We start from the raw sequence: 108,702 nt of genomic DNA on the forward strand, positions 1-108,702 counted from the left end.
CCTCTCCCCCGGCCACCCCTGCTGCCGCGTCATCGTCTCCGGCAACAAGCTGAAGGACGCCGCCACCCTGGAACGCTTCCTGCGCGCCGTGCTGCAGGCCGAGAAGTACGCCGCCGAGCACCGCAAGGAGACCATCGACGCCATCGCCAAGTACATCAAGCTGGATCGGGCCATCCTGGAGAAGGGCTACTACTCCCCCAACCTGGAACAGCGCAGCGACCCCAACGTGAAGGGCGTGGAGAAGTTCTGGCTGTCCATGATCGGTTCCGAGTTCATCGAGGGCAAGCGCCCCCTGGCCCCCATCTTCGAACTCTCCATCTACCAGAAGGCCCTGGAATCCCTGGCCAGGGAAAATCCCAAGGACGCCTTCTACCAGGCCCGCCTCAAGGAATTCAAGGAAAGGGACACCCTGTGAGCAACGCCGCCCAGACCAGCGCCACCGGTCTGGCGGTGGATAACGTCTCCTTCGCCTACGGCGAGGGAGACACCATCCTCCGCCGGGTCGCCCTGGAAGTGCCCGAGGGGCAGTTCCTCACCCTGCTGGGGCCTTCCGGCTCCGGCAAATCCACCCTGCTGCGCCTCATCGCCGGCCTGGAAGCCCCCACCGACGGGCGTCTGGCCTGGCAGGGCGCCACCATCACCGGCCCCGGCATCGACCGGGCCGTGGTCTTCCAGAACTACTCCCTATTCCCCTGGCTGAAGGTGGAAGACAACGTGGCCCTGGCCGTGGCCAAGGCCCACCCCAAGCTCTCCCGCGCCGAACGCCGGGAGAAGGCCCGGGACTATCTGGGCCGGGTGGGACTGGCGGACGCCGCCGGCAAGTACCCCTTCCAGCTTTCCGGCGGCATGCAGCAGCGCGCCGCCATCGCCCGGGCCCTGGCCCTGGAAGCGCCGGTGCTGCTGATGGACGAACCCTTCGGCGCCCTCGACCCCATCAACCGGGGCAAGCTGCAGGACCTGCTGCTGGAAGTGTGGCAGAGCACCAGTCCGCGCCGCACCATCGTCTTCGTCACCCACGACGTGGACGAGGCCCTCTACCTGGGAGACCGGGTGGCGGTGCTGGGGGCTTCCCCCGGCCGGGTCCTGGCCCAGATCGAGGTGCCCTTCGAGCGGCCCCGCAACCGGGCCCGCCTCTTCGCCTCCCCGGCCTTCCACGCCCTGCGCGAGGACATCGCCGAACGCCTGGACGCGGACGTGCTGTCCGGCCTGGCGGCGGCGTAAGGCCAACGTACTGAACTGATGTGAAGGAGAAATCCATGTCCGAATCCCTAGCCCTGGAAGGCGAGGCCCTGGCCTCGCCCCTGGTGGACAAGACGCCCCGGCAGGGCCGCTCTGTTCCCCACTCCGGCCTTTTCCCGGCCCTCCTCTCCCGCCTCCCCGCCTGGGAAGCCGTGGCCCTGTGGGCCGTGCTGTTCCTGGCCTGGCAGGGTTCCACCTATTTCATCGACCAGAACGCCAACCCCCTGTTGCCCGGCCCCCGCATCGTCGCCGAGGCCCTGTGGGAATCCCTGCCGGAACTGTGGAAGGGCACCGTTTCCTCCTTCTTCATCCTGGCGCCGGGTTACCTGCTGGCCGTCGCCGCCGGGGTCGCCCTCGGCCTGGTGGCCGGCATCGTGCCGGGGGTCGGCCGCGGCCTGTTCCCCTTCGCCAAGGTGGCGGCGCCCATCCCGCCCACGGTGTACATCCCCTACGCCATCGCCGTGCTGCCCACCTTCCACCTCTCCGCCACCTTCGTCGTCTTCATCGGCGCCTTCTGGCCCGTGTTCCAGAACTCCGCCGCCGGCGCCCTGGCGGTGGAAGGCCGGCACCGGGACAACGCCCGGGTGCTGGGCTTCTCCCGCCTGGAAACCCTGGTGAAGGTGGTCTTTCCCGCCAGCCTGCCCCACATCTTCTCCGGCGCCGCCGTGGGCCTGGGGTTCTCCTTCATCCTGCTCACCGTGGCCGAGCTGTTCGGCGCCAACGCCGGCCTGGGCCGCTTCGTGCAGTACTACGCCGACTTCGCCGACTACCCGCGCATGGTGGCCGGCATCCTCTACACCGGCCTCGTCACCTGGCTGGCCATGACCGGCCTGGACAAGCTGCGCCACCGGGCCCTCTTCTGGGTGCGCTAAGAAAGTCCGCCATGCCGTCACCGTCACGCACCCTGGGCCTGCTGGCCCTCCTCGCTGCCCTGGCCTCCGCTACGGCGGGCGCCGGGGAAGCCCGCTTCTCCCCACTCTTCACCCGGGAAGCCACGGACCTGCAGGCCGAGGCCCGGGCCGCCCGGGCCGAGGGCAGGAAGCTGGCCGTCGCCTTCACCCTGCCCGACTGCCCCGGCTGTCGGGAGATGGAACGCACGGTCTTCCAGGACCCAGGCGTGACGGCCCGCTTCAGCCGGCATTACCGCAGCGTCAAGGTGGACCTGGCCCGTAGCGAACCCATCCTCGATCTCGCCGGCCGGCGCGGCTCGGCGGCCGACTTCGCACGGCAGCTCGGCGCTTTCGCCACCCCTTCCTTCGCCTTCTTCGACGGCCGGGGCGAATTCCTCTACCGCCATACCGGCACCCTGGCCGCCGCCGATTTCAGTCGCCTCGGCCAGTACGTGGCCAAGGCCGAATACGAGCAATACCCCTTCGCCGGCGCCAGGGCCAGGGCCGCCCAGGCGGCCAACGCGCCCCGGCTGCAGGCCGATACGCCTGCTGCCGGCCTGCCCCGCCGCCCCGAATTCCGCCTCGCCGACACCGCCGGCAAGGTGCGCCGCCTGGCCGATTTCCGCGGCCGGGCCGTGGCCCTGGCGGTGGGCTACAGCCAGTGCCCCGACGTCTGCCCCACCACCCTGGCCGAACTGAAGGCCGCGGTGGAAGCCCTGCCCGCCGCCCAGCGCCGCCAGGTGCAGGTGCTCTTCGTCACCCTGGACCCGGAGCGGGACCACGCCGCCCTGCTCCGGGAATACGTGGCCGCCTTCGCTCCCCAGGGCGGCCGCCCCTTCCTCGGCCTGTGGGGCGGCGACGGCGCCACCGCCGACCTGATCCGGGAACTGCAGCTGGTGGCCGAACGCCAGCCCTCCGAGAGCATGGGCTACACCCTGGACCACACCGCCGGCGTCTTCCTCTTCGACAAGGCCGGCGTCCTGCGCGGCCTCTCGCCCTACGGCCAGCCGGTCGGCGCCCTCGCCGCCGACCTGGGCCTGCTTGCCGCCGAGCCCAAGCACAGCGACAAAACCATTCAGGTCGCCACCGATCAGCACCTCACGCAAGGGAATCCCCGCCATGTCCATTAACAAACTCCTGCCCCTGGCCGAAGCCGCCCAGCGCTACGCCGGCGATGGCATCCAGTACGCCAGCGGCGCCGGCCTGCCGGTAGGTGCCGACGCCATCGCCTTCGGCCGCGAACTGGTGCGCCAGGGCCGCCGCAACCTGCACGCCCTGTTCCACTGCAACACCCAACAGCTCAACCTGCTGGCCGCCGCCGGCACGGTGGACAAGGCCGAGGTGGGCTTCTCCGGCCTGGAGGGCTTCGGCTTCGCCAACGGCCTGCGCCGGGTGGTGGAAGAAGGCAAGCTGGCCCTGGAGGACTACTCCAACCTGGCCATGGCCCTGCGCTTTCTCGGCGGTGCCCTCAACTGGCCCTTCGTCCCCGCCACCACCTGTATCGGCTCCGACATTCAGCAGCGCAGTGCCTTCGCCCCCGAGGAATACCCGGCCACGGGCAAGATTCCCGAGATCGCCGACCCCTTCTCCGGCCGCACCCTGGGCGCCTACTCGCCCCTGAAGCCGGACCTGGCGGTGATCCACGTCACCCTGGCCGACCCGGAGGGCAACGCCATCATGATCGGCTCCGAGTGGAGCCGCTTCGAACTCTCCCGGGCCGCCAAGCGCCTGGTGCTGGTGGCCGACCACATCGTGGACACGGACTGCATGCGCCAGTACCCCAACCTGGTGCGCATCCCCGGCCTGATCGTGGACGCCGTGGTGTGGTGGCCCTTCTCCGCCTGGCCCGCCGCCTCCCCCGGCGTGCATGACGTGGACGAAGCCCACATGAGGCTGATGAACGAATGGTTGGCCACCGAAGAAGGCACCTTCCGCTACATCGACCGCTACATCTTTTCCTACCAGACCGTGGATGCCTACCTCAACCTCATCGGCCAGGACGTCATCTCCAAACTGGAAGACAGCCCCACCCGCTTCCTCCTGGACCCCTATCGCCAGTGGATCCTCGACCGGGCCAAGGTGGAACAGCTGCAAGCTGAAAATCACATTCTGAAGAGGGCCGCATGAGCCACCGAGCCTGCGTAGCTGCGAGCCACGCGAGGGCGGCCAGCCCACGACGCCACTTCCCTTTGCATACCACTCCCCTGACTGAGAGGGCCGCCTGATGAGCACCGCAACCGCCACCCGCACCGACTCCGCCCCGGAGGCCGCCGAACGCAAGGGGCCCCTGCGCTACTCCCGCCAGGAGATGATGGCCATCGCCGCCGGCCGGGAAATCAAGGACGGCGAACTGGCCATCTTCGGCGTCGGCCTGTCGCTACTGGCCGGCTACTTCGCCCAGGAACACCACGGCCCCAACATCCGCTCCATGACCGAAGGCGGCATCTACGGCGCCACGCCCATCGGCGGCCTGCCCTGGGGCATCGAATGCAACCGCCTCTCGGCCAACGCCACCAGCTTCACCGGCGGCCTCGACGCCCTGGGCTTCCTCGTCGCCTCCGGCCGGGTGGATGTGGGCCTGATCGGCGCCGCCCAGGTGGACAAGTTCGGCAACGTCAACACCACCGGGATTTGGAGCAAAAGCGGGGACCGCAGCCAGGGCCTGGGCGACACCTACACCCCGCCCAAGACCCGCCTCACCGGCGCCGGCGGCGCCAACGACATCGCCAGTGGCGCCAAGCGCACGGTCATCATGGTCACCCACGAGGCCAAGCGCTTCGTCGACAAGGTGGATTACATCTCCTCCCCCGGCTATCTTGAAGGCGGCGACGCCCGGGCCCGCTACGGCTTCGTCGGCGGCGGCCCTTCCGCCATCGTCACCACCCTGGGCATCCTGCGGCCCCATCCGGAAACCAAGGAATTCTGGCTCGACGCCTACTACCCCTTCTCCAGCGTGGACGAAGTGCGGGCCCAGACCGGCTGGGACCTGAAAGTCTTCCGCCACGCCCGCATGATCGCCCCGCCCACCGTGGCCGAAGTGGAGGCCCTGCGGCGGGTGGATGTGACGGGGATGCTGCGGCGGGAGAAGTAGGCCCATCGCGGCAAACCAAAGTCCCCCCGGCAGGCAAGGGGCTGGAAACAAAAAAAGGCGCTGATTCCACGCGGAAATCAGCGCCTTTTCATTACTGCCGCGCCAGGACTCAGGGCCCCGGCTCAGCAATCCCTAACCAGGTCCGGCGGGCTGCCCAGGCTTACAGGGCGCTCTTGAGAATGGTGGCAACCACGTCCCGGGGATAGGTCTCGGCCACACCGAAATGGACCGCGTTGCCCAGCACGTTGTCGATGGTCTTGGGCAGGTCGGCCTCGCTGATGCCCAGCTGGGAAAGGCGGGTGGGGGTGCCGATCTTGTCGAACCACTTTTCCAGGGCGGCGATGCCCTGCTCGGCGGTTTCCACGCCGAACACGTACTTGGCGAAGCGCTGGAACTGGACCGGGTTGCGGCTGTGGTACCACTTCATCCAGGCCGGCATGACCACGGAGAGGCCGGCGCCGTGGGGCACGTTGAAGAGGGCCGAGAGGGAGTGCTCGATCATGTGGTTGGGGTAGCTGTAGCCGGAGATCCCTGCATAGAGCAGGCCGTTCAGGGCCTGGGTGGCGGCCCAGGCGAACTCGGCCCGGGCTTCGTAGTTTTCCGGGTCGGCCAGCAGGGTTTCGGTGGTTTCGATCACCGTGTTGATGATGGCTTCCACCAGGCGGGACTGGAAGCGGGGCTCGTCCTTGGCGGTGAAATAGCCCTCGATGGCGTGGGCGATGACGTCCGCCGCCGAATACACCAGGTAATCCCGGGAGACGGTCTTCATCAGCACCGGATTGACGATGGAGACCTTGGGATAGGTATGCACGGAGGTGATGGCGAACTTTTCCTGGGTGGCCTCGTTGGTGACCACGGCACCGTTGTTCATCTCGCTGCCGGTGGCGGCCAGGGTGAGGATGTCGAACACCGGCAGGGCGGATTCGATGCGCCCCTTGCCGATGAAGAGATCCCACACGTCGCCGGCGTAGGGCACGCCGGCGGCAATGGCCTTGGAGCTGTCCAGCACGGAACCGCCGCCGACGCTGAGGATGGCCTCCACCTGATGATCCCGGGCCAGGGCGATGGCCTCCCGCACTTTGGAAATCACCGGATTGCTGACGATGCCGCCGCATTCGACGAAGGCGATGCCCTGCTCCGCCAGGCTCTTGCTGACCACCTCGAAGAGGCCGTCCCGCTTGATGCGCTCGCTGCCGTAGCAGAACAGCACCTTCTTGATGCCGTGCTCGGCCAGATGGCGACCGATGGCCTGTTCCTTGTCCTTGCCGAATTCGACTTGGGTGGGGTTGAAGAAAGTGAAGTTGTCCATTTGAAAATCCTCCTGAAGGGAATGGGGACGCATTGAAAAACGCGATGGACGAACTGTAGCGGGGCAACAAACATCCAACTACCGCCAAATGGTTTGTATTATTTACAACCATTCGATGTAAATAACCCGGGAAAGCCCCATGGCCATCAACGAACTGCGCTCCATCGCCACCTTCATCCACACCGTGGAACTGGGCAGCCTGAGCAAGGCCGCGGCGGCCCAGCAGATATCCCCCCAGGCCGCCAGCAAGGCCCTGGGCCAGCTGGAACAGCACCTGGGGGTGCGGCTCTTTCACCGCACCACCCGCAGCATGTCCCTGACGGAAGAAGGGCAGCGCTTCTTCGAGGCGGCCCGGCCCTCCCTGCTGGGCCTGCAACAGGCCCTGAGCGGCGCCCGGCAGACCCGGGAAGACCTGGCCGGGCCCCTGCGCATCGTCGGCCCCCGCTCGGTTTCCGTGTCGGTCATCGGCCCGGTGATCGAGGAATACTGCCGCCTCTACCCGGAGGTGCAGCCGGACATCCAGCTCGACGACCGGCGCAGCAACTGGGTGGAGGAACGGGTGGATGTGGGCTTTCGCCTGGGCGCGGCACCGGAGGAAGGCCTCATCGCCCGGCCCCTCTTCCCCATGCAGATGGTGATCTGCGCCGCCCCCAGCTACCTGCAGCGGCACGGTGTGCCGCGCAGCCTCAACGATCTGGAGGCCCACCGTTGCAGCGTCTTCCGCCACTCCGAAGACGGCCGCATCATCCCCTGGCGGGTCAAGGTGGGCGACGGAGAGCAGGACCACCCGGTGCGCCCGGCCTTCTGCACCAACGACGAACAACTGGAACTGCACGCCGTGCTGGCCGGCGAGATCATCGCCCAGATCGCCGTGCCCACCGGCGGCGCCCTGATCCGCAGCGGACGCCTGGTGCCCCTGCTGCCGGAACACATGACCGACAGCTACCAGATGTTCATCTACTACGGCAGCCGCCGGGCCCAGCCGGCCCGGGTGCGGCGCTTCATCGACCTGGCGGTGGAACGGCTGGCCAACAGCCGGGAGTTCGTACTGAGCCGGGAGGAACTGGCCCGGGCGGCGGCGGCAGCACAGTAGGCGAAATCAGCCCAGCCACCTCACTGGGCTAGAGCGGCCCTTTCTGCAGCCCTTTCTGCGCCCTTGCGCGGCGCCCGCCGAGCTTTACCTGTCATCAGCGACACATCCCCGGAGCCGCCACCCGCCCCGCCGGTCAGCACAATTGCATATATTCAAATTAGCAATATAGGCATTTCAAAATAGTATTTTTCATAATAAACACTCCCCCACTAGGCTTGCCTCCATCGCCCGCAACGACGCCCCGCCGTCTGCCGGACATCCACCCAGGAGGAAAAGCGCCATGCCAGTTCAAGCCCTCAGCACCGCCTTCGCCAACGGTGCCGCCCCATCCCGTCACGCCGGCGCCCAGGCGTCATCCGCCCCCGCTCCCAGCGCCACCACCAGCCACCCCATTCTCGAACGGGCCCGGGCCACCGCCCAGGCCCAGGGCACGCCCTACGCCGGCGGAGTCACGCCCAAGGAAGCCTGGGAGCTGTTCTCCAGCGGCGCCGCGGCCCTGGTGGATGTGCGCACCGCCGAAGAGCGCAAGTTCGTCGGCCATGTGCCCGAAACCCTGCACGTGGCCTGGGCCACCGGCACGGCGCTGAACCGCAACCCCCGCTTCGTCAAGGAGCTGGAAGCCAAGGTGAAAAAGGACCAGCCGGTGCTGCTGCTCTGTCGCAGCGGCAAGCGCTCGGCCCTGGCCGCCGAGGCCGCCGCCAAGGCGGGCTTCACCCAGGTCTTCAACATCCTCGAAGGCTTCGAGGGCGATCTGGACGAGCAGCAGCAGCGCGGCGCCCTGGGCGGCTGGCGCCACGCCGCCCTGCCCTGGGTGCAGGACTGAACATGGCCGCCCCCACCTACGGCTGCGGCCAGTCCCAGGGGCCCCAGGGCCAGCGCCCGGGCGCCAAGTGGGACCTGGGCCGCATCGTCGCCGAACTGCGGGCCGAGCGGGAACGCTGGCGCGAACGCCAGCAGCGCCAGAAGGACGTGGGCGGCCGCGAGCTGCCCTCCCGGGAGGTGCTGCAGGAGATCGTCGCCGCCCTGCAGGGCGCCCTCTTCCCCATGCGCCTGGGCCCGGCCCAACTGCACCAGGAGAGCGAGGACTACTACATCGGCTACACCCTGGATGCGGCCCTGGAATCCCTCCTCGGCCAGGTGCGCCTGGAGTTGTGCTACGCCGCCCGCCACCACGCCACCAGCGACGGTGTTGTCGAGGAGCGGGCCCTGCACATCGTGCGCAGCTTTGCCGAAGCCCTGCCCCAGGTCCGCGCCCTGCTCGATACCGACGTGGAAGCGGCCTACAGCGGCGACCCGGCAGCCCGCAGCGTCGACGAAGTGCTGCTCTGCTACCCGGGCGTGGTGGCCATGATCCACCACCGCCTGGCCCACCAGCTCTACCACCTGGGCGTGCCCCTGCTGGCCCGCATCGTCGCCGAGCTGGCCCATGCCGAGACCGGCATCGACATCCACCCGGGGGCTTCCATCGGCGCCGGCTTTTTCATCGACCACGGCACCGGCGTCGTCATCGGCGAAACCGCCGTCATCGGCCAGCGGGTGCGCCTATATCAGGCCGTCACCCTGGGCGCCAAGCGCTTCACCACCGACGAGGCCGGCAACCTGGAAAAGGGCCAGCCGCGCCACCCCATCGTCGAGGACGACGTGGTGATCTACGCCGGTGCCACCATCCTGGGCCGCATCACCATCGGCAAGGGCAGCAGCATCGGCGGCAACGTCTGGCTCACCCACAGCGTGCCCCCGGGCAGCCACGTGACCCAGGCCGATTCCCAGCATTCGCAGCACTCGCTGCCGCCGCCGACGCCGCTCAAGGCCGCCGCAGCCTGATTCATCCCGATTTCACTTTTCAACAACCGCTCCATCACAACTCAAGCAAGGAGAGTCATCCATGACCGAAGTCGTCCATCCGGAAGGCGCCCAGGCCCTCGGCGACAACGCCGCGCGGCAACTGGCGAATGCCACCAAGACCGTCCCCCAGCTATCCACCATCACCCCGCGCTGGCTGGTGCACCTGCTGCAGTGGCTGCCTGTGGAAGCCGGCATCTACCGCCTCAACAAGGTCATCAACCCCCGGGACGTGCGCGTCGCCTGCTCCCAGCGCGATGAATCCGAACTGCCCCAGACCTTCGTCGATTACGATGCCCAGCCCCGGGAATACTTCCTCAACGCCGTCACCACCATCCTCGACGTGCACACCCGGGTTTCCGACCTCTACAGCAGCCCCCACGACCAGATCAAGGAACAGCTGCGCCTGACCATCGAGACCATCAAGGAACGTCAGGAATCCGAACTCATCAACAACCCGGACTACGGCCTGCTGGCCAATGTGGATGACGCCCAGCGCATCTCCACCCTCACCGGCGCCCCCACTCCGGACGACCTGGACGACCTGCTGACCAAGGTGTGGAAGGAACCGGCCTTCTTCCTCACCCACCCCCTGGCCATCGCCGCCTTCGGCCGCGAGTGCACCCGCCGTGGCGTTCCGCCCCCCACCGTTTCCCTCTTCGGCTCCCAGTTCCTCACCTGGCGCGGCATTCCCCTGATCCCTTCCGACAAGGTGCCCATCGAGGACGGCAAGACCAAGATCATCCTGCTGCGCACCGGCGAAAAGCGCCAGGGCGTGGTCGGCCTGTTCCAGCCCGGCCTGGCCGGCGAACAGAGTCCGGGGCTGTCGGTGCGCTTCATGGGCATCAACCGCAACGCCATCGCCTCCTACCTGATTTCGCTCTATTGCTCCCTGGCCGTGCTGACCGAAGATGCCCTGGCCGTGCTCGATGACGTGGAGATCGGCAAGTACCATGACTACCCCGACACCTACAAGTAACCCGCCGGAAGGCCTGGCCGGACTGCTGCCGGCGGGGCTGCCCAACGAGGCCACCCTGGCCCGGCTGGCGAGCGATTTCTTCGCCGCCCTGCCGGGCAATCCGGGCCCCGTGGAAAACCCCGCGCCGGTGGGCAACGTGGCGCCCCAGTCCCACGAGCCGGTGATCGCCCTGGGCCAGCGGGCGCCTTCCCTGGCGCCGGCGGCAAGCAGCCAGACCGGTGCGCCAGACTCGGCTGTGGAAGTCATTCCCGGGGCAGGCAGGCCTGGGAGCGCCATCCTGGGCGTGCCCCAGGCCTATGCCCCCGCCCTGCCCCAGTCCGCTTCGTCCGCAGCGCCGGTGTTCGCGCCCGCCACGCCCTATTACTTCCTGGGCGAAGGCAGCGCTTACCCTGCCCACCTGCCCAAGGAGAACGAGATCGTGGTGCCGCGGGACGACCGCGTCACGGCCCAGTCCTTCGGCCTGCCCGGTGCGGAAGATCTGAAGGCCCTGCTGGCTGACAACAAGGCGCCCCGGGAAAGCAAAGGCAGCATTCCCGCCGCCGTGCCCAGCCGCAGTTCCTCCTTCTACTTCCTCGACCCGGTGGGGGCCGATGCGGCCCAGGCCGAGCCCCCGGTGCAGCCCCTGGCCCACCCGCCCCTGGATGTCAACGCTATCCGCCGCGACTTCCCGATCCTGGCAGAACGGGTGAACGGCAAGCCCCTGGTGTGGTTCGACAACGCCGCCACCACCCACAAGCCCCAGGCGGTAATCGACCGGCTGGCCTGGTTCTACGCCCACGAAAACTCCAACATCCACCGCGCCGCCCACGAACTGGCGGCAAGGGCCACGGATGCCTACGAGTCGGCGCGGAACAAGGTGGCGCGCTTCATCGGCGCCGGCTCTGCCAACGAAATCATTTTCGTGCGCGGCGCCACCGAAGCCATCAACCTGGTGGCCCAGAGCTGGGGGCGCCAGAACATCGGCGCCGGCGATGAAATCGTGGTCTCCATCCTGGAACACCACGCCAACATCGTCCCCTGGCAGCAGCTGGCGGCCGAGAAAGGCGCCAAGATCCGCGTCATCCCGGTGGACGACGACGGCCAGATCCGCCTCGACGAGTACCAGAAGCTGCTCAACGAGAAGACCAAGCTGGTGGCCATCACCCAGGTTTCCAACGCCCTGGGCACCATCACCCCGGTCAAGGAAATCGTGGACCTGGCCCACCGGGCCGGCGCCAAGGTGCTGGTGGACGGGGCCCAATCCGTCTCCCACCTGCGGGTCAACGTGCAGGCCCTGGATGCGGACTGGTTCGTCTTCTCCGGCCACAAGGTCTTCGCCCCCACGGGCATCGGCGTGGTCTATGGCAAGGCCGCCATCCTGGAAGCCACCCAGCCCTGGCAGGGCGGCGGCAACATGATTGCCGACGTCACCTTCGAGCGGACGCTGTACCAACCGGCGCCCAACAAGTTCGAAGCCGGCACCGGCAACATCGCCGACGCCGTGGGCCTGGGCACCGCCCTGGACTACGTGGAACGCATCGGCCTGGAAAGCATCGCCCGCTACGAGCACGCCCTGCTGGAATACGCGACCCACGGCCTCAAAACCGTGCCCGGCCTGCGCATCATCGGCACGGCAAGGGACAAGGCCAGCGTCGCCTCCTTCGTGCTGGAAGGCTTCAAGACCGAAGAAGTGGGCAAGGCCCTCAACCAGGAAGGCATCGCCGTGCGCTCCGGCCACCACTGCGCCCAACCCATCCTGCGCCGCTTCGGCCTGGAAGCCACGGTGCGGCCATCCCTGGCCTTCTACAACACCTGCCAGGAAGTGGATCACCTGGTGGCCACGTTGAAGCGGTTGAAGGGGGGGAGGAGTACGACGGTGTTTGGGTGAGGGTTAGCGAAAGCCGCAAATGAAAAAGCCGCCCGGGGACGGGCGGCTTATCGGCCAGAGCCAACGTACGAGGGCCGCCCCAGATCAGTCGGCAGTCCGCCAGCTACCTGCCGTTAGCAACTGTGTTGAAGGTCAAGCCCTGAAGCGCACCAGGGGGAGTTGTTTTTGACTACGGCATTGATCACAGTCAGCAGTTTGCGCATGCAGGCGGTCAGCGCCACCTTCTTCGGTTTGCCTTGTGCACAGAGGCGCTGATAAAACTCCCGGATTGGCGGGTTGCTGCGCGTAGCTGACAAAGCCGCCATGTAGAGCACCTGACGTACCTGCGCCCTGCCACCCCAGATCACACGCTCGCCACGATGTTTGCCGCTGTCGCGATTGAACGGTGCGAGCCCCGCTAGTGCTGCAATTTCCTTACGGTCCAGCTTTCCGAGTTCGGGCAATTCCGCCAGCAAAGTCATGCGCGTCACTTTGCCTACCCCTGGAATGGCTTGCAGCAGATCGTCTTTCTCGCGCCAGACCTCGCTCGTCCGCAGGCGATGCGTCAGATCAATATCCAGTGCAGCAATGCGTTCATCGAGCCAGGCAATGTGTTCCTTCAAACTCGTCTGCTGCACTACCTCCGCCCGATCCAGCCGCAGCTTTTCCTGCACACGCATGTCGATGAGCTGGCGCCGCCGTGCCAGCAGCGCAGCCAGGGCTTGTGTCTCTTCATCCTTCAGAATTCGCACCTGCGGCCGGATCGCTTGCGTAAAAGCAGCCAGAATCAGGGCATCAATCCGGTCGGTCTTGGCCAGTCGCCCACACGCCTTGGCGTAGTCCCGTACTTGCCGAGGATTGACCACGGCTACCGGCACACCGGCCGCCGCCAGTGCGCTGGCCAGGGCTGTCTCAAGCCCACCCGTCGCTTCCATCACCACTAAGGTGGGAGGCTGTTCGCACAGGCGTTGGCACAAGCCCGCTATCCCCACCTCGTCATGCGCCAGCCGTTCAGCACTGCCGGTAGCAAGGAAGCCCACATCGAGCCAGGCTTTCGATACATCGATTCCTACAAATGATTCATTTATCATGTCAGCCACCCTACCTTGCAAATCCGGGCTCATGGCCCCAGCAACTGTTCGGGTTAAAAGACAAGCAGGCGTGGCGCTCAACGCTAACGTACGGGTTCATGACCCCAGGCCTCAACGAGCTGCCACGCCCCAAAACCCGCCGGGGCATAAACCCCGGCGATTACTCCGATTCTTTTATGGAATCGGTGGAATGAACATACAAGGCCTCAAATTCCGCTGATTACTGAAGCGAGAACGGATTCGTCGAGAAATCTAAGCCGTCTGTGAGAAGGCGCGATACGACGTTTCCAATTGCATCGAGAGGTTCTACAAGCCGTAGCGATGCCAAGTTCATGCAAATGGCGTTTCTCCAATAGAGTTCGAAGATCAACACTTCAACCGATAACTAGGTGTCTACTGAAGCCGGGGCGGTTCACTAGCTAGCAATTTCCGTCGGTAATGAAGCCGTTTGCTGACATCAGACCCCCACTTTGCAACAGCCGATCGGCCATCAGCAGGAGTCGAGCCGAAGCTAAATTGGTGCTAGCGGAGATCATGCGATACATTTATGCCGTAAGCAATTTAATGGCCAGAAGATGAAAACATCCGACATAAAGGGGCCGGGGGTCGATGCGTGGTTGCTTCAACGACTTCATAGCTGGGGCATTGAGTCACTGACGGATGTTCAGCAGCGGGCGCTCGCTGCCGGTGCGGCAGATGGTTGCAGCCTTGTCGTAAGTGCCCCAACGTCGTCCGGCAAGACTTTAGTGGGCGAGATTGCGGTCTTGTGCGCCCTTCGACTCGGTATCCGCGCGATCTATCTCGTTTCCCATAAAGCCCTCGCAGACCAAAAGTACCTCGATTTCGTCGCCCGCTTCGGCGAAAGCGCCGCTGAACCCATAGGGTCGGTTGGGCTGAACACAGGCGACCGCACTGAAGGCGATATCGATGCACAGCTAATGGTCGCGACCTACGAGAAGGCATTGGGTCTGTTTCTGAGCGGTCAGTTCAGACCGAACAATGCTCTGGTCGTTGCGGATGAGTTGCAGATTCTGGGCGAGCCCGGGCGCGGGCCAGATATCGAAGCACTGTGCTCAGCGCTACGCCAGCGCGGAATCAAGCAATTCGTCGCGTTAACCGCTACCGTCGAGAATCCTGATGATATTGCCGGATGGATGGGGTGCGGCCTTGTTCGCAGCACGCACCGCGACGTGCCACTTTACCAGGAAATATGGTACCAAGGCCGTGCCTATAGTACGAGATTCGGCGACGATAATGGACACGAAGCGAACGGCGGCGCTGCTGCAACGAATGACATTGGCGTCGTTGTTGATCATTTGCTGCAACTCGGGCGTGGCCCTGTTCTGGTATTCACAGAGAGCCGCCGTGAAGCGTTAAATTTCGCGACTACGTTCGGGCAGAATCGACCCCGCGTCGGTATTGGCATTGCTTTGGCGCAGCAACTCGATTTGTTCTCAGAGCCAACAGAGGCCTCCGATCAGCTTCGCGAAAACGCCGAGCGTCGCGTTGCCTTTCATACGGCCGATCTGTCGCCGCAGGAACGCCAAGTTATCGAGGGAGGCTTCACCGACGGCAAGTTCGAGGTTTGCTTTGCCACTTCGACTCTCGCTGCCGGAGTTAACTTCCCGTTCCGGACGATAGTTTTCTCCAAGCTCACCTATCAGTACGGCGACCGGGCGGGAAGTCACGTTATCAGGTCCGACTACCGCAACATGTCAGGACGGGCAGGTAGGCTGGGTATGCACCCTGACGGGTTCGCCGTTTTGCTGCCGCAGAACAATGTTGAACTTGCACATGCCAACATGCTGGTGCTGCCAGACAACGATCGGCTTCATTCGCAGTTGGTTAACCTGAGCTTGCGCAAGTCGATCTTGGCGCTGGTCGCTTCTGGGCTAGCCAGTACCTTCGCTGAGGTGATGACGTTCTTCGAGAATACGCTGTACTGGTATCAAACGCTGAACCGAAATCCAGCAAAGCTGGCAACACTGACCACCGAAAGCCGTGCGGCCGTTGACTGGCTGAATGCCAATGCACTGATCCGCGAACAAGGCGGCGCCTTGTTTATCACACCGTTGGGCAACGCAGCAGCGATGTCCGGCCTGCTTCCCGCTACGGCGGTCCAGCTTGCCGCCATGCTACGTGCTATCGGTCCAAAACTCATGACGAACTTCGATGAGTGGATCCCGGGATTGATCTACGCCGCATGTGCTAGCGATGAATTCAGGGCTGAGCGGCCATCTCGATTCTTTCCTTACCCGTCACGAATTACATACGAGTCGGTGACGTTCTGGGCGACGAAGCCGTTGCCCATAGAGCTTGATCGCAACGACCTTAAGATGGCGCACTGTGCCCATGCGATCGCGCTTTATGTCGAAGGACTCGCAGATCGCAAGATCACGCACATCACCCACGTACCAGGCGGCATGATTCATCGTCTGGCGCTGGACGTGGCTTGGGTGCTTGATGGTCTGCACAAGCTCTCCACAACGCCTGAACTCAGTTGCCCGCAATCGGTCAGCAATCAGATCGCTATGCTGGGACGCCGCGTCCGCTGGGGCGCCCCAATTGAAGCGCTGGACGTGCTGCGGGTAGCCGAGCGTCACGGCGTGCCGGGATTCGGTCGGCAACGCGCCATGGGGCTAATCGCACAGGGCATCGCGACGCTCCACGACGTGCTGGGAACTGCGAAAGACAAACTCGTGCAACTGCTTCGGAGCGAGCCGCGAGCGGAGGCGCTAATTGATGCTGTCTCAAGCACCGTGGGGCTCGGACCCAGTCGGCTCGCTGCCGCGCATCATAAGACCGGACAGGAGTTGGGGATCGAGCTCCAAGTAAGGGCATGCGACGATGCTTTAGGCACAGACTACGAAGAAGCAATCGCGACGCTTATGCGGGTCGAAGCCGCTTGGGCCGTGACCGTACTCGACGACGGTACACGACCAAATGTACCAGACTTGCTTATCGAATTGGGCTCTCAGCAAGTCCTTCTTGAATGCAAAACATGCACAAAATCTCCTCCCCTCATCAAGAAAGAGGAAGCCTGGGCGGTTGTTCAGAAGGCGGCAGATTTTGATCCAGCGATGCGGCGGGTGACATTAGGTAAGCCGGCGTTCGACGAAACTTCGAAAAAGAAGGCGGCGGCATCGAAGGACATTACGCTGGTCGAACACAGCGTGTTCATGGAAGGGTTGCTGCGCGTGCATGGCGGTACGCTATCTGCAGCTGACTTCATGGCATGGCTCGGTAGCCCTGGCGTTGCCGAGTTTGAACGACTTGGTGGAAGTCCAACATATCTCGGAAAATAGAGGCAGCGATCGTAGAAAGATAGCAATGCAATTTCCGAAGGCAGGGGCAAACTATGCCCAAGAACGCCAAGGCATCGCGGCAATTCAAAGTTACGCCGCTCTTCGCCGACAAATCTGGCGTGAAACTGGAACCGGCGACGTGGGTGTCGACGGTCACCTTGAGTTCGTGACGCCGGACGGGTTCACTACAAGCCGGATCGTAGCTGTCCAGGTTAAATCAGGGGTGTCGTACTTCGACAAGCCATCTGCTCGCGGGTGGAAGTTCTATCCCGCGGACAAGCATCGACACTACTGGGAGTCCTTTCCGCTGCCCGTTCTACTGGTGCTACACAATCCAAATTCCGGCAGCGCATACTGGGTCGACGTTCGGCAAGCATTGCGCAATCCCGACGCCGAAAAGGCCTTCGTCGAGGTGCCAGAAGGTAACTTATTGAATGGGACGGACGCGATTGCGCTCTTTGAGACCGCGGGCGTGCAGGACCAGCCGTTTATTGAACACCTTGACGGCGTACTTGCAAGGCTTCTCGCCACGCAATCGAACAATGCAAGTTTCCCGCTCAGTCACTTTGATCTGTTCGCGCATGGCCTTACCAACATCTGTCGCAGCATCTACTACGGCATGGATGTGGTTTGCAACGCCGTCGAATACAATCTGGCTGCTACGAATTCCACGTCCAGAATGGGGATGGGCGACACCGAGCATCAGTTCGCCTTTGATTTCGTCAAGTTTCTGCTCGCGCAGAGTCTCGTCCAGATCGACTACGCTGACTGCCTTATCGATTGGGTGGACAGGAAGATGCAGCCCCACTTCGTCGCGCCACTCACCTCTCGGGGCAGAGCGCTTGTAGCGCTAGTCCACCAGAAAGAGCAGATATTGGTTGCGGAGGGCAAGATGCCGGATACGGGCCTGATGCACGTCGCGCAAGAGGGATTTTTTGGCATGATTTTGGAGTCGCACTTCCAGCGATTTCCGCTTATCCGAAAGTTCCAGGTGGCTTGTGCCGCGTGAGGTCCTGAAGGCTGGCCGAACGTTCCATACCCGAACTACCTACAGTGCCTATTGTGAGTTACCTGATGCTGAAAAGCTGCGACGGACATAAAAGAGGCCGGTCTAGCGCGACGCCAGCTACACGCTTTCACAGCAGACGTGTCTGGCGAGACCTTCTACGCCAGCAACTGGCTAGTGTGGCAGACGGCGATACTGGCTTACATGGACAACAAGTGCGATGAATCAGCCCAAAGCCGTCAGCCACCGGTTGTGATATTCCAATACATCGAGTGGTAGTTAAGTAATCAGTTCCAGACTCGATCTACGACCGAGTTGGAACACAGTGCGACATGGAACTACCTCATTCATCTGAAAATACTCGGGCTTCTCAAGCGAGAGATTTCCGTATCACGGACATTCAGAATTTTGATGTAGCCAAGTGAAATGCAACAGAGAGGGCCCTTTCACGGCGTGCCCCTCGCAGCACCAGACTGAGGCACTGCCCGAGCAGGAAACCCACCCTCGTTACCTATTTTCTGAATGGCCTAGCTCAATTTCGAAACCAATTGAACGGCGCGAACTAGCTAAAAACCTATGTCTGACAATTCCGAGACACTCACCGCATCTCCGATTGAAACGCTTGCGTTAGCGGCGAGCAGCAAATTCCGAGATGACTATATCGAACTCAGCCGCTCGCTGTTTCATTCAGAGGAGGCCGCCAATAAGCTGCACAACGCCGGCGAGTTCGGCCGCTACCGTGAGCAAGTCATTCGAAGCCTCTTGGCCGGCTTCTTACCCGGGCGCCTCTCGATCGGAGATGGCTTCGTGCTTACTCCCGATGGGAATCGGAGCACGCAGTGCGATGTCGTTGTCTACGACCGCGATGAAACACCGCATATTGAAGCCGCAGGCGGACGGTGTTTCTTTCCGCTCGAGACGTGTGCCGCCGTCGGCGAAGCAAAGTCGAAACTGACTTTCGCTGAACTCAAGGAGTCGCTCGAAAAGCTCCTCGCCATCAAGCGCATGCGTGCAACGATGAAAATGCAGATGTACCCGGTTACTGAGGCCATATCTTTCGCAGAGGCTGCCAAGGAAGATCCGAGCTTATTCGAAGAGCCCTCCGGATACTTCCGCCCACAAGAACAGGAATCCCACAATCTGGTGACATTCCTTGTCTGCGAAAGTATCCAGTGGCCTGCAGGTCAAGCGCCTGGGAGCCCGGACTTTGGCAAGGTATTGAATGATCTATACGACGACAAAGAGGATCCGTATCTTCGCCACAACTTTATTCTCAGCGTAAAGCAGGGCTTCCTTTCCTATTTCTTCACCATGCCCGACGACCGGGATCCCGGTGAGTACCGACGAATTCCTTATCCACATCCAGTCCAAAGCCTCCGACCGCCTCGTGGTGTAGGGGACAACGTACCAACGAAGTGCGGCTGGCGCTGGCTTCCGGCGACAGACGCAAACCACCACATTTTCACGTTCGCTTCGGAGCTTGCCATCGCGGGGGGCGCCGCGTGCATTTTTCACTTCACCCCAAAAGCGTACTCATGGTCGCAGGATGGGTTTGACTTCGCCTACTTCCATACCAACTAGGTCGGACGCGAAACCCAGTCGCCATCCACTCTCTGTAAATGGTGGCATTGGCGAGTACGTCCCAGTGGAGGTGAGTCGGTTTCCGTCGCCAGCGGCGGCAATTCGCCATGTTGCCGACGTAGAACTCGAGGTGCCTCAAAGTTCGGATTGGCCGAATAGCGGCCCTTCAGTCTGCTGACCTCTTTCCAAGATTCTCTTGAAGCAACTTGAGTTGCTCCAGCTCAGGACTAGTCTGTCCCGATTCAGATTGCGTCCTCCCCGTCAGCAGCCAAAGCGAGTATTCGGGCCACAGTCGCCCGATCGCTTCCAGGTGCTCCGCTGTCGCCCGTTTCCTCTCCAGGCATACGTCGCGCCATGACGTGGCGTTGATGCCCGTCATCTCTTCGAGTTCTTTGTACTTGCGCAGGGGGTTGGTCTTGGCGGCCACCACCATCAATAGACGCTCTATACCCATAGAAATTATCAATTAGACGAGAAATGCTGCGTACATAAATATATGTGTAATATTTCTATCGCTACGCATATAATACGCGACAGAAGTGTCTCATAGTGGAGCAAAGTGATTATGACAGCCGCAGAACGAATCAACCAGCAGACGCTGGTTCCAATCATGCACTGGAAGAAATTCGCGGAAGTGGTGGGTATCGAAGAGGGCGTGCTGCGGGGCCTGTGCGACCGGGACCATATTCCTTCCATCTGTTTCGGTAAGCACCGCTTCATCAATCTGGCCAAGCTCAACGATATTTGCCAACGCCAGGGCTGTGCTGCGGATATCCCGCTCCAGCAATGCCCTCTGACCAACCAGGAGGGTTGAGCCATGAAGCGGAAAGGCCATAAACCCTGCGCCCTGGAGGCAAGGCTGAATCGGTTGGTAGCCGTTTCCCTCGCCCACCTCCACCAAATGGAAACCCCGGCTCTCATGCCAAGCAACCGCCCTCTGCCCCGGGACCGGGCCCGCTATATCCGCCGCTATGTGCCGGAAGTCATTGCCCAACTGCATCAGTTACGGGAACTGGCACTCGCCCTTCTGGAACCACCACAGGACTTGCTCAAGCCGGGAGAGGCTTCCCGTAACACCCCCATCACCTGTGCCTCCTGCCATTACCAATTGCCCCTGGGCTGCCACGGCCTGTCGATACGTTGTACGGCCCAGTTACTGGTCCAGGAGAAGCATCTGCCCCGCTATTGCGCTGACTATCGGCCCCAGGCCCTGGCGCACCAGCAGCCTGCACTCACCAGGGATGCCCAGTTGCTGCTGCCGACGACCAAGCATTGCGGAGAGAGTACGGGGCACGCCGCTGAGAAGTAGGACAATGGAAAAACCCACCATCACACCCCACGAAGCGGAGTTGAACCGGCTGATACTGCTGGCCCAATCCCGCCTCCACGCCATGGGCGACGGCGGCTTCGTCCAGGGTTGCAGCCTTTCCCTGCGGGAAAGGGCGCGGCTGATCCAGGTGGCTTCGCTGGATGCCATGGCGACGCTGCAACGGATGCGGGAGGTGGCCCTGGCCGTACTCAACGGCGTACCCCTGGCCGGTGACAAGGAAGTGAAATGTGCCGACTGTCGCCACCATGTGCCCAGCCTGACCTTTGCCGACGAGGCCAGTTGCGCCGTGCATCTGAGCCTGCAAAGCATGCACCGACTGCGCCATTGCAGCCATTTCCAACCCCTGGCGCCCAAGCCGCCGGCGGTGCCCGCCGATCCTACCGCCTGAAGGCATGGGCGCGGGCCGGGATTGCATCCCCTGGCCCTGCCCTCCTGACCTCCTTCGTCGCCACTCAACAAAGCCGCCCGGCAAACCGGGCGGCTTTGTTCTTTGCCATGTCCGGAACTGGCGTAGCCTTGAGGCTTGCGGCTGGGCCACCGACAAACCTCCGACACTCTGGCCGATAATGGGGCAATGCCTCCGGCAGTTCCCCCGGGCCAAGCCCGGCAGCCGCTGCCCGTTACCGCCAACTATTTTTTCACCCACCCACAATATCCATGCCCTTCATCCGTCTACCCAGGCATGGACACATCGTTCTCCCTTTCCCTGCCCCGCGACGAGACCCGCCTGATGGCCGAGCAGAACCGACGCCTGACTGAAGCCATTGCCCGGGAGAGCGGGCGGCTGGGGAGTTTCATTCGCCGGCGCGTGCCCGACCCGGGCGAGGCGGAGGACATTCTTCAGGACGTGTTCTTCGAGCTGGTGGAGGCCTGGCGCCTGCCGGAGCCCATCGAGCAGGTGGGGGCCTGGCTGTTCCGGGTGGCCCGCCACCGCATCGTGGACCGCTTTCGCAAGCGCCGGGAGGAACCCCTGCCCGTGGCCGTGCAAGAAGACGGCGACGAGGAGCATTGGCTGGAAGCCGCCCTGCCGGCGGACGACGGCGGGCCGGAGGCGGCCTATCTGCGCCGCCTGTGGCTCGATGCCATCGCCACGGCCCTGGAGGAACTGGCGCCGGGGCCGCGGGAGACCTTCATCGCCCACGAGATCGACGGCCGCAGCTTCAAGGAGATGGCGGCAGAGAGCGGCGTGCCCATGAACACCTTGCTCGGCTGGAAGCGGCAGGCGGTGCTGCACCTGCGCCAACGGCTGCGGCCCCTTTACGAACCCCAATCCTGAACAGGAAACCAATATGAAATGCAGAACTGGAAAATCCGGCTGCGCCTCGCGCTGCCTCAAGATCGGCCTGATGGTCGTGGTCGGCATCGGCGCCCTTACCTGGGTGGTGATGCAGTTGTGGAATTGCCTGCTGCCGGACCTCTTTGCCGGGGTCTCCCCCATCGGCTACTGGCAGGCCCTGGGCGTGCTGGTGCTGAGCCGCATCCTCTTCGGCGGCATGCGCGGCGGCGGCTTCCACCACTGGCGCGAACGTCGTGCCCACTGGGAAAGCCTGACGGAAGAAGAGCGGCAACAGCTCAAGGGCCGCTTCCACAGCCGCTGGAGCCGCTGCTGCACGCCCCAGGCGGAAGGCGCCGAACCCCAGGCCAAGGCCGCGGACAAACCGGCCGACCAGGCCTGATGGCCTGAAACCTCCCCGCCCCCCGGGCGCACCTCGTGCCGCCCGGGGCCGCCGGCCACACGCCGGCCTCCCTGGAAAACCCCATGCGCCCTGCCTCCCTGACCTCCCCCCGCCCAGCCACACCGCCCGCTGCTGCGGCCCAGCCCGCCCTGCCCGGCCGCCTGCGTCGGGCCCTGTGGCGCGTGCTGCCGCTCATGGGCGGCCTCCATGCCTACATCGGCTGGCGCCTGCTGCCGTCGCTGGATCTGCATCCCGCCGCCCTGGCCCTGGCCATTGCCGGGCTGGCCCTTTCCGCCTGCCTGGTGCCCCTGGGCCTGCTGGGCCGCTTCGTCACCGACAACCCGACCCTGGCGGACCGGCTCAGCTGGCTGGGCAGCCTGGCCATGGGCCTCTTCTCTTCGGTGCTGGTGCTGACCCTGCTGCGGGATGCGGGCCTGCTGCTGGCCGGCACGCCTTCCCTGGCGCAGCCCACGGCCCTGGCGGTGGTGGCTGTTGCCGGCCTGTTCACTCTCTTCGGCTACGTCAATGCGCGGCGGGTGGCCCGCATCGTCCGGGTGGAGGTGCCCCTGGCCGACCTGCCGCCGGAATTGGAGGGCTTCACCGTCGTCCAGCTCAGCGACATCCACGTGGGGCCCACCATCAAGCGGGACTACGTACAGGCCATCGTGGACCGGGTCAATGGGCTGGAGGCGGATCTGGTGGCCATCACCGGCGATGTGGTGGATGGCAGCGTGGAGCATCTACGGGAACACACCGCGCCCCTGGGCCAGCTGCGCAGCCGCCACGGCAGCTATTTCGTCACCGGCAACCATGAATACTATTCGGGCGCCGTGGCCTGGCTGGCGGAGTTCGAGCGCATCGGTCTCCAGGGGCTGCACAACGGCCACACCGTCATCGCCCACCATGGCGCCCGCCTGGTGCTGGCCGGGGTGACGGACTATTCGGCCGGCGCCTTCGATACGGCCCAGGCCAGCGACCCGTCGGCAGCCCTGGCCGGCAGCCCGCCGGGGCTAACCGGCATCCTGCTGGCCCACCAGCCCCGCTCGGCGCCGGCTGCCGCTGCCGCCGGCTTCGACCTGCAGCTTTCCGGCCACACCCACGGCGGCCAGTTCTGGCCCTGGAATTTCTTCGTGCCCCTGCAACAGCCCTTCACCGCCGGCCTGCACCGCCTGGGCCGGCTAACGGTCTACACCAGCCGCGGCACCGGCTACTGGGGCCCGCCCAAGCGCCTCGGCGCGCCTTCGGAAATCACTGTGCTGCGGCTGGTGAAGGCTTAGGAACCGAGCTGGACGTGAGCCGGAAAACCCGGCCCGCTGTGACAAAAAAGGCGCCCATGGGCGCCTTTTTCCTTGCTGCTTCGGGTGCTGGTTACGCCGAGGTGAGGCTCGGGCCCCACCCCTTGGCGCTCACACCCGGTACTGGGCCACCACCTGCTGCATCTCCTGGGCCAGGTGGGCCAGTTCGCCGGCGGTGTCGGAGGTGGATTGGGCGGCGGCGCTGTTCTCCTCGGACATCTGGGCGATCTTCTCCACCTGCTGGGCGATGGCGGTGCTAGCCACGCTCTGCTCCCGAATGGCGTCGGAAATGTCGCCCACCATATCCACGGTGCGGCGGGAGCCGTCGCCGATCTCCTGGATCGCCTGATTGGCCTGCTCGGCCCGGGAGACGCCGGTATCCACCCGCTCCACCACGGCATGGATGCCCTGCACCGCAGCCTGGGCACCTGCCTGCATTTCCAGGATGGTGCTGGCGATTTCCTGGGTGGACTGGGTGGTGCGCTCGGCCAGCTTGCGCACTTCGTCGGCCACCACGGCGAAGCCCCGGCCCTGTTCGCCGGCACGGGCGGCCTCGATGGCGGCGTTGAGGGCCAGCAGGTTGGTCTGGTCCGCCACTTCCTTGATCACCGAGACGACGTTGTTGATGCGCTCGCTTTGCTGCTCTAGCCGGCTGATCTGCTCGGAGGCGTGGCGCACCGTTTCGGCGATACTGTTGATGCCGGCCACGGTGTCGCCGATGATGCCCTCGCCCTTGTGGGCCAGCTCGCCGGAGGCGGTGGAAAGCTGGTTGGCCTCGCCGGCCCGGTCGGCCACGTGGTTGATGCTGACGGTCATCTCCTCCACCGTGGCGGCCATGCTGGAAGCGGCTTCGCTCTGATGGCCGGAGGCGATGGACATTTCATGGGAGGCATTGGCGACCCGGTTGGCGGCAGTATTGACGGCCTCGGTGTGGCTGCTGATTTCCCGGAAGCTGGCCTGCAGGCGGTCCAGCAGGCGGTTGAAGGCGGTGGAGGCCTGGGCCACTTCATCGCTGCCCCGCACCTCGAGGCGGCCGGTGAAATCCAGGTCGTGCTCGATGCGCTTGAACATGGTCACCATATTGCCCAGGGACTGCTCCACATGGCGGTAGACCAGAAAGCCCAGGCCGGCCACGCCCAGGGTGGCCAGCACCATGACGATCATGGAGACCACCTTGCCGCTGCTGTAGGCCTCGGCTGCCTTGCGCACTTCCTGGGTCGCCAGTTCCTCGTTGTACTTGATGTGGGCTTCCACGTTGTCGGCGATGCGGCGGCCCAGGGCCCCGGCCAGGACCGCATCCTCCTTCGCCTTGTCCACCTGGCCGGCGCGGATGGAGGCCATCTGCCTGTCGATCAGGGAAAAGTACTCGGCCAGCATGCGCTTGGAGTTTTCCAGGTACTCCTTGTCCTTGTCGTCGCTGACCAGGGGCTCATAGCCCTTGACGTAGCCCTGCAGCCGCTCCCGGTTGTTCATCACCTGCTGGGCCAGGGCCGGCCGCTCGGCGTCGGGGCTCATGATGTAGGTGAGCATGAAGGTGCGCAGGCGGAAGAAGGAAGACTCCATGTTGGCCACCATGCGGATGCTGGGGATGGAGTTTTCGTTGGCGAACTCGAGGTTGGCGTTGATGGCGCCCATCTGGCGCAGGCCGAAGGCGCCGACCACGACCAGTCCGGCCACGGCGATGAGAATAAGGATGGCGAGGCGCTTGGCGATCGTCATGACGGTTCCTTTCGGGAGAGCGGGTTGGCATTGGAGTTTGGTTTATGACCTAAGTCATAAGCCCTATGACTCGCGTGCATTATGTCCGTTCAATTCCCGACATACCTGATGCCAAGCTGACGAAGCCGCTTATTTGCACCAACCTAGTAATCACCCTGGGTCGACAAAAAAAGGCCGGCCGGCACCCTGGGGGCACCGGCCGGCCTGGTCCTGACGTTGCCTAGAAGGCCCAGCGCAGATTGAAGGCGGCGCTGCGGTTGTTGAAGCCCTGGCGGTGTTCGCCTTCAGGCATAGGCCACCCAGCCGCGGAAGGCAAAGCCGGCGTAAAACAGCTGCACATCGTGGAAACCGGCCTCGCGCAGGATGCCTTCGTCCTCCTCGGGACTGAGAATGGTCAGCTCCCGCTCCACCTTTTCCCGGGTGGCCTGCGCCTGTTCCGGGCTGCTGCCAGATGCGGTCAGAAAGGCAGCATAGCGGGACATCCAGATATCCCGCCGTTTCTGCTCGGCCTCGGCACTGAGATGGGCAACGACAAATGGGGCCCCAGGCTTCAAGCGGCAGCGAATCTCCCGCAGCATCGGCAGGCGCTGCTCTCGGGGTACGAAGTGGCAGGTCAGCAGGCAGGTGGCGGCATCGAAGGGGCCTTGCGGCGCATCCTGAACATAACCCTGGTGTAGCGCGATCCGGGAAGAAAACGGGCTGAGCCGTTGGGCCGCCAGTTCCAGCATGGGCCCACTGGGATCGACCCCGTCAAACTGCCAGCCGGGATGGGCTCGGGCATAGTCTTCCAGCTCCAGCCCGCCGCCGGCACCCACCACAAGAATCCGCCCCTGCCCGGCCACCCGCTCCTCAATGAGGAGGCGGGTCATCGGCAGCAGGCTGAGATAGCCGGGAACGTTGCGCCGGGGCCCTTCGGCGTACTTGTCTACCGCGTCGGGAGTCTGAAAGGCTGCATGGGGTGTGGGTTGCATGGGCGAATTATCCCATACCGCCCCTCAGCCTTTTGATGGTGAAAGCAAAAGCGCCAGTCCCCTGCGCCTGCCTCAGAAGGCCCAGCGCAGATTGACGGAGGCGCTGCGGTTGCTGAAGCCCTGGCGGTGTTCGCCGTCTATCCGATTTTCTATCAAAGGTACCGCCCATCTAACCGCATCCACTCTCAATGCCCTGCATTAATGACATTTTCATGCCATCATCGGGCTTTCGCCTGACCACTCCGCGCCGATACCCATGTCCGTGAAATACCGATTCGTGCTCGCCCTCCTCAGCCTGGCCCTGGGCGCCTGCACCGCCCTGCCCTCGCCCCGCGAACGGCAGGACCATGCCGACAACCTGGCGGCCGCCAGGCAATGGCAGAAAGGCACGCTCACGGCAGCGCCCTTCACCCTGCGCACCTACGAACCCGTGACGCCCCGCCAGGGGGACACCCTGGCGGTGTATATCGAGGGCGACGGCCTGGCCTGGCTCAATCCCAGCCAGCCCTCGGCCGACCCCACCCCGGTCTCGCCCCTGCTGCTGCAACTGGCCCTGGCCCAGCGGGAAGGGAAGGCGGCCTACCTGGCCCGGCCCTGCCAGTACGCCGAGCCCGGCGCGGCCCCCTGTGCGCAGCGCTACTGGACCGACGGCCGCTTCGCGCCGGAGGTGATCGACGCCATGGACCGGGCCCTGGACCAGCTGAAGGCACGCCAGGAGGCCCGCACCCTGGTGCTGGTGGGCTACTCGGGCGGCGGCTCCGTGGCCGCCCTGCTGGCGGCCCGCCGCAGCGACGTGGCCCGCCTGGTGACTATCGCCGGCAATCTGGACCACCGGGCATGGACCACTTTCCACCGGTTGACGCCCCTCGATACCTCCCTCAACCCGGCCGACCAGGCGCAGCGGCTTGCCGCCATCTCCCAGATCCACTGGATCGGCGGGCGGGACACGGTGATGCCGGCGGAACTGGCCCGCCGCTGGCCGGCGGCCCTGCTGGGGCCGCGACAGGAAAACCTGAAACTGGTGCCCGAAGCCAGCCACGGCCAGGGCTGGCCCGATCCGCGCCAGACGCCGGAATTTCCCCTCGGCCCCAGGAGCAACGGCAAGCCCCGGCCCTGAGAGCGGCGACCAGCGCCGCCCTCAGCCCCCCCTGCCGCCCCGACCGCACTTGCCAACGCCCCCGGTCGGGGGACAATGCCGATTCTCCTTTACCCCCACCGACCGCCGCCACGCCCGCCATGTTCCCCGCCACGTTCCACATCTCGCGCCTGTCTCCCCGCGCCCTCTGCCGGAGCCTGCTGTTTGCCGTCGCCCTGCTCCTCTCCTTCCAGGGCCTTGCCCAGACGCCGGACTGCCCCGCCACCCAGCACGCGCCCCCCTCGGCGGAGGAGACCCGGGAATACCTGAAGAACGCCCGGGACCACGGCTTTCTCTGGCGCATCGAGAAGGACGGGCGGGCCTCCTACCTCTACGGCACGGTCCACGTGGGCAAGCAGGAATGGCTCTACCCGGGCCCCCTGATGCGCCGGGCCATGGCGGAGACGGACACGGCGGCCCTGGAGATGGACGTGCTCGACCCGGCCATCGCCGCCCGCATCCAGCAGCTGATGCTGTTCCGCAAGGGGCCCAAGCTGCCGGCCGGACTGCAGGAGCGAATCCGTCGCCAGGCGGATGCCTCCTGCCTGCCCTACGCCGCCATCGCCGCCCTGTCGCCGGAACTGCAGGTGGTGACCCTGACGGTGATGCTGGCGAAGAAGGAAGGGCTGGACCCGGCCTACGCCCTTGACGTGATGCTGGCCGGCTTCGGCCACGGCACCAAGCGCCCGGTGGTTTCACTGGAGGAGCCGGAACTTCAGATGAAAGCCCTGCACATGAAGACGCCCCGGGAGACCCAGGCCTTCGTCGAGGCCAGCCTCAATTCCCTGGAGTCGGAGAAGGCCCTGGGCGCCCTCAAGCGTCTGGCCAAGGCCTGGGAGGAAGGGGATTACGCCACCATGGCGGACTATCCCGCCTGGTGCGAGTGCATGGAAACGCCGGTGGAACGCAAGGCCATGCAGCGCCTGCTCAACGAGCGCAACCCGGACATGGCCAAACGCATCGACCAGCTGCACCGCCAGGGCAGCCGGGTCTTCGCCGGCGTCGGCAGCCTGCACCTGTTCGGCCCCACCGGCCTGCCCGCCCTGATGCAGAAGAAGGGCTACACGGTGGAACGGATCGACTTCGCCCGGCCCTGAAGGCGGCGCAGCCAGGCCCACGACACTACCCTGGGCCGCCCATCGGGCGGCCCTTTTTCTGCCACCGGAACGCCATCACCCCGACCACGGCATGGCGGAGCCAGGCCCGATGCTGAGCCCACCAGCTTCGCTCATCCGGCAGTCCCTGATGCATGCAGGATGCCGCAGTCGGGACACATTTCTGTCACTTTACTTTCATACAGTTACGTTCCAGAATCCGCCGGTTTTCTTTTTTCGCGGAGCGCACCTGTGGGCCCATGTTCGAGTGACAGTACGGCGCCGGTCTTCGTGACCGGGGCAGCCTCGGCCGGATAACGCGCAGCCTCCCCTGCCTTTATCCCGCCCCGGCGGGATGCGGCAACCCAAGCCTGATTGAAGGTTCCCAGGCTTGCCCCCTCCCTTTTCGTACCTTATCGCCAGCCGCACCCGTGCAGACGGGTTCCGGCCCGTGCGCCCCCTTGCCCTTGCCGGCCCATGGCAGGACAAGGCTGCGGCCATGGGTGCGGCTGGCGGTCCCGTCCTCGTTCGCGGGTTGCCGTGGGGCACCATTTTTGGAGCACGCCATGACCCTGCAAGCCATCGACAACATCAACCTGGTCTCCCTAGCCGACTCGACTCTGAGCCTGACCACGGCCTTCATCCTGGGCAGCCTGATCGGCCTGGAACGGCAGTACCGGCAACGTACCGCCGGCCTGCGCACCAATGTGCTGGTGGCCGTGGGCGCGGCCATTTTCGTGGACCTAGCCAACCGCCTCAACGGCCATGCCGGCGCCATCGGCGTCATTTCCTACGTGGTGTCGGGGATCGGCTTTCTCGGTGCCGGCGTCATCATGCGGGAGGAAGGCAATGTGCGCGGACTCAACACCGCTGCCACCCTGTGGGGCTCGGCCGCCGTCGGCGCCTGCGCCGGCGCCGACATGCTGCTGGAAGCCCTGCTCGGCGCCACCTTTGTCCTGGCCTCCAACACCCTGCTGCGGCCGGTGGTGGACCGCATCAACCGTCAGCCCATGGACACCCTGGCCGTGGAAGTGACCAATACCGTCTATGTGATCGCCCGGCAAAGCCACCAGAAACAGGCCCTGCATCTGCTGGAAAACGCCCTGGAGGCTGCCGACTTGCCCACCCGGGACCTGAAGGTGCACGCCTTCGGCGAAGATGCAGTAGAAATCGAGGCGGTCCTCGCCGCCAATGCGGTGGACGGCGAGCACCTGGAACGGCTCACCCGGCAACTGGCAGAACAGCCGTTCATCTCCCAGGCCTTCTGGAGTCCCAGCACCACGGAATGAAGCCGGCGCAGCCTAGGCCGGCATTTCGGCCCGGCCGTAATCGGCCACCACCTCCACCAGCCAGTCCATGAAGACCCGTACCCGGCGCGGCAGGTGGCGGCGGTTGGCATAGAGGAGATGCACCGGCATGGGCGGGGCGTTGAACCCGGGCAGCACCGGCAGCAGCAGGCCGGCCTGCAGCAGGGCCTGCATGCCCGCCAGCGGCACCTGGATCAGGCCCAGGCCGGCCAGGCAGGCGGCGGTGTAGGCGTCCGAATTGTTCACCGTCACCGCCCCGGCCATGGGGATGCGGCGCAGCTCTCCGGCCCCGTCCACGTATTCGAAGCCGGGGGACTTGCCCCCCAGGATGGGGACGTAATGGATCAGCCGGTGGGCGGCCAGGTCTTCCAGGGAATGGGGCGTGCCGTGCCGTTCCAGGTAGGCCGGGCTGGCCAGGTTGAGCTGGCGCAGCTGGCCCAGGGGCCGGGCCACCAGGGAGGAATCCCCCAGGGCGCCGACCCGCAGCACGCAGTCGAAGCCTTCCCGCACCAGGTCCACGCGGCGGTCAGTGCTGCTCACTTCCACCTCCAGCCCCGGGTGCCGTTCGAGAAACTCCGGCAGCCGGGGCATGACCGCGTGGCGCGCCGTCCCGGCCGGCATGTCCACCCGCAGGCGGCCGCTGAGCTGGGCTTCGTCGCGGCGGAACATGGTCTGCAGTTCCTCCATGTCCGCCAGCAGGTCCCGGCTGCGCTCGTAGTAGGCCTGGCCGTCCTGGGTCAGCTGCACCCGGCGGGTGGTGCGGTGCAGGAGGCGGGCGCCGAGCTGGCTCTCCAGCCGTTGCACGGCGGCGGAAATGCTGGCCTTGGGCAGGCCCAGGCTGTCGGCGGCCTGGGTGAAGCTGGCCAGTTCAGCCACCCGCAGGAAGATTTGCATGGCGTCGAGCTGGTCCATGGCGCCCTCATTGTCTATGAATGACGAACAGTCTAAACAAATCAAGCGTATTTATCCGGAACTTTTCGATCAATAGACTGGCTTCCACGGTCGGCCCCAGGGCCGGCCCTCCCCCATCTTCAAGGAGCCAGACATGACCAAGATCGCACTCATCACCGGCGGCAGCCGGGGCCTGGGCCGCAACGCCGCCCTCAAGCTCGCCGCCCGCGGCGTGGACATCATCCTCACCTACCGCAGCCGGGCCGACGAGGCAGCTGCCGTCGTCGCCCAGATCGAGGCCCTGGGCCGCCGCGCCATGGCCCTGCCCCTGGCGGTAGATGAAGCCGCCGGCTTCCCCGCCTTCGCCGAGGCGGTGCGCCAGGCCCTGGCCGGGACCTGGCGGCGGGAGCGTTTCGACTTCCTGGTGAACAACGCCGGCATGGGCATCAACGCCGCTTTCGCCGAGACCACGGAGGCCCAGTTCGACCTGCTCATGAACACCCACCTGAAAGGGCCCTTCTTCCTCACCCAGGCCCTGCTGCCCCTGCTCAACGACGGCGGGCGCATCCTCAACGTCTCCACCGGCCTGGCCCGCTTCGCCCTGCCCGGCTACGCCGCCTACGCCAGCATGAAGGGCGGCATCGAGGTGTTGACCCGCTACCTGGCCAAGGAACTCGGGCCCCGGGGCATCGCCGTCAATGTGCTGGCCCCCGGCGCCATCGAGACCGACTTCGGCGGCGGCGCCGTGCGCGACAACGCCCAGCTCAACGCCTTCATCGCCGCCCAGACCGCCCTGGGCCGGGTCGGCCAGCCGGACGACATCGGCCATGCCGTGGCCGCCCTGCTGTCGGAAGAGACGGGCTGGATCACCGCCCAGCGCATCGAGGCTTCCGGCGGCATGTTCCTCTGAGCAAAAAAAAGCAGCCGTCCCTGGAGCGGTACGGCTGCGAAAAGGAAAGGGGGCTGTCATGGCCCCTTTCCGGGGGTTGGGGATAAGGGAAACGGCCGGGCCTACTGCACGCCCTGCCCCAGCTTCTTGCCGTTCACCACCACGCCGTAGAGATTGACGCCGTCGTCGGCGTGGTAGCGCTTGCGCGTCTCGTCGATGCTGCCGTTGATCAGGCGCGGGTCCTGGGGCCGCTCGTGGGAATTGATGTAGGCGGCCACGTCCCAGGCCTCCTGGTCCGAGAGGGTCTCGCCCCGGCCCAGGGGCATGTTGTGCTGGATGAAGCCGGCAGCGGTGTTGATGCGGTGCATGCCGGCGCCCCAGTTGTAGGAGTCCTTGCCCCACAGGGCGGGGAAGACGGAGGTGACGCCCACCTTCTTGCCCTCGCCGTTTTCGCCGTGGCACAGCTGGCACTGCTTCTCATAGACCGCCTTGCCCCGGGCGATGTCGTAGCCGCCCTTGGGCGGCGGCGGCTCGTCGAAGCCCCGTCCCGGCAGGGCCTTGCCCGTGGGAGCGCCGGTGGAGAGCCAGTAGGCGTAGGTGGTGAGGGCGGTGAGGATTTCGCTGTCGGCCGCCGGTGGCTTGCCGTTCATGCTGAACTGGAAGCAGCCCTGCATGCGCTCCACATAGGTATTCACCTTGTTGTTTTTCTTGCGGTAGGCCGGATACATGGGATAGGCCGCCCACAGGGGCGCCGAGTTGGCCTTGCGGCCCCGGTCGATGTGGCAGTTCACGCAGTTCATCTCGTTGCCCACGTATTCGGGCGCCAGGGCCTTGGTGTTCATGAACAGGTCCTGGCCCCGGCGCACCAGCTCGCCGAAGGCGTTGTTGGGAATGTCAGTGTCGGCCGGGGGCTGGAAGTACTGCTGGCTCACCGGCTTGGCCGGAGCCTTGGGCAGCTGGGTCTGGTCGTCCAGGCGGGAATTACGGGGAGTGTTGGCGGTGTCGGCTGCCTGGGCGATACCGGCGAACAGGCAGATGCTGCCCAGCAGGGCGGCAAGAATCTTGGCGTTTTTCATGGCGGGAATCCTTTCGATGTAGGGGGAACGTTCGTCTCAGCGCAGGCGATGCTGGCTTTCGTCGAAGGCTTCCTTGGATTCCCCCAGGCCGGCGAAATAGTCGGCCACGGCCTTGATCTCGGCTTCGCTCAGATCCACGGCGATGTGGGCCATGAGCCCGTTGGGGTCGTTGCGGCGGCTGGGCGGCACGGCGGCCACCGCCTTGGTTTTGCGGGTCGCGGCCACGGCCTTGGTGCCGCGCCAGGCCTTGAGCTGGTTCTCGATGTAGAGGGCGGACTGGCCCGCCAGGGGCGGGAAGGTGTCGCCCACGCCGACGCCGGCGGGGCCATGGCACAGGGTGCATTCGGGGATGTTGCGCTCCCAGGCGCCGCGCAGGGCGATCCAGGCGCCGCTGCCGGGCTGGGGCCGCTCCACCGGGCCGGGCTTGATATTGACCTTGGGCAGCTCGGCGTAGGCCTTGGCCACGGCGGCCACTTCCTCTGGCGTAAGGGACTGGGCGATGGGCTGCATCACCGCATTCTCCCGGCGGCCGGCCTTGAAGTCGGCCAGCTGCTTGGCGATGTAGGCCTCGGGCAGGCCCGCCAGGCGCGGAAAGCCGGCGGCGGCCATGCCCTTGCCATCGGTGCCATGACAGGTGATGCAGGGCATGGCCGCCGGATTGGCGCCGCCCTTCTGCATGATGTCGCTGCCGTCGACAGCCTGGGCCGACAGGGGCAGCAGCGCCGGCAGCAACAGGAGGCCGGACAGCAGCGGGGTAATCAGTTTTCTCATGGGGTATCTCCTCTCGAAGTTCGGGAATGAGTGACGGAGCGGTCGGGCGCTCTCTATTCTGAATGCATATGCAGATGGCTGGGGGTCGGATTTCTCCTCGGCTACGTCAATCTCGATCCGCCCCCCGGAAAAAAGCCGCCCCGGGAGGGGGCGGCAGCCTCAGGCTCAAGGCGGGTCGGAAAGCTGGATGAAAGGGGGCCTCAGTAGCGGGCGTCCTCCGGCTTCTTGTCCTTGGGCCAGTCCTTCACCTTTTCGGGGAAGTCCGGGCGGGGCTGGTGGCTGAAATACTCGGCCACGTCCAGGGCCTCCTGGTCGGAGAGGCCGCCCTGGCCCAGGGGGAACTTGCCGTGGAAACCGATAGGCATGTTGCGTTTGACGAAGGCGGCGGCGGTATAGGTGCGGGCCATGCCGGCGCCGATGTTGAAGGACTCGTCGCCCCACAGCGGCGGATAGACCATCTTGCCGTCGGCGGACTTGAGGCCTTCGCCGTTCTCGCCGTGGCACACGGCGCACTGCTCGGCGTAGATCTTCTTGCCGTTGTCGCTGTTGGGCTTCAGGGAACGGTCGATCTTGCCGATGCCGCGGCCCGGCACCTTGTCCTCCGGCTTGGTGGCGCCCTTCATCCAGTCGAAGTAGGCGACCATGGCCTTCATGTCCGCCGACTCCACGGGCAGGGGCTTGCCGTTCATGGAGCGCTTGAAGCAACCGTTGATGCGGTCCTCCAGGGTGATGATGCGGCCGGCCCGGGGCGCGTAGCTGGGGAAGAAGGCAGAGACGCCGACGAAGGGCGAGCCGTCGGCCACGGTGCCGGCATTGAGGTGGCAGCTGGTGCAGTTGAGCTGGTCGCCCACATGGTTGGGCAGCAGGTCCTTGGTTTCCAGGTGCAGACGCATGCCGCGCACCAGCTGTTCGGCGTTGGGCTTGGCCAGCATGTCGGCCAGGCGCGGCGTCTCGAACTTGCTGCTGTCGATGGCCTTGGGGTCCTGCTTCACCACTTCGGCCCGCATCTTCTTCACCTGGGAGGCGGTCACGGCTTCGCCGCCGTTGCCCCAGCTGCTGCGGACGAAGGTGATCAGCTCGGCCAGCTCCTGGTCGTTGAGGCGGGCAAAGCCGGGCATGGTGAATACCCGGGGATGGGCCGCCGTAGAGGCGGTCTTCCAGCCGGTGAGGGTGATGTGCAGCAGGGTGGCCGGATCCTTCGCCGTCACCGCCGGGTTGCCGGCCAGGGGCGGGAAGATCTTGCTGACGCCGTTGCCGTCCTGGCGGTGGCAGTCGCCGCAGAACTGCACATAGGCCAGGCCGCCGCGGGAGCTGAAGAGGTTGCCTGGGACCTTGCCCGCCACCTCGCTGCGGGGCACGCTGGGGGCCGGCAGCTCATGCTCGCCCGGGGGCAGGGACTTGAGATAGGTGGCGATGGCCACCAGGTCCTCGTCCTTCACGTGCTGGGTGCTGTGGTGGATGACCTCGGCCATGTTGCCGGAGGCGGTGGCGAAGCGGTTCTGCCCGGTCTTGAGGAACAGGGCGGTGTCCTCCACCGTCCACAGGCCGCGCAGGCTCAGGGCGCGCCAGGATTCCACGGTCTCCCCGGCGAGGAAGTGCTTGCCCTTGCTGCCGGCGTCACTCATGGCCTTCTCCTGGAAGGCGATGCCCCGGGGCGTGTGGCAGGCGCCGCAGTGGCCCAGGCCCTGGACCAGGTAGGCGCCCCGGTTCCAGGTGGCGTCCTTGCCGGCGTCGGGCTGGAAGGGAGTGGCGTCGAGGAAGGCCCAGTTCCACAGGGAAAGGCCCCAGCGCTGGTTGAAGGGCCAGCGCATGGCGGTGGGCTTGTTGGCCTGCTTCACCGGCGCCAGGCCCTGCATCAGGTAGGCGTAGAGGGCCTGCATGTCCTCGCCGGTCATTTTGGCGTAGGAGGGATAGGGCATGGCCGGGTAGAGGTTGTGGCCGTCCGCCGCCACGCCCTTGCGCATGGCCCGGTCGAACTGGGCGAAGGTGTAGTTGCCGATGCCCGTTTCCTTGTCCGGCGTGATGTTGGTGGAGAAGAGCACGCCGAAGGGCGTGGCCAGTTCCCGGCCGCCGGCCATGGACTTGCCGCCTTCGGCGGTGTGGCAGGCAACGCAATCGCCCAGGCGGGCCAGGTATTCGCCCCGGGCGATCTGGCCGGCATCGGCGGCTTCGGCCCGACCCAGGCCGGCGGCGGCCAGGGCGGAGAGGAGGAAGGTGGCGGCGGCGCTGCGCCACAGGCGCGTCAAGGCGCCGGCCGGCGCCCCTGCAGGCACGGATGGGACATGGGTCATGGCTGTACTCCCTGTACTTGGTTTGTTTGGGATCAAGTCTAGGGAGGGTGCCCCGCCGCGCCTATTCGGATATCCGGTTAGGGCCATAACCGAAAGTGACTATTGCCGGCGGCTGCCTAAACCGCTTGTCCTGGGCGCCCCGACCTGCCCTCCCCGCTGCACATCGCCATTTCCCCGGCCCCGGGATCATGGCAACATCATGCCAATTCCATTATTCCACTCGCCCATGCAGCCGCCCACCACACCCGCCGCCGACCGCCGCATCCTCATCCTCGACGCCACCCCCGACGACGACGGCCCCGACCGCCGGGTGGCCGACCGGCTGGCCGCCCTGGCCACCGACAGCGGCGCCCTGATCAGCCGCTTCCGCCTGGAAGAGGTGCGCCTGGCCCCCTGCCTGGGCGACTTCGAATGCTGGACCAAGACCCCCGGCCTGTGCCGCACCCAGGATGACGCCAACGCCATCGCCAAGGCCTTCCAGCAGGCCGACCTGGCGGTGATGGTGACTCCCCTCTTCCACGGCGGCTACCGGCCCTCCCTCAAGGGCGCCCTGGACCGGCTGCTGGGCGTGATCCACCCCTTCTTCCACGAATCCCTCGGCGTCACCCGCCACCAGCCCCGCTACGAGCGCTATCCGGCCATGCTCTTCGTCGGCCTGGAAGCCGCGCCCGATGCGGCGGCCCGGGAACTGTTCGCCGCCTTTGCCGGCGGCAACGCCATCAACCTCATGGCCCCCCGTTTCCACACCCTGGTGCTGGCCCCCGCCACCGCCCCCTGGGAAGAGGCCCTGGCCGCCGGCTTCGCCCAGGCCCTGGCCGGCAGCGACGGCGAACCCTTCCCCCACCACCCGCCGGCGGACGCCCTGGCCCGGGCCTGCGCGCCGGACCCGGCCCTGCCGCCGGCGCCGGTGCAGCGCGCCGCCCTGCTGGTGGGCAGTGCCCGGCCCAAGGGCGAAAGCACCTCCGAATCCCTGGCCCGCAGCCTGGCGGAAAACCTGGAACGGCAGGGCGTCGCCGTCACCCTGGTGCACGTCATCGACTTCATCAAGCCCGGCCGCCGCGCCGACGCCGCCCTGGCCGCCCTGGGCGAAGCCGAGCTGCTGGTGGTGTCCGCCCCCCTCTACGTGGACGGCCTGCCGGGCCTGGTCCTCAAGGCCATGGAACAGATCGCCACCCAGCCCGGCCGCCTGCAGCGGATCGCCGGCCTGCTCAACAGCGGCTACCCGGAAGCAGCCCACAACCGCTCCGCCATGGCCCAGCTGCGCCGCTTCGCCCACAACGCCGGACTCGGCTGGGCCGGCGGACTGGCCATGGGCGCCGGCGAAGTGCTGCACGGCAAACCCCTGGCCAGCATGGGCTTCATGTTCCGCAAGCAGATCGCCGCCCTCCGCCAAGCCGCCCCGGCCCTGGCCGCCGGCCGCGGCATCCCCTCCGAAGCCAGCGCCTCCATGGCCCGCCCCCTCCTCCCCGCCTGGCTGTTCCGCCTGGCCGCCAAACTCCGCTGGTTCACCCAGGCCCGCAGCCACGGCACCCCATGGAACGACCTGGGAGCCAGGCCCCATGAGTTGAAGCGGGAGGAGAAGCCGCTGGGGGATGGGGGCTGAGTTGGCGGGCCGCAGATGGGATTGAACGAAACCGAAGGAGACGTGGGGAAAAGCGTCCCCATGAAGTCGTTGGGAAAGCTCATAAAAATGACATTTAGCTGACCGACTGGCAAAATCATCGCGACGTTGAACAGGTGCCACTTATGGCTGCCATCTATCCTCGCGGCATTGCTGCCAATCTAACGAAATTCTGTATATGAAAGCCTCCCAGGCTGCCACTATTTTCTGCTTATACGGCATTCCGCCGGCTTATATGGCAGTTATGCCATCACTTCACGTTAGCGAATAGGATAGTCATGCGCAAAGTTTTCTTACTCACGGGTTTTCAAAACTGGGGCAAAACTTATTTGATTAAGCAGTTGTTTTCGAGAAGTCGATTCCACAAAGGCAGCACATATTCTTTTGGAGACCATGACTTTCTTGTTCTTCCACAATCAAATGATGACCTTGGAAAAGATGGCTATGAAGATGCCTATGAAAAGAGAATAGAAGAGCTGGGTAAAAATGGAATCGAGCCAAAGTATATTTTTTCTGCCTTTTGCCCCACAAAAGAACCACAGAACTTATCCGCGAAAATAATTAATAATTTGTACGCAAGAGACAATGTGATCGTGATTCCTATTGAGTACAAATGGTGTGAGCACGCTCGACTCCAGCTTCCTGAAATATCGTCTTATTTTTCACCCTTGCCAAACGTCTCTATTTCACCGTTATCAGGCAAGGATCCGTCAAAAAAACTAGCGACTCTTCAAAAAATTGTTCTTTCTAATCTACCGTGAAATTCGCTAACAATTCCGTCAAAAGGGAGGCCGCAAGCTACGCTTGTGGCCTCCCTTCCCGGCTTCGCCGATGCGGCGACCCCTCACATCAAACGTTAGCCCCAAAGCCCCTCTACGCTGTACTTACTGTCGTATTCTTGGGATCGGCTGCGGCTTATGTGTTGCTGCCACATGGGGAGCTTATCCAGCAGCTTGCCGCCGTTCCTCTCGTTGGCTCACTCGTTGCTGCATTGGTTCAGACTTTACGGGATCAAGCTGCACACGAACGTCAATTGATTCTTCAAGCTTCCGAGCATCAGTTTGCTATTGGGGCCAGCTCCCACATGGCGGATGTTGCCTTTGATAAACATGTGATCTTTTGTGAAGAGTACGTTCAAGAGGTGTTTGCTACGCTTGGCACCTTGTTTCGCGAAGGACCAACAGAAAATGTTTTGCCGCACGCCTCAACGCTATTTCAAATTCGAAATAAACACGCCGTCTGGCTAACCAATGATCTCGATTCAGACCTTCAAAAATTTGAGGGTGCTCTACGGAAGATTGGCGCAAGCGATTGGTATCTACGTAACGCTGAACGTGCCGAAGATCGGCAACAGAAAATCGAAGAAATGTACAAAACCCTTGCAGATGTTCTTGGGCAAGAAAACATGGGACCAGAATGGCAAGGACAACCATTATCAGCAGATCTCGCAATATCTACGGTCATTCGAGGTTTGCGGCAAGTTCTTGGCACTGAAGAACTAACCGAATTGCGTTCCGCCTTAGTTCAATCTGCTTTGATTAACGTTAAAGAAAATAGCTAATCCTTCGGTCAAGCGGGACTGCGGAACCGGCCTGGCTTCTCCGATCCATCGTTTTCGCGCCGCAGCCCCTTACCTCCAACGTTAAAGCGCACACCCATGCCGCCCGCCAATCGTACAGACGCTGTCCCGAAGGAGCTAGACAAACTTCAGGAGCTCGCCCGGGTTGCCTCGCACAAAGCGCTGGAGGAATACGAGTCGCCCCCCAAGGAATGGGAGGCCAATCTCACACTTGGAACGGTCTTCGATGGCGATGACAGAATCTTTGAGTTGTACGTGGCAGCGGACAATCCCAAAGATACAATCGTTATCAGTTCAGCGCGTGTAGATCGCAAGAACCATTCGGTTCAAGTGGTAATCACAAACCTAAAAAGAAAGATCGCACCTTGACTTGCGCATTCAAAGCTGGCGGCTTAATGCGCTCTAACATGACGCTCAGTCGCTCCGCGAATGGAATCGCCTTGCTCGTGGGAATACCGAGAATGCGATGCTCTCTTCTATGTTTGAGAGTAGCAGCCCTAAAACCACGCCAGTGCCTAGCGGCAATCAGCCCCAACAAAAAAGCCAACCCCAGGGTTGGCTTTTTTGTTTTCCCGCTCCGACCTACAGCAACGGCGGCGTACGCGAAGCGACCATGAGGCGGTTCCAGCCGTTGATTTCGACTACGCACAGGGTCAGGTTGGCGATTTCCACCGGGCTGAAGTGGGCTTTGACCTCCTCGTAGATGGCGTCCGGCACTTCCTGGCCGCTGAGGGCGGTGACGGCTTCGGCCCAGGCCAGGGCGGCACGCTGGCGGGGGTCGAAGACCGGGGCTTCCTTCCAGGTGGCGGTGAGGTTGATCTGGTTTTCGCTGAGGCCGTACTTGCGGGCCAGGGGCACGTGCATGGCGACGCAGAAGGCGCAGCCGTTGATCTGGGAGACGCGCAGGCGCACCAGTTCGAGCAGGCCCAGGTCCAGGCCGGCGCCCTGGACGTAGGTGTGCACGCCGAACATGGCCTTGTAGCCGTCGGGGATCAGTTTGCCGATATCGAAGCGTTGTTCCATGGTTTCCATCCTTGGGAGAGTTGGGGGAATCCCGCGCTGCAGGATGGGGCCATCCTAATGGGCCGGTGGTACGATGCATACGTCCATTTATCGACCATTTGATTGGTCCACTTGCCATGAAACGTGCCGCAGAACTGGAGCTGGCCCTGGCTCCCCGGGCCGAGGGCGTGACCCTGCAACGCTGGCTGTGCGGGGAGCTGCGGGCCGCGATCCTGGCCGGGCGCCTGGCGCCGGGGTGCCGCCTGCCTTCCACCCGGGACTTCGCCCGCCAGCAGGCCATCTCCCGGGGCACCGTGGTGGCCGTCTACGACCAGCTGATCGCCGAAGGCTATCTCAGCGGCGCCACCGGCAGCGGCACCACCGTGGCTGCGGCCCTGCCCATCGCCGCGGCCGGCACGGCGCAGCCCCGGACCAGCACCGCCCCGGGCGTTGCCCGCGCTGCCGCCGCCGACAGGGCGGAGACGGACGATGCCGCCGCCAACCGCCCCCGGCTGTCGCGCCAGGGACAACTGCTGGCGAACAGCCCTTTCCTCTCCCGGGAGGGTATGGTCCTGGGGCGGCCCTTCAGCCCCAACCAGCCGGACCTGGGGGCCTTTCCCCACGCCGTCTGGCAGCGCCTCACGCACCAGCAGGGGCGCGGCCTGCGGCCCGACGACATGGGCTACGGCGACGGGGCCGGCCATCTGCCCCTGCGCCGGGCCATCGCCGAGCACCTGCGCTATTCCCAGCGGATCGACTGCCATGCGGGCCAGGTGATGATCCTGTCCAGCGCCCAGCAGGCCCTGGACCTGTGCGCCCGCCTGCTGCTGGACCCGGGCGATACGGCCCTGGTGGAAGACCCGGGCTATCCCGGGGCGGCCCGCCTGTTCGAGTTGGGCGGCGCCCGGGTGCAGGGCGTGCCGGTGGACCGGCTGGGCCTGTGCACCGACGCCCTGCCGACGGCGGCGGATGCGCGACTGGCCTACGTCACCGCCGCCCACCAGTCGCCCCTGGGCGGCACCCTGCCCCTGGAGCGGCGCCTGGCCCTGCTGGCCTGGGCCGAAGCGGGCCGGCGGATCATCATCGAGGATGACTACGACGGCGAGTACCGCTTCGACGGGGCGCCCCTGCCGGCCCTGAAAAGCCTGGACCGCCACGACCGGGTGATCTACCTGGGCACCTTCAGCAAGCTACTCTTTCCCGCCCTGCGCCTGGCCTACGCGGTGGTGCCCGAATGGCTGGCGGAACCCTTCGCCTCGGCCATCTCCCTCACCGTGCGCCACGCCCCGATCCTGCCCCAGGCGGTGCTGGCCGCCTTCATCGGCGAAGGCCATTTCGCCCGCCACCTACGCCAGATGCGTCGCCTCTACGGCGAGCGGGCCGCCTGCTTCCAGCACGAGTGCGCCACCCAGCTCGACGGCCTGCTGACGATGCTGCCCATCACCACCGGCCTCGACGCCACCGCGCTCCTGCCCCGGGGCAGCGACGACCGGGCGGTGGCCGCGGCCCTCGGCGCCTGGGGCGTGGAAGCCCGGCCCATCTCTTTCTACGACATGGGCCAGCCGGCGCCGCCGGGGCTGGTCATGGGGTTCTCCGCCTGCAACGAGGCGGCGATCCGGCGCGGCATGGCCACCATGGCGCCGGTGCTGGAATCCTTCAACGCGGCAGCGGCCGGCAACAGGGGCCGGGCAACCGCCGGCGTCTGACGACTCTCAGTCCAGCCCGGCCGGGTCGGCCCGCAGGATCAGCCGGGCCAGTTCGGCGGCACTGCCGGTGCCGGTCTTTTCCATGACGTGCTGACGATGCACGTGCACCGTGTTTTCGCTGATGCCCAGGGCCCGCGCCACTTCCTTGTTGGCCTGGCCCAGGGCCAGCAGCCGCGCCACTTCCCGCTCCCGGGCCGAGAGGCGCTCCAGGCATTCCCGGGCCTCCTGGTGGCGGCGGCTGGCGGCGTGGCGTTCCAGGCTCAGCTGCACGGCCCGCTCCACGGTGTCGAGGAACTGCTGATCCTTGAAGGGCTTCTGCAGGAAATCCACGGCCCCCTCCTTCATGGCCTGCACCGCCAGTTCCACGTCGCCGTGGCCGGTCATGAAAATGATGGGGAAGGGATTGGCGGCCGGATCGCCGGCCTTGAGGCGCCGCTGCAGTTCCAGGCCGCTGACCCGGGGCATGCGGATGTCCAGCACCAGGCAGCCGCCGCCGGCGGAAAAGGCGGGGGCGGCGGCGAGAAAGGCTTCCGCCGATTCGTGGCCCACCGCCTGCCAGCCCACGGACTCGAGCAGGAACAGGAGGGAGCGGCGGAAGGGGGCTTCGTCATCCACCACGTGGATGACCGGGGGCGTGGCAGTGGTGTTCATAGGGGCGTGCTTTCGCCGTCAGCGGCCAGGGGCAGGGAAAAGTGCAGGACCAGGCCGGGGCCGTCGGCGGGTGCGGCGGCCGCCAGTTCGCCGCCGTGGGCCTCGATGATGGTCTTGCAGATGGAGAGCCCCAGGCCCAGGCCGTCGGGCTTGGTGGTGAAAAAGGGTTCGAACAGGCGCTGCTGCAGTTCGGGGCTGAGGCCGCCGCCGTGGTCCCGCACGGCGACGCGGCAGCGCCCTTCCCCGGCACTGAGGCTGACGGCGATGGGGGCATCGCTGCCGACGGCCTCCTGGGCGTCCCAGGCGTTCTTGAAGAGGTTGAGCAGCACCTGCTGCAGTTGCAGCGGGTCCGCCAGCACCTGGCGTCCGCCGGGCGGCAGGGCGTCTTCCAGGGCGATGGCCGGGGCATTGGCCTGGATGCCCCGCAGCAGGTCGGCGCTTTCCCGCACCAGCTGGGCCAAATCGCAAAGCTGCCGCACCCGGCTGCGCTTGCGGGCGAAGGCCCGGATGCCGCCCAGGATGCCGGCGGCCCGCTCCGATTCGCTGGCGATCTCTGCCGCCGCCTGCTGCAGGGCCTCGGGCGTCAGGTTGCCGGCCTGCTGGCGGCGCAGCAGGCTGCGGGCGTAGTTGCCGATGGCGGCCAGGGGCTGGTTCAGTTCGTGGGCCAGGGTGCCGGCCAGCTCCCCCAGGATGGAGAGGCGGGAGAGATGGTCCATCTGCTCCTGGCCGGAACGCAGGGTGGCCTCCAGCCGGTGCCGCTCGGCCAGGGCGAAGGTCAGTTCCCGGGTGCGCCGCTGCACCAGATGCTCCACCCGCAGGGTGTACAGGCCGCCGCCCAGCAGGAGCAGCGCCAGCCCCGCCGCCCAGGGCCAGTAGCGGTGCCACAGGGCATCCCAGCCGGTCTCCCGCAGGAAGGCGTAGGGGCCGATTTTCAGTTCGCGGAACAGCTCGTGCACCGGATGGTAGTCGGCGGGCACGCTCCAGGTCTGGCCGCCCTCGTCCGGCGGCAGGGAGAGCAGGGCCAGCAGCACGGCCCGGGACAGGGCCGGGTCGGTGCCCCGGGCGGCGGCGAAGGCCCAGCCCGGGTAGAGGGCGGAGGTGACGCCGCAATGGCCCACGTCGGCCCGGGGCGAGAGCACCCGCAGGCGGCCGGGCGGCACTGTCCCTTCCCGCTCCAGGCGCTCCAGCAGGCAGGCCCGCAGCACGCCGGCGTCGGCCTCGCCGCGCAGCACCGCCTCCACCACCCGGGGCATGGGGAAGCCGGTGAACAGGGGTCGGGGCTGGCCCTGCTCCGGGTCCAGACCGTGGCGGAGCAGTTCGGCCCAGATCAGCTGGTAGCCGCCGAAGGCATCCTCCGCCACCGCCGCCAGGGTGGCGCCACGCAGGTCCTCCAGGCGGCGCAGGTCGCGCCGCCGCTCCAGCACCACCACGGCGGAGCCGACCACGTGGGCCGGGTCCTGGGAAGGGGCGGAAACCTGGGTGGCGATGCGGCTGATGCCGTGCTCCGCCTCCAGGGCGACGTAGTGGCCCGGGTTGGTGACGACGAATTCCACCTCCCCGCCCTGCAGGGCTTGGGACAGTTCATCCAGGTCGTACTGGCGCAGCTGGATGCGGTGGCCCGGCAGGCGCCGCTCCAGTTCCTGCACCAGGGGCTTCCACTGCACCTCGGCCTCTTCCGAGCCGAGCCAGGCCAGCACCCCGAGGCGGATGTCCGCAGCGCCGGCGGCAGCGGCCCACAGGCCCAGCAGCAGGAGCGCGCCGCAGCGGCCCAGGGCCGGCGCGAGGGAGGCGGGAAGAAAAGCGGAGAAGGGGGTACGGCGGCAGGCAGGCATGGCCCGGATTGTAGCCGGGGCAGGCGCCGAAGGGGCGTCCAGGGCCGGGCCTGGACCAGACCTGCCGGACAGGCAGGCGGGACGGCGGACCGGGCGACGGCAGGGCGCCGAGGTCCGCCGGACAAGGCCGAGGGCTTACTTCAGGGAGAGGACCCAGGTCGCCAGCTTCTTGGCTTCGTCGGGGGTGACGTTGTTGGGGGGCATGGGCACTTCGCCCCAGACGCCCTTGCCGCCGGCCTTGATCTTGGCGGCCAGCTTGTCGACGGCGCCGGCATCGCCCTTGTACTTGGCGGCCACGTCCTTGTAGGCGGGGCCCAGCACCTTCACCGCCACCTGGTGGCAGGACATGCAGTTCTTGGCCTTGGCCAGGGCTTCGTCGGCCTGGGCGTTGCCCAGCAGGAGCAGGCCGCCGAGGGCCAGCAGGGAGAGGTGGGCGGATTTCATGGCACGCTTCCTTCGGTGTAGTGGTTGGAAAGCGGCACTGTGCCGGCCCGGGCAAGTTTTTCGCGCTGCGGCCGGCGGCCCGGAAATAATCCTTTGTTACCAGTCAGTTGGCGAAGTGCAGGCTTGATCCCGGTCAAGAGCGGCGGGCGGGCCTCATTTGCCCAGCCGCTCGTAGAGCTTCACCGTGGTATCCATCAGGCGCAGCAGGCGCTCGCCTTCGGTGAACACCACCCGGGCGTGGTGGGTGCGCCGGGCCCGGGACAGGTCGGGCAGCAGGGAGGCGATGAAGACCTGCCACTGGGCGTCCACCTCCTTCAGCTGCAGCGCCAGCTCGGCCACGCCGTGGCTGTTCTGCTGCAGCTCGGCCAGGTTGCGCGCGAATTCCCGCACCGATTCGGTCAGGGCCGGCTCCCCCAGGTCTTCGCAGCCGGGCCAGTCCCAGAAGAGGAAGAGCTTGCACACCCGCTGGGAGATCATGCGGTTGCGCCCGGCCGTATTCACGTAGTGGGCATCCGGGGTTTCGCCGCACAGTTCGGCGGCCTTGGTCATGGCGTCGGTGGCCTCCAGCATCTTTTCGCTGAGCCCCAGCACGGCGGCGGCCTCGGCCGGGGTGGCGCTGCCCAGCAGGGCTTCCCGGTAGGCGGGCCAGATGGCCTGCACCGCCTGCAGCCGCTCGCCCACTTCGGGCGCCAGCGCCAGGCCGTCGAGGCGCTTGTCCACCCGCTCGAAATCCCCCACCAGGGCCCGCAGGCGCACCTGGTATTTGGCCGGCGGCAGGCCGGTGGCGATCATGGCCCAGGAGGTGGCCAGACGCTGGGAAAGGACCCGCAGGCGGCCGCAGAGATTGACCAGGGCGCCGGCGGACAGCTTCTTGCGCGGACGGATGATCTCGGCCCGCTCGCGCCGGGAAAAGCTCATGCGCCGCTCCGGATTGCCGTTCTCGTAATCCCGCAGGGCGGCGTTCTGGATGTAGAGGACGCGCCCGTCCACCACGATCAGGCCCAGGTCGATCAGCTCCCGCAGGCAGCGGGAGAAGGACTCGGGGGTGATGCCCAGGCGGGCGGCGATCATTTTCTTGCTCGGGCGCAGGGTCACCGGCGTTTCGCCGGCGGACTTGAGGGCTTCGCCGCCCTGGGCCAGCAGGTAGTCGAGGACCCGCTGGGTGGCGGAGAGGCCGTAGTGGTAACTGGTGACGTCGCATTCCGTGCTGCGCAGACGCAGGGCCAGGAGCTGGATGAGACGGTCGCTGAGGGGCAGGTCCTGCTGCACGATGGCGCGCAGGCGCCAGGCGTCGATGACCAGGATCAGGCTGCTGCCCAGGCTCTCGCACTGGGAGGTGTAGCGCTCGGCGCCGAAAACTTCGCCGGGGGCCAGGAGCTGGGGGCTCTGGATCAGTTCCAGGGTCTTCTCCACCTCGCCGGCCAGGCGGGTGCTGCGACGCAGGGTGCCGCGCACCAGGACGAAGGCTTCCTTGACCGGGCTCTGCACGGAGAAGATCTGGGTGTGGGCGGGAATGGAGACGACCCGGCTGGCGGCCAGCAGCTGGTCCGTCACGCTGTCGGCCAGGCCGTTGAAGAGGGGGATGTCCGACAACAGCTCCCGGCTGCAGCGTCGGCTTTCCTTGGGACTGAACATGGGCGATTCCGGCTAGGGGTGACCAATGAAAAGACGAGAGAAGGATCACCTTCTCTCGTCTTGCTGGGATGCCGCTTCAGGAGAGGCTAGACCCCATTAGTACACATCGTGCTGGGTGTTGTAAACGTTGAACTTGCCCGTCGGCGTCACCAGCTTGGGGTCCTTGATCACGGCCTTCAGCTTGCGGGTCTTGTCGTCCACCACGACGATGGCCGATTCCTGGTCCTTGCCGTTCCACACGGAGAACCACACTTCGTCGCCGGCCTTGTTGTACTCGGGCTGGACGATGCGCTTGGGGCCATCCTTGATGCCGGACCAGTCGCCGATGGGCAGCAGCTCGTAACCCTTGTCCAGGTTGTTCACGTCCCACACCGCCACGGACTGGCTGATGTTGGCTTCCGGGTTGAGGGTGGTGTCCACCCACAGGTTCTTGGACTTGGGATGGGTCTTCAGGAACAGGGAACCGCCGCCCAGGCCCTTCAGGGTGCGTACCACCTTCCAGGCGTTGTCGCCGTGCTTCACCGGGTCGGTGCCGATGAGGGAGATGGAATCGTCGCCCAGGTGGCCGGTGGCCCACACGGGACCGAACTTGGGATCGACGAAGTTGGCGCCCCGGCCCGGGTGCGGCGTCTTGCCCACATCCACCAGCTTGGCCAGCTTGCCGTCCTTGGTGTCGATCACGGCGATCTTGTTGGAGGCGTTGGCCGCATCCATGAAGTAGCGGTGGGTGGATTCGAAACCGCCGTCATGGAGGAAGGGCGCCGCCTCGATCATCTTGATCTTCAGGTTGTTGAGATCACGATAATCCACCGAGTAGACCATCCCGGTTTCCTTCACGTTCACGAAGAATTCCGGGTTGAAGTGGGAGGAGACGATGGCCGCCACCCGGGGTTCCGGATGGTAGTCCTGGGTGCCCACGGTCATGCCCCGGGTGGAGACGATCTTGCGCGGCTTCAGGGTATCGCCGTCCATGATGACGAACTGGGGCGGCCAGTAGGTGCCGGCGATGGCGTACTTGTCCTCGAAACCCTTGGCCTTGGAGCTTTCCACCGAGCGGGCTTCCATGCCCACCTTGATCTCGGCCACGGTGTCCGGCTTTTCCATCCACAGGTCGATCAGGTTGATCTTGGCGTCGCGACCGATGACGAACAGGTAGCGGCCGGAGGCGGACATGCGGGAGATGTGCACCGCGTAGCCGGTGTTGAGGATGCTGACGATCTTCTTGCTGTCGCCGTCGATCAGGGCGATCTCGCCCGCATCGCGTAGGGTGACGGAGAAGAGGTTGTCCAGGTTGAGGTTGTTGAGCTTCTTCTTCGGCCGCTTTTCCACCGGCACGATCACCTTCCAGCTGGCTTCCATTTCCTTCAGGCCGTACTCGGGAGGCGCCGGGGGCGTCTGCTGGATGTAGCGGGCCATGAGGTCCACCTCGTCGTCGCTGAGAACGCCGGAAGTGCCCCAGTTGGGCATGCCGCCGGCGGAGCCGTACTTGATGAAGACCTTCAGGTATTCCAGGCCCTTGGCGATGGTCAGGTCCGGCGTCAGAGCCTTGCCGGTGGCGCCCTTGCGCAGCACGCCGTGGCAGCCGGCGCAGCGCTCGAAGAAGATGCGCTTGGCCTTTTCGAACTCGGCCTCGGTCATCTTCGGCGCCAGGGGATTGATGTCCTGGTGCATGGGCACGCTGGCCAGGGGCGAGCCGCCGCCGGCCTGGTAGTCCCGCATGGTGGCGTCACCGTGGGATTCCGGGGTGCCGGCAAAGGCGAACTGCATGGCCAAGGCCAGGGCCGGAATGGCCGCCAGCCTGAGTAGGTTGAAACGCTTCGTTTTCATGGCTCCCTGTTCCTGAAAAAATTGAGTGAGGAGGCCCCAATTTCTTCAGCGGCAGAAAACGTACTTTGATCAGGGTCAATAGAATCGGGCGCCACGGTGGAAGCTGGGTTCCACGCCCCATGCAGGCTTGACGCGCGTCAAGGTTGTCCCGCCGGCATGGTTCCGGCGGCGCAAAAAAAGGCCATCGCCGCCCCCCGAAAAACGGGGACACTGCCCCGGCCCTAGAGGGGCAGTTCGGCCTGGACCAGGGGCGCTGGCAGGGCCGCCGCTGCCGCCGCCGGCAGCAGGGAACTGGCCCGCACTCCGAGCAGGCGGAGGCGCTGCTGCAGAGGCACCCGCTTCAGGCATTCGCCGGCGGCCTTGCGGATCGCCGCCCCGTCGGCGGTGGGAACGGCCAGGGTGAGGTCCCGGGTCACCGACTGGAAGTCCGCATAGCGCAGCTTGATGCCGATGGTGCGGGCCACGTAGCCCTGGCGCGCCAGGTCGTCGGCCACCCGCAGGCACATGCCGGTGAAGATTTCCGACAGCTCGGCCCGGTCGTGACGGGCGTGCAGATCCCGGGAGAAGGTGCTTTCCCGGCTGATGGACTTGGGCTCCCGGGAGGTGCTCAAGGGCCGCTCGTCGATGCCGTGGGCGGCCCGGTGCAGCCAGGCGCCGGTGCTGCGGCCGAAGTGCTGCACCAGCATTTCCGGCGGCGCCGCCGCCAGGTCGCCGATGCTGTGGATGCCCAGCTGGCCCAGGCGTTCGTTGGCCTTGGGGCCGATGCCGTTGATCTTCTTCGCCGCCAGGGGCCAGATGCGGGTCGGCACCTCCTCCATGCCGAGCACGGTGATGCCGTCCGGCTTGTCCAGGTCGGAGCAGATCTTGGACAGCAGCTTGTTGGGGCTGATGCCGATGGAACAGGTGAGGCCGGTGGCCGCCAGCACCGCCGCCTTCAGGCGCCGGGCCAGGGGCAGCGTGGCCTCCTCGATGTGGCTGAGGTCGATGTAGATTTCGTCGATGCCCCGGTCCTCGATACAGGGCGCGATGGCCGCCACGGCGGCCTTGAAGCGGCGCGAATAGTCCCGGTAGGCGTCGAAGTTGGCCGGCAGCAGGATGGCATCGGGCGCCAGCTGGGCCGCCTTCATCAGCCCCATGCCGGAAAAGACGCCCAGAGCCCGGGCCTCGTAGGTGGAGGTGGTGATGACGCCGCGCCCCACGTAGTCCCGCAGGCGGGCGAAGTGCAGGCTGCCGTCGGCCTGGCGCCGGGGCCGGTCCACGCTGCGGCCACCCACCACCACCGGCTGGCCCCGCAGCTCCGGGTAGTGCAGCAGTTCCACCGAGGCGAAGAAGGCGTCCATGTCCAGGTGGGCGATGCGCCGTTCGGGCAGCACCGCGGCAGGCATCGCTGTTCCGGCCGCGGCAGCGGGCAGGTCGGCGGGCGGGACCGGGGCACGGGAATCATCAGGGAGTGGGCAGGGCTCATCCTTCATTGCTGTATAAATATACAGTACATCGGCCGGGGCGTTAAGAGGCTGCCCCGGCCTGCCGGCGCGCCGCCCGTCCCACGTCGCCTTTCATCTGCCACCTTGCCTCTGCCACCGTTCCCATGTCGCAGCGCACCAATAGCGCCAAGGAGATGCCTGATTTCATCGGACCTGCCGGGCAGCGCTTATTCCATGGGCATTAACAGACCCCCTCCCCGGAAAGCCACTTACAGTAGGACTCTTGGCATATGACCTCTGGAGAGTGGCGTATTCATTGCGCTTCCAGAGTGGGCGTAAGATGCATTTACCCCTTTTGTCATCGGGGGTAAAGGGTTCCGCCGCCAGGCCCGCCCGCCCTCTGCCGCAGAGGGCGACGACCGGCGCCGGGACCGTCCGCAGGCACGGGCGGCACCGGGCTAACACATCCCCGCCGGCTTCTCACCTAGGCGAGACCCCAGGGTCATTCCCGGGACTCGACCCGGGTCCCAGGCAGGGTTGCCGTGGCTATGATGGCGCCGCTCGATACATCGACACCGATACTTATAAGACAACGCTAGGGGTAATAACATGATCAATCTGCACAACCATCTGCTGGCCGTCACCAAGACCAATATGGAAAACACCCTGGACCTGGCCCACGGCAGCTTCGCCAGCATCGAACGTCTCGCCAACCTCAACCTCAACACCGCCCGCGCCCTGCTGGAACACGGCATCGAGCACACCCGCTGCGTCATGGGCGCCAAGTCGGCCCAGGAAGTGCTGGAACTGCAGACCAAGGCCACCCAGCCGGTCCTGGGCCAGACCCTGGCCTACCTGCAGAACGCCCAGCAGATCGTCACCATGAGCCAGCAGGAACACAAGGCCCGGGTGCAGCAGCAGGTCACCGACATGGGCCAGCAGGTCGCCGCCACGGTGGAACACGCCGTGGCCGCCGTCACCCGCCTGGGCAAGCCGATCAAATAATAAAAAATAGGGGGACCCGCCGGCCTCGTCCGGCGCTTGCTCGACCATGAGGACGGCCGGATCTCCTGGAGATTCGGCCTTTTGTTTTGGCGCCCCCGCTCCGGGCCGCGACACCCGCTGCGGCCTCCGCCCCTGCCCTGCCCCGCACCGGGAATGGGACCGGCGCTCCTGCCCCCTCCCCCTTCCCTACCCGTCCTTACTGGCGGCCGCCCAGTTCCCGCTGCACCGCCCGGTAGAAGCGCTCGTAGAAATCCCGGGCGGCCACGGTCTCGCCCCGGGTCTTGACCTGGTTGTCGCCCTCGGTGCTGCTGCTGAAGGAAATGGGGGCCACCAGGGGCACGCCGACGCTGGTGCTCTGGCGGGTGGTCTTGACGTCGAAATGCTCTTCCGTGGCGGTGACGAACAGGGTGGCGCCGCTGTGCGCCTCGCTGCAGGCCAGGTGCAGGCGCAGCTGGGCGTGGCCCTTGTCGTCCACCCGGAATTCCTTGGCGCCGCTGAAGGTCAGGGCGTCGCGCCCGGGCAGCACCACGTAGCCGTCCCCCAGCAGGACCCGCCGGGCCGCATCGCACAGGGGCGCCGCCGCCGTGGGGAAATCCCGGCGATGGCGCGGGTCGGACTGGAAATCCTCCCGTTCCGCATAGCTGCCGGGACCGCCGCAGGCGGCCAGCAGCAGGGGCAGCAGCAAGAGGGCGCATCGTTTCATGTCGTTCTCCCTTCCGCCGGGGCCGGGCGGCCCCGCACCCCCTAATTTTGCGCCCCTTTAATGCCTTTTGCCTGCCCCGCCGGCGATGGCGGCGCCAAAGAAAAACGCCGCCGGCGCAAGGCCGGCGGCGTTGCCAGGGGAGAAGGAGAAAAGCTACAGGGCCCGCACCGGGGCGGCGGCGAAATGGCCGGCGCTGTAGTCGCGCATGGCCTGCTGGATTTCCTCCGCCGTGTTCATGACGAAGGGGCCGTACTGGGCGATGGGCTCGCCCAGGGGCCGGCCCGCCACCAGCAGCAGGCGGGAATCCTCCGCCGCCGCCAGGTGCACGCCGGGGGCGCCGTCGTTGGCCAGGATGGCCATGTGCCGGTCGGGCACCACATTGCCGCCCACCTCCACGCTGCCCCGGTAGGTGTAGGTGAAGGCGTTGTGGCCGGCGGGAATATCGTGGAACAGGGCGCTGCCGGCAGGCAGGTGGATGTCCAGGTAGAGGGGCTCCGTGTCCGGGCGCTGCACGGCCCCGGCCACGCCCTGGCTGGCGCCGGCGATGATGCGCACCCGCACGCCCGCGGGGGTGGTGTATTCGGGAATGGCGGCGGGCGGAATGTCCCGGTAGTAGGGCGCCACCATCTTGTTCCTGGCCGGCAGGTTGAGCCATAGCTGGAAGCCTTCCATCAGGCCCTCCTCCTGCTCCGGCAGTTCGGAGTGGATGAGGCCGCTGCCGGCGGTCATCCACTGGGCGCCGCCGGGGCCCAGCAGGCCCTCGTTGCCGACGCTGTCGTGGTGGCGCATGCGGCCGGCGATCATGTAGGTGACGGTCTCGAAGCCCCGGTGGGGATGGTCGGGAAAGCCGCCGATGTAGTCCTCCGCGTTTTCGTTGCGGAAGGCGTCAAGCATGAGGAAGGGATCGAGGCGGCGCTGCAGGTTCTGGGTCAGCACCCGGGTCAGGCGCACGCCGGCCCCGTCGGAAGTGGCCATGCCCCGCACCAGGCGTTCCACGGCCCGGGAGGCGGCATTGGCAGCGTTGGCGGCAGCCGGTGCGGCCGGCGGCGCGGTACGGTGGAGAGTGGTCATGGCATGGACTCCTGATGAAGCCGCATCCCGGGCGGGACGGCGGCGGGGAGGACGGGCCTCCCAGGTTAAACGGTGGACAGCGCCGGCCCAGGCCCGTTGCCCGCAGGCAGGGGAGCGGACCGGCGGCGTCAGGCTCAGGCGGCGATGGCGTCGATCTGGGCCTGGGCTTCGGCGAAGCCCTTGGCGGCGGCATCCGGCCCCATGGCCAGGCCCTCGGCGTAGATGAATTCCACGTCGGTCATGCCGAGGAAGGCCAGCACGCTCTTCAGGTAGGGCACCTGGGAATCGGCCGGGGTGTTGCGGTAGAGACCGCCCCGGGCCAGGGCCACGTACACCTTCTTGCCGGTGATCAGGCCTTCCGCTCCCTTCTCGGTGTAGCGGAAGGTGACGCCGGCACGGGCAATGGCGTCGATCCAGGCCTTCAGCTGCACCGGCACGCCGAAGTTGTACATGGGCACGCCCAGCACGATGGCGTCGGCGGCTTGCACCTGGGCGATGAGGGCATCGTCCAGGGCCACCCGGGCGGCCTGCTCGGGGCTGCGCTGCTCGGCGGGGGTGAACAGGGCGGAGAGGGCCGGCTCGTCCAGCACCGGATGGGGATTGGCGGCCAGGTCACGCACTTCCACCAGGGCGCCGGGATGGGCGGCCTGCAGGCGGGCGGTGATGGAATCGGCGACGCGGGTGGAGTTGGAGCCGGCGGAACGGGCGCTGGCGTTGATCTGCAGGATTTTCATGATGGTTTCTCCGTGGGGTTGGGGTGCGGGGCCGGGCTGCTTGATGCTGCTCCGGCGAACCGTTGAGTGCACTTTATTACCCGCAATAACGCATCGGAAGCCCTTCAAATGGATATCATTGTTCCATCAATGCAACGACACGCCATTTACGCCCGGAGCCCGCCATGACCCCCGACCTCAAGCTGGACGCCAACGACCTGGTGCTGTTCGCCCGCATCATGGAAGCAGGCAGCTTTTCCAAGGCCGCCGAGCGGGTGGGCCTGCCCAAGTCCACCCTCTCCCGCCGCATCACCGCCCTGGAGGCCACCCTGGGGGAACGGCTGCTGACCCGCAGCACCCGGCGCCTGGCCATCACCGAATTCGGCGAAGGCATCCTGGACCACGCCCGCCGCCTGCTGGAGGAAACCGAAGCCACCGCCGCCCTGGCCCTGCACCGCCAGGCCACGCCCCAGGGCGTGCTGCGGGTTTCCATGCCGCCGGACTTCGGCGAGCTGGACCTGGCCCCGGCCCTCATCGACTTCGCCGCCCACTACCCGGCGGTGCGCCTGGAACTGGACCTGTCGCCGCGCCGGGTGGACCTGCTGGCGGAACGCTTCGACCTGGCGGTGCGGGTCGCCAGCCAGCTACCGGACGACACCAGCCTGGTGGCCCGGCCCCTGACCCGGTTCCATTCCGGCCTCTACGCCAGCCCGGCCTACGTCGAGCGCCACGGCGCCCCCCGGGCCCCGGCCGAGCTGATGCAGCACATCTGCCTGCGCCTCATCACCAGCAACGGCGAAGCCCAGCCCTGGCGCCTCTCCTGCGGCAACGAGCGCTGGGAGGGCCTGCCCACGGGCCCCCTGACGGCCAACTCGGTGGGCATGCAGCGCACCCTGGCGGCCCACGGCATGGGCATCGTCGGCTTGGCCCACCGCTTCGCCCGCCCCTATGTGGAAAGCGGCCAGCTGCAGCGCCTGCTGCCCGCATGGGAGCTGCCCTGCGTCACCGTCTGGTGCGTCACCCCGGGACGACGCCTGCTGCCCACCCGCAGCGCCGCCTTCATCGACATGCTGCGACTGACCCTGGACGTGCCGGATAACCCGATCCCGGGCCGCGGCGGAATATAGAAAGACACAAGCGGTATTTCACAGCCCTGCGGGCCGGGCCCTACAGTGGCAGCCTGTTCAATGCTGCCGCGCCCCTTGCGGGCCCCATCGCCATGCACACCAAGTCCCACCGCCCCGCCGGAGTCCGCCCATGAGCCGCGGCCTGACCCTGGGCGACACCCTTTCCTGGCCCGCCCGCTACTTCCCCGACAAGCCCGCCCTCATTGCCTGGGAGGGCGGCGATCACGACACGCCGGCCCAGCGCCGGGTGTGGACCTACGCCCAGCTCAACGCCGAGGTGAACCGCCACGCCCACGCCCTCCTCGCCCTGGGCGTGCAGAAGGGCGACGTGGTCGCCGCCTTCCTCTACAACACCCCGGCCTTCGTCTTTTCCCTGCTGGCCACCGCCCGGGTGGGGGCCGTCTTCAATCCCATCAACTACCGCCTGGCGGCCCAGGAACTGGCCTTCATCCTGGAAGACGGCCAGGCCAAGGTGCTGCTGTTCGAGCAGGAAGGCAGCGAGGTCGTGGAGAAGGCGCGGGAGCACGGCGTACCCACGACCCACTGGATCTACGCCGACACCGACGCAGCCCCCGCCTTCGCCACCGCCAGGCTGGACCAGCTGGTGCGACACCAGCCCGCCACCCTGCCGCCGGTGATCGTGGAGGAAAACGACAACTGCATCCTCATGTACACCAGCGGCACCACCGGCCGGCCCAAGGGCGTGCTGCACAGCCACCGCAGCAAGCTGGCCCACAACGCCATGATGCACCAGGCCATGACCCTCTCCCGGGAGGACGTGGGCCTGGCGGTGGCGCCCCTGAACCACACCGCCGAACTGCACACCAGCTTCCTGCCCCGCCTGCAGCTGGGGGCCACCCAGGTGCTGCTGCGCCGCTTCGACGCCGGCGAGGCCTGGCGCCTGACCGAGGTGGAGAAGGTGACCCACTTCTTCGCCGCCCCCACCATGGTCACCCTGCTGCTGCACCACCCGGACGTGGCCAGCCGGGACCTTTCCAGCCTGCGTCTGGTGGAATACGGCGGCGCCTCCATGGCGCCCCACCTGATCCGGGAATGGGACAAGAAGGTGGGCGCCGGCCTGGTGCAGATCTACGGCACCACGGAAATGGGGCCCTGCATGTCCGTGCTCTATCCCCACGAACAGCTTTCCCACGCCGGCTCCGCCGGCCTGCCCTCCCTCAACCACGATCTGCTGGTGGCCCGGGTCAAGGCCGACGGCAGTCCTTCGGACCCCGCCGACCTGGCGGCGCCGGACGAGGTCGGCGAAATCCTGGTGCGGGGGCCCTGCATGATGGGCGGCTACCTCAACCGCCCGGAGGCCAACGCCCGGGCCCTGGCCTTCGGCTGGTACCACACCGGCGACCTGGGCAGCCTGGATGCCAACGGCTACCTGTGGATCCGCGACCGCATCGACCACATGATCAATTCCGGGGCGGAAAACGTGTATCCGCGGGAAGTGGAAGACGCCCTGGTGGAACACCCCGGCGTGCTGGAAGTGGCGGTGGTGGGCGAGCCGGACGATACCTGGGGCCAGGTGGTGGCCGCCCACGTGGTGGCCAAGCCCGGCGCCACCCTGACCCAGGAGGCCCTGGACCACTTCCTCCTGGAGGGAGACCGGCTGGCCCACTACAAGCGGCCCCGGCGCTACCACTTCATCGAGGCCCTGCCCAAGACCACCAGCGGCAAGATCCAGAAACACCTGCTGCGTCAGGCGGGGTAAGTGGGGACCGGCGGGGATGGGCAAGGCGCCTTTCCCCCCGGAACCCGGCACCGGAAAAGGGGAAAAAACACGGCAGCTACGGGAAATCCATAGCATTCAGCGGCTTGTCAGTCCCCGGTTCGAGGGCTAAAGTTCCGCCTTTGCGGTTTTCCCCTCCCTGGCGCCGCGCTTCCCGCCCGGCCCCCGGCCCGGCGCAAGTCCCCGCCAGCCGGCGCCCGCGGCACTTTCGGCGAGCCTGACTGTCCCAAGGTGCCCGACGACGACCCGAACCATCCAGAACAGCGTTTTCCCATAATGACAACTCAAAACACCGATTCCCCCGCCCTGGCGCTACGGGGAGTCAGCAAAAGCTTCCGCACCCCGGACGGCCAGCAGGTGGGCGTGCACCCCACCGACCTGGACGTGGCCCCGGGCGAAATCCACGGCATCATCGGTTTCTCCGGCGCCGGCAAGTCCACCCTGCTGCGCCTGGCCAACCTGCTGGAGCGCCCCGACGCCGGCCAGGTGGTGGTGCACGGCCAGGACCTGATGACCCTCTCCCCCGCGGACCTGCGCACCGCCCGCCAGCGCATCGGCATGATCTTCCAGCACTTCAACCTGCTGCATAACCGCACCGTGGCCGACAACGTGGCCTTCCCCCTGCGCATCGCCGGGGCCGACGAGGCCCGCATCAACGAGCGGGTGAAGACCTGCCTGGAATTCGTCGGCCTCTCCGAAAAGGCCGGGGTCTATCCGGCCCAGCTTTCCGGCGGCCAGAAGCAGCGCGTCGCCATCGCCCGGGCCCTGGCCCCGGAGCCCCACGTGTTGCTGGCGGACGAGCCCACCTCGGCCCTGGACCCTCGCACCACCCAGTCCCTGCTGGAAGTGCTGGCCGACGTGAACCGCCGCCTGGGCGTCACCATCCTGCTGGTGAGCCACGAGATGGGCGTCATCCGCCGCCTCTGCCACCGGGTTTCCGTCATGGAAGCGGGGCAGATCGTGGAGCGCCTGACCATCGCCAACGGCCGCATCCCGCCCGACTCCCAGCTGGCCCAGTGGCTGCGCGAATACGGCGATGCCGAAGGCGACGCCGAGGAAGCCGCCGCCGAGCCCGCCCCCCAACACCTGCTGAGCGAGGCCGCCCATGGCTGATGAAACCCTGGCCCCCGTGCCCACCATCCTCGACACCTTCATCGAACTGCTGCCGGAAATCGGCAAGGCCGCCGGCGAGACCGGCCTGATGATGCTGATCTGCCTCACCGCCGCCGTCATCGTCGGCGGCGCCCTCGGCATCCTGGTCTTCCTCACCTCCCCCGGCCAGGTGCTGGGCCGTTACCGTCGCTTCAACCTGGTGGCCAACGGCTTCATCAACGTCTTCCGCTCCTTCCCCTTCATCATCCTGCTGGTGGCGGTGTCGCCCTTCACCCGGCACATCGTCGGCACCTCCATCGGCCCCCTGGCCGCCAGCGTGCCTTTATCCCTGGCCGCCATTTTCTATTTCGCCCGCATCATCGAGCAGACCCTGCGCGACGTGCCCCGGGGCGTCATCGAGGCGGCCGAAGCCATGGGCGCCTCGCCCCTGCAGATCGTCACCCAGGTGCTGCTGGTGGAAGCCCGTTCCGGCCTGATCCTGGCGGTCACCATCACCGCCGTCAGCTTCCTCTCCTACTCCGCCGTGGCCGGCGTGGTGGGCGGCGGCGGCATCGGCGACCTGGCCATCCGCTACGGCTACTACCGCTTCCAGACCGACGTGATGCTGATCACCATCGTCCTGCTGGTGGTGCTGGTGCAGGGCATCCAGTTCTTCGGCCAATGGCTGGCGCGGCGTGTGGACAAGCGCTGAACTGAGTAGAAAACCTTTTTAGCCACAGAGGACACAGAGAGCACAGAGAAAAGGCAAAAGGCGATAGGTCTGGGAGGCAATAGGGACGCCATTGTTCAGCATGGCATGGCTGAGAAGTCCGTCCTTATTGGCTGCCAGGGCACCGGCCCTTTCCAGGTTCCTCGCCCTACCCCACGGAGAATGAACCCCCTCTGTGATCTCTGTGCCCTCTGTGGCAAACGCTTTTGATTCACCCCCAACTACGGAGTCCAAACACATGAAACTGATCCGTTCCCTCCTCGTTGCCGGTCTGGCCCTGGGCCTGGCGGCGGCTCCCGCCTTCGCGCAGGAGAAGAAGAACCTGACCATCGGCGCCACCGCCGGCCCCAACTTCGACCAGGTCAAGCTGGGCATCAAGCCCATCCTGGAAAAGAAGGGCTACAGCGTGAAGCTGGTGGAATTCAACGACTACGTGCAGCCCAACCTGGCCCTGGCCCAGGGTTCCCTGGACGCCAACGTCTTCCAGCACGTCATCTACCTGAAGAAGTTTTCCGCCGACAAGGGCCTCAACCTGACCGACGTGGTCAAGGTGCCGGTGGCCCCCATGGGCCTCTACTCCAAGAAGGCCAAGAGCCTCAAGGACGTCAAGGACGGCGACCGCGTCACCCTGCCCAACGATCCCTCCAACCTGGCCCGGGCCCTGCACTTCCTGGAGCAGAACGGCCTGATCAAGGTCAAGGCCGGCATCGACGCCCTCAAGGCCACCGAGAAGGACGTGGCGGAGAACCCGCGCAAGCTGCAGCTGACCCCCATCGAAGCTGCCCAGCTGCCCCGCACCCTGGACGACGCCGGCCTGGTGGTGGTGCCCGGCAACTTCGCCATCGCCTCCGGCCTCAAGCTGAGCGAAGCCATCTCCCTGGAAAAGACCCCGGATCACTACCTCAACGTGGTGGCGGTGAAGACCGAAGACCAGAACAAGGCCTGGGCCCAGGACATCGTCGCTGCCTTCAAGTCCGCCGAATTCAAGGCCGTGCTGGACAAGCACTTCCAGGGCTACGCCCGCCCCAACTACTGGCAATAAGCGGACAGCCGGCCCCAAGCAGGCCTAACCGCCCCGCCACAGGCCGCCTCCGGGCGGCCTTTTTCTTGGCCGGCGCCATCCGCCGCCCCTCTGGCCGGGCGCGTCCCCAGCCCCATATTCCGCCGCCGCATATCGACCCCACCAATCGGTATTTCCGCCGGCGCCGGCAAATCCCTAAAGTGGCTCCCATCCTCACTTCCGGCGTAGGGCCCGGTCGCCGCGATCGGCCCCCGCCCGCAACCACTGGAGCCCCGGCATGGCACGCCTGTTCACCCCCGATGGCAAGTACGAAGCCGACCCGGCCACCGTCAACGCCCTCGCCCGCAGCCTGGGCCTGACCCTGCGCCACCTGCCCCTGCCCCAGGACCCGCACACCGCCGCCCTGCTGGCCCGGCCCGAACTGGACCCGGCGCAACAGGCCCAGCTGCTGCAACACCTCGACGCCAGCCTGGGCCAGGCCGTGCAGGCCCCCGCCGGCGCCGGCCGGGACCTGGTGGCCTTCCACGCCGACCTGCCCGAACTGCCCCGCCTGCGCCAGCAGTTCGCCCAGGTCCATACCCATACGGACCACGAGGTGCGATACATCCTGGCCGGCACCGGCTACTTCGGCGTGGTCCGGGCGGATGGCAGCCAGGTGCTGCTGGAAGCGGGCCCCGGCGATTACCTGGAAGTCCCCGCCGGCGCCGAGCACTGGTTCGCCCTCGGCCCCGACCCTGGGCTCAAGGCCCTGCGCCTCTTTTCCCGGGAGAAGCACTGGGTCGCCGACTACACCGGGCGCCAGGCCGACCCCGCCCTGCTGGGCCTACTGCAGGCCGGCACTGACAGCCACTGAGCCAACGTAGAAAACAACCCCAACCATCCCCCATCCCCACCGGAGCCATTGCCATGAAAATCATCCACACCCTGCTGGCCGCCGCCCTCTCCCTGGGCCTGGCCGCCGCCGCCCCGGGCGCCCTGGCCCAGGAGAAGAAAAACCTGACCCTCGGCGCCACCGCCGGCCCCAATTTCGACCAGCTGAAGCTGGGCATCAAGCCCATCCTGGAAAAGAAGGGCTACAGCGTGAAGCTGGTGGAATTCAACGACTACGTGCAGCCCAACCTGGCCCTGGCCCAGGGCTCCCTGGATGCCAATCTGTTCCAGCACGTCATCTACCTGAAGAAATTCGCCGCCGACAAGGGCCTCAACCTGGTGGACGTGATCAAGGCCCCGATCGCCCCCCTCGGCCTCTATTCCAAGAAGCGCGCCAGTCTCAAGGAACTGAAGGACGGCGACCGCATCACCCTGCCCAACGATCCTTCCAACCTGGCCCGGGCCCTGGTGTTCCTGGAACAGAACGGCCTGCTCAAGGTGAAGCCGGGCACCGATCCCCTCAAGGCCACCGAGAAGGACGTGGCGGAGAACCCCCACAAGCTGCAGCTGACCCCCATCGAGGCCGCCCAGCTGCCCCGCACCCTGGACGATGCCGCCTTCGTCGTCATCAACGGCAACTTCGCCATCGCCTCCGGCCTCAAGCTGAGCGAAGCCATCGCTCTGGAAAAGACCCCCGACCACTATCTCAACGTGGTGGCGGTGAAGACGGAAGACCAGCACAAGCCCTGGACCCAGGACATCGTCGCCGCCTTCAAGTCCCCCGAATACAAGGCCGTGCTGGACAAGCACTTCCAGGGCTACGCCCGCCCCGCCTACCTGCAGTGAGGCCGGCGCCCCGCGCCAAAGCAAAGGGCCACCCCGGGGTGGCCCTTTTTCATGGCGGCCCGGCAACGGGCTGGCGGCGGATTGGCGCAGAATGGGGGAAAATGCCGACCTGCCCCCCGCCAACCCAGGATTCAGCCGTGAGCATCACCCTCAACGAAAGCGAAGTGGAAATCGTCGCCATCCGCGCCCAGGGCGCCGGCGGCCAGAATGTGAACAAGGTCTCCAACGCGGTGCACCTGCGCTTCGACGTGGGCGCCTCGTCCCTGCCCGAAGAGATCAAGGCCAGGCTGCTGGCCCGGCGCGACCAGCGCCTCAGCAGCGACGGCATCATCGTCATCAAGGCCCAGAAGCACCGCAGTCTGGAGCGCAACCGGGAAGACGCCCTGGTGCGGCTGCGGGAAATGATCGCCGCCGCGGCCTTCGTCCCCGTCCAGCGCCGTCCCACCAAACCCAGCCGCAGCTCCCAGCGCAAGCGGGTGGACAGCAAGGTCAAGCGGGGCCTGGTGAAGCTGCAGCGGGGCCGGGTCAGCGAGTAGGGAAAAGGGGGAAACAGGGAAAGTCCGCACGGGGCGGACGCCCCGGGCCGGGGCGCGCTGTGTGGCGCCCGGGTCCCGCATCCGCCAAGGATTAGCGGATCACCTTGAGCAGTTCCACCTCGAAGGTCAGGGTGGCGTTGGGCGGCACGGCGCCACCGGCAGCACCACGGGAGCCATAGGCGATTTCCGGCGGGCAGGTGAGGCGGGCCTTGCCGCCTTCACGCATCTTGGAGACGCCTTCGGTCCAGCAGGGAATGACCCGGTTGAGGGGGAAGGTGGCGGGCTGGCCCCGCTTGTAGGAGCTGTCGAACTCGCTGCCGTTGGCCAGGGTGCCCCGGTAGTGCACCTGCACCGTCAGTTCGGGGGCGGCCTTTTCGCCGCTGCCGTCCTTGAGGGATTCATAGACCAGGCCGGAAGGGGTCTTTTCCGGGGCGCCCGCCTGAACGCCGGCGGCAGCCAGGGCCGCCACAGCGGTCAGCATGAGTTTTTGCCACAGTTGCATGATTTCTCCATCAGTTTGAGCGAAAGGCCGAATGCATGCCGGGCCGGCCGAGCAGCACTCGGGCGGGGCCGGAAGCGGTATGCAGCGCCCGATTATAGGCCGCCAGCCGCCATGCGGCGCCAGTCTGGAGCACTCGGCCATGAGCCGGGCACTTGCGGATTCCGGCACCGTTCGCCCCTGCGGGTTTCCACGTACTGACGCCGGAGGGCCCGGAGCCGGTATAATTGACGGTTTCCTCCCCATTTCGCATGAGCTGCCCGGGATTCGTCCCGCCGCCGCCCGCCCAACGGGGAACCCGGTCAAACCAGGACAGGCTGGAACCACAAGCTTCCCAGCCCGGGCCTGGGCGCAGGTTACGAGAAACCTGTGCCGGCCAGGCAAGCGCCGCGCCCAAAAGGCGGGCATTGCCGCACCGGCGCCGATATCGACAGGCGTTCCGCCAGGGCCCACCGGCCCGGCCCGACGCATTGGTACGAATCAAAAACAGAATTCACTGGAGAAACTATGCGCTTCCTGCCCAAATCCCTCGTTCTGGTTGGCGCCCTCGCCGCCGCCGGCCTGGCCCAGGCCGCCGACATCAAGATCGGCGTGGCCGCCGCCCTCACCGGCGGTGCCGCCCAGTACGGCGTCGCCATCCGCAACGGCTTCCAGCTGGCTGCCGATGAAATCAACGCCAAGGGCGGTGTGAACGGCAACAAGATCCAGCTGGTCGTCGAGGACGAGCAGGGCAAGAAGGAAGAAGGCATCAACGTCTTCAAGAAGCTGATTTTCCAGGATAAGGTGCTGATGGTCTTCGGCCCCACCCTGTCCAACTCCATGTTCGCCGCCGGCCCCGTGGCCAACGGCGCCAAGACCGTGGTCTTCGGCACCTCCGTCACCGCCAACGGCATCACCGACATCGGCCCCTACGTCTTCCGCAACTCCGTCATGGAATCGGACGTGCTGCCGGTGACCGTGGCCACCGCCACCAAGCACTACAAGCTGAAGCAGGTCGCCGTCATCTACGGTAACGACGATGCCTTCACCAAGAGCGGTTACGACGTCTTCAAGAAGGTGCTGGAAGACCAGAAGCTGCCCGTCACCACCACCGAGACCTACGTCAAGGGCGACGTGGACTTCAAGGCCCAGCTGACCAAGATCAAGGCCTCCAACCCGGATGCGGTGATCTGTTCCTGTCTGGCCGAAGAAGCCGCCAACATCATGCTGCAGGCCCGGGGCCTGGGCATCAAGGTGCCCTTCATCGGCGGCAACGGCTTCAATTCCCCCAAGCTGTTCGAGATCTCCAAGCTGGCTGGTGAAGGCACCTTCGTCGGCAGCCCCTGGTCCAACACCAACCCGGCGCCCGCCAACAAGGCCTTCGTCGCTGCCTACGTGAAGAAGTACAACGCCGAGCCCAACCAGTTCGCCGCCCAGGCCTTCGACGCCCTGCACGTGGCCGCCGCCGCCCTGCAGGAAGTGAAGCTCTCCGGCGACATCGCCGCCGACCGGGAAGCCCTGAAGAACGCCCTGCCCAAGGCCACCATCAACGGCGCCACCGGCCCCTTCAAGTTCCGTCCCGCCGTCACCAAGTCCGGCAAGCCGGGCGGCTGGGATGCGGATCAGAAGCCCTTCATCTACGTGGTCAAGGGTGGCAAGTTCACCGCCTTCGACGGCAAGTAAGCGACTGTCCGCGTAAGCCTGTCTTACCCACCAATGCGGGGCCGATGAAAGTCTGCCCCGCATTGCATTTGCAACTGGAATTTCACCATGCTTGAACAACAACTCCTCAACGCCCTGACGCTCGGCAGCGTCTACGCGCTGTTCGCCCTGGGTTTCACCCTGGTGTTCGGCGTGCTGGCGGTGATCAACCTCTCCCACGGAGCGGTGTTCATGGTCGGCAGCTACGCCGCCCTGGCCATGGTCAGCCACCTCAACGCCCCCCTGTGGGTGGCCATGCTCGGCGCCATGGTGGTCAGCGGCACCATCGGCCTGCTGGTGGACGTGCTGGTGCTGAAGCCCCTGCGCGCCCGCAACGCCCCCCACCTGATTCCCATGATCGCCACCATCGGTGTCGGCATCATGCTCACCAGCGCCGCCCAGGGCCTGTTCGGCGCCGAGGTGCTGCGCTTCCCCGAGGACGTCATGCCGGCCGGCGAATTCATGGTCGGCGACGTCCATGTACGGGCCCTGGAAATCGCCATCGTCGCCATCGCCTTCCTGCTCATGGCCGTGCTGTTCACCATCTTGAAGCGCACCCAGCTGGGCCGCGCCCTGCGGGCCATCGCCGAATCCCCCAAGGCCGCCTATCTGCTGGGCATCAACGTGGAAGGCCTGTTCCACATCACCTCCTTCGTCGCCGCCGCCCTGGGCGGCATCGCCGGGGTGCTGATCGGCCTCAACTTCAACGCCATCACCCCCTTCATGGGCCAGCCCATGCTGCACAAAGGCATCGCCGTGATCATCCTCGGCGGCATGGGCGACATCCGCGGCGCCCTCATCGGCGGCCTCTTCCTGGGCTTCGCCGAGGTCATCAGCAAGGCCTACCTGTCGAGCCAGATGGGCGACGCGGTGGCCTTCGGCCTGCTCTTCCTGATCCTGCTGGTGCGGCCTTCCGGGCTGTTCGGGCGCAAGCTGGAAAGGAAAGCGTGATGGAATGGTTTAACGACTTCTGGTCCACCTACAGCACCCTGGTGTTCTCGGTGGGCGTCCACGCCCTGTTGGCCCTCTCCATCTGGCTGACCCTTTCCTGCGGCCTCCTGTCCCTGGCCAACGCCGCCTTCATGGGCGTCGGCGCCTACGTCTCGGCCCTGCTCACCCTGCACCTGGAGTGGTCCTTCGGCAGTGTGCTGCTGGCCGGCGGCATTGCCCCGACCCTGGTGGCCCTGATCATCGGCGCCCCTGTACTGCGGCTCTCCGGCGTCTACCTGGCCATGGCCACCCTGGCCTTCGGCGAGGTGGTGCGCATCACCGTGCTCAACCTGGAGATCACCGGCGGCCCCGAAGGCCTCAACGGCATTCCCCTGGCCACCGAAGGCTGGCACATCGCCCTGATCCTGGCCGTCACCGTCTATGGCCTGGCCCGGCTGCGCCGCTCCAAGGTGGGACGCGCCTTCGAGGCCATCAAGGAAGACGAGGTGGCCGCCCGCCTGATGGGCATCAATGTGGACCGCTACAAGCTGCTGGCCTTCTCCCTCGGCGCCTTCATCGCCGGCGTGGCCGGGGCCCTCAACGCCCACTTCACCTTCTTCATCAGCCCCCGGGAATACGGCTTCGAAAACGCCGTGGACATCCTCACCATGGCGGTGCTGGGTGGCACCTCCAGCCTCATCGGCCCCATGCTCGGCTCCTCCATCCTGACCCTGCTGCCGGAACTGCTGCGCTCCCTGCAGGATTTCCGTTCCCTGGTTAACGGCGCCGTGCTGGTGCTGGTGGTGCTGTTCCTGCCCAAGGGCCTGTGGGAATCCCGCCGCATCCGCGCCTTCTTCAAGCGTCTCAAGGGAGGTCAGGCATGAACGCCCCCCAGCAACCCAATCTGCTCTCCATCCGCAACGTCGGCAAGCATTTCGGCGGCCTGCACGTGCTGCAGGACGTCAGCTTCGAAGTGCCCGCCGGTAGCATCTACGGCCTCATCGGCCCCAACGGCGCCGGCAAGACCACGGTGTTCAACCTCATCACCGGCCTGCTCACCCCCAGCGCCGGCCAGATCGACTTCCAGGGCGAATCCCTGATCGGCCTGCAGCCCCACCGCATCACCCACCAGGGCATCGCCCGCACCTTCCAGAACATCCGCATCTTCAAGGAAATGGACCTGCTGGAAAACGTCATGGTGGGCATGCACGACCACCTCAACTACGGCGGTTTCGGCATCTTCCTCAACAGCCCGGCCTGCCGCGCTGCCGAGAAGAAGGCCCGGGAACGGGCCCTGGAGCTGCTCTCCTGGGTGGGTCTGGACCACAAGGCCGACATGCTGGCCGACAACCTTTCCTACGGCGACCAGCGCAAGCTGGAATTCGCCCGGGCCCTGGCGACGGAACCCAAGCTGCTGCTGCTGGACGAGCCGGTGGCCGGCATGAACCCGTCGGAAAAGACCATCCTCATGGAAGAGATCAACAACATCCGCAACCGGGGCTACGGCGTTTTCATGATCGAGCACGACATGCGCTTCGTCATGGGCCTGTGCGACCGCATCGCCGTGCTCAACTTCGGCCGCATTATCGCCGAAGGCACGCCGGACGAAGTGCGCAACAACCCGGATGTGATCGAGGCCTACCTGGGCAAGGAGGACGAGTAATGAGCGTACTTCTGCGCGTACACGACCTGGCCGTGGCCTACGGCCACATCGAGGCCGTCAAGGGCCTGGACTTCCACCTCAACGAAGGCGAGATCACCGCCCTGGTGGGGGCCAACGGCGCCGGCAAGAGCACCACCCTGCTGGCCCTCTCCGGCCTCATCAAGCCCACCCGAGGCAAGATCGAGTTCCAGGGCGAGGACATCTCCCGCCTGCCCGCCCACCAGATTGTCGAGCGGGGCCTGGTGCAGGTGGCCGAAGGCCGGGCCATCCTCACCACCCTGACGGTGGAGGAAAACCTGCAGCTGGGCGCCTACACCCGGCAGGACAAGGAGGGCATCCCCGCCTCCATGGAAGAGGTGTACCAGCTCTTCCCCCGCCTCAAGGAACGCTCCCAGCAGTTCGCCGGCAACCTTTCCGGCGGCGAACAGCAGATGCTGGCCATCGGCCGGGCCCTCATGGCCAAACCCAAGCTCCTGCTGCTGGACGAGCCCTCCATGGGCCTGGCCCCCATCGTGGTGCAGGAAATCTTCCGCATCCTGGTGGAGATCAACCGCCGCGGCCTCACCATCCTGCTGGTGGAGCAGAACGTGCGCCAGGCCCTGAAGATCGCCAAGCACGGCTACGTCATCGAGACCGGCAAGATCGTGCTGGCCGATTCCGGCGCCAACCTGCTGGCCAACCCCAAGGTGGAAGAAGCCTACCTGGGCGGCTGACACACCCGACCGGGAGTGGCCGACAGGCCACTGCCCCACAAACAAGAAGGGACGCCATTCTCCCGGCACACCGGGCCAGGAATGGCGTCCCTTCTGCATTTCAGCGGCCCTATCTGTGCGGTGACGGGCCCCAGAATCTTCCCATCAAAGCTGCCGCCCAGGGGCGATGCAAAATTGCCACCTGCCGGCGTAGCAGGCCGACATCTTGTTCCTCCGGGGTTATCGAAGCTCAGGTTGCACCGGCTTTCCACCAGGAACGAATGTGGTGGAAATAGTCCCAATGCAGCCGTGCGCAAAAAACTGGAGACATGACATTTGGCTGGCCGACTGGCAAAATCAGCGCCACATTGAACCAGTCACGCATGCCACGCATGACCGCCATCTATCCCCGCAAATATTGCCGCCAATCTAGCGGAAGCCTCTATTGGGGAGCACCCCAGGCTGTCGCGTTTTCTGGCTTGTGCGGCGTTTCGCCAGCTACTTCACGTTGGTGCTCTCAATGACCCACTCAGCCACAAGTATCGCAATAAAAAGCTACTTTCAAGCTAAGCGTAAAGAGCTTATGGCCCTTAGCGAGTTGCCGGTTTGCAAGCATTCCGGACTTATCGGTGGACACCGGGAACAAATCTACAGAGCCTATCTCGCCGACCTCTTGCCGCACCGGTATTCGGTGGGCCGCGGGATGGTCTACGGCATGTTCCATCAGAGCAGAGAAGCAGACATAGTTGTCTGGGACTCGCACACCTATCCCTCTCTCCCGCTTCTCGATCACTCCTTCTTCTTCGCCGAATCCGTAAAAGCAGTTATCGAAAGCAAGAGCAATTGGAGAGCCGATGAGTTCGGTGATGTTCTTGTGAAGTGCAAAGCCGTGAAGGACATCGTACCCACAAAGGAACCATCTCTTGCCGACGAAGTTGCCATGCTCCAGCTTAACGTAGCTTCTCTGAAACATGGCACACCGCATGACGGAATGCTTATTGCGAATCCACATATTGGAACGACCGCAATGTTCCTCCGAGGCGGAAGCACCGTGACGCCAAAGCAACTAATCGCTCTCTGCGCTGAAGATATTGATAGCTCTTGGCCCGATGTACTACTTTTTCTTGAGACAGGACTCTTGGTTACAAAAAACTACCCAACAGACGAATCAAACCGTGGTCATCTTTCATTTTTCAACTATGGCGAGAATGCCCTTTTGGCATTCTCGACTGCATTACTCAAACTAATTGAAGATAGGGTGGTTCACAGCGAGTCACGCTTTTACCTTGAGCAATATGCATTCCAGATACTTACGAAAGAGCCAATATTCACATCAACATTCAAGCTAACCCGCTTTGCTCCAGGTCGAGTTCCGTTATGGGGATAGCCCAAACCCATCATTCCACCGGACCTTCACGAAAAGCTGCACAAGCCGGTGAATTCAGACGTTAGCACTCTCGGAGAACATGCATGCGTCAGCCGTACGAGAATATTCTTCTCGGAAATTTCATTCTGACCCTCGGTTATCTCGCAGGACAGCGCGGAATTAAACTGAATCAAACCGCATTGCAACTACTGCAACAAACTCCGGATGATCGTACTGTCGGTGACCTGTTCGCCAATTTGAAAGGCAGGAACTTCATTTTCGAATTCAAGCGCAACGAACTCCAGGTAAAGTCCGAGTTTGGAAAGCCACCACGTGCCAAGCTATTGGCAGCACTCAGACATCCAGATGCAAAGGCGGTAGCCGAGTTGTCGTTCCGTTGTCACTTCATGTGCTTCCCTATTCGAGTCGCAACAACCACTCTCTCGTTTATGCCATATGCCTCTATTCGAGATATCACTTCTCAAGATCGCCAAAACAGTCTTGATCTTTCAGAATTTTGCGAGGCCCTACTAGGCTCAGTAGCAGGGCTGGGTGTGCCCTATGAGCTGTTTTCAAATTACCTCGATGTCTTGGCTCATTTCGCCGACGACAACCCTCCCGACGGTGGAGGTGGCGGAGGCATGGGGGCAATCATGAATATTTCCGACAGTGGTGAAATCACGGTTGTCGAAATTGATAGTCTTCGAGTGTTAGCAAGAACACTCGATCATGAGCCTCAACCACCAACGCACACGAAGACAAGAACGATGTCTCGCGGTTTCGAGCGCTAACCAATCATTCCACCGGACCTTGCGCGAAAAGTCCGGCAACCTCCAACGTTGGAAGGCACTACGGAGCACACAGTGATATCAGATGCAGGCATTCTTTCCAGAATATTGTTCGGACTTCTTGGCCTACTCGGTTTTACGTACATATCAAATAGAGACAAGGCGAGCCGCTACGTCGCAGAGGTATTGCGGCATGCCAAGCTCATTGTCGAACATAAGTCTTTTCCTGACGACCGAGTTGAGTACGCTCACGAAATGGTCAAGAAGCTCTACGAGGGGGTATCTGGGGCGGTCGGCAACATACTAGCAAGCGATGACGTAGCAAAGATTCGCCAGGCCTTGTCCGCTGCGCGAATCTACTACTGGGTTCGGCACTACGATGGGATGTCGGGAGAAGAAATCCTGGAAATTGTTGACGAACGCCTCCGTCATATCAAACGCGGCGAGACCCGCCACAACTCAAACGAATACATCATTGAGGAGCTCAAGAACGTAGACCGACACTCTCCGCGACTTGCCGAACACAAAATTGAGCTCATTAGGGAAAATTGCTTAGCGGATATTGCTGAGCTTGAAGAGCTCGTTCTCAACGTCGTCATTGCCAAGTTGCGAAAGTGGTGACGCCCGACCCTTTTGCTAACACAGATGTTTCGCCGAAAGCCAGTGGAACACTAGTTACCTTGAAACTTGAACATCTACTTCCCAAGCAGACAATTACCACCTCGAATCGGAAGCCACCGTAAAGCAATGGCCGGTCTGAAAGCAGAACCGGCCATTTTTCATTGGGTACATCACGGCAACCGATGACCCGGCTAAGAGCCCGCGGGCTGCCCTCGAGTCACTGAGTGGCAAGGCGGGAAGTCCACTGGGTAGATGCCTCTCGATGCACCGGAATGGCTGCATTCGTGGGCATGCCCGGCCCGGCGCATAAGAAAAGAAAAAACAGCTATTTCCGCCCCGGGTCGGGCGGGCCCTACAGTGGCCGGCACAACGATCACCGTGAGCCGACCATGCCCGACATCTACAACACCATCACCGAAGCCGCCGCCGAGGTTACCGCCCGCATCGCCGAGGTGCTGGAGATCCGCGCCGCCGAGCCCCAGCAGAGACGCATGCTGGAAACCTATCTGGCGGAAATTCCCTTCCCTGCCAACGCCCGGGTCCTGGAAGTGGGCTGCGGCACCGGCGCCGTCGCCCGCCGTCTGGCCGCCTGGCCCGGGGTGGTGGAAGTGGTGGGCCTGGACCCTTCCCCCATCTTCCTCGCCAAGGCCCGGGAACTGGGCGCCCACCTGCCCCACCTTTCCTTCCGCGAAGGCGGCGCCCACGGCCTGCCCTTTGCCGACGGCCATTTCGACGTGGTCATTTTCCACACCACCCTGTGCCACCTCTCCCAGCCCTTGGACGCGCTGCAGGAGGCCCACCGGGTGCTGCGCCCTGGTGGCCGCCTGGCGGTGTTCGACGGCGATTACGCCTCCACCACCTTCGGCACTGGCGACCTGGACCCCCTGGAAATCTGCGCCCACGCCTTCCGCGAGCATTTCATCGACGACAGCTGGATCGCCCGCCGCACGCCCCTGCTGGCGCGTCAGGCCGGCTTCCGGGTGGATGCCTTCCACAGCCACGGCTACACCGAGAGCAGCGCCCCCAGCTATCTCTACACGGTGGTGGATCGGGGCGCCGACGCCCTGGCGGAAGAAGGCCGCATCGGCCGCCCCCTGGCGGAGGCCCTCAAGGCCGAAGCCCGGCGCCGGGCGGAGGCCCATCAGTTCTTCGGCCACATCGGCTACACCAGCCTCATCGCCGAGCGACTCTAGCCGCCGGACGCCCCTGCCCTGGCGGGCGTCGATGCCGGTGACGGCATAGACGTCGGCCACCGGCGCCACGCTGCGTCGCGGCCGCCACGTCAGGGATTTGCCCAGGGGCCGCATCAGCGGTTATGGTCGGGCATGGTGGCCGCCGGGGGGAAAGCCCTAGAATGGCGGCTGCGACCTTCACCTGGAGTCTGGCATGCCGCCCCGGAAACACCCCGCCCATCTGGCCCTCGTCCTGCTGTCCCTCGCCTGTCTCGCCGCCCCGGTGGCGCCGGCGGCAGCGGCGCCGCTGAAGGTGCTCGGTTTCGACGACATGAGCTGCCAGGCCTGGGTCCGCTCCCGGGACGAGGCGGAGCAGCGGGCCCTCTATCTGGCCTGGATGCGCGGCGTCCTCACCGGCCACAACTACGCCCGGCAGAGCCAGCAGGTTTCCGCCATTTCCAGCGGCACCATCGAGAACTACGTCAATCGCTATTGCAGCGAAAAGCCCACGGGGGATTTCGGCGACGCCATCCTACGCCTTTCCGACCAGTTCTCCGGCCGCAACGCGATCCTCACCAAATAAACGGCGGAGCCTGCCCATGAGCAAGAAGAGCATCGACCACCAGGGCCTGGACCAGGTGGTGCTGGCAGCCCGCCAGGCCCGGGACGAACGGGAAAAGGGCTACCGGGAACGGGCCCTGAAGATTTATCCGTGGATCTGCGGCCGCTGCGGCCGGGAATTCACCCACAGCAACCTGCGGGAGCTGACGGTGCACCACCGGGACCACAACCACGACAACAATCCCGTGGACGGCAGCAACTGGGAGTTGCTGTGCCTCTACTGCCACGACAACGAACATCAGAAGCAGATCGAGTTCGACCAGGGCAACCGGGCCACCAACGGCTTTGGCGGCGGCGCCAGCCATTCCCCCTTCGCCAACCTGAAGGCCCTGCTGGGCAAGGGCGAAGGTTCGGACTAGGCCCGCGGCGGCATCAACAGTGACAGCCGGGGAGCAGGTCCGCACCGGCCCGGCCGCCCCGCTTTTCCCCAGGACTTTCCTGATCCCGCCGGCCTCTGGGACCGGCCCTCTTCCTTCACCAGCCAGACACCCGTTTCATGGATTCCCGACCGGCACGCCCCCAGGCGCCCCTGTGCAACCGCTGCGCCCACTACTACATCACCCACGACGTGAGCTTTCCCTACGGCTGCCGGGCCCTGGACTTCAAGAGCCGGCGCCCGCCGATCCTGGAGGTGCAGGACGCCTCGGGCCTGGAGTGCCAGTACTTCCTGGCCAAGAGCGGCCCCCGGGCCTAGCGGCGGATGCCGCTGTGGCGGGCCTTGCGCCGCCAGCAGGCGGGCGTCTGCAGGGCCAGCGTATCCACCGGCTTGCTGCCGAACAGGGCCTGGGCGAAAGCCCGGCGCTCCCGTTCTTCCTGGGTGACGCCGGCGATGTGTTCAAACCATTTCTGAAGGCGGTTCATGGCGACTGGCTCCTCGATGTCGGATGGATTGCAAGGTTCGGTACGGTTCGAAATGCCGTCCTTGGATGCAAGAATATCCGACTACTGTATAAATGTACAGTAGTCGGATATTCGGCTTCCCCGCGCCCGGAACGAGGCCGCTGCAAGGGCCGTCCGCCGGGCCTGGCAGCCGCCCCGGAAGCCAATAGGGACGGCCTTCTCCACAGGGCGCTGGGCCGCCGGGCCCGGGAGTGCTATGTTCCGCCCTGCACTCAACACGGAGCCCCGCCCATGGCCTGGGAGAACACCCCGCAGACCTTCACCTCGGAACGCGGCCTGCGGGCCGCCCTCATCTTCGCCCTGGCGGCCGAACGCCTGTCCCTCTATTACGAACACGGCCAGTGGCTCACCGACGCCCAGGGCGCCACCCTGGCCGCCGACTGGCTGGCCCGCTCCAAGCAGACCATGGCCCTGGCCGAGCGCCGCCATCTGGCCGGCCTCAGCGACCGCCTGGCCCGGGACATCGCCGCCTCCCTGTCCCGGGAGGCGGGCCTGTACACGGCCCACGAAATGCTCGAGTCCCTCGATCCGAACTATCATTCCGACATGGCCCAGACCCTCATGGCCGAATGTGAGCGCCTGCTCGACAGCGAACCGGCGCCCTGAGCCGCCCCCCTGCCCGGGGCCTGCCCCCGGGCGCTTCGCCCGCAACGACAAGAACAACCATGAAAACCGTCGACCGACACCTGTGGCAACGCTTCACCGGCATTGCCGCGCCCTACTGGCGCAGCGAGGAGAAATGGAAGGCCTGGGGACTGCTGGTGCTGCTGGTGGTGCTGCTCCTGGGCCAGACCCGCTTCGCCGTGCTCTTCAACGAGCAGACCGGGGAATTCACCTCGGCCCTGGCGGCCCGGGACGAGCCCCGCTTCTGGGACGCCATCCAGCTCTGCCTGGTCCTGCTGGCGGTGGCCGTGCCCATCTACGGCTTCTACTACTACGTGCGCGACAAGCTGGGCCTGCACTGGCGGCGCTGGCTGACCCACCGCTTCCTCGACAACTATTTCAGCCACCGGCACTTCTACGAGCTCAACGCCGAGACGGCCATCGACAACCCGGACCAGCGCATCGCCGAAGACATCAACACCTTCACCCAGCGCTCCCTCTTCTTCCTCCTCATCTTCATCGGCGCCGTGCTGCAGCTGGCGGCCTTCAGCCACGTGCTGTGGTCCATCTCCCGGGACCTGGTGTATTTCCTGGTGGTCTATGCGCTGGCCGGCACCCTCATCACCATCTTCGTCTTCGGCAAGCCCCTCATCGGCCTCAACTTCCACCAGCTGCGCAAGGAAGCGGATTTCCGCTTCAGTCTGGTGCGGGTGCGGGAAAACGCCGAGTCCATCGCCTTCTACCGGGGCGAGGCCCAGGAAGCCCACCAGGTGAACCAGCGCTTCGCCAAGGCCTTCAACAACTTCAACAAGCTGATCCGCAAGCAGCTCAGCCTCAACCTCTTCCAGTACGCCTACACCCTGCTCACCATGGTGCTGCCCGCCGCCATCATTTCCTCCCGGGTGCTGTCGGGGGAACTGGAGGTGGGCCGCGCCATCCAGGCCGCCGGCGCCTTTGCCGCCGTGCTCGGGGCCATTTCCGTGATCGTGGAGAACTTCGAGGGCCTGAGCCGCTTCGCCGCCGGGGTGGACCGGCTGGACGCCTTCGCCCGCATCATGTCCGGCCAGCTGCCGGAGCAGCACCGCAGCGCCGGCCACATCGAACTGCTGGAGGAGCCGCGCCTGTCCCTGGAACGGGTCACCCTGCAGACGCCCGACGACGGGCGGGTGCTGGTGCGGGACCTGTCCCTCCAGATCACCCCGGGGGAAGGGCTGCTCATCGTCGGCGAAAGCGGCAGCGGCAAGAGCTCCCTGCTGCGGGCCATCGCCGGCCTGTGGTCGGTGGGCAGCGGCAGCATCACCTGCCCGCCCAGCGAGGACATCCTGTTCCTGCCCCAGCAGCCCTACATGCTGCTCGGCACCCTGCGCAGCCAGCTGCTCTACCCCAAGCGGGAACAGCACATCAGCGACGCCGAACTGCTGCACCTGCTGGAGCGGGTGAACCTGCCCGACCTGGCCGGCCGGGTCGGCGGCCTGCATGTGGAGCGGGACTGGGGCAAGGTCCTCTCCGTCGGCGAACAGCAGCGCCTGGCCTTCGCCCGGGTGCTCCTGAGCAAGCCCCGCTACGCCATGCTGGACGAGGCCACCAGCGCCCTGGACATCGCCAACGAGGAAAGCCTCTACCGCACCCTGGCCACCACCGACACCACCCTGATCAGCGTCGGCCACCGCACCACCATCCTCAAATACCACCGCCAGGTGCTGGAACTGGCCGGCAACGGCCAGTGGCAACGCCACCGGGCCGAGAGTTATCGCTTCATGCAGTGAGGCGAACTGCAGGCAATAAAAAGCCCCCGGTGCCGACAGGTCTTCCGGGGGCTTTGGCAGAACCTGACAGGCAGCAGTGCTATTCCGCCCGCAGAGCCGACATCTTCAGCAATTCGGCCTGCATTTTCAGCACGGCATCCAGTGCCGCCCGACGCCCGGAAAGGGAAAAGTCGGCCTTGAACTCGTCATACTCGGCCTGACCGTTGCCGGTGACCCCGGCCCGCCCGACAAACTTGCCGGAGGCATCGGTAATACGGCAGGAGAGATTGACGGCAAAGCGGGTCGGCGGCCAGGTAAAGGGACTGGGAGAGGAGGAATTGGTGCTGATCTCCGGCGTGATCACATAGGCGATGTCGCCCTTGGCCAGCACCTCGGCGTCGTTCGCGGATTTGAGCCGGGTAACGTTCTTGAAGACATTGCCCAGCATCTTGTAGAAGGCTATTTCCATGTCCTTGTATGGCTTGTAGGTGACGGAATCGCCACCACCACCTTCCGTGGTCACCGCACGCTCGAGAACGTCGGCCGGGATGTAGTAACCCACATTGCGCGGGATGGGACGCTCCGTTGCATCACGCTCGACCTTGGACAAATCCGGACCGATGGTCAAGGGATGGGCACAGCCGGCCAATACCGCCACTGCGGCAAGCGCCATCAGGCATTTGAGCAAACGCATTTTGAGTCGCCTTTCCCGGATCACTTAAGGGCCTGAATGAATTCGGCATCGGCATAAAGAGCCGCCAACAGGCGCTGCACCAGACCGGGGTAGGCTTGCTGGGCACGGGGAATGGCGATGGCACCGGCGAAAGAGGAATCCCACTGGTGGTGGATGGTTTTCACCTTGTCGTAACGGACCTGGTCGCCCTTCTTCACCACGAACCTCGCCCCCACATCTCCCGTGGCAACGCTGAAGCCCGTCGCGTCGATATCGTTTTTCAGCAGATCGCCGGAAATCTCCACATCCGTTCCGGCCTTCAGTTTTCCGGCCAGAGACAGTTCCTGCTTGATCGCCTCGGCCAGGTAGGCGGCGTAGGAATTTTCATAGGGCGAGTTCAGGGAAGAACCGCGCAGGGAAATGGGATTGGCGTTTTCCGCAGAAGGCTTGGATTGGAACTTGCCCACTCTGGCCCCCAGTTCGCCGCCATCCTTGAGCATCTGCACATTTTCGATGGAAGCGGAATACTGGGGAGCCATCATGGAACAGCCACTGAGCATGATGGCGGACAGAACAAGCAGAACGGCAAAAACTGGACGACGCATTGGATACTCCCTGAAAGACTGCGTTTTGTTGGAATGAGGCGGAAAAACTTCGCTCGATCGCGGGATGGGGCAATCCTCTCGCAGCGAAGCCTGGCGCGCCTCATCCCGAATCCTGACTTGATGCCATTCAAATATCAAGTTTTCCCGGCGACAAAATAGCCATGGCCTTCCGCACCGCCGCCCCGATTTTCCTTGGTGCGGGCGGCCCAAGTGGCTATCATGGCCGACCCTCTGGCTGGCTTTCCCCATGATCACCCTCAAGAACATCGTCCTGCGCCGCGGTACCAAGGTGGTGCTGGACCGCGCTTCCGTCACCATCAACCCCGGCGAAAAAGTCGGCCTGGTGGGGCGCAACGGCGCCGGCAAGTCCTCCCTCTTCGCCCTGCTCAACGGCAACCTGCACGAAGACGGTGGCGACGTTTCCATCCCCAGCCAGTGGCGCATGGCCCAGGTGGCCCAGGACATGCCGGAGACCGAGCAGAGCGCCACCGACTTCGTCATCGAGGGCGACACCGTGCTGCTGGCCGCCCAGCAGGAGGTGGCCGCCGCCGAGGCCAGCGACGACGGCATGCGCATGGCCCATGCCTATACCGCCCTCTACGACGCCGGCGCCCACGATGCTCCGGCCCGGGCCCAGGCCCTGATCCTGGGCCTCGGCTTCCACGTCGATGAACTCTCCCAGCCGGTGAACAGCTTCTCCGGCGGCTGGCGCATGCGCCTGCAGCTGGCCCGGGCCCTGATGTGTCCTTCCGACCTCCTGCTGCTGGACGAGCCCACCAACCACCTGGATCTGGACGCCCTGGTCTGGCTCGAAGCCTGGCTCAAGCGCTACACCGGCACCCTGGTGATGATCAGCCACGACCGGGAATTCCTCGACGCCATCACCAACGTCACCCTGCACATCGACAACGCCAAGCTGGTGCGCTACGGCGGCAACTACAGCACCTTCGAGGACATGCGGGCCGAGCAGATGCTGCTGCAACAGGCCACCCTGGCCAAGCAGCAGGAAAAGATCGCCCACCTGCAGAAGTTCATCGACCGCTTCAAGGCCAAGGCCAGCAAGGCCAAGCAGGCCCAGAGCCGGGTCAAGGCCCTGGAGCGCATGGAGAAGATCGCCCCGGTGCTGGCCGACGCCGAATTCACCTTCGAATTCAAAGAGCCCCTCAACCTGCCCAACCCCATGCTCTCCCTGCTAGGCGCCGACATCGGTTACCCGCCGGCGGAGGATGCGGCGCCCGGCACGCCGCCCACAGTCATCGTGCGCAGCATCAACCGCTCGGTGCACGCCGGCCAGCGCATCGGCATCCTGGGGGCCAACGGCCAGGGCAAGTCCACCCTGGTCAAGACCATCGCCCGGGACCTGGCGCCCATCGCCGGCGACCTGACCGAGGGCAAGGGCCTCAACATCGGCTACTTCGCCCAGCAGGAGCTGGACGTGCTGCGGCCCCAGGACACGCCCCTCGAACACATGATCCGCCTGGCCAAGGAAGTCATCGCCGCCGGCCGCAGTGGCTACGTAGCGGGCAAGGAACAGGACCTGCGCAACTTTCTCGGCACCTTTAATTTCAGCGGCGACATGGTCAAGCAACCGGTGGGCACCATGAGCGGCGGCGAGAAGGCCCGGCTGGTGCTGTGCATGATCGTCTGGCAGCGCCCCAACCTCTTGCTGCTGGACGAACCCACCAACCACCTGGACCTCTCCACCCGGGAGGCCCTGGCCGTGGCGCTGAACGAGTTCGAAGGCACGGTGATGCTGGTCAGCCACGACCGGGCCCTGCTGCGTTCGGTGTGCGACGAATTCTGGCTGGTGGCCGACGGCGCCGTGGGCCCCTACGATGGCGACCTGGACGACTACCAGCGCTACCTGCTGGACGAAGCCCGCCGCGCCCGGGAAGCGGCCAGCGCCTCACGCCGCCAGGTCGAAGCCTGAAGAGCGCCCCGATCCCAAACAAAAAACACCACCGCAGAGGTGGCGTTTTTATTTCTGCGGCCCACTACAGCAGCGGCAGTATCCAGGCCAGCAGCAGGCCCATGGCGCCGCAGCCGAGGATCACCGGGATCACCCCCAGCTGGTAGCGGAACAGGGCCAGCCCGGCCCCCAGGCCCAGCACCAGGGCCGGCCACTCGAAGGCCCCGCCCCAGCCCGCCGGCCACAGCACATGCCAGGCAAAGAACAGCGCCAGGTTGAGGATCACCCCCACCACCGCCGCCGTGATACCGGTGAGGGGGGCGGTGAATTTCAACTGGCCGTGGAGTAAAGCGGCTTTGATTTCTGGATGAAAATCGTTTGAAAAGCGGATGAATAATATTCGAAGAAATCCGGTGATTCCAGGACAGTGAATAACCGCCCCGATTGAGGGCGGTTTTCTTTTTCCGGGGTCAGTTCCCCCGGAGACGATCCACGGCCACCTGGTAGTAGTGTTCGCTGACCTCGATGCCGACGAACTCTTTCCCCTGCCCAATGGCTGCCAGGCCGGTGGTGCCCGATCCCATGAAAGGGTCAAGGATGCGCTGGCCACAGGCGGCCACCAGCGGCTCCATGAGGTCCAGGGGCTTCCCTACCTGGTGCAGCTTCTCCCCTGGCTTCTGCTGCACCCGGAACAGTCCCGCCGAGTAGGTATCCCCCACCAGCGGCCCCTTGCTGCCCCAGACAAAGAACTCGGTCTGCGCCTTGAAGCCGCCCTTGTAGGGCCTGGCGCTGCCCGCCTTATCCCAAACCCCGACACCGCGCCAGGTGAAGCCTGCCGCCTGTAGGGCATCGGAGGTAACGGGCAGCTGCCGCCAGTCGCTGAAAACAACCATCAGTCCGCCGGGGTTCAGCTTCTCGTAGCAGAGGGCCATCCAGAGGGCCGACCAATGCAGGTAGCTGCGCTGGTCTTTCGAGTCCCCGGCGAAGTCCGGCCACTGGATGCTGCCGGTGTTCAGGTACTTTGCCCCCGTGGAGGCCGCCCGGTTGCCTTTCGACTGGCCACCGCTGGAATAAGGCGGGTCGGTGACCACGGCATCAAAGAAGCCGTCAAGGCTGGGTATCACCGCCAGGCAGTCCCCCTGGTGGAGGTCTGCCCTGGCCAGGCGCACGTGCTTCTGATTGTTAAAGAGCGGGTGGTGCTGTTGTTTCGTTGCTTCCATGGAGTGTCCCCTTTCGGACTGACGCTCCATGGCGCTCGGGTTCGCGGCTCGCGGCCTTCACTTGGTTGATTGCCCCACAGCGGGGGCACTTAATCGACAGGCGGGTGTATTCCGCTTCTGCCAGTTTTTTGTTGCAAGAGCCGCAACGGATGATTTCCATGTTTGCTACCTACGGTGATAGCCTTCGGCCCGCTGTGTGCACAGCACGGTGCCTTGGCCAAACGCAGGCGCGTCTGCGGGCGGTGGCCGCCAGGAGTGTTCCAGCACCCCTGGCGGTCGCACCGTTCTTTTTATTGCCTGTAGTTCCCCCGCCCAAACAGCCGGACCGTCCAGTACATCACCATCCGGGTAAAGCGCGACACCCCCAGCACTTCCATGGCCTCCAGGAACGTCCGGTCGGCGTATGCCTTGCTGCCGATGGCCCGGTCGTAGAGGTAGTCATGGACGATAGCCGCCTTGGCGTAACGGCCATGGGGCGGAAACAGCGCCCACAGCAGCCTGGGGACCGTGGCCAGATCGGTGACCGTCCCCGCCGGTACGCTGATGACGGTGCTGCTGGGGAAACTGCCAACGTGATACTCAAACGGGGCAAGCACCAGCCAGCGGTAGTCATCAAGCATCCGCAGATCGGCGGGGGAGGTGAAGGAACTCATATCACCAGGTAATGGCCGCGATGTCCTCGACTGTCGCATCAGCCGGAAGTGCGTTGAGCGCATCTTCCAACGCTTGACGTTTACCGATTGCACTGCCGGAGAATTGGGCAAAAGCATCGGCCTTTAAGATGACCCGCCGAGCCAGTTCGGCCTTGTCGATGCCGCGTGCCTCGGCCAGCGCATCTAGCAACGGAGTAGAAGCACTGGAATCGGCTATGTAGGAACGTGCTTCGGATTCCTGTTTGGGCCAACTCAAGACCTCGCTCAATGGGTAGCCGGCCTGGATAGAAGCAATCGTCTCCTCACAAGAGGCGTTGATGGCTGCAAGAGCGCTAGCTTTGGGGTCGCTAGGTGGCAACGGCGGCTCGGGTTCGGGTTGCGGGATGTCTTCAAGGTCAAAACCAGCACCATTCCACTTCGCACGTTTGCCATCTGGAACGACCGGCGGTTCGACATCGACGGCGCCAGCAGGAATCAGGAAAGTACCGGGTTCCAACGGCGACTCATCAGCGATCGTCACGCCAGAAAAATATCCGTCGGCCCCCAGTTGCGATACTTGTTTTTGAGTCATTTGGATTCCTCAGAACTTGATACAGGCAAGTAGTGCAACGTTTATCGGTCGAGTCTCTGCTGCCGTGCGTGCCACAAGGGAGGCATCGAAGCCGAGCGTGTATTGCGATGCGGAGGTTGATCCTCCGTAATTCACAGAGGATGAAACGGTCTGTGTAAAGGCCCCGCTGGTGGGCGACCCAGGCGATCTGATAAGGGCAGACCCGGTGATATTCTGAATAGCATCCGTCTGAGATGACCCCAATGTACGTCCGGAATCGACCCCGCGCCCATCATCAAGGCCGCGAACAAAATTGCCGCGCAAATCCGGCAAATTGAACGTGGTCGCGCCGTCGCCAGCACCGAACGTTGTGCCGATCACGGCGAACAAAGCCGCATAAGCCGTCCGAGAAATCGCGGCACCGTTGGCTTTCAAGTATCCAGTCGGTGCACTGGCTTGCGGGACATAAAGGATGCCGCCGACAGGTAAAGAGGGCGGGAGGGCATGAGGCAACTGATCGATGATGACCATATCTTCGCCATCATATTCAACGTCCGCGACCTGCCCAGGCGCAATCACGGGCGCAACCTTTGCCCCGGTGCTGTCGTACTGCTTAAGGTTCTTTGCGCCGATCCCTGACACGTTGATCGTGTCCGCACCATTTCCCGCAACATGAAACTTGGCCCGGAAACGCTGGCCAGCGGCGTAGGCGTTGATGGCCGGGGCGGGAGTCAGAACGAAGGCACCAGACGCCCCGGTGGTGGTGAAGGCGGTATAGGTCTGTGCCTGGATACCGGCCTTGGTTGCCGCCGTGTCGATCCCGGCAAACTTGGCCACCAGGCCTTGCTTCAGCTGGGTATTGTCTGCCTTGTCCAGGATCAGCCCGGCCCACTCGATGAAGTGGGCCAATTCCTCCTGGAAGGCGTTCATGATCTCCGGCGTAATTTCCGTCGGCGGGCGCAAAGTGGCCTGGTCTTCGGCCACGAACAAGTGGTCTACGTGCCCGGCCCCATCAATTCGGTGCATAGCTGCCTCCTACTCCTGAAATATCTTCAAACCACAAGAAAACGTGGGATTGCTGGAAGGCAGACAGAGCCTCCCAGAGCACCGCCGGATCGACCACGGAGCGGTAGTAGAGCACCCGAAGCACGTAGCGGCTGCGGGTGCCCCACAGGCGGTCGCCAACGCGGCTGCCGCGCCCATTGCCCACACGGGCAGGCCCCAGCAGGTGTTCCACCCGCACCAGGTCAATGGGGAAGGTCAGGTCCGGTGCGGCCTGGCTCCACAGGCGCTGCCCCACCTTGCTGCCAATGACGAACGGACGGCGCGGCATCGTCTCGGCCAGGTCGCCCAGTGCCTCCTGGGCAACTCGCCGGTATTCGCTGATGTGCCAGCTGCTGGTCTTGGGGCGGTGGGTCTCGATAGCGTTGTCCAGCACCTCCTGGGCGGCTGCTTCGATGCGTGCAAGCTCTTCTGCAGTGCCCAGCAGCATGCCGTCGCCCAGGCCACCTTCCGGCCACTCCCAGGCCGCGCCGGGGGGCAGCAGGGCCTTGATGGCGTCGGCGAACTCGCGGGGGGTATGGGCCGTTATCTTCATGCCCAGACAATCGGGTTCAGCACCAGCACCTCGCCTGCGACCACTGCAATGTCGGCGGTCGGCTCAAGCCGGGTGTACTGGCTGGTGACAGTGGCAGTGGCGGCATCGATCTCGGCCATGGCCAGCAGCGAAGTCTCGCTTTCCTCGGCCATTACCGTGGCACCGATGGCGCTGGAGATGGCGGCCCGGTTTTCGGCGGTATCGAAGCCAGGCAGCAGGTCGATGGATACAGTCACCGCCCGCTTTACCGGAGCGATGACGCGCCAATCGGCGGTTGCCGGGGCAATGTCCAGCAGGTAGGCAGCCACGGCGTCCAGCACAGCCAGCGTCGGCAACCTGTCGGCCAGGCCGTTGCAGATCGGACGCACCACCACCGTGCCCATGCCCAGGACGTGCCGCTGGATCACGGCCCCGGTGACAGACGGGTGGGCGCTCTTGGCCCAGAAGCGGTAGTCCTCATCTTTGCCGGAACGCGCCCCACGGGTGACCACAGTGCGCCATTCGTCGGCTACCCGGACGCGCCAGTCATCGACACCCTCTTCTTCTTCGCCACCCGTGAGGCCGGGGGCGTCAATGGTCAAGGTGTTGGAGCAGCCGGGAATAGGATCGACCAGGGTCAGGGTCTGCCCGGCGACCAGGTTGCCCGCGCTGCCGGTGGTGGTGCAGCGTACCGAAACGGGAGTAGAGCCAGCCCCCAGAACCACGGCAGCCTGTACCGTGTAGTCCAGCCCGTTGGGGCCGCGCAGCTGGGTTTCCGCTAGCAGCTGCGTTTCGATGGCTCCGGTGGCCAGCGCCGTGCCGGTGGCGGCTGTCGCGCCCAGGCGGTCAACGCCGTAGAGGGCGGCCCAGTCGTAGAGCCGTTCCAGTTCGCAGGTCAGGGGGGAGCACTGCTTGTCGATCCATTCCAGGTGGCCGTGCTGGCCGTGGCAGGCCCGTGCCCATGCCTCGGACAGCGGCCCCCGAAGAACGGCAGGCATCGCGGCCAGGTCGGCAGCGATGCGGGAATTCAGATCGGTATAGCTTGGTCTCGCGTAGGCGGTCACAGAGGGGCTCGCACAATGAACTTTCGTCCATTGTGGAAGCCCGCGACTTCAAGAAAAACGCTGGAAATGTTTCCCGCAGGCTCCGGTAGCGTCACTTCCTGAACCTCGATGTCGGTCAGCGCCGGTGCCCGCACCGTCAAGGCGGTGCGCACCATGGCCAGAGCCTCCAGCCTGGCGTTGCTGTTCAGCGGCTGGCGGCGCACGTGCCACAGGCCGCTCCCTGCCTCCGGGTCGGCATACCAGCCGCGCCGGTCGAACAGGTCATCCACCCGGCTGGCCGGGGCCTCGGCGTCGGTGTAGAGCACCCCGAAAACCAGGGTGGCCGCTGCCGCGTCGGCGTCGGCCTGGGCGGGGTCATCGACCACCAGGTCAAATTGGCCCCAATCTGTCTGTACCAGTTTCAGCATTTCAATCCACCCCCAGGGTATGACTTCCAGCGACCGGGTGCGTATGGCTGTCGCTCACATTCTTGCCGTTCACCGTGAAATCGTTGGTGACATGGAGGCCGCCCTGCATCTGGGCAGCGCCACCGTCCGTGCCGTAGTAGCCGCCGTTGGAGTTGGTCTGCCCCATCACCACCAGGTTGCCGCCGATCTTGGCGTCCTGCGTCGTCTCGAACAGGGGTGTGTCGGCGATGACCTTGGTGGCGGCCTTGGCCTCAATGATCCCGCCGCGCTTGATGTGCACCCAGTTCTCTTCGTCGTCATGGATGGCCACCTCGCCCTCCACCAGGTCCATCTGGTAGCGCTTGTCGCCGATCACGATGGCCACGCCGTAGGAGCGGTCGCCGCTGGGGAACAGCAGGTAGGTCTGGCAGCCAGGCTTGGGCCGGTACGAATAGCCGTAAGGCTCCACCCGGTTGAGGTTGTGCAGCGGCTCTTCGTCCAGCACACGCGCCTGCACCTTGTCCGCGCCGATCATCAGGCCGACGCCCTGGGCGAAGAGCAGCTGGAGCCGCGTCCAAATCTGGCCGATCACTTCCGGCTCCCCTTCACCCCGGCCCCGCGCTTGGACTTCTTCTTTTCCTCACCGATGAAGGCGTCCCGGTGCATGACCTGCAACAGCGTCACGCTGCCGCCCTTGTCATCCAAGCGGAAGGTGCGCTCGCCGATCAGAAACACGTCGTCGATGCCCTCTTCGGGGATGATGACCCGCACCTGGGTATTGATGGCCCACAGCTGCCAGTTGCCGTCTTCATCCTGGTAGCGCCAGCCCGGCACCTCCAGTTCGATGCGATGGGCGCGGGCCAGCCGCCGGTTGCGCTCCAGGTTGGCCCGCCGGTCGCAGCCGCCCAGGCCGTGGCCATGCCGGTCGGCGACGATGTGCATGGGCCGGAAAAAGCCGATCCCGCCATCCTTGGCCGCGCCCTTCAAGGCCGCATCGCTGGCGTAGTCGTAGCCCTTGATGACGTAGTCGGAGAAGCGCAGCTTGAACTCATCGACCACCTCATAGCGCTTGATGTGCACCCCGTATTCCAGCGAGGCCACGGGCGCGGCGTCGGTCGGCTTGGTCAGCACCAGGCCGCCGTCCGGGAGAGGATAGAGCAGCAGGTTGGCCGCCCGTACCGCGTTGATGAGGGCATTGGCCGGTAGCTCACACTGCATGGAGAAATCGGGAACCACGGCGGTTTCCGCCTCGATCTTCACAGGCACTTTGAAGGTGCTGCAAATGCGCTTCACGATCTCACCCAGCTTGAGGCCGGACAGGGTCTTGGAATACTGGCAATCCACCAGTTCCCGCCCCAGTGAGCGGGCCTCGATGTAGATGGCGTGGCTGTCGGCATCGACCTGGCGGCGGACGCTGTCCGGGCGGACCTTCGTCACCAGGCCGTCGCCGATCAGCACGTCGGCCACGGTGTTGGCCGTCAGGCCCAGGGAATCCCCGGTGCCAGGGCGGGTGATGGCCAGGCGCACCGAGGCGCACAGGTCATCCACCGACTCCCGTATATCGACCTTCTGCCAGTAGCCGTAGCGCAGGCCGTCGAAACGGATCTCGGCCAGTACCTCATCCATAGACGCGACCCCTCACGAACAGCGGGTGCCGCACGGCGTTGCGGGCCAGGAATACCGCCTCATCCACCCCCAGCCGGTGGGCCAGCACGATGGCGGGCAGCGGGGCCGTCACGTCGCGGTAAGTGGCGGGCTTCAAGTCCTGGGCCAGCAGCGCCTCGATCAGGGACGTGCGGGCCGCTACGGCGGCCTGGAACACCGGATCGGGCAGGCTGGGCAGCAGCGCGTCGATGGCAGATACCACGCTGGCCAGTGCCGCATCCCGGTCGGCCTCGGCGCGATAGTCGGCCATGGCCACCTGAGCGGCAGAGGTCACCAGCAGGCGGCTGCGCAGGGCCTCTTCCCGCAGCAGGTTGCGGCGCACGGCACCATCGGTGGCAGCCACGCCGGAGAGGGCCACGGCATTCTTGGCGGTGGCCACGCGGGCGATACGGGACACCACGCGGGGCCGGTCAGTGTCGGCCAGGCCGCTGCTGTCAGCACCGCCGCCCAGGGCATTGGTCAGGCCACGGAAGGCCGAGGCGTAGGCGGCAGGCATGCCCATCAGCACGGCCAGGTCACCCTTCACTCCGGCGATCAGCCCCTTGATCTGATTCGCCCAGGTGAGCGGCAGGGTAGCCAGGGAAATCACCTGGCGCAGTACCTCCAGCTTCTGATGCACTGCGGCGATGAAGGCCGTCATACCATCAGCGCTCATCGGCTCCAGGCCGAAGTCACCCTCCACGGCATCCGCCAGCTTTCGGGTGCGGTCGAAGGCCACGTCCACCATGTCCGGCGTCGGCTGCACAGAATCCCCGCCGGGAACGAACTCGATGGAAATGACGCAGTAGCCGCCCTTGTCGGTGCTTTCATGGATCGACCAGGTGTGTGCCCGCACCCACAGCAGGCCCAACCAGGGGTGCGTCAGCCAGTCAGCGCCTGGTTCTGCCAGCTTGGCCAGGAAGCCGTTGCGCTCCAGGTCGTAGTCGGGGCCGATGAAATAGGCGTTCAGCTTCCAGTCCCACGCCTTGCCTCCCAGGTCCTGTACGCTGGCGACTTCAGCACCAGGAAACTCGTGCACCGCCAGGCGGCGGCCACCCTTGGCATCATGGCTCTCGGTCAGGAACTCGAACCCCCGGAACGAGCCACGGGACATGCGATCAAGCCAGGTCATCAGGGCGCACCATTCCAGACGTTGCCGGTGTTCATCTGCACGTTCCCACCGCTGGCCTGCATGGACTGGCCTTGCAGCACCAGGCCGGGTGCCAGGCCCACGGTGATATCCGCCTTCATGGTGGCGGGCTGCTGCTCGGCATTGGGCCGCAGGGCGTCGGTAATGCCCTGCACCAGCAAGCCGCCCACACCGCCGACGGCTGCACCTACCGCCGTTCCGATGCCAGGGATGATGCTGCCGATGGTGGCCCCAAGCCCGGCCCCACTGAGCGCAGCCGAGCCATAACGCGCCGTGGCGGATTCCTCACCCGCCACAGAGGACAAGACCGCGCCACCAAGGCTGGCGGCGAGGCCGAACATACCGGGGCCTTTGGCGACCACCGGCAGGCGGCTGGCGGCGCTCGCCATCGTCGTGATGCCGGGAATGGACGACAGCATCCGCATGCCGCCTTGCGTTCCCATGACGGCCCGCAAGGCCGCCAACGAACCGGCGGTGGTGGCAATACCCGCACCAGCTGCGGCGGAAGTCACAGCGCCCGTGCCGAGGCCAGGATGCTTGTCGATGGCTGGCTGGATTGTGTCGCCCAGGATGGCATTCACGGAATCCAGAGCACCTTTCTTTGACTCCCCAAGCCCTCGCGCCGCACTGGCCTTGGTGTTTTCCCATGTGCCCGCCAGCGCCTCTTCCTTGGACTTGAGGGTGCTGGTCTTCATGGCGATTCGCTCTTCCATGTCCGCCTGGGCTTCCTGCCTGGCCATGGATTCCCGGAACGCGGCCAGGCCGCCTTTTTCGATGATGATGGACGCCGGGCGCGATGCTTCCACGCCAAACAGCTTGTTCAGGACGTGCATGCGGTCAATGTCTTTGAGCGGCTTGAGCTTGTCCAGCTCGGAGAACATGTGCTCGATGCCTGCGAACTTCCCGTTCTTGTCGAAGAAATCCATCTTGATGCCGTGCTCGGCCAAGGCTTCACGAGCTTCTGCCGCCTCTTTGCCCTTGCCCCCCAGGCGGGAGTCAATCTGCGCCGTGCGCTGGAGCATCGCGGCGAAGTTCGTACCGAAAGAGGTGTTTTCCAGCCCGACGCTGGCCGCCATGCCCTGCACCGCCAGCAGCTGCTTGGCGTTCTGCAACCCGGTCAGGCCCAGGGTGTTGTAGGTCGGGGCGGCATACTGCGCCACGCCCCTGAAATCGTCGGGGTGGATGCCGTAAGCGTAGCGTGACTTCTGCATCAGGTTGGCCATCTCTGGCAACTCGTTGTCACCCAGCCCGTAAGCCTCGCGCATCTTGGCAATCGTCGTCGCCGACTGGTATTGATTCATCTCGGCCAACACGCCGAAATAGGCGGATGCCTTCAATCCGCCGCCGGTGATGGCGCTTTCCGTCATGCCCTGTTCCTTGAGCGCCGATGCCGCCGCCACGAAATCCTTTGTCGCTCCCGGCAGCTTGTTGCCGAGGTCAGTAGACTGACGAATCACCTCATCGTAGGCAGCAGAGACCTTGCCGCCCTTGGCCATGAGCGCAATCTTCAAATCGGCCTGGGCGGCCTCAAGATCGGTGTAGGAGCGAACGGGGTTGTCGATTACGGCCTTGGCCGCCATCCCGCCAGCGCCGACGGCAGCACCTACCTGGGCGACTTGGCCGAGGCGCTGCATCTTGGTCAATTCCCCCATCTCCTGCCGGAGCTTGCGCACCTTCTCGATGCTTGCCTCTTGCGCCCTGGCCAGTTCGCGGGCGCTGGCTGCGCCGCTTCTGGCGAGGCGGTTATAGGCAGCTTCGGTCTGCTGGATTTCCCGCTGGACTTCCCGCTCGGAACGCACTCCAAGCGTTTCGCGGGCACGGGATAGCTTTTCGTAGGCGGAGCGTGACCGTGAGGCGGATTGTTCGCTTGCCGCCGCAGACTTGTTTGCGGCAGCGACAGTGGCAGCCGCAGTCTTGTTGGCCGCTTGTTCTGCGGATTGCGAGACGGCCTTAATTCCAGCCGTCGCGCCGTCCTTCATCTTGAGGCGTACTTCAACATCAACGGCGGACGACGACATGAAAAAAGCTCCAGAACCGGGGGGTATCTGGAGCTTATAGAGGGTAAAGCGGGTGGAGCAGACGGGAAATGTTTCCTACCCGATGGTTCCGGGTTTATTCAAACTTCTTCCCTTCGATTGCTGCTGCGATCTCTGCCCAGACAAACAACTCTGACAGTGGCATCGCTTTCACATAGCGCAAGTCCTGGTGCAGCCCTCTGGCAACTAGGGCGCAGGCAGTAAGGACTCTTGCTCTTTTTTTTCGCCGGTCTCGGGACGGATCAACTCGGAGGCGATGGCATCGGCGGCACGGTAGTCGGTGACGTGCAGCTGCTTGATCAGGCTTTCGTCGGTGCCGGTCAGACTGGCGAGCAGGGCGATAGTCTGCCGATTAGGGCCGGTCTCATCGAACGCTAGCAAGTCTTCCGCCGTGGCGTACTCGCGGAATTTCAGTTCATCCACGGTCTTTTTGCCGAAGGTCAGCGGCTTCTTGAGTTTCAAGGTCTTCATGGTGTTGGTGCCCTTAGGAAATCTGCTCGGAGGTGTTGGCCATGATGGTCAGCTTGCTCTCGCCATCGCCGACCGGAACCGGCTCGGTGACGAATGCCTGGCTCATCATGTGCACGTGGCCATCGGCCAGACGTACCGTCACGTCCTCATCGGCGATGGCGTTGAGGGCAATGATGTCCACCCCGCCCAGCAGGTTGATGTTCAGTTCCAGCTTGGCCGGAGCGCCGGACTCGGTGAAGCCGCCGTCTTCCGGCAGGCGCCCCCCTTTATGTTCGCGCTTGGTTCCGCTGGGGGTGAAGGTGCCGGGTTTCTCGGCCAGCGGCAGCTTGCCGATGGAGGGAACCGACACGGTGCGGATGTTGTTGATTTTTGCCATGGGTAAAGCCCTTTCAAATTATGCCCAGGCGTACCTGGGCAGTATCCATTGGGACAGGTTTGGATCAGGCGCCGCTTAGTACGTGGGCACGGCCTTGCGGAAGCTAGAGCGGCCCGCCAGGATGTAGAACGGCGAATTCACCACCGGGTCGTCCCGGAAGTTGAAGCGGCTGGAGTTGTTCGGGTCTTGCTCCACGAACAGGGTGCTCTTGTAGTAGCTGTACTCTTGCACCCAGCCGTATTCCGCCATGAGCACGTTCTTGTAGAGGGACAGCAGGTAGGCCTTGACGCCGTCTTCGGTGGTGATGGGCAGGCCGGGGCGGTAGCCCTCGTCGGTCCTTGCCGCCACCGTACCCCGGAACTTCTTGATGGCACCGATGCGCTGCTCGTAGCGGATGCGCTCCATCACCTCGGCCACGTTGATGTCCAGGAAGGCGTCGTCGGCGCTGCTATCGGAGCGGTACTGGTACATGGAGATCAGGCGCTTGATGTAGCAAGAGCCATCCTTGCCGACTTCCATCACGGACATGCCCTTGAACAGCAGGCTGTTGCCGATGGTGAAGTCGTTGTAGCCGACGTCCGCTTGCAAGCCGGGCAGGGGCGTACCTTCCAAGGAAATGACCGGGTTGTTGTAGAGGCGCGGCGCGGCAGCAGCAGCCAGGGTGGCAGCAGCCTCCCAGGTGGTGGGCGGGCTGATGCCCAGCCACAGGTCGCAAATGTGCTCGTAGTTCTTGGTCTCGCCGAAGCCCGCCGCCGCTTCGTAGTCGCCACGGAAGGCAGCGAAAGCCCGGAACCCGGCCTGGACGGGGACCTTGTAGCGCCGTTGGCTTTCGGCATGCCAGGCGGCCAGGGTGGCGGCATCGTTGATGCCCAAGGCCAAGTAGCGGAACCAGCGCTGGCCGATCTGGGCGGCCAAGTCGCCGGGCGCGGGGTCGCCAGCGCCGCCGGACATGGCCTGCAGGGCAAGTACCAGCCCCTCCGGGGTGTCCTCGCCGTAGAGGTTCAGGCGCAGGTCGATGGCGTTGCCGCAGGTGCCCTTGTGGCGGGCGGTGAGGGTCACCGCGTTATCGGCCGCCGCCGCCGTCACCGGGATGTCGATACCGGCGTCGGTGATGGCCTGGGCGATGGCGGTGGCGATCTGGGCCGTGGTCTGGCCGATGGCGACGCCCACGCTGACGAGCTTCTGGGAAATGTAGAGGGCCAAGGTGCCGCTGGCGGTGGCGGGACTGGTCACCGTGATGGTGCCGGTCGAGGCCACGCCTGCCGGGTTGTCGGCATAGGGCAGCATGTAAATGTCCAGGGTCGGGTCGATCTTGCGGTAGCGGGAGGCCATCTGCGCCAGCATGGAACCGGGGCCAGCCTTGGCCTGGGCGTCCCCGATGCCGGAGAGGCGCACCACCTCACCGACCGGGGCAGTGCCGGTGGGCAGCTTGTGGCCAACCAGTAGCACGGCGGGCAGGTCACCGCCCAGCCCGGCCTGGCTGCCGTCGATCTCGATATAGCCGCCGGGCATGCGCAGCGCCTGGGGGACTTCGGAAAAAGTAATGGTCACAGCTTGTCTCCCGCGTAGGTGAGTTGATCAAAGGGCGCCGGGTCCGGCAGATAGTTGGTAATCAGGGCCTCGAAGTCGTAGCGGTCGCGCCAGTAGAGGTCACCATCGGTGTATTCCAGCACCTGGCCACCAGCGAACTGGAGCGGCCGCACGTCTGGCTCTATTTCCCAGCCCAGCAGCAGGGCATACACGGCCTTGCGGTACTTGAGCAGCACGTCGTCGGTTTCGCCTGGGGCATGGGCGCGGATGTTCTCGATGGCAATCACGACGTCGAACCCCAGTGTCACGTTCTCGGCCCGCTCCCCGGCGTGTTGCACCTTGTCCGCTGCCCGCACGATCCAGGCGGCGGGAAGTGGCAGCTTTTTTGGGTCAATGCGGGCGAACTCGGCGGCCCCTTCCACCTGGCGGAACCACACGCCGTCGAACCCGGCAGGTTTCTTCTCCAGGTGCTCGATGAGGGGGCGTAGCGAAATCACGGCCATACCTCATCGTCGATGTCGGCAACGCCATAACGACCAGGCCTGGAGGAAATGATGACCAGGTCGCCGGATGGCGCCGGATCGGTGGGGGCGGCAGGCACCAGGTCAAGGTCACCTCGGCTATGTGCCTTCAAGGTGTCGATCACGCCGTCGTAAGCCTTGCGGACATCATCCGTCATCCGCTCGGCCCCTTGCAGGTAATAGAGCGCCACGGTGGAGGCCAGCCGGGCCAGCAGCGTGGTCTGGATGGTGTTCGGGATGCCGTAGGAAAGGATGAGCGCGTCGGCGTCGGCCAGGGCCTTGTCGATGGCCTCCAGGGCTAGTGCGAGGGCAGCCTGGTCTGCCGGGGTGAAGATGTCGAGGTCGCTCCCCGCGATGGCGGCCCGCAGAGCCTCATCCGGCACCATATCCATATCGGCAGGGACCGCCAGATTGGCAAGGCGCCGGGCATTGCTCCGGGCAAGCAGATCAGCGCGGGAAGCGAAGGCCATTTACTGCTCCCCGACTTCCACCAGGGCAGCATCGCGCTCGGCAGCCGTCACCGGCCAGCCCGTGATGGCGGCGATGGCTTCGGTTTTCGGCTTGCCAGCGCCCGTCCAGAGGGTGTCGTCTTCCTTGTCGAGCTGGGCGATGGCGGCGCGGATGGCCTCCAGACGAATGACCGGGTCTTCGGGAGCCGCCGGAGCGCCGCTGTTCGGTGCAGCCGCCGGGGTGCCGGAAACCAGCGCGGTGGTGGAGGTGCCCGAAGGGTCAGCTTCGTTGGGCATTTCGTCCTCCAGGTCCGCCGGTTTGGTTTCCGACACCTCCAGCATCTGCTCTGCTTCCAGGCGTGCAGCGGTGGCGGCATCGACGGCCTCCAGCAGCTGCCACGCCTTGGTGAATTTGATGCCACAACGGCAGAAGCTCGCCGCAGCTTGCTTCTGGTGAATCCGTACATACAGTTTTTTCATGTCGCTCTCCTACCTAGGCCGTCGCACCCGGCGGGCAATCCCGCCGGGCGTCGCTGCTCTCGGGTGGTATGGGTTGGTTACAGCCAGGGGGTGACGATCAGTTCCACCCGCTTGTAGTTGGTGTTGGATTCACCGCCGGCCAGGTTCGCCTTGGTCAGAATGGCTTCGGCGGCGGCCCGGTTTGCCAGGCCGACCACCAGGGTGTCGGCCAGGATGCCGAGCTTGCGCTGGCCGTCGCCCTTGAAGTCGCCCATGGCGTCATAGGCGGCCTCGAAGTTGGCAGCAGTCAGGTCGGCCTTGGAGCCGAAGGCGCACTGCCAGAAGCCGTAGGCCGCATCGCCCCGCCACTTGCCGCCGAAGCTGATCTGGTCGTAGTCGAAGTTGCGGTCGCTCTGGACGGCAGTGAGCATGTCGAAGCGGGGCTTCATGCGCTCCTGGAGGTAGATCGGGGCCGGAGCGCGCTTGGTGCAGAGCAGAATCCAGGGTGCCCCTGCACCGGCCTGCATGTTGCTGACAGTCACCAGCGAGCCGGTGCCGTCTTCATTGGCATAGGTCGGGTGGTCGGTATCGAAGAAATACTGGCCGTCGTAGCACTCGCTGGAAAAACCGGCGGCCAGGGCCTGATAGACCAGGTCGTTCTTCAGGTCGATGGAGGACTGACCGGCACCTTCGGCCAGGGTGCCGTACTGGCCCAGGTTGTCGTCGTCGATGTCATCAACGCTCACATCAATGGTGGCTTCGAACTTCCGGTTCTTGACATGGTAGGCACGTTCGGCGACGGCCTTGTGGAAGCGGGCGCCAACCCATTCGCGGAAGACCGGGAACTGGGTCAGCCAGGCGTAGGTGTTGGATGCGCCGTTACTGTTCACCAACTTGGCGACCAGCTTCCAGTCTTCCTTGGAAAGCGCCAGGCCGGCATTCCAGCGGGCAATGAGGGTGGTCTTCAGATTGTCGATCTGGGTTTGGGTAAGCATGGGCATGTAAATCTCCTGAAACTTAAAACGTGGATAGAGGGTGGTGTCCCGGCCGGCTCTTAGGACTGGGACTTCTTGGCCTCGACGTACTGATCGGGAGTTACCCCCATGCGGTTGCACCAGGCCAGCGCTTCGGCATCCAGCCCATGGTTCCCGTCCTTGCCATCCTTGCGCTCGGCCTGGGTTTGAGTAATGGGCAGGGGCTTGGTGGCATCCAGGTATTCGGTGAGGGCGGCCAGGCTCTGCTTCTCGGCCCAGGGCTTCTGGGCGGGGACCAGGCGGCCATCGCTCAGGGCCGCCGTGAGCAGTTCGGCATGCTTGGCCTTTTCCGAGGCCAAGGCAGCGTCGGCCTTTTCCTGCTCCAGGGAATCCAGCTTGGTCTTCTGAGCGTCACGCTCGGCGGTCAGGGCGGCGACCTTGGCGGACAGGCCATCGCGTTCGGTGGTGAGCGCTGCTACTTGGGTCTTCAGGCCGTCACGCTCGGAAGTGAGCGCCGTTACCTGGGTTTGGTCAGCCATGTCGGCCTCCTTCTCGGTTGAAATAGCGGATTGCTTGCGGGCCAGATCGGCCAGGGCGTCCAGGCCGTCCAGGCCGGGGGTATTGGTGAGGCCGACAGAGAGGATTTCCAAAACCTCCCCGGTCAGCACGTCGAACAGGAAGATCGCGCTCAAGTAGCGATACTTCTTGCTGACGATCAGGCTGGCGGTGTCGCCGACCCAACTGATGTTCAGTGCGTACAGCCCCTTGCCTTCTCGCCACTCCAGGGTGCGCGGAATCCACCCGGCAGCCTCGACCCGCTTGCCGTTATCGGCGGAGCGCAGGCTCTGATGCTCAAAGTCGATGAGGATGTCGTTCTTGCGACTGGAAGCCAGGGCAATGACCCGGGCTGCGATGGCGGCGTTGAGTTGCCAGTCCTGGCACTGCACCCCATCCATGTTCCCGGGGCGACCATCCATGGCGCGAAAGGGGCCGGGGGGAAGCAGATGCGCTTCGGTAGGTGCATCACCGGTGCCCGTCATCAGCTCGAATGACAGGGCGCCGATGGCGGTCATGGCGGTCAGGGCGCCGATGGCGGTGGTAGAGGTCTTCTGTGGCACGGCTTGCTCCTCAACAGTTCGGGAGCATTTTTGCCGTCGGGGTGATTTCGATCACCGTGAGAAATGTTTCCTGCCCGGTGATTTCTGGCAGATCGCAGGGAAGGCGATTTGAGGCGTTTAGGCGCCTTGGTGGGGCCGTCCTATACCCCAAGGCCTGAAAGGCGCTTTTAAACGGCTTTCAAACGCAACACAGGGCATTCGTGAAGCGTTGTCGATGGGCGATTGCCGCCCAATCGCTTAGAACAGGTCGAACTGCCTGTCGTCGTCTTCCCGGCAGATGTTGAGAATCTGGCGAGAGGAAAGACGGTTGCGCCTGGCCAGCGTGTTGATGCTGGTGCTGGCTCTGTCCTTTCTGATCTGGGCGTCGCGCACCCGGATGAACAGCTTGTCTGCTTTGGGCAGGCAGCACCGGCCCGCTGCGTCCAGGTGGGGAGCCAGCGTTGCCCGCAGGCGGACCAGTTCGTCCGGCTCCAGGTTCAACGCAATGGTGCGGAAGGCTGGGATAGTGACATTCACCCCGCCATGGTCAGCCAGCCATTCCCGTGCCCGCCCGAAGCCCAAGGCCCGCACCACCGCCCGTAGGACGGGCGGCAGGGTCTTGAGCAGTTCCTCATCGACAGCCGGGAAGCTGTCCACCTGATCCACAGCAGGATCAACGGGGAGGGTTTGGCGTTGGCGTGGCTGGCCCATGGCTACACGCGCCCCAACCAGCCTTTGAGGGCTTCGGTGATGTTCTGGCACTCGGCCACGTTCAGGCTGTCCAGATCGGGCACGGGCCGGCCGACCTGGCGGGCGCAGAAGGCCAGCAAGGCCGGGCGGGTGGCGTTGGCCACCTTGCCCGCCTGGCCGAGCTTGCCCCACAGACGGAACAGATGGGAGATATGCGGCGGCACTGACCTGGCTGCCGTCTTGCCCTGGCTAAAGACCTTCTTGGTACGCGGCCAGCCCCGGTGCTCGTAGTCATCCAGGACCGCGCCCAGCTGGGGAACAGTCATGGTGCTGGCGGAGACGCGGCCATCGACCATCGTGGCCCCGTGTCGGGACAGCAGATCACGGTGAGTCTCATCGCACCAGCCTGGCAGATTCTTGAGCGCCCAGCCCTTGGCGATGCCCACCAGCTGGAGATAGTGCTTGGTCAGGTCGCTCATTGACGGCCTCTCAAGTCTTCCAGCTGGGAGTGTTGGTCAGCACCACCTACCCCACGGTTGAGTTGGGCATCACGGCCAGAGCGGTGACCGGCAAAAAAGTCGCCATGTTCGTGGTCGCGCAGGGTGCGACCGTCGTTTCGGTCACGTGATTTGAGGTTCCCCAGGCTGGGGTAGTGCTTAGCCATGTAGGCGTCGATAGCGGCGGTCTGCTGCTCATTTCCGGCAAAGCTCTCTATTTTGCCCGCAACGGCATGTACCCAGCCATCATTGAATAGGTCAGCCCGACGCGTCTTGATGGCCCTCTTGCAACGCTTGAGGCGCGTCTTGATGTGTTCATCCCGTGCCCGCTTGGCTTGCCGATGGAGTACGGAGAAGGCATAGCTGGCTACCTCGGGAGCGGCGCCGCAGCCGATAAAGCTCCACTTGCTTTGGCAGTTCCAGAGATAGGCCGAAAAGACGAGCCGGCAGCCGAATGCGTCAGCGATCTTTGATGCCAGGGACTCTTCCCAGCTGGGGGGCGTCGTCTTGGCGCCGGCTCTCGCTCGGTGCTCTTCGGCCTCGGCGGCCTGGACATCCTGGTCGGTGATGCCATGAGTTTCCATCAGCTTCTTGGCCTGACGCAATGCAGCCTCAGCCTCGTGCTCGTTGCTGCTGGCGGACAAGGCCAGGCACTTCTTGATCTTGTCCAAAATCTTGTGGCGCTCGCTCATCCCGGCTTCCTCCCAAAGCGGCGCACCATCCACGGGTGGATGGCCATGGAGGTGAGAATGCCCAGGGGACCACCGGCAAGGTAGGCCATCACCTCCAGGATGTTCGTGGGACCGGGCATGATCTTGAGGATGGTGATGTTGGCTGCGCCGATACCAAAACTGGTAATGGCCGCCAGCATCCGGTGCCGTCCTTGAACGTTGAGGGATTGCAGCCCGAGGAACAGTACCAGCGTGTAGGTGGCGGCTAGGAGATAGAGGGCGTTCATGCCACGTCCCTCTTGATTTCCTGGATAACCTTCTCCAGCTTGACCATCTGCTCATTCACGGTCTTTGCCTTGCGATAGAGCACGGGGAAGGAGTCAATCATGGTGCTGGCGAACTCAATCCACGCTTTGCTGTTCGAGCCCCCGACCACAGCTGCCTGGTGCAGCTGTTTAAGGTGGTCGAAGTTGGTTACGAAGGCCATATCACACCGCCGCGACGTCGAGGGGGATGGGGACGTACTGGTCGGTATCGCCGACCCGCTCATAGATGCGGACGTAGGGCTTGCTGCCGGTGACCTGGATGGCTTCGCCGATGGCGGCCATGGCGCTCTTCCAGCGTTCGTCCTCGATGCTGAGGCGGCGCAGGCCCAGGACCCGGCCGGTGTTGATGTTGCCCGCCTGATCCACCTGAAAGGCGTCATTGACCAGGACGTGAATCTCCGGCCTGGCACCCTGACTCCAGTCGGTGATGCACTCATCAATGAGGGCCTTGGCAGCTTGTAGGCGCTCATCGAAGGTCAGGCGCTCGGCGATGGCTCGGACGATCTTGAAGCGACCGTCAAAGCTCAACAGCGTGACGTTGCCCTTGTTGCCTCCAACCTTGGCGCCGTACTGCTCGGCACTCAGCTGGACGAAGGCGGCGATGTCGCCGAAGACGGCGGCCTTGAAGTCGCCGATCTGGCCATTCAACGCCTTGGCCTTGACGACGATCTCTTTCACCAGCTTGTCGCGCTCCAGGTCGATGGGCCGAACGTTGTCCTGGTGCTCCAGCTGGCCCCGGGCATTCAACATCCAGCCCGGCGGAATTTCTTTGATGGTTTCGGTCATTTGTTCCTCACTTGATAACGGGGGTTGAGCCCAGGACGGTCAATTCGTCCTGGTGAAAAATGGTCAGGATGGGCTGCTTGCTGGGCGGGCTTCCATCCCGATAATCCAGGGCAACCGCGACGAAGCCTTCCAGCAGGTGGGTTGCGCCGGAGTCCTGGATGGTCCCTGTGCGGTCCATGTAGCCGGCGATGTTGGGCCGGCCCGGCAGGTGGCCGGTGACGCGAACGGGGGTTCCTGGCGTCATGGCCGCTCCCAACTGACCAGTACGCCTTCGAACTCGCAGGCCGCCATCTTCTTGTCCTGGTCGATGTAGGTCCGGTAGGAATGCGGCTTGGCCCGATTTAGCAGCGGGGTGATGTGAGCCTTCTCGCCGAGGTGGATGTGGGCCTGGGGAATGAGGCCGGCAAGTCGGCTCCAGAGCACCGGATAGCCCATGACCCGCAGTTCTCTTTCGACGTTGGTTAGCAGTGACAGCCGGATCAGAAAACCCGGGGTAAAGACCTTGGGTTCCATTAGGCTTGCCGGGTGGGTGGTCGTGGTCATAGGAACCCCCACCGATCAGGCGAGGCTTTGCAGGCAAAGGGCCTGCTTGGCCACCGCATCCACCAGCTTCACGTCCAGGGCGCGGCCCCGGCGGAATTCCTTGATGCCAGGAATCAGGCCCTCGCAGAGCATGCGGGCGCTGCCTTGGCAGTAGGCGAACAGGCGGGTAATCACATCCTCCGGCACTTCTTCCGCGCCAAAGGCAGACTGAACCAGGGCGGCGGAGTCTTCTGCAGTAATGCCGCGTACCGTCTCCGGCCAGAAGCCGGTGCGGGAGCGAATCTGGTCAAACTGCCCGTGCTTAGGCTTGACCAGGCCGCTCAGATGTTCGGTGCCGGACAGCACGATGCCGATATTGGCCAGGTCGCGGATGCGGCGGAATTCGTGCAACTGGTTCGGCGTCATGGTTTCCGCCTCATCAACAATCAGCAGGCTGTCGGTGTTCTTAAGGCTGGCCACCACTTCGTCGAACTTGTCGGCGATGCTGCCCTTCCCGACTCCGATCACCATTCGGTGCAGCTGCTTGGTCAGGCTGGCCAGGGTCATCGTCGGCGCGGCCTCAATGAAGTAGGTGTTCGGGTGGGTTTGGGCGTAGTGCTTTCCCGCAAACGTCTTGCCGACACCGACGTAGGCGCTCAGTACCGCAAAGTTCCGATAGCGGCGGGCCATGCTGTATGCCACGTTGGCCATCCTGAAAAAGCTGGTTTCGACGGGGGCGGAAGCATGCCCGCTGGCCTCATCCGCATGACGCATGGCCGACTCGACTGCCACCAGCAGCTTGGCGGGGCTGGTGGCATACACCCCCTTGAGAATCTGATTCAGGCTGCTGCTGGAAATGCGAGCCAGCCGGGCCAGGGCGGCCTGGGTGTATTCGCGGGCGGCGATCCACTGCTTGGCCTTCTCGATCAAGGCCACGTCGGCGGCGCTGTAGTGGCCTGGCCACTGGGTCGTTTGTTCGCTCATGGGTTCCTCCGATCAGTCTTCAAACAGGTTGATTTCTTCGCCGCTGGGGGAATCCAGCAGGCGGGTAGCAGTTCCTTCCAGCACAGCACCATCGGCTACGGCATCGGCGTCGATGACTCGGCCGGCGCGGGCTTGCTGTTCGTCCATCTTCTTTTGCAGGCGCTTGATGGCGATTTCGGCGCGAAGTTGGCGACCGTCTTCCAGCCTGTTTTCCGCGATTACGCCGATAGCCTTAATCAGCGGCGCGTCGCATATCCAGCGCCCATCCAGCGTGCGAACCACAACAAAGCTGGAATCGACCAGGTCGTATTCGATGGTGAGCTTCTGGCCATTGAAGGCATGCAGTTCTGGGTGACCGTATTCGCGCTTGTAGTGCTTTATTGAGGCACGGCGAACGGTAAGCTGCGTCGCCTGGCGCTTGAGTTCCTTGACGCTGTCAGCCGGCGGGATCGGTTGCAATTCGCCCCAGACCTCAGACCGGGTACGGCGAGGCTCTGCCGGCGATGGGCGGGAGTGGTAGCGCATCAGCCAGGCATTGAACTTCTCGGTGAACTCGGCAAGGCTGGGTGCTTCTAGGCGGCCAGCATTGACCTCATTGACGACATAGCGCAGTGACTCGGGGGCTGCATCGGTGCCGCAGTAGAACTGCGGAAACTCCATCTTGAGGAAGTCGTCCTTCATTGACCGGAAGAAGCGTTCAATCCACCCCTTCCCATGTGGGTTTCCGGGCAGCGCGTGGATGACTTCAACGATGCCGGCCCGCTTGTAGAAGCCGACGTTTTCGTCGCTCATCATCCGGTTCTTGTGGCCGGAACCGTTATCGACGTACAGAAAGATCGGCGTGTGGTTCCAGCGGCTGAATGCCTCGGCCCACATGTTCTGCACCGCGTAGGTTCCCTCATGCTCATCGGCACGCCAGTAGGGGACAAAACCGCTACGAACGTCGATACAAACGGTCAGCTCAGGGCGCCATAGGCCACCGGTCAGCGGGTGCGCCAGATACACGTCGGCGCAGTAGCCATCCGCAGCCAGGATGTCGCCGGGCAAGGCGCACAGCACCGAGCGACGGATGAACGCCTTTTCGGTGAGCTTGTAGAGATTGCGGCCGATCCGTGCCGGGCTATTGCGGCCGTACATGGCCGGTACACCCGTCAAGTAATTACGAACCTGGTCATAGCTGACCGGAAAATGATCGACCTCAACAAGCCGGCGATACACCGCCGACATGTCCGGCTGGCTGGGCGAGTTGAAGTACTCCAGGGCCGGACCCCACCAGCCGGCGGCTTCCACCACCCGGCCCTTGTGGTCTGGCAGCAGGGCGGATATGCCGCCCTCGCGGTACTGGGCGCACCATTCACAGATGGCGGAGCGGGAGGGAGCCGAGCGGCCCGCCTTGGCTGCCCCGGCCAGGGCCACTGCGAAGTGGGCGGGTAGCCGGCCAGCCGCGCCACGCTCCAGCAGAAGGGCTACGGCGTTGTTTTGCGTCACGCCCTCATCGGTCAGAGTCCGGACGTAGGCCACCACGGTTTCCCGCCAGGTGGCGACCTGCCGGGCACGGTCCGTCGCTTCCCGCCAGGGGTCGCGTGCCCGCAGGGCCAGTACCTGAGCCGTAGGCATCACCGCGACTGCGCCACCGGCCCCCTTGCTGGGCTCGATGCGCTTGACTATTGCGCTCCCTTTCATGGCTTATTCCCCTGTGGATGCCTTGTTCTGGGACCCCTTGGGGCGACCCGGCCCCTTAGGCTTGGCGGCATCGCGCTTCTCCTGGCGGGCGGCGGCGTCGGCGGCGTGGCGGTTTTCGATCATGGGGTAGTCCAGAATCCAGCGCTGCGCCTCTTCTGGCGTGAGGATGTGCTGGCCCATGACGCGCTCTGGCATTTCGCCGTCCCGGACGCTGTCTTTCATCCGCTCCACCAGGTCCAGGGCTCTGGCGGCAACCACATGGGCGGTCACCCAGATTTGCTCCATCTGGAGCCGCCACTCGGGCAGGCTGGGGTCTTCGGCGTTCACCTCTTCGAACTGCTTTTGCAGGCCGTTCAAATTGAGTTCGGCGCCCAGCTGAAGGGCCATGCACTCTTCGCGGATTTCCTCGGTGCGCAGCAGGAATTCGGTGGTGCGCTTCTTGGCCTCGTTCAGGCGCTTGACCATGGACTGCGCCCGCTCGATTTCCGCTTCGTAGTTCTTCTCCCGGCGCCTGAGTGTCTGAATCTCTTCCTTGAGTTCGGCGACCGTCATCAGGTCAGCCTTCTCGATCAGGTCACTGCCAGACTCAGCAGCTTGGTCAATTACTTCCTGTGGGAGCGATGCCAAAAGCATCACCTTGACCTTTCCCAGGGCTAGCACATCCTCCAGTTGGTCTTGGGGCAAGTGGGTGACAAACTTCGCGATCCGCATTGCCTCATAGACGCGCTGCCTCGCCAGACCGTGTTCGCTGATCCAGGCTGAGAATCCACCCGTGTCCGAACGTTCGGACACGGAGGATTCGCCCACCCCGAAATTGCCCAGAGACAGCAGTTCTTGCGCTCGAAGAAAGGCCAGGCCAGCCCGCGTAATCTCGAACATCGCCCGATTGATAGAATCGGCACCGATACGGGCAAGCTCCCCCAAGTCCTCGGTGGTTACACCGAACTGAGAGGAAACCGTGATTAGGTTTGCCGAAGGCGCTGGTACCGGAAGGGCTGCACACGCCCCCCTAGCAACCGCGATAATCGACGTGGAGTCGTCGTCTAGCATCGCGTCATTTCCAAGACCTGCGTAGGCGCGTCCTTCGGGAGACTTCTCAGCAGTCTCTCGGCCGATTCCAAGGTCGATTTCGATTTCTTTGGTTTTTCGTGCCATGTCAGACTCCCGATTCAATAAAGGACAGTTCGATTGCTGGGTTATGGATCAGCTGCCGGACGGGCAGCGGAGCTTGAAAGAGGTACGAAGACGTTGCTTCCATGGTGGCCAGTTCATTGATGGCCAGGCAGGCCGAAAAGTGGTTAATCAGGTAGGAAACCGCGCCTTCATAAGAGGGCAGGCACTTGTCGGGGCGGGGAGGGGCGTTGGCGCCTATTTCCACCTTGGTCGGTCGGTAGTGCTTGCCGCTGGTGGGGAGGTGGGCAGCCATGTCAGCCAAGGCATCAAGCTTCTGCGCCAGGAGACGGAGGTCATGCGGGCGGATTTCCATGCCGTTGAACGGCCTGGAGTCGATAACCACCAGCGCTTTGCCGTGGCGGCAGCGGGTGATCGTGGCCTGAATTGGGATGGTCATTTTTCACCCCGCACCAATGCATTGAGCTTGTCGGCGATCTCTTTACCGTGGCCGAAATGGGCACGGCTTATGCCGCGCAGGACGTTGGATGCGTTCCGGTAGCCGTAACCTTCCTTCTCGCACCATTCCTTGAGGTTTGTGTTGCACTTGCGCAGCGCGTGCAGCACGGCGTTTCTGTTGACTGCTGCTTCCATGCCGTCATACTCCTGTTACTGACTGTTAATGGATTCCATTATGGGAAAGAAATCTTTCCCTGTCAATGAAAAATAGGGAAAGATTTAATGACCATCGGCGAGCGTCTAAGGGAAGAAAGAGAACGTCTGAAACTCACTCAACCAGCAATGGCTGAGGCAGCGGAAACAACGAAGCAGACACAACATGCCTATGAGACGAACAGAACCCCACCAAAGGCGAGCTACCTAGCCGCAGTGGCCGTACTGGGGGTTGATGTCGCGTATGTGGTAACCGGCGTTCGTTCACCAAACACCGCCAACACACCTATGGAGGTGGCATTGCTCGACAACTACCGCAACAGCCCGCCAGAGGCGCAGCGCGGAGTCAGCAAGCTTTTAGCGGAAACCGGGAGGGCCGTTGAGCGAGCGGAGACAGAGGGAGAGAAAAAGGAGGGACAATGACCACAGAAAAGAAAGACCCACTCGGCATTGGGCATTGGCCGAGATGGAAACAGGTTGCCTTTTTCTTTTTAGCAGTGACTATCTTGATGGCAGGGTTTGGGTGGGTCGCGCAGGCGGTTGAGTTACGTGCTGGTAGTCCGCAGGCACGGAAGCTCAAGGCGAAAATCGAACCACTTGCTGTACAGCTTGAGCACGCTCAAAAAGTCGGGGATCGGCAAGCTGTCACCGCTCTTTATGAGCCGGTCACAAAGATCGTCAATGACTACAACGCACTTGACGATGCAAAGCGAAATGAAGTTAACAATTCACCGCTTCGCTATTGCCTATTGGCATCGATGCATCTGGGTGATGGAGTTGGCGAGGTTTTAAAGTCTGGGCATTGGTTGAAGAAAGACCAATTTCAAAACGCGCTGGACGCCTGCAAGTAACCACTCATGAAGCCACTAACTACAGAGGATGCCGTTTCGGCTCTGCAACAAAATCGCCCAACCTCATGCCCTTATTGTGGGCATCAGGAATTTCGACTTCACACCAAGACGGACGATGGCGGTAGCGAGGTTCTGGCCGTGTATGCCATGCCCGAAATGAAGGTGTCAGCAGACCCAGAAAGCACAAGCAGTTTCAAAGCTTCTATTTCAATCGGGCCAGACAAAAGCCTGCCTGTTGTCGTGATGCAATGCGTACAATGCGGCCACGTCGACCTGTTCAGCTACTGGTTCCTGTTTAACAAGGCAAGAAAATGTCTAACATAAGGACATTAAACACTGATAACCGGCGACCTCATCTAGTTGATGCCGGTGGTGGCGGACCTACAGATATGGACCTCTCAGAGCGCATCACAAAAATTGAAGCCGTTCTGCCGAACTTGGTAACCAAGGAGGACATGGTTCGTGAGTTAGGTAACCTTCGTTCTGAATTGCAAAAAGAGGTTGGCGTCCTCCGCTCAGAGTTCCATAAGGAAATGAACGCCCAGACATGGCGGATCATCGGCCTTATTTCTGTCGTCAGCAGTGCCTTGGTAGCTGCGGTTTTCTTCATTGCCAAGAACGTACATTGAGTCTCTGACTCTCCCCCTGGAAACGTTTCACGCCTAATCCCGCCTCGCGCGCCCGCGTAACCTCCGGTTGTCATATCACATGAACAACCGGAGATTACGCCATGAAGCTTCCCCGCCTTTTCTGGTGGCTGATTGCTACCGTCTTGCTGCTTGTCGTCATCGGCCTGGCCTATCCGCAACAGCTTCCCGTCAGCCTCTACAAGCTCTCCCTGGTCACCATGGCCGGGGTGGTCGGCTATTGGTTTGACCGTTCCCTTTTCCCTTATGCCCGGCCCGATGCCTTCATTGCCCGGGGGAAGCAGGAAGAGGCCGCCTGCGACATTGACCTGGACGACTGCAAGCTGATCCCGTGGGACGACGGCCTGGTGTTCGCCATGGCCATGCTGCGGCGGGCCATCATCGTCGGTTCCGCCATGCTGGCCATCGGCCTGGGGGCCTAGGATGGCCTTCTCCAAGCTCACGCCGGCAAGACAGGAACTGCTGGCCGCTATCATCGTCGCCCTGCTTGGGTTCTCCCTCGGGCTGCTCTGGGCGGCTCCGGTAGATGCTCAGGAAGTCCCACGCGCTGCACTCAAACACCGTGCCAACCTGACCCGGGTCGCTCATGCCGCCTGGGGCCTGGATGCCCCAGTGGCGGTGTTCGCTGCCCAAATCCACCAGGAAAGTGCCTGGAACCCCGAGGCTATTTCCCGCGTCGGCGCCGTCGGCATGGCGCAGTTCATGCCAGCCACGGCGCAGTGGTGGTGCGAGGCCAACGGGCTGACCGCCACCGAGTGCCAGCCGACCAACCCGATATGGGCCATGCGGGCGCTGGTGGGCTATGACCGCTGGCTGTTTGACCGGGTGCGCGGCTCTTCTGAATTCGACCGTCTGTGGGCCGCCCTGCGGGCCTACAACGGCGGGTTGGGCCATTGGCAGCAGGAGGCCGCCACGGTGCGTCCGGCACTGGATCGGCTGTCGGTGGATAGCGCCTGCGGTAAGGCTCGGCGTCACCCCACCTTCTGCCCGGAGAACCTGGGCTATCCCCGCCGCATCCTGACCCTGTTGCAGCCCCGCTATTTGGCCTGGGGCCGTGGGGTATCGGCATGAGCAAATCCACCAAAGCCTTGGTCATCGTGCTGCTGTCAGGCCTCTTGATCGGCGCCTTCTACGCCTATGGCCAGCAGCAGTTCGGGCTGGGCGAGAAGGTAGAGCGGACGGCCTGGCTTGACCGTGACAACGCCGCCCTGACCAAGGCCAACGACCGCATCAAGGAACTGGAAGACAACTACCGTGCCAAGGAACGCGAGCACGCCCAGGACATGGCCACCGCATTGGCCAAATACCAAGAGGATTTGAAGCATGAAAAAGCTGCAAAGGACCGTGCCATTGCTGATATTCGCTCTGGCGATCTGCGCTTGCGCATCCCCGTTGCCTGCCCCGAGGGAGCCGGTGGAAGTACCACCGCCGCGCCAGGCCCCGGCGCCATCGGACGTGATGGTGAAACGCGAGCCGAACTTTCTGTCCAGGCTTCTGAATTTCTTATCGGACTCGCCAGCGAAGCCGACGAAGTAGTCCTTCAACTGACTGCCTGCCAAGCAGTCGTCATCGCAGACCGGAAACAACAAGGGGAGCAGTAATGGCTCAAGACGAAAGCGAACGCCGCGACAATTCTCAACTCATGCACAGCATCGGCCAGCTGACCGGTGCGGTGCAGGGAATGGAACGGGGCCTCACGGCGCGGATCGAAGACATCCGCGACGACATCCGCCGATTGGAAAACGCTCAGAACGAGCGCATGGACCGCATCGAACATAGCCTGGGCCAGCGCATCGACAGTCTCGAAACCAGTGTCAGCAAGCGTATCGACGGCCTGGGCGCCCGCGTCACCAACCTGGAAGCCGAGGACAAGCGCTTGATCGACAAAACGGCCAAGCTGTCGGCAATGGGCGGCGGTATCGGCGGTGCGCTGGCGGCTGCGGCCGTCGAAATCATCAAGCGGATTTGACCGATGGCCCACTCTCAGGAAACCCGCGACAAGGTGCGGCAGCTGTATATCGAGGGCATGCCCTTGAACGGCGCCGCCGTCACTGGCGGGGTCAGCTACGACACGGCACGGGACTGGAAGGCCAAGGCTCAGTCCAAGGGCGACGACTGGGATACGGCCCGCACCGCCTACCGAATCAGCGAACAGGGCACGGATGACCTCAACAAGCAGCTGGTGGAAGACTTTGTTCGCCAGGTCATCACTACGACCCGTGAGTTGGAAAAGTCTGATCTTCCCGCCGCAGACAAGGCGACCTTGCTGGCACAGCTGGCTGATGCCTACGCCAAGTTCTCTAAATCGTTCAGCCGCCTGAATCCGCAATATTCCGGGCTGTCGGTTGCTCTTGACACTCTGAAAACAGTGGTCGAATACCTCAAGAAGTTTGACCAGGCAGGGCTGCGGGTGCTGCATCCGCATCTGGAGGAAATCGGTGCAATCCTAGGAAAGCGCTATGCGTGAGTTCGATTGGTCTGACGACTACGAAGACCTTGTTGAGGTAAAGAACCTCCGCGACTTCCAGCAACGGATGGAGCAGTTCTCCGAGGAATTGCGCCAGACCATTGAACTGGAATGCGAGGCTTTCCCGGTTGATCCGGGAGCCAGCAAGGCCCGGCGTGAACGTGCTGTCGTCGACTACGAGTTCTTCTGCCGCACCTACTTCCCGCACTACGTCACAACCAATCACTTTTCGCTGTTCCATCGCTACATCTTCAAGCGTTTCCCGGAAGCCATCGACGGTGAGGCTGACACCAGGGAGGTCGATGAGGCACCGCGCGGCGAGGCCAAATCGACCTACGAAACACAGCTTGGCAGCTTGTGGTGCATCTGCCGCGCCAACTACCTTGCCGAGCTGGTGCCGCATGCGAGCAAGAAAGCGCGGAAGTGGCTGATCGGCATCATTATGAACACGCTGGAGCAGTCGATTGAAATGCTCGAAGCGATCAAGGCCGAACTGGACACCAACCCTCGCCTTGCTGCCGACTTTCCCAAAGCAGTGGGCCGGGGCCGCATCTGGCAGGCGGCGACAATCATTACGGCCAACGGTATCAAGGTCCGCGTCGGTGGTTCTGGTAAGAAGATGCGCGGTATGCGCCATGGGCCACACCGACCCGGGCTGATCTTCCTGGACGATCTGGAGAATGACGACAACGTCCGCCAGAAGGAACAGCGCGACGCTTGCGAGAACTTCGTCATCAAGGCCGTTGTTGGCCTGGCCGGACCTGGTGGCGGGCTGGATATTTTCTGGGTCGGCACCAGCCTGCACTATGACGCGGCGATCAACCGCGTTTCGCGCAAGCCGGGATGGCGCCGCAAGGTCTTCAAGTCGATCATGCGCTGGCCGGATCGAACCGACCTTTGGGAGAAGTGGGAGGGCATCTACACCTCGGCTGCGGCGAGTGATGAGGACGGCGCTCAGGAAGCGGCCGAGGCTGACGCACTGGCCTTCTACCTGGCGAACAAGGAAGCGATGGACGCCGGCGCTATCGTGTCGTGGCCGGATGTTCGCCCGCTGTACCGTCTGTACTGCATGTATGCGAGCGACCACGACGCCTTCAACCAGGAACAGCAGAACGAGGCCGGCAACGACGACACGGCACCCTTCAAGAACATCCAGTTCTGGGTGGATCGGCGCAATGACTGGCTGTTCTTCGGCGCCATCGACCCGTCACTGGGCAAGAAGAACAAGAAGCGCGACCCCTCGGCGATCCTGGTCGGTGGTCTGAACCGGAACACCATGACGCTGGACGTGGTGGAAGCCGACATCGCCCGGCGCGTACCGGACCTGATTATCAGCCGGGCCATCGACCTACAAGTCGAATACCAGTGCCTGGCCTGGGGTGTGGAAACCGTGCAATTCCAGGAGTTCATGTACACGGAATTGCTCAAGCGGGCGGCGCTGGCCGGTATCGCCTTTCCTGGCATCCCCATGCCGGAAGACGTTGAAAAGGAACTGCGCATCATCAGCCTGCAACCCCACGTCGGCAACGGGAAAATCAGGCTCCACCGCTCACAGACAGTGATGATCGAGCAGCTGAAATTCTGGCCTGAAGCTGACCATGACGACGGCCCGGATGCTCTGGAAAAGCTCTGGAGGCTGGCCAAAGAGTTCGCAGGCGAATGGAAATACACATCGGCAGCTGCCTCTGGGCGGGGCCGCCGCAGCACCAGCCGCGTCAGCGGCGATTCTGACGATTGGGAAGACGATGACGATTAAAGACAGGTTCAAGGCTGCCAAGGCCGCACTCTCTTCTGTGGCCCGCAAGGGACTGGATGTTTTGCAAGCGGGGCCGCGTTCGACACAATCGACTACGCTCAACTACGCTTCGGTGAATACGCTAGACCCGTCCCGGCTGGCCAGGGCTTTTGCCGCTGCCGACCAGGGCAACATCACCGAGCAGGCCACCTTGTTTGAACTGGTGGAAGAGCAAGACCCGCACATCTTCGCTGAGCTGGCCAAGCGCCGCCGGGCGGTAACCGGCCTGGGCTGGAAGATGACCCCGCCGAAGGACGCCAATCAGTCGGAGATCGACCGCACCACGGAGCTGGAAGACATCCTGCGCAAAATTCCGCGCTTTGAAGATGCTCAATACGACCTGGCGGACGCCATCGGCAAGGGCCTCTCTGCCCATGAAATCGACTGGCAGACCGGTAGCACTTGGTATCCCAAAGCGCTGCTCTGGGTTCCCCAGCGTGAGTTCCAGGTGGATCGGGCAACCGGAACCTTGCGATACCTCAAAAACGGGGTGCCTGAGCCGCTGCGCGAATGGGGGTGGGTGGTGCATGAACACCGGGCGAAATCGGGCTACATCGAACAGGCTGCCCTGTTCCGTGTCCTGGCTTGGACGTATGCCTACAAGGCGTACAACATTCGCGACATGCAGCGCTTCCTGGAGATGTACGGCCTTCCGCTTCGGCTAGGTAAGTATCCGGCGGGCATCGGCGACAAGCAACGCGACCAGCTGCTGAAGGCCGTCCGCAATATCGGCAACGATGGGGCCGGCGTGGTGCCGAGCAACATGACCATCGACTTCATCCAGGCAATGAAATCCGGCACGGTCGATGACTTCCTGAATGCAACCAGCTACTGGGAACGCAAGCAGTCCCTGGCGATTCTGGGGGGAACGCTGACCAGCCAAGCGGACGGCAAGACCAGCACCAACGCCCTGGGCGTCGTCCATGACAAGGTGCGGCGCGAAATCATGTTGCACGATGTCGGTCAAATTGAGCCGACCATGAACGGCCAGGTGGTTCGCCCAATAGCCCTTCTCAACGGCATGTTCCCGGAAGATCGGGTGCCTACGTTCAGCTATCTGACCCAGGAAACCGTAGATCAGGGAAAGATGGTCGATGTGCTGGATAAGGCCGCCGGGATGGGGATGGAGATCGACGTGGATTACGCCCACAAGATCATGCAAATCCCCAGAGCAGACAAGGGGGCCACGCTGCTTGTTCCATCCGGGAAGGGGCCTGCCAAGACTGGCCAGGGTGATGCTGCTCTGATGCGCCTGGCGGCGCTGGCCTACACCGGCAAGGCGGGCGATCTGGACGTTACCGGCCCCTATGGCGCCCAGCTGGCCGCCTTGTGCGCCCCCTACGAGCAGGCCGTCATCCAGCAGATTTCAGCCATCGTCGCTGAGTGTGGCGGCTTCGACGAAGCCCTGGCTGGGATCGAAGCCTTGAAGGCGAACAACCCGAAGTGGGCGGAAGCCATGGCGCTGGGCATGGCGGCGGCGAACCTGGC

The 108,702-nt window shown here is 64.5% G+C and carries 119 protein-coding genes and 1 pseudogene (2 of these 120 running past the window's edge); 63 read left to right on the plus strand and 57 right to left on the minus strand.

Annotation, left to right across the window (positions count from 1 at the left end):
- The 6 genes from ACLSSQ_RS11155 to ACLSSQ_RS11180 all read left to right on the plus strand — a co-directional run.
- Positions 1–415: the final stretch of an ABC transporter substrate-binding protein gene (locus tag ACLSSQ_RS11155; protein WP_014237186.1), read on the plus strand. It extends 632 nt beyond the left edge of the window; 415 of the gene's 1,047 nt are visible here — the last part of the coding sequence; its start codon lies off the left edge, out of view; its stop codon occupies positions 413–415.
- Positions 412–1,221: an ABC transporter ATP-binding protein gene (locus ACLSSQ_RS11160; protein ID WP_014237185.1), complete on the plus strand. Its 810-nt coding sequence runs from the start codon at positions 412–414 to the stop codon at positions 1,219–1,221. Before ACLSSQ_RS11155 ends, ACLSSQ_RS11160 begins: the two co-directional genes overlap by 4 nt.
- 35 nt (positions 1,222–1,256) lie before the next feature.
- Positions 1,257–2,111 (plus strand): ABC transporter permease, encoded by an 855-nt coding sequence (locus tag ACLSSQ_RS11165; protein WP_014237184.1) that lies wholly within the window; start codon positions 1,257–1,259, stop codon positions 2,109–2,111.
- 11 nt (positions 2,112–2,122) lie between these two features.
- On the plus strand, positions 2,123–3,259 hold the full coding sequence (locus ACLSSQ_RS11170; protein ID WP_014237183.1) for an SCO family protein: 1,137 nt from the start codon (positions 2,123–2,125) through the stop codon (positions 3,257–3,259).
- On the plus strand, positions 3,249–4,256 hold the full coding sequence (locus ACLSSQ_RS11175; RefSeq protein WP_014237182.1) for a CoA transferase subunit A: 1,008 nt from the start codon (positions 3,249–3,251) through the stop codon (positions 4,254–4,256). The genes ACLSSQ_RS11170 and ACLSSQ_RS11175 overlap by 11 nt, the downstream gene beginning before the upstream one ends.
- A gap of 97 nt (positions 4,257–4,353) precedes the next feature.
- Entirely contained in the window at positions 4,354–5,220 is an 867-nt protein-coding gene (locus ACLSSQ_RS11180; RefSeq protein ID WP_014237181.1) for a CoA-transferase subunit beta, read from the plus strand.
- 160 nt (positions 5,221–5,380) lie between these two features.
- On the opposite strand, the gene ACLSSQ_RS11185 is transcribed toward ACLSSQ_RS11180, so the two are convergent.
- A complete protein-coding gene (locus ACLSSQ_RS11185; protein ID WP_416242701.1) occupies positions 5,381–6,529 on the minus strand; it encodes an iron-containing alcohol dehydrogenase in 1,149 nt (382 codons plus the stop codon).
- Between the two features lie 139 nt (positions 6,530–6,668).
- On the opposite strand from ACLSSQ_RS11185, the gene ACLSSQ_RS11190 reads away from it, so the two are divergent.
- The 5 genes from ACLSSQ_RS11190 to ACLSSQ_RS11210 all read left to right on the plus strand — a co-directional run bounded on the left by ACLSSQ_RS11190 (position 6,669) and on the right by ACLSSQ_RS11210 (position 12,310).
- Positions 6,669–7,622, plus strand: a complete 954-nt coding sequence (locus ACLSSQ_RS11190; protein WP_416242702.1) for a LysR family transcriptional regulator — start codon at positions 6,669–6,671, stop codon at positions 7,620–7,622.
- A 280-nt stretch (positions 7,623–7,902) separates the two neighbouring features.
- Entirely contained in the window at positions 7,903–8,445 is a 543-nt protein-coding gene (locus ACLSSQ_RS11195) for a rhodanese-like domain-containing protein (protein WP_014237178.1), read from the plus strand.
- A gap of 2 nt (positions 8,446–8,447) precedes the next feature.
- A complete protein-coding gene (gene epsC / locus ACLSSQ_RS11200) occupies positions 8,448–9,446 on the plus strand; it encodes a serine O-acetyltransferase EpsC (RefSeq protein ID WP_014237177.1) in 999 nt (332 codons plus the stop codon).
- A gap of 61 nt (positions 9,447–9,507) precedes the next feature.
- On the plus strand, positions 9,508–10,443 hold the full coding sequence (locus tag ACLSSQ_RS11205; protein ID WP_014237176.1) for a family 2A encapsulin nanocompartment shell protein: 936 nt from the start codon (positions 9,508–9,510) through the stop codon (positions 10,441–10,443).
- Positions 10,418–12,310 carry a family 2A encapsulin nanocompartment cargo protein cysteine desulfurase gene (locus ACLSSQ_RS11210; protein WP_014237175.1) on the plus strand — a complete coding sequence of 631 codons (1,893 nt, stop codon included), beginning with the start codon at positions 10,418–10,420 and terminating at the stop codon, positions 12,308–12,310. Before ACLSSQ_RS11205 ends, ACLSSQ_RS11210 begins: the two co-directional genes overlap by 26 nt.
- Positions 12,311–12,423: 113 nt before the next feature.
- Here ACLSSQ_RS11210 and ACLSSQ_RS11215 read toward each other — a convergent pair whose 3' ends face one another.
- Positions 12,424–13,380: an IS110 family transposase gene (locus ACLSSQ_RS11215; protein ID WP_043798065.1), complete on the minus strand. Its 957-nt coding sequence runs from the start codon at positions 13,378–13,380 to the stop codon at positions 12,424–12,426.
- Positions 13,381–13,955: 575 nt separating this feature from the next.
- Between ACLSSQ_RS11215 and ACLSSQ_RS11220 the strand changes: the two genes are divergently transcribed.
- From ACLSSQ_RS11220 to ACLSSQ_RS11230, 3 genes are all read left to right on the plus strand, one after another.
- On the plus strand, positions 13,956–16,685 hold the full coding sequence (locus ACLSSQ_RS11220) for a DEAD/DEAH box helicase (RefSeq protein WP_014237173.1): 2,730 nt from the start codon (positions 13,956–13,958) through the stop codon (positions 16,683–16,685).
- 25 nt (positions 16,686–16,710) lie between these two features.
- Positions 16,711–17,694, plus strand: a complete 984-nt coding sequence (locus ACLSSQ_RS11225; protein ID WP_014237172.1) for a DUF4365 domain-containing protein — start codon at positions 16,711–16,713, stop codon at positions 17,692–17,694.
- A 573-nt stretch (positions 17,695–18,267) separates the two neighbouring features.
- A complete protein-coding gene (locus ACLSSQ_RS11230; protein WP_416242703.1) occupies positions 18,268–19,272 on the plus strand; it encodes a DUF6602 domain-containing protein in 1,005 nt (334 codons plus the stop codon).
- Between the two features lie 166 nt (positions 19,273–19,438).
- Here ACLSSQ_RS11230 and ACLSSQ_RS11235 read toward each other — a convergent pair whose 3' ends face one another.
- Positions 19,439–19,726: a hypothetical protein gene (locus tag ACLSSQ_RS11235; RefSeq protein ID WP_043798058.1), complete on the minus strand. Its 288-nt coding sequence runs from the start codon at positions 19,724–19,726 to the stop codon at positions 19,439–19,441.
- Positions 19,727–19,882: 156 nt separating this feature from the next.
- Between ACLSSQ_RS11235 and ACLSSQ_RS11240 the strand changes: the two genes are divergently transcribed.
- The 6 genes from ACLSSQ_RS11240 (at position 19,883) to ACLSSQ_RS11265 (ending at position 23,555) form a co-directional block, all read left to right on the plus strand.
- Positions 19,883–20,086 (plus strand): hypothetical protein, encoded by a 204-nt coding sequence (locus tag ACLSSQ_RS11240; protein WP_050804294.1) that lies wholly within the window; start codon positions 19,883–19,885, stop codon positions 20,084–20,086.
- Between the two features lie 105 nt (positions 20,087–20,191).
- Positions 20,192–20,581: a hypothetical protein gene (locus ACLSSQ_RS11245; protein WP_157870614.1), complete on the plus strand. Its 390-nt coding sequence runs from the start codon at positions 20,192–20,194 to the stop codon at positions 20,579–20,581.
- A gap of 4 nt (positions 20,582–20,585) precedes the next feature.
- The gene (locus ACLSSQ_RS11250) at positions 20,586–20,990 is read left to right on the plus strand and encodes a hypothetical protein (protein ID WP_014237167.1); all 405 of its coding nucleotides are present in this window, start codon (positions 20,586–20,588) and stop codon (positions 20,988–20,990) included.
- Positions 20,991–21,284: 294 nt separating this feature from the next.
- Positions 21,285–21,878, plus strand: coding sequence for an RNA polymerase sigma factor (locus ACLSSQ_RS11255; RefSeq protein ID WP_014237166.1), 594 nt, complete (start codon positions 21,285–21,287; stop codon positions 21,876–21,878).
- 13 nt (positions 21,879–21,891) lie between these two features.
- The gene (locus ACLSSQ_RS11260) at positions 21,892–22,278 is read left to right on the plus strand and encodes a hypothetical protein (RefSeq protein ID WP_172974706.1); all 387 of its coding nucleotides are present in this window, start codon (positions 21,892–21,894) and stop codon (positions 22,276–22,278) included.
- Between the two features lie 83 nt (positions 22,279–22,361).
- Positions 22,362–23,555 (plus strand): metallophosphoesterase, encoded by a 1,194-nt coding sequence (locus ACLSSQ_RS11265; protein WP_416242704.1) that lies wholly within the window; start codon positions 22,362–22,364, stop codon positions 23,553–23,555.
- A gap of 129 nt (positions 23,556–23,684) precedes the next feature.
- On the opposite strand, the gene ACLSSQ_RS11270 is transcribed toward ACLSSQ_RS11265, so the two are convergent.
- Both ACLSSQ_RS11270 and ACLSSQ_RS11275 read right to left on the minus strand, forming a co-directional pair.
- Positions 23,685–25,292 (minus strand): methyl-accepting chemotaxis protein, encoded by a 1,608-nt coding sequence (locus ACLSSQ_RS11270; RefSeq protein ID WP_205230745.1) that lies wholly within the window; start codon positions 25,290–25,292, stop codon positions 23,685–23,687.
- Positions 25,293–25,576: 284 nt separating this feature from the next.
- A complete protein-coding gene (locus ACLSSQ_RS11275) occupies positions 25,577–26,263 on the minus strand; it encodes a class I SAM-dependent methyltransferase (protein ID WP_416242705.1) in 687 nt (228 codons plus the stop codon).
- Positions 26,264–26,525: 262 nt separating this feature from the next.
- On the opposite strand from ACLSSQ_RS11275, the gene ACLSSQ_RS11280 reads away from it, so the two are divergent.
- From ACLSSQ_RS11280 to ACLSSQ_RS11290, 3 genes are all read left to right on the plus strand, one after another.
- Positions 26,526–27,380, plus strand: a complete 855-nt coding sequence (locus ACLSSQ_RS11280; RefSeq protein ID WP_416242706.1) for an alpha/beta hydrolase family protein — start codon at positions 26,526–26,528, stop codon at positions 27,378–27,380.
- Positions 27,381–27,499: 119 nt separating this feature from the next.
- The gene (locus ACLSSQ_RS11285; protein WP_416242707.1) at positions 27,500–28,495 is read left to right on the plus strand and encodes a TraB/GumN family protein; all 996 of its coding nucleotides are present in this window, start codon (positions 27,500–27,502) and stop codon (positions 28,493–28,495) included.
- Between the two features lie 563 nt (positions 28,496–29,058).
- Positions 29,059–29,781: an MgtC/SapB family protein gene (locus ACLSSQ_RS11290; protein ID WP_287874123.1), complete on the plus strand. Its 723-nt coding sequence runs from the start codon at positions 29,059–29,061 to the stop codon at positions 29,779–29,781.
- 12 nt (positions 29,782–29,793) lie between these two features.
- Here ACLSSQ_RS11290 and ACLSSQ_RS11295 read toward each other — a convergent pair whose 3' ends face one another.
- Positions 29,794–30,711: a LysR family transcriptional regulator gene (locus tag ACLSSQ_RS11295; RefSeq protein ID WP_416242708.1), complete on the minus strand. Its 918-nt coding sequence runs from the start codon at positions 30,709–30,711 to the stop codon at positions 29,794–29,796.
- Positions 30,712–30,844: 133 nt separating this feature from the next.
- On the opposite strand from ACLSSQ_RS11295, the gene ACLSSQ_RS11300 reads away from it, so the two are divergent.
- Positions 30,845–31,600 carry an SDR family NAD(P)-dependent oxidoreductase gene (locus ACLSSQ_RS11300; RefSeq protein ID WP_130458246.1) on the plus strand — a complete coding sequence of 252 codons (756 nt, stop codon included), beginning with the start codon at positions 30,845–30,847 and terminating at the stop codon, positions 31,598–31,600.
- 101 nt (positions 31,601–31,701) lie between these two features.
- Here the strand turns inward: ACLSSQ_RS11300 and ACLSSQ_RS11305 are convergent, their stop codons facing one another.
- The 3 genes from ACLSSQ_RS11305 to ACLSSQ_RS11315 all read right to left on the minus strand — a co-directional run bounded on the left by ACLSSQ_RS11305 (position 31,702) and on the right by ACLSSQ_RS11315 (position 35,717).
- Complete coding sequence (locus tag ACLSSQ_RS11305; protein ID WP_287874120.1) at positions 31,702–32,655, minus strand: c-type cytochrome; 954 nt, start codon at positions 32,653–32,655, stop codon at positions 31,702–31,704.
- A gap of 36 nt (positions 32,656–32,691) precedes the next feature.
- On the minus strand, positions 32,692–33,426 hold the full coding sequence (locus tag ACLSSQ_RS11310; RefSeq protein WP_416242709.1) for a c-type cytochrome: 735 nt from the start codon (positions 33,424–33,426) through the stop codon (positions 32,692–32,694).
- 200 nt (positions 33,427–33,626) lie between these two features.
- Entirely contained in the window at positions 33,627–35,717 is a 2,091-nt protein-coding gene (locus ACLSSQ_RS11315; protein ID WP_416242710.1) for a c-type cytochrome, read from the minus strand.
- Between the two features lie 199 nt (positions 35,718–35,916).
- Between ACLSSQ_RS11315 and ACLSSQ_RS11320 the strand changes: the two genes are divergently transcribed.
- The 4 genes from ACLSSQ_RS11320 (at position 35,917) to ACLSSQ_RS11335 (ending at position 39,286) form a co-directional block, all read left to right on the plus strand.
- The gene (locus tag ACLSSQ_RS11320) at positions 35,917–37,320 is read left to right on the plus strand and encodes an NAD(P)H-dependent oxidoreductase (protein WP_162097135.1); all 1,404 of its coding nucleotides are present in this window, start codon (positions 35,917–35,919) and stop codon (positions 37,318–37,320) included.
- Positions 37,321–37,616: 296 nt separating this feature from the next.
- On the plus strand, positions 37,617–38,099 hold the full coding sequence (locus ACLSSQ_RS11325) for a hypothetical protein (protein ID WP_130458241.1): 483 nt from the start codon (positions 37,617–37,619) through the stop codon (positions 38,097–38,099).
- Between the two features lie 158 nt (positions 38,100–38,257).
- Complete coding sequence (locus ACLSSQ_RS11330; protein WP_130458240.1) at positions 38,258–38,899, plus strand: hypothetical protein; 642 nt, start codon at positions 38,258–38,260, stop codon at positions 38,897–38,899.
- 96 nt (positions 38,900–38,995) lie between these two features.
- Positions 38,996–39,286 carry a hypothetical protein gene (locus ACLSSQ_RS11335; protein WP_014237150.1) on the plus strand — a complete coding sequence of 97 codons (291 nt, stop codon included), beginning with the start codon at positions 38,996–38,998 and terminating at the stop codon, positions 39,284–39,286.
- A gap of 213 nt (positions 39,287–39,499) precedes the next feature.
- On the opposite strand, the gene ACLSSQ_RS11340 is transcribed toward ACLSSQ_RS11335, so the two are convergent.
- A complete protein-coding gene (locus ACLSSQ_RS11340; RefSeq protein ID WP_014237149.1) occupies positions 39,500–39,940 on the minus strand; it encodes a carboxymuconolactone decarboxylase family protein in 441 nt (146 codons plus the stop codon).
- 116 nt (positions 39,941–40,056) lie between these two features.
- Here ACLSSQ_RS11340 and ACLSSQ_RS11345 point away from each other — a divergent pair, with 116 nt between their 5' ends.
- A complete protein-coding gene (locus ACLSSQ_RS11345; protein ID WP_416242711.1) occupies positions 40,057–41,625 on the plus strand; it encodes a PLP-dependent aminotransferase family protein in 1,569 nt (522 codons plus the stop codon).
- A 6-nt stretch (positions 41,626–41,631) separates the two neighbouring features.
- Here ACLSSQ_RS11345 and ACLSSQ_RS11350 read toward each other — a convergent pair whose 3' ends face one another.
- From ACLSSQ_RS11350 to dinB, 6 genes are all read right to left on the minus strand, one after another.
- Positions 41,632–42,276 carry a response regulator transcription factor gene (locus tag ACLSSQ_RS11350; RefSeq protein ID WP_014237147.1) on the minus strand — a complete coding sequence of 215 codons (645 nt, stop codon included), beginning with the start codon at positions 42,274–42,276 and terminating at the stop codon, positions 41,632–41,634.
- Positions 42,273–44,108, minus strand: a complete 1,836-nt coding sequence (locus tag ACLSSQ_RS11355) for a PhnD/SsuA/transferrin family substrate-binding protein (protein WP_416242712.1) — start codon at positions 44,106–44,108, stop codon at positions 42,273–42,275. Before ACLSSQ_RS11355 ends, ACLSSQ_RS11350 begins: the two co-directional genes overlap by 4 nt.
- A 135-nt stretch (positions 44,109–44,243) precedes the next feature.
- A complete protein-coding gene (locus tag ACLSSQ_RS11360) occupies positions 44,244–44,552 on the minus strand; it encodes a c-type cytochrome (RefSeq protein ID WP_130458235.1) in 309 nt (102 codons plus the stop codon).
- 153 nt (positions 44,553–44,705) lie between these two features.
- A complete protein-coding gene (locus tag ACLSSQ_RS11365; RefSeq protein ID WP_416242713.1) occupies positions 44,706–46,187 on the minus strand; it encodes a type IV pili methyl-accepting chemotaxis transducer N-terminal domain-containing protein in 1,482 nt (493 codons plus the stop codon).
- 96 nt (positions 46,188–46,283) lie between these two features.
- Positions 46,284–48,014, minus strand: coding sequence for a cytochrome D1 domain-containing protein (locus ACLSSQ_RS11370; RefSeq protein WP_416242714.1), 1,731 nt, complete (start codon positions 48,012–48,014; stop codon positions 46,284–46,286).
- Between the two features lie 221 nt (positions 48,015–48,235).
- Entirely contained in the window at positions 48,236–49,399 is a 1,164-nt protein-coding gene (dinB, locus tag ACLSSQ_RS11375; RefSeq protein ID WP_416242715.1) for a DNA polymerase IV, read from the minus strand.
- A 648-nt stretch (positions 49,400–50,047) separates the two neighbouring features.
- On the opposite strand from dinB, the gene ACLSSQ_RS11380 reads away from it, so the two are divergent.
- Entirely contained in the window at positions 50,048–50,443 is a 396-nt protein-coding gene (locus ACLSSQ_RS11380; protein ID WP_014237141.1) for a phasin family protein, read from the plus strand.
- Positions 50,444–50,639: 196 nt separating this feature from the next.
- On the opposite strand, the gene ACLSSQ_RS11385 is transcribed toward ACLSSQ_RS11380, so the two are convergent.
- The 3 genes from ACLSSQ_RS11385 to ACLSSQ_RS11395 all read right to left on the minus strand — a co-directional run bounded on the left by ACLSSQ_RS11385 (position 50,640) and on the right by ACLSSQ_RS11395 (position 52,951).
- Positions 50,640–51,146, minus strand: coding sequence for a DUF2242 domain-containing protein (locus ACLSSQ_RS11385; protein ID WP_416242716.1), 507 nt, complete (start codon positions 51,144–51,146; stop codon positions 50,640–50,642).
- A gap of 153 nt (positions 51,147–51,299) precedes the next feature.
- Entirely contained in the window at positions 51,300–52,217 is a 918-nt protein-coding gene (locus tag ACLSSQ_RS11390) for a pirin family protein (RefSeq protein ID WP_416242717.1), read from the minus strand.
- A gap of 134 nt (positions 52,218–52,351) precedes the next feature.
- A complete protein-coding gene (locus ACLSSQ_RS11395) occupies positions 52,352–52,951 on the minus strand; it encodes an FMN-dependent NADH-azoreductase (protein ID WP_416242718.1) in 600 nt (199 codons plus the stop codon).
- 164 nt (positions 52,952–53,115) lie between these two features.
- Between ACLSSQ_RS11395 and ACLSSQ_RS11400 the strand changes: the two genes are divergently transcribed.
- The 8 genes from ACLSSQ_RS11400 (at position 53,116) to arfB (ending at position 60,890) form a co-directional block, all read left to right on the plus strand.
- Positions 53,116–54,057, plus strand: a complete 942-nt coding sequence (locus ACLSSQ_RS11400) for a LysR family transcriptional regulator (RefSeq protein ID WP_416242719.1) — start codon at positions 53,116–53,118, stop codon at positions 54,055–54,057.
- 130 nt (positions 54,058–54,187) lie between these two features.
- A complete protein-coding gene (locus ACLSSQ_RS11405; protein WP_416242720.1) occupies positions 54,188–55,777 on the plus strand; it encodes a fatty acid--CoA ligase in 1,590 nt (529 codons plus the stop codon).
- Between the two features lie 294 nt (positions 55,778–56,071).
- Positions 56,072–56,908 carry a methionine ABC transporter ATP-binding protein gene (locus tag ACLSSQ_RS11410; protein WP_416242721.1) on the plus strand — a complete coding sequence of 279 codons (837 nt, stop codon included), beginning with the start codon at positions 56,072–56,074 and terminating at the stop codon, positions 56,906–56,908.
- Positions 56,901–57,599: a methionine ABC transporter permease gene (locus tag ACLSSQ_RS11415; RefSeq protein ID WP_014237134.1), complete on the plus strand. Its 699-nt coding sequence runs from the start codon at positions 56,901–56,903 to the stop codon at positions 57,597–57,599. The genes ACLSSQ_RS11410 and ACLSSQ_RS11415 overlap by 8 nt, the downstream gene beginning before the upstream one ends.
- Before the next feature lie 256 nt (positions 57,600–57,855).
- Positions 57,856–58,659 carry a MetQ/NlpA family ABC transporter substrate-binding protein gene (locus tag ACLSSQ_RS11420; RefSeq protein WP_014237133.1) on the plus strand — a complete coding sequence of 268 codons (804 nt, stop codon included), beginning with the start codon at positions 57,856–57,858 and terminating at the stop codon, positions 58,657–58,659.
- 256 nt (positions 58,660–58,915) lie between these two features.
- Positions 58,916–59,491, plus strand: a complete 576-nt coding sequence (locus tag ACLSSQ_RS11425; RefSeq protein WP_416242722.1) for a cupin domain-containing protein — start codon at positions 58,916–58,918, stop codon at positions 59,489–59,491.
- Between the two features lie 53 nt (positions 59,492–59,544).
- Positions 59,545–60,354 carry a MetQ/NlpA family ABC transporter substrate-binding protein gene (locus ACLSSQ_RS11430; RefSeq protein ID WP_130458224.1) on the plus strand — a complete coding sequence of 270 codons (810 nt, stop codon included), beginning with the start codon at positions 59,545–59,547 and terminating at the stop codon, positions 60,352–60,354.
- A 101-nt stretch (positions 60,355–60,455) separates the two neighbouring features.
- Entirely contained in the window at positions 60,456–60,890 is a 435-nt protein-coding gene (gene arfB / locus ACLSSQ_RS11435) for an alternative ribosome rescue aminoacyl-tRNA hydrolase ArfB (RefSeq protein ID WP_416242723.1), read from the plus strand.
- A gap of 91 nt (positions 60,891–60,981) precedes the next feature.
- On the opposite strand, the gene ACLSSQ_RS11440 is transcribed toward arfB, so the two are convergent.
- Positions 60,982–61,392, minus strand: a complete 411-nt coding sequence (locus ACLSSQ_RS11440; RefSeq protein WP_416242724.1) for an FKBP-type peptidyl-prolyl cis-trans isomerase — start codon at positions 61,390–61,392, stop codon at positions 60,982–60,984.
- A 504-nt stretch (positions 61,393–61,896) separates the two neighbouring features.
- Between ACLSSQ_RS11440 and ACLSSQ_RS11445 the strand changes: the two genes are divergently transcribed.
- From ACLSSQ_RS11445 to ACLSSQ_RS11500, 12 genes are all read left to right on the plus strand, one after another.
- Entirely contained in the window at positions 61,897–63,051 is a 1,155-nt protein-coding gene (locus tag ACLSSQ_RS11445) for an ABC transporter substrate-binding protein (protein ID WP_014237128.1), read from the plus strand.
- A gap of 87 nt (positions 63,052–63,138) precedes the next feature.
- Positions 63,139–64,020, plus strand: coding sequence for a branched-chain amino acid ABC transporter permease (locus ACLSSQ_RS11450; protein WP_014237127.1), 882 nt, complete (start codon positions 63,139–63,141; stop codon positions 64,018–64,020).
- The gene (locus ACLSSQ_RS11455) at positions 64,020–64,883 is read left to right on the plus strand and encodes a branched-chain amino acid ABC transporter permease (RefSeq protein ID WP_130458221.1); all 864 of its coding nucleotides are present in this window, start codon (positions 64,020–64,022) and stop codon (positions 64,881–64,883) included. The genes ACLSSQ_RS11450 and ACLSSQ_RS11455 overlap by 1 nt, the downstream gene beginning before the upstream one ends.
- Entirely contained in the window at positions 64,880–65,662 is a 783-nt protein-coding gene (locus ACLSSQ_RS11460) for an ABC transporter ATP-binding protein (RefSeq protein WP_416242725.1), read from the plus strand. Before ACLSSQ_RS11455 ends, ACLSSQ_RS11460 begins: the two co-directional genes overlap by 4 nt.
- Positions 65,662–66,375 carry an ABC transporter ATP-binding protein gene (locus ACLSSQ_RS11465; protein WP_014237124.1) on the plus strand — a complete coding sequence of 238 codons (714 nt, stop codon included), beginning with the start codon at positions 65,662–65,664 and terminating at the stop codon, positions 66,373–66,375. Before ACLSSQ_RS11460 ends, ACLSSQ_RS11465 begins: the two co-directional genes overlap by 1 nt.
- Before the next feature lie 499 nt (positions 66,376–66,874).
- Complete coding sequence (locus tag ACLSSQ_RS11470) at positions 66,875–67,741, plus strand: DUF6602 domain-containing protein (RefSeq protein WP_416242726.1); 867 nt, start codon at positions 66,875–66,877, stop codon at positions 67,739–67,741.
- An 83-nt stretch (positions 67,742–67,824) separates the two neighbouring features.
- Positions 67,825–68,511: a hypothetical protein gene (locus ACLSSQ_RS11475; protein ID WP_416242727.1), complete on the plus strand. Its 687-nt coding sequence runs from the start codon at positions 67,825–67,827 to the stop codon at positions 68,509–68,511.
- Positions 68,512–68,763: 252 nt separating this feature from the next.
- Positions 68,764–69,129 carry a hypothetical protein gene (locus tag ACLSSQ_RS11480; RefSeq protein WP_416242728.1) on the plus strand — a complete coding sequence of 122 codons (366 nt, stop codon included), beginning with the start codon at positions 68,764–68,766 and terminating at the stop codon, positions 69,127–69,129.
- Between the two features lie 389 nt (positions 69,130–69,518).
- A complete protein-coding gene (locus ACLSSQ_RS11485; protein ID WP_416242729.1) occupies positions 69,519–70,322 on the plus strand; it encodes a methyltransferase domain-containing protein in 804 nt (267 codons plus the stop codon).
- A gap of 193 nt (positions 70,323–70,515) precedes the next feature.
- Positions 70,516–70,884: a hypothetical protein gene (locus tag ACLSSQ_RS11490; protein ID WP_416242730.1), complete on the plus strand. Its 369-nt coding sequence runs from the start codon at positions 70,516–70,518 to the stop codon at positions 70,882–70,884.
- A 16-nt stretch (positions 70,885–70,900) separates the two neighbouring features.
- Positions 70,901–71,281, plus strand: coding sequence for a YajD family HNH nuclease (locus ACLSSQ_RS11495; protein WP_416242731.1), 381 nt, complete (start codon positions 70,901–70,903; stop codon positions 71,279–71,281).
- A gap of 137 nt (positions 71,282–71,418) precedes the next feature.
- A complete protein-coding gene (locus tag ACLSSQ_RS11500; RefSeq protein ID WP_416242732.1) occupies positions 71,419–71,616 on the plus strand; it encodes a hypothetical protein in 198 nt (65 codons plus the stop codon).
- Here the strand turns inward: ACLSSQ_RS11500 and ACLSSQ_RS11505 are convergent.
- A complete protein-coding gene (locus ACLSSQ_RS11505; protein WP_014237118.1) occupies positions 71,613–71,783 on the minus strand; it encodes a hypothetical protein in 171 nt (56 codons plus the stop codon). The two genes, ACLSSQ_RS11500 and ACLSSQ_RS11505, sit on opposite strands and share 4 nt — an antisense overlap.
- A 270-nt stretch (positions 71,784–72,053) precedes the next feature.
- On the opposite strand from ACLSSQ_RS11505, the gene ACLSSQ_RS11510 reads away from it, so the two are divergent.
- The gene (locus tag ACLSSQ_RS11510) at positions 72,054–72,428 is read left to right on the plus strand and encodes a hypothetical protein (RefSeq protein WP_130458213.1); all 375 of its coding nucleotides are present in this window, start codon (positions 72,054–72,056) and stop codon (positions 72,426–72,428) included.
- Between the two features lie 59 nt (positions 72,429–72,487).
- The gene (locus ACLSSQ_RS11515; RefSeq protein WP_416242733.1) at positions 72,488–74,191 is read left to right on the plus strand and encodes an ABC transporter ATP-binding protein/permease; all 1,704 of its coding nucleotides are present in this window, start codon (positions 72,488–72,490) and stop codon (positions 74,189–74,191) included.
- Between the two features lie 79 nt (positions 74,192–74,270).
- Here the strand turns inward: ACLSSQ_RS11515 and ACLSSQ_RS11520 are convergent, their stop codons facing one another.
- Entirely contained in the window at positions 74,271–74,864 is a 594-nt protein-coding gene (locus ACLSSQ_RS11520) for a hypothetical protein (RefSeq protein ID WP_130458211.1), read from the minus strand.
- 20 nt (positions 74,865–74,884) lie between these two features.
- Positions 74,885–75,448, minus strand: coding sequence for a hypothetical protein (locus ACLSSQ_RS11525; protein ID WP_205231310.1), 564 nt, complete (start codon positions 75,446–75,448; stop codon positions 74,885–74,887).
- A gap of 247 nt (positions 75,449–75,695) precedes the next feature.
- Between ACLSSQ_RS11525 and ACLSSQ_RS11530 the strand changes: the two genes are divergently transcribed.
- On the plus strand, positions 75,696–77,378 hold the full coding sequence (locus ACLSSQ_RS11530; RefSeq protein ID WP_416242734.1) for an ABC-F family ATP-binding cassette domain-containing protein: 1,683 nt from the start codon (positions 75,696–75,698) through the stop codon (positions 77,376–77,378).
- A 64-nt stretch (positions 77,379–77,442) separates the two neighbouring features.
- Here ACLSSQ_RS11530 and ACLSSQ_RS11535 read toward each other — a convergent pair.
- The 34 genes and pseudogenes from ACLSSQ_RS11535 to ACLSSQ_RS11700 form a co-directional block, all read right to left on the minus strand.
- A pseudogene (locus ACLSSQ_RS11535) lies at positions 77,443–77,700 on the minus strand (chromate transporter); the annotation flags it as partial.
- A 127-nt stretch (positions 77,701–77,827) separates the two neighbouring features.
- Complete coding sequence (locus ACLSSQ_RS11540) at positions 77,828–78,577, minus strand: DNA-methyltransferase (RefSeq protein WP_416242735.1); 750 nt, start codon at positions 78,575–78,577, stop codon at positions 77,828–77,830.
- Complete coding sequence (locus ACLSSQ_RS11545) at positions 78,540–78,737, minus strand: Com family DNA-binding transcriptional regulator (protein ID WP_416242736.1); 198 nt, start codon at positions 78,735–78,737, stop codon at positions 78,540–78,542. The genes ACLSSQ_RS11540 and ACLSSQ_RS11545 overlap by 38 nt, the downstream gene beginning before the upstream one ends.
- A gap of 130 nt (positions 78,738–78,867) precedes the next feature.
- Positions 78,868–79,230 (minus strand): DUF1353 domain-containing protein, encoded by a 363-nt coding sequence (locus ACLSSQ_RS11550; RefSeq protein WP_416242737.1) that lies wholly within the window; start codon positions 79,228–79,230, stop codon positions 78,868–78,870.
- A 1-nt stretch (position 79,231) separates the two neighbouring features.
- A complete protein-coding gene (locus ACLSSQ_RS11555; protein WP_416242738.1) occupies positions 79,232–79,801 on the minus strand; it encodes a hypothetical protein in 570 nt (189 codons plus the stop codon).
- Positions 79,802–79,810: 9 nt separating this feature from the next.
- Positions 79,811–80,806, minus strand: a complete 996-nt coding sequence (locus ACLSSQ_RS11560) for a phage tail protein (RefSeq protein WP_416242739.1) — start codon at positions 80,804–80,806, stop codon at positions 79,811–79,813.
- Entirely contained in the window at positions 80,793–81,377 is a 585-nt protein-coding gene (locus ACLSSQ_RS11565) for a hypothetical protein (protein ID WP_416242740.1), read from the minus strand. Before ACLSSQ_RS11565 ends, ACLSSQ_RS11560 begins: the two co-directional genes overlap by 14 nt.
- Positions 81,374–82,354: a baseplate J/gp47 family protein gene (locus tag ACLSSQ_RS11570; protein WP_416242741.1), complete on the minus strand. Its 981-nt coding sequence runs from the start codon at positions 82,352–82,354 to the stop codon at positions 81,374–81,376. The genes ACLSSQ_RS11565 and ACLSSQ_RS11570 overlap by 4 nt, the downstream gene beginning before the upstream one ends.
- Positions 82,355–82,416: 62 nt before the next feature.
- Positions 82,417–82,827: a phage GP46 family protein gene (locus tag ACLSSQ_RS11575; protein WP_416242742.1), complete on the minus strand. Its 411-nt coding sequence runs from the start codon at positions 82,825–82,827 to the stop codon at positions 82,417–82,419.
- A gap of 1 nt (position 82,828) precedes the next feature.
- On the minus strand, positions 82,829–83,398 hold the full coding sequence (locus ACLSSQ_RS11580; RefSeq protein ID WP_416242743.1) for a phage baseplate assembly protein domain-containing protein: 570 nt from the start codon (positions 83,396–83,398) through the stop codon (positions 82,829–82,831).
- On the minus strand, positions 83,395–84,432 hold the full coding sequence (locus tag ACLSSQ_RS11585; protein WP_416242744.1) for a phage baseplate assembly protein: 1,038 nt from the start codon (positions 84,430–84,432) through the stop codon (positions 83,395–83,397). The genes ACLSSQ_RS11580 and ACLSSQ_RS11585 overlap by 4 nt, the downstream gene beginning before the upstream one ends.
- Entirely contained in the window at positions 84,425–85,582 is a 1,158-nt protein-coding gene (locus ACLSSQ_RS11590; protein WP_416242745.1) for a DNA circularization protein, read from the minus strand. Before ACLSSQ_RS11590 ends, ACLSSQ_RS11585 begins: the two co-directional genes overlap by 8 nt.
- A complete protein-coding gene (locus ACLSSQ_RS11595; RefSeq protein ID WP_416242746.1) occupies positions 85,582–87,618 on the minus strand; it encodes a phage tail tape measure protein in 2,037 nt (678 codons plus the stop codon). Before ACLSSQ_RS11595 ends, ACLSSQ_RS11590 begins: the two co-directional genes overlap by 1 nt.
- A 204-nt stretch (positions 87,619–87,822) precedes the next feature.
- Entirely contained in the window at positions 87,823–88,107 is a 285-nt protein-coding gene (locus ACLSSQ_RS11600; protein ID WP_416242747.1) for a phage tail assembly protein, read from the minus strand.
- A gap of 13 nt (positions 88,108–88,120) precedes the next feature.
- Positions 88,121–88,483, minus strand: coding sequence for a phage tail tube protein (locus ACLSSQ_RS11605; protein WP_416242748.1), 363 nt, complete (start codon positions 88,481–88,483; stop codon positions 88,121–88,123).
- A 75-nt stretch (positions 88,484–88,558) separates the two neighbouring features.
- Entirely contained in the window at positions 88,559–90,034 is a 1,476-nt protein-coding gene (locus ACLSSQ_RS11610) for a hypothetical protein (protein ID WP_416242749.1), read from the minus strand.
- On the minus strand, positions 90,031–90,510 hold the full coding sequence (locus ACLSSQ_RS11615; RefSeq protein ID WP_416242750.1) for a hypothetical protein: 480 nt from the start codon (positions 90,508–90,510) through the stop codon (positions 90,031–90,033). Before ACLSSQ_RS11615 ends, ACLSSQ_RS11610 begins: the two co-directional genes overlap by 4 nt.
- Positions 90,507–91,004: a phage protein Gp36 family protein gene (locus ACLSSQ_RS11620; protein WP_416242751.1), complete on the minus strand. Its 498-nt coding sequence runs from the start codon at positions 91,002–91,004 to the stop codon at positions 90,507–90,509. Before ACLSSQ_RS11620 ends, ACLSSQ_RS11615 begins: the two co-directional genes overlap by 4 nt.
- Positions 91,005–91,463 carry a hypothetical protein gene (locus tag ACLSSQ_RS11625; RefSeq protein ID WP_416242752.1) on the minus strand — a complete coding sequence of 153 codons (459 nt, stop codon included), beginning with the start codon at positions 91,461–91,463 and terminating at the stop codon, positions 91,005–91,007. It lies immediately after the preceding gene.
- A gap of 77 nt (positions 91,464–91,540) precedes the next feature.
- Positions 91,541–92,437, minus strand: coding sequence for a Mu-like prophage major head subunit gpT family protein (locus tag ACLSSQ_RS11630; protein WP_416242753.1), 897 nt, complete (start codon positions 92,435–92,437; stop codon positions 91,541–91,543).
- A 59-nt stretch (positions 92,438–92,496) separates the two neighbouring features.
- The gene (locus tag ACLSSQ_RS11635) at positions 92,497–93,534 is read right to left on the minus strand and encodes a phage protease (protein WP_416242754.1); all 1,038 of its coding nucleotides are present in this window, start codon (positions 93,532–93,534) and stop codon (positions 92,497–92,499) included.
- A 237-nt stretch (positions 93,535–93,771) separates the two neighbouring features.
- Complete coding sequence (locus tag ACLSSQ_RS11640) at positions 93,772–94,224, minus strand: hypothetical protein (protein ID WP_416242755.1); 453 nt, start codon at positions 94,222–94,224, stop codon at positions 93,772–93,774.
- Between the two features lie 2 nt (positions 94,225–94,226).
- Complete coding sequence (locus ACLSSQ_RS11645) at positions 94,227–94,682, minus strand: regulatory protein GemA (RefSeq protein WP_416242756.1); 456 nt, start codon at positions 94,680–94,682, stop codon at positions 94,227–94,229.
- A complete protein-coding gene (locus ACLSSQ_RS11650) occupies positions 94,679–95,392 on the minus strand; it encodes a DUF2786 domain-containing protein (RefSeq protein ID WP_416242757.1) in 714 nt (237 codons plus the stop codon). Before ACLSSQ_RS11650 ends, ACLSSQ_RS11645 begins: the two co-directional genes overlap by 4 nt.
- Complete coding sequence (locus ACLSSQ_RS11655; protein ID WP_416242758.1) at positions 95,389–95,658, minus strand: hypothetical protein; 270 nt, start codon at positions 95,656–95,658, stop codon at positions 95,389–95,391. Before ACLSSQ_RS11655 ends, ACLSSQ_RS11650 begins: the two co-directional genes overlap by 4 nt.
- The gene (locus tag ACLSSQ_RS11660) at positions 95,655–95,858 is read right to left on the minus strand and encodes a hypothetical protein (protein ID WP_416242759.1); all 204 of its coding nucleotides are present in this window, start codon (positions 95,856–95,858) and stop codon (positions 95,655–95,657) included. The genes ACLSSQ_RS11655 and ACLSSQ_RS11660 overlap by 4 nt, the downstream gene beginning before the upstream one ends.
- Before the next feature lies 1 nt (position 95,859).
- Positions 95,860–96,483: a DUF3164 family protein gene (locus ACLSSQ_RS11665; RefSeq protein ID WP_416242760.1), complete on the minus strand. Its 624-nt coding sequence runs from the start codon at positions 96,481–96,483 to the stop codon at positions 95,860–95,862.
- A 7-nt stretch (positions 96,484–96,490) separates the two neighbouring features.
- On the minus strand, positions 96,491–96,727 hold the full coding sequence (locus tag ACLSSQ_RS11670; RefSeq protein WP_416242761.1) for a hypothetical protein: 237 nt from the start codon (positions 96,725–96,727) through the stop codon (positions 96,491–96,493).
- Complete coding sequence (locus ACLSSQ_RS11675) at positions 96,724–97,026, minus strand: hypothetical protein (protein WP_416242762.1); 303 nt, start codon at positions 97,024–97,026, stop codon at positions 96,724–96,726. Before ACLSSQ_RS11675 ends, ACLSSQ_RS11670 begins: the two co-directional genes overlap by 4 nt.
- 15 nt (positions 97,027–97,041) lie before the next feature.
- Positions 97,042–97,989 (minus strand): AAA family ATPase, encoded by a 948-nt coding sequence (locus ACLSSQ_RS11680; protein WP_416242763.1) that lies wholly within the window; start codon positions 97,987–97,989, stop codon positions 97,042–97,044.
- Between the two features lie 12 nt (positions 97,990–98,001).
- The gene (locus tag ACLSSQ_RS11685; RefSeq protein WP_416242764.1) at positions 98,002–99,672 is read right to left on the minus strand and encodes a Mu transposase C-terminal domain-containing protein; all 1,671 of its coding nucleotides are present in this window, start codon (positions 99,670–99,672) and stop codon (positions 98,002–98,004) included.
- A 3-nt stretch (positions 99,673–99,675) separates the two neighbouring features.
- A complete protein-coding gene (locus tag ACLSSQ_RS11690; RefSeq protein WP_416242765.1) occupies positions 99,676–100,827 on the minus strand; it encodes a hypothetical protein in 1,152 nt (383 codons plus the stop codon).
- 1 nt (position 100,828) lies between these two features.
- On the minus strand, positions 100,829–101,242 hold the full coding sequence (locus ACLSSQ_RS11695) for a hypothetical protein (protein WP_416242766.1): 414 nt from the start codon (positions 101,240–101,242) through the stop codon (positions 100,829–100,831).
- Positions 101,239–101,436, minus strand: coding sequence for a hypothetical protein (locus ACLSSQ_RS11700; RefSeq protein WP_416242767.1), 198 nt, complete (start codon positions 101,434–101,436; stop codon positions 101,239–101,241). The genes ACLSSQ_RS11695 and ACLSSQ_RS11700 overlap by 4 nt, the downstream gene beginning before the upstream one ends.
- Before the next feature lie 87 nt (positions 101,437–101,523).
- Between ACLSSQ_RS11700 and ACLSSQ_RS11705 the strand changes: the two genes are divergently transcribed.
- From ACLSSQ_RS11705 to ACLSSQ_RS11750, 10 genes are all read left to right on the plus strand, one after another.
- A complete protein-coding gene (locus tag ACLSSQ_RS11705; RefSeq protein ID WP_416242768.1) occupies positions 101,524–101,877 on the plus strand; it encodes a helix-turn-helix domain-containing protein in 354 nt (117 codons plus the stop codon).
- Positions 101,874–102,305 (plus strand): hypothetical protein, encoded by a 432-nt coding sequence (locus ACLSSQ_RS11710; protein ID WP_416242769.1) that lies wholly within the window; start codon positions 101,874–101,876, stop codon positions 102,303–102,305. Before ACLSSQ_RS11705 ends, ACLSSQ_RS11710 begins: the two co-directional genes overlap by 4 nt.
- A gap of 389 nt (positions 102,306–102,694) precedes the next feature.
- Positions 102,695–102,934, plus strand: a complete 240-nt coding sequence (locus ACLSSQ_RS11715) for a hypothetical protein (protein ID WP_416242770.1) — start codon at positions 102,695–102,697, stop codon at positions 102,932–102,934.
- A 101-nt stretch (positions 102,935–103,035) separates the two neighbouring features.
- Entirely contained in the window at positions 103,036–103,374 is a 339-nt protein-coding gene (locus tag ACLSSQ_RS11720) for a putative holin (RefSeq protein ID WP_416242771.1), read from the plus strand.
- A gap of 1 nt (position 103,375) precedes the next feature.
- Positions 103,376–104,023: a transglycosylase SLT domain-containing protein gene (locus ACLSSQ_RS11725; protein WP_416242772.1), complete on the plus strand. Its 648-nt coding sequence runs from the start codon at positions 103,376–103,378 to the stop codon at positions 104,021–104,023.
- Entirely contained in the window at positions 104,020–104,553 is a 534-nt protein-coding gene (locus ACLSSQ_RS11730) for a lysis system i-spanin subunit Rz (RefSeq protein WP_416242773.1), read from the plus strand. The genes ACLSSQ_RS11725 and ACLSSQ_RS11730 overlap by 4 nt, the downstream gene beginning before the upstream one ends.
- Positions 104,553–104,921, plus strand: coding sequence for a hypothetical protein (locus ACLSSQ_RS11735; protein WP_416242774.1), 369 nt, complete (start codon positions 104,553–104,555; stop codon positions 104,919–104,921). Before ACLSSQ_RS11730 ends, ACLSSQ_RS11735 begins: the two co-directional genes overlap by 1 nt.
- 3 nt (positions 104,922–104,924) lie before the next feature.
- Positions 104,925–105,419 (plus strand): DUF1804 family protein, encoded by a 495-nt coding sequence (locus ACLSSQ_RS11740; RefSeq protein ID WP_416242775.1) that lies wholly within the window; start codon positions 104,925–104,927, stop codon positions 105,417–105,419.
- Complete coding sequence (terL, locus tag ACLSSQ_RS11745; protein WP_416242776.1) at positions 105,412–107,175, plus strand: phage terminase large subunit; 1,764 nt, start codon at positions 105,412–105,414, stop codon at positions 107,173–107,175. Before ACLSSQ_RS11740 ends, terL begins: the two co-directional genes overlap by 8 nt.
- Positions 107,165–108,702 carry the 5' portion of a DUF935 domain-containing protein gene (locus tag ACLSSQ_RS11750; protein ID WP_416242777.1) on the plus strand. The gene runs 22 nt beyond the window's last position, so 1,538 of the gene's 1,560 nt are visible here — the first part of the coding sequence; it begins with the start codon at positions 107,165–107,167; its stop codon lies off the right edge, out of view. Before terL ends, ACLSSQ_RS11750 begins: the two co-directional genes overlap by 11 nt.

Origin of the sequence: Azospira sp. APE16 (genome assembly GCF_047901315.1) — a bacterium.
Lineage (GTDB): Bacteria > Pseudomonadota > Gammaproteobacteria > Burkholderiales > Rhodocyclaceae > Azospira > Azospira oryzae.

Bases quoted from the DNA above. Each gene is read 5' to 3' on its own strand.
- ACLSSQ_RS11370 (WP_416242714.1), bottom strand. From the start codon at position 48,014: ATGAAAACGAAGCGTTTCAACCTACTCAGGCTGGCGGCCATTCCGGCC.
- ACLSSQ_RS11590 (WP_416242745.1), bottom strand. From the start codon at position 85,582: ATGACCTGGCTTGATCGCATGTCCCGTGGCTCGTTCCGGGGGTTCGAG.
- ACLSSQ_RS11715 (WP_416242770.1), top strand. From the start codon at position 102,695: ATGGACCTCTCAGAGCGCATCACAAAAATTGAAGCCGTTCTGCCGAAC.
- epsC (WP_014237177.1), top strand. From the start codon at position 8,448: ATGGCCGCCCCCACCTACGGCTGCGGCCAGTCCCAGGGGCCCCAGGGC.
- ACLSSQ_RS11645 (WP_416242756.1), bottom strand. From the start codon at position 94,682: ATGAGCGACCTGACCAAGCACTATCTCCAGCTGGTGGGCATCGCCAAG.
- ACLSSQ_RS11735 (WP_416242774.1), top strand. From the start codon at position 104,553: ATGGCTCAAGACGAAAGCGAACGCCGCGACAATTCTCAACTCATGCAC.
- ACLSSQ_RS11505 (WP_014237118.1), bottom strand. From the start codon at position 71,783: ATGAACCGCCTTCAGAAATGGTTTGAACACATCGCCGGCGTCACCCAG.
- ACLSSQ_RS11720 (WP_416242771.1), top strand. From the start codon at position 103,036: ATGAAGCTTCCCCGCCTTTTCTGGTGGCTGATTGCTACCGTCTTGCTG.
- ACLSSQ_RS11340 (WP_014237149.1), bottom strand. From the start codon at position 39,940: ATGGAACAACGCTTCGATATCGGCAAACTGATCCCCGACGGCTACAAG.
- ACLSSQ_RS11385 (WP_416242716.1), bottom strand. From the start codon at position 51,146: ATGAAACGATGCGCCCTCTTGCTGCTGCCCCTGCTGCTGGCCGCCTGC.
- ACLSSQ_RS11415 (WP_014237134.1), top strand. From the start codon at position 56,901: ATGGCTGATGAAACCCTGGCCCCCGTGCCCACCATCCTCGACACCTTC.
- ACLSSQ_RS11405 (WP_416242720.1), top strand. From the start codon at position 54,188: ATGAGCCGCGGCCTGACCCTGGGCGACACCCTTTCCTGGCCCGCCCGC.
- ACLSSQ_RS11410 (WP_416242721.1), top strand. From the start codon at position 56,072: ATGACAACTCAAAACACCGATTCCCCCGCCCTGGCGCTACGGGGAGTC.
- ACLSSQ_RS11305 (WP_287874120.1), bottom strand. From the start codon at position 32,655: ATGAAAAACGCCAAGATTCTTGCCGCCCTGCTGGGCAGCATCTGCCTG.
- ACLSSQ_RS11395 (WP_416242718.1), bottom strand. From the start codon at position 52,951: ATGAAAATCCTGCAGATCAACGCCAGCGCCCGTTCCGCCGGCTCCAAC.
- ACLSSQ_RS11355 (WP_416242712.1), bottom strand. From the start codon at position 44,108: ATGCCTGCCTGCCGCCGTACCCCCTTCTCCGCTTTTCTTCCCGCCTCC.
- ACLSSQ_RS11655 (WP_416242758.1), bottom strand. From the start codon at position 95,658: ATGAACGCCCTCTATCTCCTAGCCGCCACCTACACGCTGGTACTGTTC.
- ACLSSQ_RS11310 (WP_416242709.1), bottom strand. From the start codon at position 33,426: ATGAGAAAACTGATTACCCCGCTGCTGTCCGGCCTCCTGTTGCTGCCG.
- ACLSSQ_RS11510 (WP_130458213.1), top strand. From the start codon at position 72,054: ATGGCCTGGGAGAACACCCCGCAGACCTTCACCTCGGAACGCGGCCTG.
- ACLSSQ_RS11685 (WP_416242764.1), bottom strand. From the start codon at position 99,672: ATGAAAGGGAGCGCAATAGTCAAGCGCATCGAGCCCAGCAAGGGGGCC.
- ACLSSQ_RS11190 (WP_416242702.1), top strand. From the start codon at position 6,669: ATGGCCATCAACGAACTGCGCTCCATCGCCACCTTCATCCACACCGTG.
- ACLSSQ_RS11430 (WP_130458224.1), top strand. From the start codon at position 59,545: ATGAAAATCATCCACACCCTGCTGGCCGCCGCCCTCTCCCTGGGCCTG.
- ACLSSQ_RS11390 (WP_416242717.1), bottom strand. From the start codon at position 52,217: ATGACCACTCTCCACCGTACCGCGCCGCCGGCCGCACCGGCTGCCGCC.
- ACLSSQ_RS11380 (WP_014237141.1), top strand. From the start codon at position 50,048: ATGATCAATCTGCACAACCATCTGCTGGCCGTCACCAAGACCAATATG.
- ACLSSQ_RS11665 (WP_416242760.1), bottom strand. From the start codon at position 96,483: ATGACCGAAACCATCAAAGAAATTCCGCCGGGCTGGATGTTGAATGCC.
- ACLSSQ_RS11560 (WP_416242739.1), bottom strand. From the start codon at position 80,806: ATGCACCGAATTGATGGGGCCGGGCACGTAGACCACTTGTTCGTGGCC.
- ACLSSQ_RS11485 (WP_416242729.1), top strand. From the start codon at position 69,519: ATGCCCGACATCTACAACACCATCACCGAAGCCGCCGCCGAGGTTACC.
- arfB (WP_416242723.1), top strand. From the start codon at position 60,456: ATGCCGACCTGCCCCCCGCCAACCCAGGATTCAGCCGTGAGCATCACC.
- ACLSSQ_RS11700 (WP_416242767.1), bottom strand. From the start codon at position 101,436: ATGGAAGCAGCAGTCAACAGAAACGCCGTGCTGCACGCGCTGCGCAAG.
- ACLSSQ_RS11240 (WP_050804294.1), top strand. From the start codon at position 19,883: ATGCACTGGAAGAAATTCGCGGAAGTGGTGGGTATCGAAGAGGGCGTG.
- ACLSSQ_RS11680 (WP_416242763.1), bottom strand. From the start codon at position 97,989: ATGAGCGAACAAACGACCCAGTGGCCAGGCCACTACAGCGCCGCCGAC.
- ACLSSQ_RS11725 (WP_416242772.1), top strand. From the start codon at position 103,376: ATGGCCTTCTCCAAGCTCACGCCGGCAAGACAGGAACTGCTGGCCGCT.
- ACLSSQ_RS11420 (WP_014237133.1), top strand. From the start codon at position 57,856: ATGAAACTGATCCGTTCCCTCCTCGTTGCCGGTCTGGCCCTGGGCCTG.
- ACLSSQ_RS11530 (WP_416242734.1), top strand. From the start codon at position 75,696: ATGATCACCCTCAAGAACATCGTCCTGCGCCGCGGTACCAAGGTGGTG.
- ACLSSQ_RS11350 (WP_014237147.1), bottom strand. From the start codon at position 42,276: ATGAACACCACTGCCACGCCCCCGGTCATCCACGTGGTGGATGACGAA.
- ACLSSQ_RS11235 (WP_043798058.1), bottom strand. From the start codon at position 19,726: ATGGGTATAGAGCGTCTATTGATGGTGGTGGCCGCCAAGACCAACCCC.
- ACLSSQ_RS11525 (WP_205231310.1), bottom strand. From the start codon at position 75,448: ATGCGTCGTCCAGTTTTTGCCGTTCTGCTTGTTCTGTCCGCCATCATG.
- ACLSSQ_RS11520 (WP_130458211.1), bottom strand. From the start codon at position 74,864: ATGCGTTTGCTCAAATGCCTGATGGCGCTTGCCGCAGTGGCGGTATTG.
- ACLSSQ_RS11710 (WP_416242769.1), top strand. From the start codon at position 101,874: ATGACCACAGAAAAGAAAGACCCACTCGGCATTGGGCATTGGCCGAGA.
- terL (WP_416242776.1), top strand. From the start codon at position 105,412: ATGCGTGAGTTCGATTGGTCTGACGACTACGAAGACCTTGTTGAGGTA.
- ACLSSQ_RS11740 (WP_416242775.1), top strand. From the start codon at position 104,925: ATGGCCCACTCTCAGGAAACCCGCGACAAGGTGCGGCAGCTGTATATC.
- ACLSSQ_RS11315 (WP_416242710.1), bottom strand. From the start codon at position 35,717: ATGACCCATGTCCCATCCGTGCCTGCAGGGGCGCCGGCCGGCGCCTTG.
- ACLSSQ_RS11245 (WP_157870614.1), top strand. From the start codon at position 20,192: ATGCCAAGCAACCGCCCTCTGCCCCGGGACCGGGCCCGCTATATCCGC.
- ACLSSQ_RS11185 (WP_416242701.1), bottom strand. From the start codon at position 6,529: ATGGACAACTTCACTTTCTTCAACCCCACCCAAGTCGAATTCGGCAAG.
- ACLSSQ_RS11345 (WP_416242711.1), top strand. From the start codon at position 40,057: ATGAAACGTGCCGCAGAACTGGAGCTGGCCCTGGCTCCCCGGGCCGAG.
- ACLSSQ_RS11460 (WP_416242725.1), top strand. From the start codon at position 64,880: ATGAACGCCCCCCAGCAACCCAATCTGCTCTCCATCCGCAACGTCGGC.
- ACLSSQ_RS11300 (WP_130458246.1), top strand. From the start codon at position 30,845: ATGACCAAGATCGCACTCATCACCGGCGGCAGCCGGGGCCTGGGCCGC.
- ACLSSQ_RS11230 (WP_416242703.1), top strand. From the start codon at position 18,268: ATGTCTGACAATTCCGAGACACTCACCGCATCTCCGATTGAAACGCTT.
- ACLSSQ_RS11500 (WP_416242732.1), top strand. From the start codon at position 71,419: ATGGATTCCCGACCGGCACGCCCCCAGGCGCCCCTGTGCAACCGCTGC.
- ACLSSQ_RS11600 (WP_416242747.1), bottom strand. From the start codon at position 88,107: ATGAAGACCTTGAAACTCAAGAAGCCGCTGACCTTCGGCAAAAAGACC.
- ACLSSQ_RS11640 (WP_416242755.1), bottom strand. From the start codon at position 94,224: ATGGGCCAGCCACGCCAACGCCAAACCCTCCCCGTTGATCCTGCTGTG.
- ACLSSQ_RS11475 (WP_416242727.1), top strand. From the start codon at position 67,825: ATGCGTCAGCCGTACGAGAATATTCTTCTCGGAAATTTCATTCTGACC.
- ACLSSQ_RS11210 (WP_014237175.1), top strand. From the start codon at position 10,418: ATGACTACCCCGACACCTACAAGTAACCCGCCGGAAGGCCTGGCCGGA.
- ACLSSQ_RS11425 (WP_416242722.1), top strand. From the start codon at position 58,916: ATGGCACGCCTGTTCACCCCCGATGGCAAGTACGAAGCCGACCCGGCC.
- ACLSSQ_RS11670 (WP_416242761.1), bottom strand. From the start codon at position 96,727: ATGACGCCAGGAACCCCCGTTCGCGTCACCGGCCACCTGCCGGGCCGG.
- ACLSSQ_RS11455 (WP_130458221.1), top strand. From the start codon at position 64,020: ATGGAATGGTTTAACGACTTCTGGTCCACCTACAGCACCCTGGTGTTC.
- dinB (WP_416242715.1), bottom strand. From the start codon at position 49,399: ATGCCTGCCGCGGTGCTGCCCGAACGGCGCATCGCCCACCTGGACATG.
- ACLSSQ_RS11470 (WP_416242726.1), top strand. From the start codon at position 66,875: ATGACCCACTCAGCCACAAGTATCGCAATAAAAAGCTACTTTCAAGCT.
- ACLSSQ_RS11575 (WP_416242742.1), bottom strand. From the start codon at position 82,827: ATGCTGAAACTGGTACAGACAGATTGGGGCCAATTTGACCTGGTGGTC.
- ACLSSQ_RS11540 (WP_416242735.1), bottom strand. From the start codon at position 78,577: ATGGAAGCAACGAAACAACAGCACCACCCGCTCTTTAACAATCAGAAG.
- ACLSSQ_RS11705 (WP_416242768.1), top strand. From the start codon at position 101,524: ATGACCATCGGCGAGCGTCTAAGGGAAGAAAGAGAACGTCTGAAACTC.
- ACLSSQ_RS11275 (WP_416242705.1), bottom strand. From the start codon at position 26,263: ATGCAACCCACACCCCATGCAGCCTTTCAGACTCCCGACGCGGTAGAC.
- ACLSSQ_RS11465 (WP_014237124.1), top strand. From the start codon at position 65,662: ATGAGCGTACTTCTGCGCGTACACGACCTGGCCGTGGCCTACGGCCAC.
- ACLSSQ_RS11550 (WP_416242737.1), bottom strand. From the start codon at position 79,230: ATGAGTTCCTTCACCTCCCCCGCCGATCTGCGGATGCTTGATGACTAC.
- ACLSSQ_RS11625 (WP_416242752.1), bottom strand. From the start codon at position 91,463: ATGAAAAAACTGTATGTACGGATTCACCAGAAGCAAGCTGCGGCGAGC.
- ACLSSQ_RS11555 (WP_416242738.1), bottom strand. From the start codon at position 79,801: ATGACTCAAAAACAAGTATCGCAACTGGGGGCCGACGGATATTTTTCT.
- ACLSSQ_RS11285 (WP_416242707.1), top strand. From the start codon at position 27,500: ATGTTCCCCGCCACGTTCCACATCTCGCGCCTGTCTCCCCGCGCCCTC.
- ACLSSQ_RS11225 (WP_014237172.1), top strand. From the start codon at position 16,711: ATGCAATTTCCGAAGGCAGGGGCAAACTATGCCCAAGAACGCCAAGGC.
- ACLSSQ_RS11170 (WP_014237183.1), top strand. From the start codon at position 2,123: ATGCCGTCACCGTCACGCACCCTGGGCCTGCTGGCCCTCCTCGCTGCC.
- ACLSSQ_RS11270 (WP_205230745.1), bottom strand. From the start codon at position 25,292: ATGACGATCGCCAAGCGCCTCGCCATCCTTATTCTCATCGCCGTGGCC.
- ACLSSQ_RS11360 (WP_130458235.1), bottom strand. From the start codon at position 44,552: ATGAAATCCGCCCACCTCTCCCTGCTGGCCCTCGGCGGCCTGCTCCTG.
- ACLSSQ_RS11365 (WP_416242713.1), bottom strand. From the start codon at position 46,187: ATGTTCAGTCCCAAGGAAAGCCGACGCTGCAGCCGGGAGCTGTTGTCG.
- ACLSSQ_RS11660 (WP_416242759.1), bottom strand. From the start codon at position 95,858: ATGGCCTTCGTAACCAACTTCGACCACCTTAAACAGCTGCACCAGGCA.
- ACLSSQ_RS11585 (WP_416242744.1), bottom strand. From the start codon at position 84,432: ATGGATGAGGTACTGGCCGAGATCCGTTTCGACGGCCTGCGCTACGGC.
- ACLSSQ_RS11695 (WP_416242766.1), bottom strand. From the start codon at position 101,242: ATGACCATCCCAATTCAGGCCACGATCACCCGCTGCCGCCACGGCAAA.
- ACLSSQ_RS11620 (WP_416242751.1), bottom strand. From the start codon at position 91,004: ATGGCCTTCGCTTCCCGCGCTGATCTGCTTGCCCGGAGCAATGCCCGG.
- ACLSSQ_RS11675 (WP_416242762.1), bottom strand. From the start codon at position 97,026: ATGACCACGACCACCCACCCGGCAAGCCTAATGGAACCCAAGGTCTTT.
- ACLSSQ_RS11165 (WP_014237184.1), top strand. From the start codon at position 1,257: ATGTCCGAATCCCTAGCCCTGGAAGGCGAGGCCCTGGCCTCGCCCCTG.
- ACLSSQ_RS11690 (WP_416242765.1), bottom strand. From the start codon at position 100,827: ATGGCACGAAAAACCAAAGAAATCGAAATCGACCTTGGAATCGGCCGA.
- ACLSSQ_RS11180 (WP_014237181.1), top strand. From the start codon at position 4,354: ATGAGCACCGCAACCGCCACCCGCACCGACTCCGCCCCGGAGGCCGCC.
- ACLSSQ_RS11205 (WP_014237176.1), top strand. From the start codon at position 9,508: ATGACCGAAGTCGTCCATCCGGAAGGCGCCCAGGCCCTCGGCGACAAC.
- ACLSSQ_RS11445 (WP_014237128.1), top strand. From the start codon at position 61,897: ATGCGCTTCCTGCCCAAATCCCTCGTTCTGGTTGGCGCCCTCGCCGCC.
- ACLSSQ_RS11215 (WP_043798065.1), bottom strand. From the start codon at position 13,380: ATGATAAATGAATCATTTGTAGGAATCGATGTATCGAAAGCCTGGCTC.
- ACLSSQ_RS11265 (WP_416242704.1), top strand. From the start codon at position 22,362: ATGCGCCCTGCCTCCCTGACCTCCCCCCGCCCAGCCACACCGCCCGCT.
- ACLSSQ_RS11565 (WP_416242740.1), bottom strand. From the start codon at position 81,377: ATGAAGATAACGGCCCATACCCCCCGCGAGTTCGCCGACGCCATCAAG.
- ACLSSQ_RS11335 (WP_014237150.1), top strand. From the start codon at position 38,996: ATGCCGCCCGCCAATCGTACAGACGCTGTCCCGAAGGAGCTAGACAAA.
- ACLSSQ_RS11650 (WP_416242757.1), bottom strand. From the start codon at position 95,392: ATGAGCGAGCGCCACAAGATTTTGGACAAGATCAAGAAGTGCCTGGCC.
- ACLSSQ_RS11480 (WP_416242728.1), top strand. From the start codon at position 68,764: ATGGTCAAGAAGCTCTACGAGGGGGTATCTGGGGCGGTCGGCAACATA.
- ACLSSQ_RS11260 (WP_172974706.1), top strand. From the start codon at position 21,892: ATGAAATGCAGAACTGGAAAATCCGGCTGCGCCTCGCGCTGCCTCAAG.
- ACLSSQ_RS11195 (WP_014237178.1), top strand. From the start codon at position 7,903: ATGCCAGTTCAAGCCCTCAGCACCGCCTTCGCCAACGGTGCCGCCCCA.
- ACLSSQ_RS11495 (WP_416242731.1), top strand. From the start codon at position 70,901: ATGAGCAAGAAGAGCATCGACCACCAGGGCCTGGACCAGGTGGTGCTG.
- ACLSSQ_RS11595 (WP_416242746.1), bottom strand. From the start codon at position 87,618: ATGTCGTCGTCCGCCGTTGATGTTGAAGTACGCCTCAAGATGAAGGAC.
- ACLSSQ_RS11730 (WP_416242773.1), top strand. From the start codon at position 104,020: ATGAGCAAATCCACCAAAGCCTTGGTCATCGTGCTGCTGTCAGGCCTC.
- ACLSSQ_RS11290 (WP_287874123.1), top strand. From the start codon at position 29,059: ATGACCCTGCAAGCCATCGACAACATCAACCTGGTCTCCCTAGCCGAC.
- ACLSSQ_RS11220 (WP_014237173.1), top strand. From the start codon at position 13,956: ATGAAAACATCCGACATAAAGGGGCCGGGGGTCGATGCGTGGTTGCTT.
- ACLSSQ_RS11605 (WP_416242748.1), bottom strand. From the start codon at position 88,483: ATGGCAAAAATCAACAACATCCGCACCGTGTCGGTTCCCTCCATCGGC.
- ACLSSQ_RS11255 (WP_014237166.1), top strand. From the start codon at position 21,285: ATGGACACATCGTTCTCCCTTTCCCTGCCCCGCGACGAGACCCGCCTG.
- ACLSSQ_RS11250 (WP_014237167.1), top strand. From the start codon at position 20,586: ATGGAAAAACCCACCATCACACCCCACGAAGCGGAGTTGAACCGGCTG.
- ACLSSQ_RS11450 (WP_014237127.1), top strand. From the start codon at position 63,139: ATGCTTGAACAACAACTCCTCAACGCCCTGACGCTCGGCAGCGTCTAC.
- ACLSSQ_RS11325 (WP_130458241.1), top strand. From the start codon at position 37,617: ATGCGCAAAGTTTTCTTACTCACGGGTTTTCAAAACTGGGGCAAAACT.
- ACLSSQ_RS11570 (WP_416242741.1), bottom strand. From the start codon at position 82,354: ATGCCTGCCGTTCTTCGGGGGCCGCTGTCCGAGGCATGGGCACGGGCC.
- ACLSSQ_RS11630 (WP_416242753.1), bottom strand. From the start codon at position 92,437: ATGCTTACCCAAACCCAGATCGACAATCTGAAGACCACCCTCATTGCC.
- ACLSSQ_RS11320 (WP_162097135.1), top strand. From the start codon at position 35,917: ATGCCAATTCCATTATTCCACTCGCCCATGCAGCCGCCCACCACACCC.
- ACLSSQ_RS11175 (WP_014237182.1), top strand. From the start codon at position 3,249: ATGTCCATTAACAAACTCCTGCCCCTGGCCGAAGCCGCCCAGCGCTAC.
- ACLSSQ_RS11295 (WP_416242708.1), bottom strand. From the start codon at position 30,711: ATGGACCAGCTCGACGCCATGCAAATCTTCCTGCGGGTGGCTGAACTG.
- ACLSSQ_RS11400 (WP_416242719.1), top strand. From the start codon at position 53,116: ATGACCCCCGACCTCAAGCTGGACGCCAACGACCTGGTGCTGTTCGCC.
- ACLSSQ_RS11515 (WP_416242733.1), top strand. From the start codon at position 72,488: ATGAAAACCGTCGACCGACACCTGTGGCAACGCTTCACCGGCATTGCC.
- ACLSSQ_RS11490 (WP_416242730.1), top strand. From the start codon at position 70,516: ATGCCGCCCCGGAAACACCCCGCCCATCTGGCCCTCGTCCTGCTGTCC.
- ACLSSQ_RS11545 (WP_416242736.1), bottom strand. From the start codon at position 78,737: ATGGAAATCATCCGTTGCGGCTCTTGCAACAAAAAACTGGCAGAAGCG.
- ACLSSQ_RS11440 (WP_416242724.1), bottom strand. From the start codon at position 61,392: ATGCAACTGTGGCAAAAACTCATGCTGACCGCTGTGGCGGCCCTGGCT.